Here is a 111,427-nt window from a genome sequence, read left to right on the forward strand (position 1 = left end):
CTGGAAGATCGGTACGAATTGCGGCACCACATAGGCCAGCAGCAGCGCCAACGAGCCGACCACACCGATCACCAGGAAAGCCGGGTAGATCAGCGCGTTGATCACTTCGCCACGCAGTTTGTGGCTTTGTTCCAGGTAGCCGGCAAGCTGGGCCAGGGTCACTTCGAGTACACCGCCGGCCTCGCCGGCCCGCACCAGGCTGGTGTAGAACGGTGAGAAACTGCCGGGGTGTTCTTCGAGCGCCTGGGACAGCGGCAAGCCGGCTTTGACCTGCTCGCGCACCCGCTCCAGCACGGCCTGGGCGGCGGGCCTGCGCACGTTCTTCAGTACGGTGCCCAGCGCCCGGTCCAGCGGTTGCCCGGCGCTGAGCAGGGTAGTGAGCTGCTGGGTGATGGTGATCAGTTCCACCGGCTGGAACACGCTGCGCGCCTTGCCCGAACGCAGCAGGCGGCTGCCCTGCCTGAGCTGCAGGATGAGCAGGCCGCGCCGTTGCAACTGGCGAGCGGCGTGGTCACGGTCACTGGCGTCCAGTTCGCCTTGCTGCTTGCGGCCTTCGCTGTCGAGCGCGGTGTAGGAGAAGGTCGGCACCTCAATCACCACCCGTGACGCGCAGCACTTCTTCAAGCGAGGTGACGCCGGCCAGGGCCTGGCGCAGGCCGTCCTCATAGAGGGTCACCAGCCCGTTGCGACGGGCGTGGGCCTCGAGTGTGGCGGCATCGGTCTGGCGCATGAGCATGCCGCGCAGGTCTTCGTCCATGACCAGCAGTTCGGTGATCGCGCTGCGCCCATGGTAACCGCCGCCTGGCGCCTGCTCGTCTGGGCGGTACAGCATGATCGGCCGCTGTTGCGTATAGCGGGCCAGTTGGTGGCGCTCGACCAGTTCGGCCGGTGCCTGGAAGGCGATACGGGTGGCCGGGTCGAGGCGGCGCACCAGGCGCTGGGCAAGGATGCCCTGCAGGGTGGAGGCGAGCAGGTAACCTTCGACGCCCATGTCCAGCAGGCGGGTGATGCTGGCGGCGGCGCTGTTGGTGTGCAGGGTCGACAGTACCAGGTGCCCGGTCAGCGATGACTGGATGGCGATGCGGCAGGTTTCCAGGTCGCGCATTTCACCGATCATGATCACGTCCGGGTCCTGACGCACGATCGAGCGCAATGCCGTGGCAAACCCCAGGCCGATGACAGGCTTGACCTGGATCTGGTTGATGCCGGTGAGCTGGTATTCGACCGGGTCTTCCACGGTGATGATCTTGCGTTCGGCGGTGTTCAGGCCCGACAACGCGGTGTAAAGGGTGGTGGTCTTGCCCGAACCGGTGGGCCCTGTGACCAGGAAGATGCCATGGGGGCGCGCCAGCAGATGCTCGATGCTGTGCAGGGTGGGGCCACGGATGCCCAGGCTGGCGAAGTCGAAACTCACGGTTTGCCGGTCCAGCAGGCGCATCACCACCGACTCGCCGAAACTGGTCGGCACGGTCGAGACCCGCAAGTCCAGCTCGCGGCCCTGAATGCGCAGCATGATCCGCCCATCCTGCGGCAGGCGGCGCTCGGCGATATCCAGCCGGGCCATGATCTTCAGCCGCGAGATGACCGCCGCGGCGTAGCCGGCCGGTGGTGCTTCGCCTTCGACCAGCACACCGTCGACCCGGTAGCGCACTTTCAGCTGGGTTTCGAAAGGTTCTACGTGGATATCCGAAGCGCGACGGTCGACGGCGTGTTGCAGCATCAGGTTGACCAGGCGGATCACTGGCGCCTCGGAAGCCATGTCCTTGAGCTGTTCGATGTCGCCTTCGTCGATGCTGTCGTCGTCCAGGGTCTGGATCAGCGCGCCCATGGCCGAGCGGCCTTCGCCGTAGGCCTGTTCGATCAGGGCGGTGATCTCGTCGCTGGTCCCTACCACCAGCTCTACCTGTTTTGCCGCCTGGTAACCGAGTGCGTTCAGCGCGTAGGCCGAAAGCGGCACGGCGGCGGCGACCTGCAAGTGGCTGCTGCTTTCACTGAGGGTGACCACGCCGTAGTGGCGGGCAAAGCGTTCGGTGGCCACAGGCGGGGTGTCGACACGCTGCCCGTCAAGCCTGGGCACGCCCAGCAACTCGGTGTAGGCCGCGGCCATTTGCTGCTCTCTTACAGCGCCCAGGCGCAGCAAGGTGCGCAGTTTTTCATGTTCGCCCATTGCCTGCGCCACGCCCAGGCGTGCAGCACGATTCATATCAGCCGGTTGCAATGCGCCAGCATTGAGCAGCCACTCACATATATCGTCAGCAGAGGGGATAGTTGATTTCATCATGATGGCTTAGTGCAAGTGCTGGCTATATAGCGGCACTTCACTACTTGTCAGGCCTGAGGTGGCCCGGAGAATACTTTGGAATTTTAATCGTTGCAACAGCCTATATTTTTGGTTTTTTCAGTGTGAATTAGCTGGCTGTTTTCAGCGGTCTCGAAAGCATATCACCCCGCTAAACCTAATTGCAACTAGGTTTAGCTTGGGGTGAATATTTGCCGTAAATGCTCAAAAAAAGCATGAAAAAACTACGCTTACAATAAATACTGGAATCTACTAATACATTTATGCTCTTAGCATGTGTTTAATGTAACTCTATTCTTTATATTTCGATGTTATTTGGCGTGGTTTTTTTGGTTTTTTGATGCGTTGCCCACTGTGCACTTCATGAGCGCTTGAACTTTTCAGTTAACTGTCCAGACTTACGCGCCGGCCGGGCCCTGTTTGCGGTCCGCTAATTCCTGCATTCTTTTTTCGAGAACTATTCGATGAATAGACTACTGCTGCCGTTCGCCTGTTCGGCACTGCTGGCCACTGTGCCAAGTGCCTTCGCAGATACAAACGGCGCCACTTCGGACTCAACGGCTTATGAAGCCCGTGAACAACTGGACAGCCAGCGTGAACAACTGTCCGGCGTTAGCGATGTTGCAAAGGGCGCCACTGATGCCAATGCCTTTGTCGACGCGCCGGTAGACACCGCCGATGCGCCGGCGCTGGTCAGCCAGCCGTAAGGCCGCAGGTTTGCCTGCTCCCATTCTGTTCTTGAGGATTCAACCCGTGAAACATTTCAAACAGGCCGTGAGCCTGATGGCGCTCGGCGTCATGCAGGCCTCGGGCGCTTTGGCGGCCGGGCCGGCCACCGGCAACGAGGTGGAGGCCCGGGTCAGCTCCATCCTGGACAACATGAACCAGGCCGAGAAGATCAACTTCACCCGGGTCAACGACGGCCACATGATCCCGTCGCTGCTCAAGTGGGGTATCCAGGGCGCGGTGGCGTACGACTCGTCCATGGGCGTGCATGTCAATAACGCCACCTTTGGCGCACAGTACCCTTCGCAGTCGGCCCTGGCCGCCACCTGGAGCATCAACCGGGCCAAAGAGTTCGGCCTGGCCATTGCCTATGAAACGCGTATTTCCGGCGGCCAGCAGATGCTCTCGCCCGGGGTGAACCTGTACCGCACGCCCTACAACGGGCGTTCGGCCGAATACGTCAGTGGCGAGGACCCGTTCCTTGGCGCGGTGCTGGCGCCGGCCATCGTCAACGGCATCCAGGCCCAGGGGATCCAGGCCAGCGGCAAGCACTACCTGGCCAACGAGCAGGAGGCCAATCGCCAGGCGGTCAATGTCGTGGCCGATGAACGCACGCTGCGTGAGCTGTACTTGCCCGGCTTCGAGTCGATGGTCAAGAACGCCAACGTGGCGTCGATCATGTGCGGCTTCAACAAGGTCAACGGCGACTACGCCTGCGAAAACCACCACCTGATCACCGAGGTGCTCAAAGGCGAGTGGGGCTATCAGGGCACCGTGATCAGTGACTTCAATGCCATTCACGACCCGTTCAAGGGGGCATGGGCGGGCACCGACCTGGACATGCCTTCGGGCCTGCAGTTCACCGAGGCCAACCTGCTGCCGTACCTGTGGAGCGGCCAGCTGACCCAGAACGTCATCGACGACAAGGTCAAGCGCAACCTGCGCGCCGTGGTCAGCTACGACTTCCAGGAAAACCTCAACACGGCAAAGACGCTGGAGCACACCGAGTATGGCCAGCGCGCCTCGCTGAACGCTGCACGTGAAGGCATCGTGCTGCTGCGCAACGCCGATACCGCTGCTGGCAAGCCGCTGCTGCCCCTGGCGCGCACCGCCAGAATCGCAGTGATCGGCGACTGGGCCAACCAGGCGCCTGCCTCGCCGTTCGGTACCGCCAACTCGCCACCCAACAGCTACGTGACCGAACTCAGCGGGCTGCAGCAACTGGCGTCGAACAGCGCCAATGTCACTTACCTGTCGGCGTTGAGCCTGAACCCCAAGGCGGCAGTCTGGTACCAGCCGACCTCGTCCGGCAGCGGCGTCAGCAATGCCGGGGTGAAGGCCGAATACTTCAGCAACACCAGCCTCAGCGGCAGCCCGGTACTGACCCGCATCGAGCCGGGCGTGAACCTCAACTGGACCACCAGCACCAATGAAACCAGCACCGGCACCACTGCCGTGTCCGGCTTCAGCCCGACAGCCGGGGCGTTCTCCGCACGCTTCAGTGCGACGATCAAGCCGACCGTCTCGGGTGCGCATGTGTTCAAGGTGCGCGCCGACGGCCCTTACAAGCTTTGGGTCGATGGCAAGCTGGTGGTGCAGAGCGACGGCGTGCCGTACTCCTCTGATGTGGTCAACGCGCTGACCACCTCGGGCAAGAGCGCTGCCCTGGTGGCGGGCAAGTCCTACAACGTCAAGCTTGAGTACCGCCGTGTGCAAGGCAACTTCACGCCGGCACTGGGCGGCCTGGCAGGCGTTCAGATGAGCTGGGCGTCCCTGCGACCGCCGAAGGACATCGCCAGCTACGATGCCGTGGTGATCGCCGCGGGCACCAACTACGAGAACGAGGGTGAAGGCTCCGACCACGGCTACGCGCTGCCGGACCAGCAGGCCGAGTTGATCAAATTCGTCACCAAGGCCAACCCGAACACCATCGTCGTCACCCATGGCGGCGGCGTGGCCGACATGCAGCCGTGGGCCAAGAAGGTTGGCGCAGCGTTGCATGCCTGGTTCCCGGGGCAACAGGGTGGCCAGGCACTGGCTGAAATCCTGTATGGCAAGGTGAACCCGTCGGGCAAGCTGCCGGTGACCATCGACAAGAAGATCGAAGACAACCCAAGTTACGCGTCCTACCCGGACCCGGCCGCCTACCGTGGCGACAACCCGCTGACCGAGATCGACTACAGCGAGGGGCTTTACATGGGGTACCGCGGCTATGACAAGAAGCACGCCAAACCGCTGTACCCGTTCGGCTTCGGCTTGTCGTACACCACGTTCGGCTATTCGGACTTGAAGCTCTCGACCAATGTGATGACCCCGGGCAACACCGTGAACGCCACGTTCACCCTGACCAACACGGGTGACAAGGCGGGCTTTGAGGTCGCGCAGCTGTATATTCAGCCGATCGCCCCGCAAGTCGACCGCCCGAAGAAGGAGCTCAAGGGCTTTACCAAGGTGTACCTGGAGCCGGGCCAGAGCAAGACCGTGAGTTTGCCGATCGACTCGCGCTCGCTGGCGTACTTCGTACAGAACACCGACAGTTGGGACGTCGATGCCGGCAAGTTCAAGGTGTGGGTCGGCCCGGACTCGGAAAACCTCACGCTGCAGCGCACGCTGGTCACGCTCATGCCGCAACACCTGACCACGCGTGACAGCAACCCACTACCGGCGCCGCTGCAAGCGGCGGTGCAGGTCAGCGACAGCCAGGCTTACTGACCGTCGGACTAGGCCTTGATGCAAGAGGCAAGGCGTAGCAGGTAGGCGTCGAAGACCGCTTCGACGTCGACCTGGTCCGGGGCGCGCAGCCACTGGATCTGCAGGCCATCCATCACGGCGAAGATCTCGGTCGCCAACGCCTTCGCATCAATGTCCTTGCGCACCTCGCCATGCTCGACCAGCGCCGCCAGGTGCGCCTGGGCGTGGGCGTGGGTCAGCGCGAATTTCTCTTTGTACCAGGGCCAGGCCGGGTGCTGCTCGGACAGGCTTTCGACGCTGATCATCATCGAAGCCTGGCATTCAAGCAGGTTCTGCACGCTGAAGTTCATGCTCATGCGCACGAACGCCAGGAAATTCGCAAGCGTCGGCGCCATCTCCAGCTCGGCAAACTTCTCCGTCACTCGCCGATCGCGCCGATCGAGCAAGGCCTGCAGCAACGACACCTTGTTGGGGAAGTGGTGCAACAACCCGACCGTAGTGATGCCGGCGATTTCGGCCACATCGCGCATGGAGGCCGCTGCATAACCGTCTTTGGCGAACACGGCGGTGGCCGCATCCAGCAGGGCGGCGCGGCGCATTTCGCCCTTGGGGGCGCGGCGGCGTTTGGTGACCGGTGTGCTGGACGCTTCGGTTTCGTGATCCTGACCTGACATAAACCAACTTCAAGCTGTAGTGGGTGGTGTGCCGGTTCCGCTGAAGCGGCGAGGGCGATTATGGCAAAAGTTCTAGGGTTCGTGCGCCCGGTATGCGCCTGGGCGGTTGATCAGGATGGCCGTGGCGACGCTGGCCAGTGCGACCAGGGCATTGCCGACCCACAGCCCGAGCATGATGCCGTTGGCACCTTGCAGCGCTGCGCCTGCGGTGACGAAGGGCAGGGTACCCAAGGTGGCGCGAAGCCAGGCGTAGAAGGCCACCCACCCTGCCTGGCCACGGCAGATGAACAGCGAAATGGCGATGAAGTCCAGGCCCATGATGACCCACAGCCCCGGCCCGTACCGGCACAGGTCCTCGATCAGCGCCTGCCCCGGGCCTGACAGCGTGAAGGCATGGCCAAGCCACGGCGCGGCGCTTGCCAGCACTGCCCAGGCGACCAGGCCGTACACCACCACCAGCCTGGCGGCGCTGTGCAAGGCTGCCTGTGAACGCGCATGGCGGTGCGCGCCCAGGTTCTGTGCCAGGATCGGCACCAGCGCGCCCGGCAAGGCGAAGTACAGGCAGTAGGTAATCTGCAGCACTCTGTCCATCACCGCCATGCCAGCCATGACCGAGACCCCGAACAGTGCCAGCTGCGCCATGGTGTAGGTCAGGGCGACGGGCATCGCAAGATTAGCGAGGGTGTAAGGCAAGGCAATGCGCATGATGCGTGCGCCATACAGCCGCAGCAGGCGTAGGCGTATGCGCGTGGCAAGGCCGACATGGGCCCTGACCAGGTACAGGCCCGTCAGGCTGCCTGCTGTGGCTGCCACCAGGCAGGAAAGGCCGGCGCCCAACAGTTTCAGGTCCAGACCAAAGATCAGTATCGGGTCGACGATGGCCAGGCAGGCGGCACTGGCCAGCACCACTGCCAGCGCGCGCCCGCTCAAACCTTGCGCCCGGAGCACTTGGGCCGTGGCCTGAGTGAGCGCCATCAGCACCGACGCCACCAGCGTCATGGCAATGAATTGCCGGGCAAGCGGTGAGGCGGGCGCATCGGCCCCCACCAGGCCGGCGAAGAAGTCCAGGTTGTACCACTGCAGTGCAGACACACTGGCCGAGACCAGCGCGGCGAGGATCAGCATGTGGCTGGTCAGCGCAGGCACGGAGGCGCTCGAACCCTGGCCGACCCTGCGGGAGATCATGGTGCCTGCAGCGACGACAATGCCCGCCACCAGGCTTGAATTGAAAAAGGCCAGGGTCTTGGCGATGCCTACCGCAGCAATGAGTACTTCGTCATGCAGCAGGGCGACATACGTGAGCGTGAGAATGTCGGTCAGGAAGATCGCCAGCAGGCTCAGCGCACTGGTAAACGCCATTACCCGGACGTGGTGGGTCAATGAACCTTGGGTGAATGTGGCGGGGTGCTTCATCTTGGGGGTTACCGCTAGGGTGGGTGCAACAGTGCGGTACCAAGACAACGTGGGCTGCGAAGAGTTTAACGGAAAAGCCGCGTGAGTGTTCTTCACCCGACACGCTGCAACTGCCAAGTGGTGGCTGGCCGGCTGGGCTCAATGCAGCCGTAGCAACCGGTCCAGTGACAGAGGCCCGGCACCCCGGGCTATCAGCAACAGCAGCAGGCCAGCCCACGACAGGTGGGTAGGCCAGGCGTCCGGGTAGACGAATATCTGGATGACCGCTGTCATGCCGAGCAGGGCAAGCGCTGAAAGCCGGGTGAACAGGCCCAGCACCAATAGCAGTGGGAACAGGTGCTCGGCGTAGGTTCCCAGGTGGGCTGCGAGCCAGGGCGAAAGCAGCGGCAAGGCATACTCGCTCTGGAACAGCTCGTAGGTACTGGGCGTGATGCTCAGCAGACCCTCGACCTTGGTGCGGCCTGACAGGAAGAATATCGAGGCGATGCCCAACCGCGCGACCAGGCACAACGCACTGTCGTTGAGCAGCCGTTGCAGGCAGTCGGCAAGGCCGTTCCAGCGTTGGCGCAGGCCAATGGGTGGAGCTGGGGGGCGCAGGGTGTCCATGGCCGTTCCTTCAATCGAATGAAAGCGGGAGAAAGACCCGGGCCTGCATCAGGCGACCGAGCAGGCTGGTGAAGTCGAGGCCAGGCTGGCGTTGCAGGGCAAGTTGCGAGGCGCTTTCCAGTGTGTGACCGGCTGCGCAGGCATCCAGGAACGTGCAGCCACCGGCCTCGAGTGGCTGATGGTTCACGCTTTCCTGGTCGGCGCTCAACAGTGCGCCTTCTGCCACCCAGGGTTGCGACTGTGGCCATGCCAGGCCTTCGCGGCTGCAGCGCCACAGGCTAAGTGCCGGGTGAGCGGCGAACCACTGCCAGCGCACGCTCTGGCGCGGCCGCAGGTGGCTGCGACCCAGGTCGCTGGCCGTCATGCCTGCCAGGTCGGCCAGGGCCAGGCAAGGTTGCTCGTCGGCGGCGAACACTTCGCACCAATACCAGTCCAGGCGTGCGACATCGGCCAGGTAGGGCAGGCCGTGGCTGGCCTGGCTGTCTTGCAGAAACGCCGCGAACGTCGCACCGTAGCGGATCAGCCGTGCGTCGTCAGGTGGGGTGTGTTGTGCGTAGGCGGCAGCGGCTTGCTGCATCCAGCCGGCGCCGACCAGAGTTTCGACACTGGGGAAGTTGGCGCGCAGTGCGTCCACGCAGCCGGCCATCACGGTATTGCGGTAGACCGCGAACGCCGGCTGGCGTGTCAGGTTGTGCAGCAGCGGAGCAGGGCGCAGGTAGAGTGCATCGATGAAGGCGTCCTGGAACTGGCCAAGTGGCAGGTTCATGGCAAGGCTCCTGCGTGGTCGAGGGTCGACTGGGCAATCGCCCGTTCGGCAAGCAGTTCATCGAAGGCGGGGAGGTTGCCGTCGCGTTCGATCAGTGTCGGGCGCGCGCCGATGCGCGCGATCAGCCGGCGGTACAACGCCCAGACCGGTTCGGCAATGGCTGCATCGTGTGAGTCGATGAGCAGTGCGCCTTGGTCGTCGTGGCTGTGGCCGGCCAGGTGCACTTCGCTGATGGCATGGGCCGGGAAGCGGTCGAGGTAGCCTTGGGCGTTGAAACCCAGGTTGTGGGCGCTGACATGAACATTGTTGATGTCCAGCAACAGCGTGCAGCCGGTGCGGCGCACCAGCTCGCCGAGGAACTCGATTTCGTCCAGGTCGTGCCCTTGCAGTTGCAGGTAGTGGCTGGGGTTTTCGATGGCGATGCAGCGCCCCAGGGCATCCTGGGTGCGCAGGATATTGTCACTGATGCGTGCCAAGGCTTCGTGGCTGCGGGGGAACGGCAGCAGGTCGGGGTGATACTGGTCACGCCAGGTGGACCAAGCCAGGTGCTCCGACACCAGCACCGGGTTTACCTGGTCGATCAGCACGCGCAACCGGCGCAGGTGGGTGATGTCCGGTTCGGCGTCCGCTGCCAGTGACAGCGCAACGCCGTGCAGCGACAGCGCATGGCGTTCGGCCATGCGCTGCAGCCACGCCAGGCGCGGCCCGCCGACCATGTAGTTCTCTGGATGCACCTCATACCACAGGCCGTCGGCGTTGCAGGCCAAGGCCTGGGCAAAGTGTTCAGCCTTGAGCCCGAGCCCGGCGCCCAGAGGGGCAGTTCGGTTCATGGTCGGCGGCCTCTGCTCAAGACTTGATCGGGGTCAGTGAACCCATGCCATTGGGCGTCTTGATCGAGGTGCAGGTGCCGGCCGGGACGTTTTTCCAGGCCATGCCGTCGTAGTCTTTTTTGGAGCTGCCTGCGCAACTGGTGCCGGCACCGGCTTTGCAGTCGTTCTTGCCGGCCATGGCGACGCCGTAGCATTTTTCCATGGCTGCACCGTTGCTGGTGGTATCTGCGGCGGTGGCGACGCTGGCCATGGAAGCAAGGGCCAGGGCGGCAGTGGTAAGGGCGAGGGTATTCATGGGGGTGTCTCCAGAGAGTGGGGCCGTGGTGATGTACCGAAGGCTCATGGACTAGTTCGCGGTGGCCGCTGCTGCGGTTACAGGCACGCAAAAATATTTTTTGCTTGGTGCATTTGCCCTGACCTATGCGCTGAAAAGCGCAGCAGCGGCTAAGGTTCGATAAAAGAAAAAACTACAGACGGTGTAACCTTGGCCCCCCATGCAACGAACTAACTCTCAGGACCACCTCGGCGCACGCGAGGCGCAGTTGCAGGGCTTGCTGCTGCGCGGGCTGGCGGGCGATGCACGGGCCTACCGCGAATTCCTTGCGGCGCTGGCGCTGCATGTGCGTGGGTTTCTGCGGCGGCGGCTGCAGCAGCGCCCGGCCGAAATCGAAGACTTGCTGCAGGAAGTGTTGCTGGCCGTGCATAACGCACGTCATACCTACCAGCCGCAACAGCCGTTGACGGCGTGGGTACAGGCGATTGCCCGTTACAAGCTGGCAGATTACCTGCGCCGCTATGCGCACCACGACGCGTTGCACGAGGTGCTGGAAGACGACAGTGACCTGTTCGCCACCAGTGATGAAGCGCCTGCCCAGGCCAGCCGCGATCTGGGCAAGCTGTTGGGGCGGTTGCCGGCGCGCCAACGCTTGCCCATTGTCCACGTCAAGCTGGAGGGGCTCTCGGTGGAGGAGACTGCGCGTATCACCGGGCTTTCCTGTTCGGCGGTCAAGGTGGGGATACACCGGGGGCTCAAGGCGCTGGCCAAGCTGATTCGAGGCAGTGAAGAGCATGAAGACTGATGAACTGATTACCCTGCTGGCTGCTGGTGAAGCGCCGGTGGGGCGCCATGCGCTGGCACGGCGCCTGGCGCTGGCGTTGCTAGCAGGCACACTGGCTGCAGTGCTGATGACGGTGGCCGTCTATGGCGTGCGCAGTGACCTTGCCGAAGTGGCGCGTACGCCGCTGTTCTGGGCCAAGCTGGCCTTGCCCGCCAGCCTGGCGCTGCTCGGGCTGTGGTTGACGCAGCGCCTGGCCAGGCCCGGCGTGCGCGGTGGGGTGGTGTGGCAACTGCTCGGGCTACCGTTGCTGCTGGTCTGGCTGGGAGCGGCGATCAGCCTGTTCGGGGCTCCGGTCGAAGCCCGTGCCGATTTGATCTTTGGGCGTACCTGGCGCACCTGTGCGTTGAACATCACGCTGCTGTGCGTGCCGGTGTTCATCACCCTGTTCTGGGCATTGCGTGGCCTGGCACCGACGCGGCTGCGCCAGGCTGGCGCAGCGGCGGGCCTGCTCGCCGGTGCGACCGCAACCTTGGTTTACTGCCTGCACTGCCCGGAAATGCAGGTGCCGTTCTGGGGGATCTGGTACGTGCTGGGGATGTCGGTGCCCACGTTGATGGGAGCAGTGCTTGGCCCGCGTTTGTTGAGGTGGTGAAGATGTAGAGCCTGGCTGATCGAGCGATACGGTGGGCTAGCGCAATGTTCGCTCAATTCCCCCAACCAGCAGGCTTTCCATCAACCCCAACCCTTGTTCCTCAGGCAAAGCCTTCAGCATCCCAGGCAACTGGTTGAGCAACGTCGCCACCACCTGCGCCGTCGCCGCCAATGCTGCGTCGGGCAGTTTCGCCTGCGGTGCGATCAACCGCAGCAACCCTGTCTCGTAACGTTTGCGCAACAACGCCAGGCGCGTTTGCTGCGCTTCGCTCAGGCAGCAGAAGTCCCGTGCGGCCAGGCGAAACTGCAGGGGCCGTTCGGCATGCAGTTGCCAGTGCGCTGCAATCAGGCAAGCCAACGCCGAACCCCCGCGCGCCATAGCGCGGCGGCCAGGCTCCAGGGTCGCCTGCAGCTCCTCGTACAACTCTTCGATCAGGTCGTAAAGCAAGTCCTGCTTGCTCGGGAAGTGGTGATACAGCGAACCTGCGGTCACGCCCAGATGTGCAGCCAGTTCGCGCATGCTCACCTGGCCGAAGCCCTTCTCGGCGAACAGCGCCATGGCCCGGTCACGTCGCTCTTCAAAATTGGCACAGCGCATCGCGGCATTGACCGGGGGCATGCTGTTAGCTCCTCAGTAGGTGAAGAAGCCGCGGCCGCTCTTGCGCCCCAGCCAGCCGGCCGCGACCATTTCCCTTAGCAGTGGGGCAGGGCGGTACTTGCTGTCGTTGAAGCCCTCATGGAAGGCTTCCATGATCGCCAGCAAGGTGTCCAGGCCAATCAGGTCGGCCAGCGCCAGCGGGCCGATCGGCTGGTTGCAACCCAGGCGCATGCCAGTGTCGATGTCCTCGGCACTGGCCAGGCCCTCCTGGCGCACGAAGATCGCTTCGTTGATCATCGGCACCAGGATGCGGTTGACCACGAAGCCCGGGCGGTTACCGGCAGTGATCGGCGTCTTGCCGAGCTTCTCGGTAACCAGCAGGGCCTGGGCATAGGTGCTGTCGCTGGTTTGCAGGCCACGGATGATCTCGACCAGGGCCATCATCGGCACCGGGTTGAAGAAGTGCACGCCGATGAACCGCTCAGGGTGCTCGATACTGGCCGCCAGCTGGGTCACCGACAGTGACGAGGTGTTGGTGGCAATCAGGCAATCGGGCGCCACGTTGGCAGCCACTTGCTGAAGGATGCGTTGCTTGAGCTGCAGGTTTTCGGTCGCCGCCTCGATCACCAGTTGCGCAGTGCTCAAGCGGGCATAATCGGTGCTGGTGCTGATGCGCGCTTTGGCTGCGCTGGCGCGCTCAGCATCGAGGGTACCCTTGTTGACCTGGCGCTCCAGGTTTTTGCTCAGGGTGGCGACGCCGCGCTCTAGTGCGGCCTCGGCGACATCCACCAGCAGCACCTGATAGCCGGCCACCGCGCAGACTTGCGCGATGCCGTTGCCCATGGTGCCGGCGCCGATCACGGCGATCTGTTCAATGCTCATGTTGCAAGTTCCCTCAGACGCGCTCGAAGACGACGGCGATGCCCTGGCCGCCGCCAATGCACATGGTGGCCAACGCGTAGCGGCCCTGAATGCGCTGAAGTTCATGGATGGCCTTGGTGGCAATGATCGCCCCGGTGGCACCCACCGGGTGGCCCAGGGAAATGCCGGACCCGTTCGGGTTGACCTTCTGCGGGTCGAAGTCCAGCGCGCGGGCCACGGCACAGGCTTGGGCGGCGAAGGCTTCATTGGACTCGATCACGTCCAGGTCGCTGATGTTCAGGCCGGCCTTTTCCAGCGCTTTGCGTGTTGCCGGAATCGGCCCCAGGCCCATCAGCTCGGGCTCGACGCCGGCATGGGCGTAGGCCACCAGGCGCGCCAGCGGCTTGAGGCCCAGGCGGCGTACGGCGTCACCGGTCGCCAGCACCAGGCCGGCAGCGCCGTCGTTGATGCCGCTGGCGTTGCCGGCGGTAACGGTGCCGTCTTTCTTGAAGACGGTCTTCATGCCGGCCAGCTGTTCGGCGGTCACATCACCGCGTACGTGTTCGTCAACGGCGAACTCGACGGTGCCTTTGCGGGTTTTCAGTTCCAGCGGCACGATCTGGCTGGCGAAGCGGCCTTCAGCGATGGCACGGGCGGCGCGGCGCTGGCTGGTCAGGGCCAGTTCATCCTGCATCTGGCGGGTGATGCCGTGCTTGGCGGCGACATTTTCCGCCGTGATGCCCATGTGGAAGTGTTCGAACGGGTCCTGCAGAACGCCGACGGTGTAGTCGATGCCTTGCAGGTCGCCCATGCGCGCACCCCAGCGGGCCTGTGGCAGCAAGTAAGGGCCACGGCTCATGGACTCGGCACCGGCGGCCAGGGCCACATCGGCATCACCCAGCAGCAGGCACTGGGTAGCGGAAACGATGGCCTGAAGGCCCGAACCGCACAGGCGGTTGACGTTGAATGCCGGGGTTTCCTTGGGGATGCCAGCGTTCATCGCGGCGACCCGCGACAGGTAGGCATCGCGTGGCTCGGTGGGGATGACATTACCCATGACTACATGGCCGACCTGCTCAGGGGCTACGCCCGAGCGTTCGAGGGCGGCGCGGCTGATGGCAGTGGCGAGGTCTGCCAGCGGCAGGTCCTTGAGCGAGCCACCAAAACCACCGATGGCGGAACGGACGGCACTGACGACGTAGATTTCTGCGCTGCTCATAGAGGCTCCGATTGCGAAGGCATGGCGGAAGCGGGCCAGGCTCTGCGAGAATGGCCGGCGCTCCCTCGTTGAGTCCGAGTCTAGGCAAAGGCCCTGTTCCAGCCTATGCCGGATCTGTTCAGTCAACCTGGCACTTTTTGCCACTCAGCATAGACAGCGAATAACGCCATGCGCGATAGCGATTCGGTCGCCGTGTACTTTCTCAATGCCATGTTTCATGCCCTGCGCGACCAGCCCTTGGCGCGTGACGCCCATCTGCGCGCGGTGGGCATCGACCCGGCGCTGCTCGATCAGCCGCAGGCCCGCGTACCGGCCAAGGCGTTCGCCCAATTGTGGCTGACGCAGATCCAGCAACTGGACGATGAGTTCTTTCGCCTCGACAGCCATGGCATGCCGCTGGGCAGCTTTGCCCTGATCTGTCGCGGCCTTATCCAGGAGCCGAACCTGGACAAGGCACTGCGCCAATGCTTGGGCAATTTCAGCCTGTTCCTGCATGACCTGCGCGGCAACCTGACCGTGCGCGCCGGGCGGGCGGTGATCAGCGTGCACTCGGGCATTGCCGACCCGTTGACCCGGGTTTATGCCGAGGAGACCTATCTGGTGCTGGTGGTTGGCCTGCTGTGCTGGCTGGCCGGGCGCCGTCTGGCCATCGACCGCACCGAACTGGCAGTGGCGCGCCCGGCCCAGGACGACGACCTGCTGCTGTGGGGGCCGGACTTGCGTCTGGGCAGCGGGCGCACCGAGGTTGAGTTCGACAGCGCTTATCTGCGTCTGCCGGTGGTCCAGGACCTGGCTGGTCTGAAAACCTTTCTGCGTAGCGCGCCCCAGGGCCTGGTGATCCGCTTTCGCAACCAGAATGGGTTGGTGGCCCAGGTGTACCGCCACCTGCGCGCCCGGCGCTACGGGCAATGGCCGACCCTGGCGGCCCTGGCTGAGCAGCAGGGGATCAGTGCCAGCACTTTCCGCCGCCAGTTGGAGCGCGAAGGGCGTTCGTATCAGCAGATCAAGGATGAGGTGCGTCGCGCCATGGCGTTCGAGCGTTTGCGTGAGGGGGTGATGAGCATTGCCGAAATCGCCGAGCAGGCGGGGTTTCAGGAGCCCAGTGCGTTTCATCGGGCGTTCAAGAAGTGGACGGGGCAAAGTCCGGGGAGATATCGGGCTAGGTTGGTTGGGCAGTAGCGTTGGCCCAGCCTGGCCGGCCTCAGCGCCTGCACGGCCCAGCCATGGGCCGAAGCGCTTGACGGGCATCCATGCCCGTCACCTCCCTGCGCAAGACCTGCACTCGGCCTCCTGAAGTCGCAATCTGTGGTGGCTGAGCTACCGCGCGCTTAGAAGCAGAAGCAGAGGCAGAGCTTGCAAAAAATGGAGCGGCAACGTTGCGGCGGTGTCGCATTTGCCTCTTGGCTTCAGAAACGTGCGGTACTCACCGTGATATAGCCCTTGCCCAGCAGCGCAATGCGGATCACCGTCTCATCGGCTGGCGCCTTGCGCTTTTGCTTGATGCAAACGCCCTCGACAGCGATGGTACGGATGCGGTGCGCGATGAGGCGGCCACACGCGTCGAAAAACAACTCGCTGGCCAGCAACTCGATGCGTTCGATCAGCCCCCGCGTGCGCTCGTCGGTAGCACAAAAGAACAGTACTCCCGACCAGTGCGGGTCGTCGTCAGGGTTGCTGACATCATGGGCCAGCAGCTCGCGCAGGGCGCTGCGCAACTCGGCAGTGGTGCGGGTGTGTGGATGCATGCGCAGCTTCCTCTGGGACACAAGTGCCGATCATGTTTTCCATGGTGGTGCGCGGCAAGTAGGACGCTTCCGAGAGGATGGGTAGGAATTTTCTGAACGTGTAGAGAGGTGCCGGGTGGCTTGCAAGCGGTCGACCTGCAAAAGCCAACCGCGGCCCGGCTCTTCTGTTGGCGGTGAGCTGTCAAGGCGCGGATTACGTGATGGCCGCCGCCCCGGCCTTGGCCACTTGGGCATCCTGTTCAGGCTTGACCCCGGATACACCGATGGCGCCGACCACCTGGCCATCCACCCGCAACGGCACGCCGCCCTCCAGGCTGGTCAGCAGCGGCGCGGTGACGAACGCGGTGCGCCCGCCGTTGACCATCTGTTCGTAATCGCGCGTTTCCTTGCGCCCCAAGGCCGAGCTACGAGCCTTTTCAACGGCGATGTAGGCGCTGGCTGCCGCGCAGCCGTCCATGCGCTCCAGGCCAAGCGGATGGCCGCCGTCGTCGACCACCGCGATGGTGACCTTCCACTGGTGCGCCAGGGCCTCCTGGCGGGCGGCTGCAAGCAGGCGGGCAACTTCGACCTGGCCGATCACGGACTTGCTATGCATGGCTGTTCTCCTGGTTCAGGGCTGCTTCGACGATTTCGATCCAGTGCCGTACCGGTGTGCGTCCGGCACCGCCGAGGTGGGTCTGGCAACCGATGTTGGCGGTGGCGATGAGTTGCGGCTTGCCGCTTTCCAGCGCGTTGAGTCGGTTGTCGCGCAGTTGCCGCGACAGTTCGGGCTGGGTCAGCGAGTAGGTCCCGGCAGAGCCGCAGCACAAATGGCCGTCGGGCACTGCGGTGAGGGTGAAGCCAAGCCGGGCCAGCAGGCTCTCCACCTGGCCGCCGAGCTTGAGGGCGTGCTGCAGGGTGCACGGGCAATGAAAGGCCAGGCGTTGGTCGGCGCACACGCCCAGTTGCTCGACCGGCTCGTCGCGCAGCACTTCCACCAGGTCGCGCGATAGCGCACTGACCCGCGCTGCCTTGGCCGCGTAAAGCGGATCCTTCTCCAGCAGGTGGCCGTAGTCACGCACGAAGGCGCCGCAGCCGCTGGCGGTCTGCACGATGGCTTCGGCGCCCGCTTCGATGGCGGGCCACCAGGCATCGATGTTGCGCCGGGCACGCTGCAGGCCTTGCTCCTGGGCATTGAGGTGGTAATCCACTGCGCCACAGCAGCCAGCTTGGCGTGCTGGCTCGACGCTGATGCCCAGGCGGTCCAGCAACCGCGCGGTGGCGGCGTTGGTGTTGGGTGACAGGGCCGGCTGTACGCAGCCCTCAAGCAGCAGCACGCGGCGCGCGTGGCGCACCGCCGGGCGCTTGTCAGGGGAGGCCACCTGGGCGGGCAACTTGCTCTTGAGTGCGCCCGGCAGTACTGGGCGCAGGGTTTGGCCTGCGCGGGTCAGCGCCTTGAACAGCGCCGGGCGCGGCACCACTGCGCGCAAACCTTGGCGCAGCAGGCGCTGGCCGAGCGGGCGGGGCACTTGCTGTTCGACCACGGCGCGGCCGATGTCCAGCAGGTCATGGTATTTGACCCCTGATGGGCAGGTGGTCTCACAGTTGCGGCAGGTCAGGCAGCGGTCCAGGTGCAGTTGGGTACTGGCGGTGACCGGCGCACCTTCGAGCACTTGCTTGATCAGGTAGATGCGCCCGCGCGGTCCATCCAGTTCATCGCCGAGCAACTGGTAGGTGGGGCAGGTGGCCGTGCAGAAGCCACAGTGCACGCATGCGCGCAGGATGCTTTCGGCCTCTTCGGCGCGGGCCAGGCGCTTGGCGCTGTCGCTCAGGTTGGTTTGCATGGCGTGGCCTCACAGGTCCGGGTACAGGCGGCCAGGGTTGAACAGGCCCTGGGGGTCGAGTTGTCGCTTGAGGGCGTGGTGATAACGCATCAGCGCGGCGGGCAGCGGTGCGCTGCTGTGCTCGCCCAGGGCATAGCCGGTGGCGTGGCCGCCGGCCTTGGCCACCAGCTCGCGGATCGCCGCTGCGGGGGCGCTCGACTTCAGCCAGCGCTGCGCGCCGCCCCAATCGATCAACTGGCGCCCCGGCAGGTCCAGTTCGGCGGTGGCAATGGGCAACGACAGGCGCCACAGCGGTTCGGCGCCCTCGAAGAAGGCCAGGCGCTGCTCGCGCAGGTCACTCCAGAACGGGCTGTCGAGCACGTCGCCGCCCAGGCGCTGGCGGGCCGATTGCACCGAGCCTTCACCGCCTTCCAGGCGCAGGTACAGTGCTTCGCCGTCGTGGCAGGCTGCGCTGATCGGCAACGGCTGCTGACCCCATTCGGCCAGTTCGGCCAGGGCCTGATGGCGGTCCATCGGCAGGCGCAGGCTCAGGCATTGCCGCGGCCGTGGCAGCACCTTCAGCGACACTTCGGTCAGCAGGCCCAGGCAGCCGAAGCTGCCGGCCATCAGCCGCGAGACGTCGTAACCGGCGACGTTTTTCATCACCTCACCGCCAAAGCGCAGCAGCTTGCCGTGGCCGGTAATGACCCGCGTGCCGAGCACATAGTCGCGTACCGACCCGGCCCAGGGCCGACGGGGCCCGGACAGCCCCGCTGCTACCATGCCGCCCAGGGTCGCCCCGGCGCCGAGGTGGGGCGGTTCGCATGGCAGCATCTGCCCGGCCTCGAACAGCGCCGCCTCGATCTCTTGCAGTGGCGTACCGGCGCGAGCGGTGAGCACCAGCTCGGTCGGGTCGTAACTGACGATGCCGCGGTGGCCGCGGGTATCGACGAGCTCCCCGACCACCGGGCGCCCCAGCATGGCTTTGCTGTTGCTGCCCTGAATGCGCAGCGGGGTGTTCAGGTTCAAGGCCTGGTTGACCTGTTCGAGCAGGTCCTGGCTCATATCGCGGTCCAGGCTCATCAGAAGCGCTCCAGGTCAGGGAAGGGCAGTTGGCCGTGATGCACATGCATGGCACCGAACTCGGCGCAGCGGTGCAGGGTGGGGATGTTCTTGCCCGGGTTGAGCAGCCCTTTGGGATCGAACGCTGCCTTCACGGCATGGAACAGGGTGATTTCGTCGCTGTTGAACTGCGCGCACATCTGGTTGATTTTCTCGCGGCCCACGCCATGCTCGCCGGTGATGCTGCCGCCCACTGCCACGCACAGTTCAAGGATGCGCCCGCCGATGGCTTCGGCGCGTTCCAGTTCGCCGGGCAGGTTGGCATCGAACAGGATCAGTGGGTGCATGTTGCCGTCGCCGGCGTGGAACACGTTGGCAACGCGCAGGCCGTACTGCGCGGACAGTTCGCTGATGCCCTTGAGCACGCGCGGCAGTTCGCGGCGCGGGATGGTCCCGTCCATGCAGTAGTAGTCCGGCGAGATGCGCCCCACCGCAGGGAATGCGTTCTTGCGGCCTGCCCAGAAGCGCACGCGCTCGGCCTCGTCGCAGGCCAGGCGCACCTCGCGGGCGCCGGCCTGCTGCAGTACCGCTGCCACACGCTCGCAGTCGTCCTGCACGTCGGCCTCGACACCATCGAGTTCGCACAAAAGGATCGCCGCAGCCTCTACCGGGTAACCAGCGTGGATGAAGTCTTCGGCGGCGCGGATCGCCAGGTTGTCCATCATTTCCAGGCCACCGGGGATGATCCCGGCAGCAATGATTTCGGCCACGGCCCGGCCGGCGTCTTCCACGCTGTCGAAACTGGCCAGCAGGACCCGGGCGACCTGGGGCTTGGGCAGCAGTTTGACGGTCACTTCGGTGACGATCCCGAGCATGCCTTCGGAACCGGTGAACAGTGCCAGCAAGTCGAAGCCTGGGCTGTCGAGGGCATCGCTGCCCAAGGTCAGGCGTTCGCCTTCGACGGTGAGGATCTCCACCTTGAGCAGGTTGTGTACGGTCAAACCGTACTTCAGGCAGTGCACGCCTCCGGCGTTTTCAGCGACATTGCCGCCGATGGAGCAGGCGATTTGCGAAGAGGGGTCTGGCGCGTAGTAAAGGCCATAGGGCGCCGCTGCCTGGGAAATGGCCAGGTTGCGCACCCCCGGCTGAACCCGGGCGAAACGGCCTTGCGGGTTGACTTCAAGAATGCGGTTGAAGCGTGCCATGACCAGCAGGATGCCCTTGGCCAGTGGCAATGCGCCGCCTGACAAGCCCGTGCCGGCACCACGCGCCACGACGGGCACGCCGCGTAGGTGGCAGAGCCTGAGCAGCGTCTGCACCTGCTCCAGACGCTCGGGCAGCACCACCATCAGGGGCACGGTGCGGTAAGCAGAGAGGCCGTCGCATTCGTAAGGTGTGAGGTCTTCGCCCCGATGCAGGATCTCAAGGTCGGGCAGCGCTTCACGCAAGGCCTGCAGCAGGGCCGGCTGGTCCACGGCAGGCAGCGCGCCATCGACCCGTTCGTCGTAGAGAATGTTCATCAGGCTCACTCAACGGCAGTTTTTGTTGTTGTGGGTAAACCGTTCACCCCCTCAGCCTGCGCGCCCCGTTGCCTCAGGTCGAGCCTGCAGCGCACTGGTCCTACCAGTTTTTTTGGCAGGTGCTGGTTATTTACCGGTTGGGATGCGTAGATTGGCGCAAGCTATGGAAGTGGTCCTACCAGTTGAGGGGGTGCACATGGTTGCTGAAGGCAAGGCCAAGGTCGCCGACCAGGTTGCCGAGCGGGTCGAACGGTTGATCCTCGAGGGTGTGCTCAAGGTGGGGCAGGCCTTGCCTTCGGAGCGACGCCTGGTGGAAAAGCTCGGCTGTTCGCGCTCGGCACTGCGTGAAGGCCTGCGCATCCTGCGCGGGCGCGGCATCATCGACACCGAGCAGGGGCGCGGTTCGTTCGTCGCCGACCTGACCGGGCAGCAGGTGGGCGTCACCCCGCTGATGCACCTGTTCAGCTCGCAACCGCGCACCTTGTTCGACCTGTTGGAAGTGCGCGCGCTGCTCGAGGCCGAGTCCGCACGCCTGGCAGCGTTGCGTGCCACCGATGTTGACCGCCTGCTGATCCGCCGTCGCTACGAAGACATGCTCGCCGCCCACGCAGCGCCCGAAGGGCTGGATGCGCGTGAGCACGCCCACCGCGACCATGCATTCCACCGGGCGATCAGCGAGGCCTCGCACAACCCGGTGCTGGTGCACACCCTGCAGTCGCTCAGCGACCTGACCTTGAACACGGTGTTCGCATCGGTCAACAACCTGTATTGCCGCCCCGCGCAGAAGCGCCAGATCGACCGCCAACATGCGCGGCTGTATCACGCAGTGATGGAGCAATTGCCGGAGCAGGCGCAGCGGGCGGCGCGCGAACACATCAACGGGATTCGCGACAGTTTGCGCGAGATCGAGCAGGAGGAGCAGCGGCTGGTGCGGGCGACGATGCGCATGGACGGGTGGGGGTGAAGGCTAAGGGGAGGGGCGAGATGAGTCGGTGCATGCCTTCAGCGCTTGAGCGCTCAAGGCATGCACTGTGCGATGCACGCACAGCCCCGGATGCTGAACAATAGCAACCGTCAGATACAACTGCAGCGCAACACAGGTCTTAATGATGAGCCATTGGGTCGTCTTGGGACAATATGGCTCGGGCCAGCTCTTCATCGCTGGCCTGCAAGCCAGGATTGTCCTTGCGTGCCTGTTCCAGCGCCGACTCCACATAGGCGCCACGAATCGCACCACCGCTGGCGACGAATGCAGACAGCTCGTCACGGGCGGGGATGATCCGTTTGTCATCCTTGAAAGTCGAATACAGCGAGGCGGATACACCGGCCGAGGTAGCGACGTCGCCCGCATCGACGCGGGCCATGGCAGCACCGGCAGGCAGCAGGAGCAGCAATGCAGGTGCGAGGAATAGGTGGCGCATAGCGTGTTCTCCAATAGCGTGAAGCCCAAGGGAAATACCACTCAGTGAGTAAGATGGCGCAACTGGGGTGGTAGTTCCCTTGGTGGAACATTACCGTCGAGCGCGGATTGACAAAGCTTCCAGCCCTTATGCTGGTGAGCGTCGATACAGCGGGCATGGCGTGCTCGGATCGAGTTCGGTGAGCCTGGAGCCGGCTATGACGAAACCGGCGCGCTCTGCCAGGCGCTGGCTGGCCTGGTTGTCGATATCGGTGGTCAGCCACACCGGCGTTGCGATGGTATCGAGCAGGCCGGTCAATGCTTCGCGCATCAGCCCCTTGCCACTGAACGCCTGGCTGGCCCAGTAACCTACCTCGTACTCAGCGTTGCCCGGGCGCAGGCCGATGCAGCCGATGACTGCGTCACTGTCCGCGTGCAGCACGAAGTACCGCTTTTCGGCTGCGGGGTCGAGAAATTCGCGGGCACTCAGTTGCAGGCTCTCGCGCACTTCCTGCAGCGTCCAGTCAGGTTTGGCCCAGGCCAGGAAGGGTTGGTGCAGGGTGTAGCTTTCGAGCAGGGCCTGGCGCAGTTGCGCTGCAAGGGCCGGGTCGGGGCGCACCAGGCGGGTGCGCGGGGTGGTCAGGGAGCAAGGGAGTGTGGGGTAGGGCATACGGGCCATCCTGGCATGAGGGGGTATCACGCTACTTTGCGCGTATTGCATTGACCGTGTTGAGCGGGCGTGGTCTGCTCAGCTTCACGACCCATTTGCGATCCCCACCAACAGCGCCATCGACCCTGGGAAAATGAAGGACCACCATGCCCGACTACAAACTGCACTGCTTCGCCGAATCCGGTAATGCTTATAAAGCCGCCCTTATGCTCGAACTCACCGGCCAGGCCTGGCAGCCGGTGTTCGTCGATTTCTTCAACGGCCAGACTCGCGAGCAAAGCTGGCGTGATGAGGTCAACGAGCAGGGCGAAGTGCCGGTGCTGGAGCATGCGGGCCAGAAAATCACCCAGTCGGCGCTGATCCTTGAATACCTCGCCGAACGCACCGGCCAGTTCGGCCCGCGCGATGACAACGAAAAGCGCGAAATCTGGCGCTGGATGCTGTTCGACAACCACAAGTTCACTGCCTATTACGCGGCGCTGCGGTTCATTTTCTGCCTGAAGAACGCTGGCGAAACACCGGTAACCCAGTTTCTTCGCGAGCGCGCCACGGCTGCTTACCGGGTGGTCGATGCGCACTTGGCGAAAACGCCCTATATGGTCGGTGGGCGCCTGACCATCGCCGACCTGTCGCTGGCGGGCTATGTGTTCATGCCGGAAGATACCGGCATCCCGTTGGCACAGTTCACCCATATTGAAGCGTGGAAAGCGCGTATCCAGGCGCTGCCGGGCTGGAAGCATCCCTATGAACTGATGCCACGCACAGCGTCGGTCTGACCGGACGCTTCGTACTTGAGGGGCGGCCGGGTGAAAACTACCCAGGCGCGTCCCTCTTTGGTGCGTGGTGGCCTCAAATTGAGTCATCCGGCACATAAAAAACCGTCAATAACGGGCCATTCTGTGCAACCTGCACACTATTTGTCATGCCGTGCGCCTGCTATTTCGCCTTACATCGGCCAGCAAAAAACGGCCCGCATATTGCTCTTGCTGCTCCAACTTCAACCCGGAGCACCTGACAATGAGTTCCCCCTCCGAATTTCCGCTTTGCGAGGCGCCGCAGCACGCCCGCAAGGGCCTTTTGCCAATCGCCATGGTCCTGTTCAGTTTCACCTTCTTCACCGGCACGATGTTCGCCGGGGGCAAGCTGGGCATGGCCTTCGGGTTCATCGACATGCTCTGGATCGCCACCCTCGGCAACACGCTGCTGGCCCTTTACGCCGCCGCGCTGGCGTTCATCGCTTCGCGCAGCGGGCTCAACACTGTACTGATGGGCCGCTTCTGCTTCGGCGAGGCCGGCAGCCGGCTGTCGGACTTCCTGCTCGGTTTCGCCGAACTGGGCTGGTATGCGTGGGGCACGGCCACTGTAGCGATCGTGCTGGTAAAGCTGCTTGGGCTGGCCGAGGGCTTCACCGTGCCGTTGATGGTGCTGTTCGGGTTGGGCTTCAGCATCACGGCATTGGTCGGATTCAAGGGGCTGGACCTGTTGTCGCGGGTATCGGTACCGCTGATGTTCGCCCTGTTGATCGTCTCCATGGTAATCGCCACCCGCGAGGTGGGTGGCCTGCAGCAACTGGCGGCGCTGGTGCCGCATGAGACCATGACCTTCTCGGCAGCGGTGACCATGGTCTTCGGCACCTTTGCCAGCGGCGCCACCCAAGCCACCAACTGGACGCGCCTGTCGCGCAGCGGGCGGGTGGCGGTGACGGCCAGTGTGGTGGCATTTTTGCTCGGCAACGGGCTGATGGTCGTGGCCGGCGCCTGGTGCGCGATGGTTTACCAGCAGGCCGACATCGTCGAAGTGATGATGCTGCAAGGGCTGTCGTTCGCAGCGGTGGTCATGCTCTGCCTCAACCTGTGGACCATCCAGGGGCCAACCATCTACAACGTTGCCGCCGCAGCGTGTCACCTGGTGCGCAGCGAACGCCGGCGCACGGCAACACTGATGGCGGCAGGAGTAGGCATCGTGTTGGCGATCGGTGGCATGTACGAGTTGCTGATTCCCTTCCTGGTATTGCTGGGTTCGATCATCCCACCGGTGGGTGGGGTGATCATGGCCGACTTCTGGTACCGCCACCGTGGCAAGTATCCGGCCCTGGCCACGGTCAGCCTGCCGCGCTACAACCTGCTGGGGCTGTTCGCCTATGGGGTCGGTGCGCTGGCGGCCTATGCCTCGCCCTGGGTGGCGCCACTGGTGGGTATCGGCGCCTCGGCGCTGTGCTATATCGTGCTGCTTGAGCTCGGCGGCCGACGCCGGGCACTGGGCCAGGCGCGGGCCGAGCCGTGAGCCTGGCCCTGGAAGAGATCCTGCACCTGCCCGGCCTGCACGAGATGAGCGTGCGGGCTGGTGCACGCAACCTGCAGCGCCGGGTGCGCTGGCCCTACGTGGCGGAGAACGAGGGCATCGCCGAATGGGTGATGGGCGGTGAGCTGGTGTTCGTCACCGGCATCAACCACCCTCGTGGCGAGGGCAACCTGCTGAGCCTGGTCGAAGACGGCGATGCGGTGGGTATCGCCGGCATGGTGATCCTCACGGGCGGTACCTTCATTCAGTGTATTCCGGCCGCGGTAATCGAGCGCGCCGAGCAGTTGGGGTTGCCACTGATCGAGCAGCCCTATGCCCTGAAGATGGTGGTGGTCACCCACCTGATCGGTACCGCACTGGTACAGATGGCCCAGGTGCGCCGCTCGCGCAACGACATCCTCGGGCAACTGCTGACCGGTGACTATCCGAGCCTGGCCATCGCCCGGCAGCGGGCCGCGCACCTGCAGCTCGATCTGGACGGGCCGCGGCGTTTGGTGGCGTTGCGCTTGTCGGCGGTCGACGGGCTGTTCGAGCGGCATGGCCTGGCCAAAGGCGAACGCCTGTGGCAGGACACCCGCCAAACCCTGGAAGACCGGCTTGAAGCCTGGTGCCGGGCCCGGGCCGGCGCGGTCACCGCGCAACTGGCCGGTGACCTGTTCGTGTTGCTGCTGCCCGATACCCCGGACTTGCGTGCAGCCTTGGCCGGCCTGCACCGGCAGTTGGCCGCGCAGGCAGGTGAGATGGGGCTGTTCATGGGCCTGTCGAGCCTCGCCGAGGACTGTGGCCATTACCGCCAAGCCCTCAACCAGGCGCGTCAGGCCCTGGAGGTGGCGCAAAACCTGCGCCCGGCCACCGGCTTGTGCGACTTCAGCGAGCTCGGTGTATTGCGCCTGCTGCAGGGCATCGTCGACCGTTCGCTGATCGATGACTTCGTCGCCCAGACCCTCGGCCCGCTGCGCACCCCCGGGCGTAAACAGCCCAACGCACTGCTGCACACCCTCGACGCGCTGCTCAAGGAAAACGGCAACGGTCTCAAGGCCGGGCAGCGCCTGGGTTTGCACCGCAACACCATCAACCAACGGATGCAACGCATCGAGCAACTGAGCGGGCAGTCCCTGGACGACCCGCTTTTCCGTATGAACGCTGCGGTCGCTATGCTGATATGGCGCATGACCGAAGCCCAAGGCAAGGAGTAACTCCATGAACATCATCAACGCACGACTGCGCGGTAAGCCCGGCCTGATGCGCATCGAACTGGACGGCGAGCGTATCGCCGCCATTGTGCCCCAGGCCAATGCCGTCATGCCCGCCAGCCCCGACGACCTGGACGCCCAACAGAACCTGGTGGTGCCCCCCTTCGTCGAGCCGCACATTCATCTCGATGCCACTTTGACCGCCGGTGAGCCGAACTGGAACATGAGCGGCACGCTGTTCGAGGGTATCGAGCGCTGGGCCGAGCGCAAGGCAATCACCACCCACGACGACATCAAGACCCGCGCCAAGAAGACCATCGGCATGCTCGTGGACCATGGCATCCAGCATGTGCGTACCCATGTGGATGTGACCGACCCCAAGCTCACGGCGCTCAAGGCGATGGTCGAGGTGCGTGAGGAGGTGCGCGAGCTGATCGACCTGCAGATCGTCGCGTTCCCGCAGGAAGGTATCGAGTCGTACGCCAACGGCCGTGCGTTGATGACCGAGGCGGTGGCGATGGGCGCCGACGTGGTCGGCGGCATTCCCCATTTCGAGAACACCCGCGACCAGGGCGTGTCGTCAGTGAAATTCCTCATGGAGCTGGCCGAGCGTACGGGCTGCCTGGTGGACGTGCATTGCGACGAGACCGACGACCCGCAGTCGCGCTTCCTCGAGGTGCTGGCCGAAGAAGCGCGGGTGCGCGGGATGGGGCCACGGGTGACCGCAAGCCACACCACGGCCATGGGTTCCTATGACAATGCCTACTGCTCCAAACTGTTCCGCCTGTTGAAAATGTCGGGCATCAATTTCGTTTCGTGCCCGACCGAGAGCATCCACTTGCAGGGGCGCTTCGACAGCTACCCCAAACGCCGCGGGCTGACGCGTGTGGCCGAGATCGACCGGGCAGGCATGAACGTGTGCTTCGGCCAGGATTCGATCGTCGACCCCTGGTACCCGCTGGGCAACGGCAACATCCTGCGCATACTCGAGGCAGGGCTGCACATCTGCCACATGCTGGGCTACGAAGACCTGCAACGTTGCCTGGACCTGATCACCGACAACAGTGCGCGCACGCTCAACCTTGGCGAGCGCTACGGCATCGAGGTGGGGCGCCCGGCGAACCTTTTGTTGCTGTCGGCGCCGGACGACTATGAGATGGTGCGCAGCCAGGGCCATGCGCTGGTGTCGGTGCGCCACGGCAAGGTGCTGATGCGCCGTACACAGGCGCAGGTCGAACGGTTCGCCTGAAGCGGGAAGGGGCCACTGAGTGCTTGCCTGGCGACGCTGAACTTGGCACCCTTTGTGGCCGCCGAACCGTCCATGCCGTGACAGAAGGAAACCTACCGTTGAGTTGGGACAAAATCGGGAAACTGCTCGTAGCCCTGTTGCTTGGCCTGATGGTCTGGCTGGTGGCCTACGTGGTGCTCAAGGACAACGCCCGCCTCGAAGCTTCCCTGACCTATTCCTACCTCACCTACCCAAGCCAGTTCAGCGAGCGCATCAGCAAGACCAACGAACAGCTCAAGTACGAGCGGCTGCAGCCTCGCATCGCCGGCATTGGCCAGGGGGCGCTGAGCCAGGATCAGGTCGACAGGCTGATCGACCTGGCCCAGGCACCCTACGCCCAACTGTTCGCCAAACCGTTCGAGGCCGGGTTGGTGGATCACCGTACCGGCTTGCTCATAGAGCTGCGCAACACCGGTCACACCGAGGTGCGCGAGGTCAAGGTGCGCCTGCCGGCCAAGGGTTTGGTGCAAGTGCGCGATGGCTCAGGCAACGACACCCTCTACGAGGCCCCCACGCCCATGGTCGAGATCCCTGTCATCGAGCAAGGCCGGGCGTGCAAGGTGTGGGTGTATTTCGATGCCGACTATTCGCAGATCCGCCAGGGGGGTATCAGCATCAGCCATGCCGACGGTGTGGCGGATGTGCAGGTGTATCGAGAATTCATCGGTTTCCCGGCGTTGGTGGCGCGCTACAGCCGGGAGCTGATGGTGCTGCTTGGTGTGCTGGGGCTCAGTGTGCTGGGCCTGGGCTACGCCTGCCTTGCGCGGCCACGCAAGCCCGCATTGCCCTCCTGATGACTTAGTGGCTGCCGTCGTGCAGGGCCAGGCTTTGGCGCAACTGCTCGATCACGGCTGTGCGCAATGCCTCTGGCGCCTGTACACGTATGGAGCCCGCTTGGGACAGCAGCCAGCCCATCAACGCGCGGCTGTCGTCGACGGTGGCATCCAGGGTCGCCCCGCCGTTGCCGTGCGGGGCCAGGCGCATGTCATCTGACAAGGGCTGGTCTTCCAGGCGCCGTGCGAGGGCGTCATCCACCCAGGCGCGCAATTCGATCTGCCGGGCAGGGCAGAGCGCATCTGGCTGCAGCAGTTGAGCCTCACCCAGGCTGCGGCCTGGCTGCCAGTACCAGCCGTAGGGCATGCCCTTGTTGTTGCAGCGCAAATGGAACAGCGACGCAAGCTCATTGAGGTCACGTTCCACCGTGCGTTTGCTGGTCTTGTAGCCGACCTTGGCCAACGCGGCCTGCAACTGTGTGGAGCTCATGCCCGGATGGCGGTCGGGCAGCAATTTGAGCAGTTGCCACTGGCGGGCGATCGTGTGGCGGGTAGAGTTGCTGGGCAAAGGGCTCGTCCTTGAAGTTCAGGCGTGGTGCATGCCTGAATGATGGCAATTGGCTATTGCCGCGAGCATACCCGTTCAGTGAATAGGATCCAAGTTCAGCAGGATGAGCGGCCTGCGCACTTGTTTCACGATTCGGCGCCACCCCATGCTCAGGCAGGCAGGCAGGCAGGCAGGCAGGCAGGCAGGCAGGCAGGCAGGCAGGCAGGCAGGCAGGCAGCCGCTGCCAAAGCCGGCGATCACCATGCAGCGCACTAGTCAGCTTGAGGTTGTGCTGGATGCGGGGAAGGACTTTGGCGCCAAGGTGCTGGTGTTGTCGCGCTCTAATTTGGCAGCCGGCGCCGTGTTGTGACGTCAAGCTGCCCAGTTCAACTTGTTAGAGTTGCTATTTTTAATTAGAGGGCAGTCGCATTCATCGACCTCGTGCTCAAGGCTGAGTGAATTTGTATTTTTTCTCTAGGAAAAATTGGGGAGGGGTCCATTTGGGGCCTTTCGAGTACCCGCCGCCTTTTTGTACTATTAATCCATCGGAGTGCATCTTTTTTATTAGATCGATCAGGCCGAGGCAGTTGCCAAGAGAAACCCAGTTGTTACGCTCGTATAATCTGTCTATTTGCGGGTGGGAAATGCTGTTTCCTCGAGTGAGGAATAAAATGACGTCCCTAGGTGCTTCGTTTTGTACTATGTCGTCTATGGTGTTCATTAGTAATCTCTTTGAAGTTGTTTTCGGTCTGCTTCCAAAGCCTCTGGTGTATATAGTAGTTCGGCTTCTGAGCTAAGTTGGTAGTCTTCTAGAGTGGCGGCGTGAGTGTTGTTCCACGCCTCTCCATGATCGTTTGGCAGAATTCTATCAGCGATACCGAGGGCGCGGAAGCGCTCAAGCTCCCTCAGTTCATGGGTGACAAATCGCTTGTCTGTGTCAGTAGGTGCTATCTTGCCGTGTAAGATTTTTTCAAGCCTATCTATCATGACGACATTAGCTTCAGATGGATCGAAGCGACTTATGTGTAATTTTACAAGGTCGACTCCCGCTTGGGTGAAGGTGGCTTCTCGCCAATCCAGGCGTTAGATAGGTCCGCCTGCTTTGTCTGGATTGTAGGCCCTGCCGCTGTATGTGCCTATAGTTGTAGCGCCGGGATACGGCGAATTGAATACGATATATAACGGCGGCAGGCCAGACTCTACCGGGAAGCAGTAAATGCAATCCCTGGGATTTTGGGGTTCATTTGGGGGGAAGGGTGTCGCCGCGCTGCTATGAATAATTCGCTTTCTTCATCGATATATGCGTGTGCCATGAACTCGAAAAGCTGGGCCAAAGTCTAGGCGTTTGGGACGTAAACGTGGGTGCCGTTGTAGAGGTCTGTGTGCTGACCTGCCTGACGACGAATTTCGTTGTAAAGAAGCAGGAGCATTGCCTTTTTTGCGAAGAGTTTGCCGGCTGTTTCGTTGTGGTTTTGTCCAATGTCTAGATAGTGTTTTTCAAAATAAGTAACAAGGCCGGGTATTGTGTGAACACACGATGTGCCTGCTCATAGCACCCTGCGGATAGAGCGCCGCGCGCGGCGCTCGATGTCGCAGACGCTGGAAATGCCGCGGCGAGCAGCCCCACAGCACAATCCCTGAGCCCTAAATCCCCGCCCGGCGCACGTGCTTCACCAACACCTTCTCCAACAACTCCCACATCGCAGGGTCGGTACTGAACGCCACGTTGAACCGCATCCACCCGGTCGGCTTGGCATCGACCATGAACAACTGCCCGGGCCCGAGCATGATGCCTTTCTCCAGCGCATCATCCAGTAGCGCTGCGCTGTCCGGGATGGCCGGGTGGCGGGTCCAGATATACATGCCTTCATCCGACTCGATGAACAGCTCGAAACCCAGCCGGTGCAGGTGCCGGCCAACTTCCTGGTGGGCCTCGGCCAGGCGCTGGCGCAGGCGCTTGAGGTGCTTGCGCCAGCGGCCGTCGATGATCGCGGCATACACCACACGCTCCATAACCTGCGAGGTGGTCAGGCCCGAGCGCATCTTCAGGTGCAGCAGCTTCTGCGCCAGTTCCGGGTTGGCCAACAGGTAGCCGACCCGCACGTTGGGCGAAATGCTCTTGGAGTAGCTGCCCACGTACACCACCTGCTGCAGGTGGTCGAGGCTGGCCAGGCACGGCTGCGGCTCGGCGACCATGTCGGCGTACAGGTTGTTTTCCACCAGGCGAAAGCCGTGCTGGCTGGCCAGCTGCAGCAAGCGGTGCAGCTGCGCCAGCGGGGTGCGCGAACAGGTCGGGCTGTGCAGGTGCGGCTGAGTGAAGAAAGCCGTCGGGCGGTGGTGCGCCAACAGCTGTTCGAGGTGGTTGAGGTCGTAGCCGTTGGGGGTGCGCGGCACGCCGATCAAGGTGGCGCCCTGGGTGCGCAGGATGCTCATCAGGTTGGGGTAGCCGGGGTCGTCCACCAGCACCACGTCACCGGGGCGCACAAGCGTGCGCACGGCCAGGTCCAAAGCCTGGCTGGCACCGTGGGTGAGCATCAGCTGGGCGGTGTTGGCGACGATCGACAGTTCCTGCTGCAGGTTCTGCGCGGTCAGCGCGCGCAATTCCGGCAGGCCCATCGGGTCGCCATAGCCGGACAGCTCCAGCGGGCTGCCGGCAACCTGGCGCAGGCCGCGGCGCAGGCCTTCTTCGTACATCCAGTCGTTGGGCAGCCAGCCGCAGCCCGGTTTGAATGGCAACTGACGGGTCTCAAAGATCTGCTGCAGGTACCATTCGGAGTTGAACGATGGTCGACTGGCGTCGGCCTCGGCGCTGTGGTTGTCCAGCAATTCGGCCGCCGCGCGGTTGACGAAGAACCCGGCATTGCCCTTGCTCACCAGCAGCCCCTGGGCGACCAGGCGGTCGTAAGCCTCGACCACGGTGAAGGTGCTCACCGAATAGGTCGCGGCAAACGCGCGGATCGACGGGACCTTGGCACCTGGCTTGAGGGTCTGGTTGTCGATCAGCTCACGCAGCCCGTCGATGATCTGGTTGACCAACGGCGTCGAGGAGTCTGGGTGTAATTCAAGCATTCGGGGGCCTTGAGGGTGCGTAACGGCAGGCGCCTGCAGGGTGTATTGCATCGGCGACCTGTACAGTGCAGTGCGACTTTCATGCCACTGTGCATGGCTCTATGTGTCGGACATTTTTACATTAGGTGTCAGATAGCGCCACATAAAGCATGTTCAGTTCGCTCCAGGGGCAAACCCTGGGGCGCGTCAGCAGGCCGCCATGGAAGGCCTGCGTGTGTAACAGCACACCTCCTGCCCGCATTAGCACTGATGTACAGGTGAGGCCGATGACCATCGCGGTCTTACAGTTTTCCTTGGATAAAAAGAAGCACGGGGTACACAACTGATGGACGCAACATCCACAACCACCACCGCGAACAGCGGGCACGAGAGCAAACTCAGTGCCTCGCTCAAGTCGCGCCACCTGACGATGATGTCGATCGCCGGGGTTATCGGCGGCGCCTTGTTCGTCGGCTCCGGCAGCGTGATCCACAGCGCCGGCCCGGCTGCTGTCCTGGCCTACCTGGCAGGCGGCATCCTGGTGGTACTGATCATGCGCATGCTGGGTGAAATGGCGACTTCGTCGCCCGACACCGGTTCGTTTTCCACCTACGCCGACCGCGCCATTGGCCGTTGGGCCGGTTTCACCATCGGCTGGCTGTACTGGTGGTACTGGGTCATCCTCATGGCCTGGGAAGCTTATGTGGCAGGCAAGATCCTGCATGGTTTCTTCCCTGATGTAAGCGTCAACGTGTTCGTGCTGGCCACGACCCTGGTGCTGATCACCGTCAACTTCTTCAACGTCAAGCACTACGGCGAGTTCGAGTTCTGGTTCGCGTTGATCAAGGTGATCGCGATCGTCTGCTTCCTGATCGTGTGTACTGCAGCGGTGATGAACATCTGGCAGTTCGGTGAAGTGCGCGGCATCACCCACCTGACCGCCGAAGGCTTCATGCCCAATGGCATCACCACGGTGATCGGTGCGTTGCTTGGCGTGATGTTCGCCTTCCTCGGTGCCGAAATCGTCACCATCGCCGCATCCGAAGCCAAGGACCCGGCCACCCAGATCGTCAAGGCCACCAACTCGGTGGTGTGGCGTGTATGCCTGTTCTACGTCGGCTCGATCTTCCTGATCGTCTGCCTGGTGCCGTGGAACGACCCGCACCTGGGCGTTTCCGGTTATGGCGCCTACCGCCGCACCTTGGAACTGCTGGGTGTGCCGTATGCCGAGCTGTTGATGAACTTCGTGGTACTGACGTCGGTGAGCAGCTGCCTGATCTCGGGCCACTACACCGCTTCGCGCATGCTGTTCTCGCTGGCACAGCGTGGTGATGCGCCGTCGTTCTTCAAGACAACCCGCGCCGGTACCGGCGTACCGGTGAACGCGATCATCGGTTCGTGCGCCGTGGCCGTGGTGTGTGCGCTGATCAACTTCAGCGAGACCCTGCGCCCGAAAGACGTGCTCGATACACTGATGAACACCACCGGCATGATCGCTTTGCTGGTGTACCTGGTGATTGCCTTCTCGCAGCTGCGCATGCGCCGCAAGCTGATCGCCGAGGGCAAGGAAGTACGCCTGAAGATGTGGCTGTTCCCGTGGCTGACCTACCTGGTGATCGCCTTCATCGTCGCCGCACTGGTGACCATGGCCTTCATGCCTGACTACCAGATCCTGGTGATCTCCACCGGCATTGCTGCCGCCGTCGTGGTGGCCATGGGTGTGGTGCACCAGATGCGCAGCGCCCGCAAGCACTAAGCGCTAGTGGTTGCCCGAAGCGGCCGGCTCCCTCGAGGACCCGGCCGTTTCGCGTTGATGGGCGGGAGTTTTGTCCGCTGGCATGTGAAAGCGCCCGTTCATCCACGGTGAGCCGAGGAGGGCGGCGGCGCTGATCAGGGCCAGTAGGGCCAGGGCGAGGAATGGTTTCATGGGCATGCGCATAAGGGGCTGACTTCAAGGATGAGCTAACAGTTCCCGCGACAGGGCCCGTACAGGCGACAGATGGCTTATGCTGAGCACATTGCCCGCCAAAAGGAGCCCCTCATGGCCTGGTCCGCCACCCAGTATTCCCTGTTCGAAGACGAACGCACCCGTGCGGTGCGCGACCTGCTTGCCGCGGTGCCTCCCCGCCCGGTGCGCCACGCTACCGACTTAGGTTGCGGCCCTGGTAATTCCACCGAAATACTGCTGCAGCGCCACCCCGATGCCCAGGTGACTGCCCTGGACAGCGACCCGGATATGATCGACAAGGCGCGCGCACGCCAGCGCCTGCGCATCCCCAGGGTGCGTTGCGAAATTGCCGATATCGCCCACTGGACCGCCCCCGAACCGCAGGACCTGATCCTGGCCAACGCTTCGCTGCAATGGGTGCCCGACCACGGTTCGCTCTATCCGCACCTGGTGCGCCAGCTGAGTGAAGGTGCAAGCCTGGCCGTGCAAACCCCGGACAACCTCGACGAGCCGGCCCACCGCCAGTTGCGCGAGATTGCCGGCCGCGGCCCCTGGGCCGAAAAATTCGCCGACCTGAGCTTGCCGCCCCGGCATAGCGCAGCGTTCTACTACGACCTGCTCAGCCCGCTGTGTACGCGGGTGGATGTGTGGCGCACGACCTACCATCACCCGTTGACCGGTGGCGCCGAGGCCGTGGTGGAGTGGTTCAAGGGCTCGGCCCTGCGGCCTTATCTGGCCAGGCTGGACGAGCAGGAGCAGGCGAGCTTCCTGCAGATGTACTTGCAGGCCATGCAGCACGACTACCCGGCGGCCACCGACGGCAAGGTGCTGCTGCCGTTCCCGCGGCTGTTTGTGATTGCTACGCGGTAGGTGAATGGCGCCAGCGCCAGATCACGTAGCTATAGACGCCGAGGTTGACCAGCAGCACGACGCCGCCCAGCAGCCACTGGATCTGCGGCGTCAACCCCGCGGGGTAGATCAGCGGCCAGATGTAGTGCTCGACGAAGCCGCCGTGGTAGCCGGCATCGCCTGCGGCGAAGCGCATGCGATTCTCCCAGCCGGTCAACGGGCACTCCAGGTGCAGGCCCTCAACCGCCAGGCCCCAGGCCAGGGCGGGCAGGTGGATGAACAGGGCGGGGCGCCATCTGAGCGTCAGCAGGCCACCGAACAGCACCAGCAGGATGAAGGCCAGATGGAGCAGCACCAGCGTGTCGGCGGCTAGACGGAAAAACATGGGATGCACATTAGAGAGGAATGTATACCCAGCATAGTTATGAAGGCTCAGCGCAAAACCAGTGGGAGCCGGCATGCCGGCGATAGGGCCCGGATGGCCGCTACAAGCTTTCCTGCACCACCTGCAGGAACGTCGCCACCACCCGCCGCGTACGCTGCTCGCTCAAACACACCAGTGTCTCGGTGAGGTGCCGCTGGCAATCGACAATGGGCAGCGCGCACACCCGCGCATCGGCGCCGAACTCAGCGGCCGACACCACCCCCACGCCAATCCCCACCACCACCGCCTCGCGCGCGGCCTCGCGGCCTTCGACCTGGATTGCCGCGCGTATTCGCAACCCGGCGCGTTGCATTTCTTCCTCCAGTGTCTGCCGGGTCACCGAGCCAGGCTCGCGCAGCACCAGCGGCGTGTCGTCCAGGTCCGCCAGGCTGATCGAGCCACGGCTGGTCCAGGGGTGGTTGTGCGAGACGAACGCCACCATCGGGTCGCGGCGCAGCGGCATGCAGTGCAGTCGCTCATCGTCGACATCGCGCCCTAACAGTGCCAGGTCAGCCTGATAGCTGAACAGCCGGGCCAGGGATTCATCGGTGTTGCCGGTCTCGACCTTGACCTGGATGCCCGGGTAGCGCTGGCAGAAGCGTGCGATCTGCGGCAGCACATGCACCGGCGCATCCACCGCCAGCACCAGGCTGCCGGTGTGCAGGGCGCGGGAGTCCTGCAGCAGTTCGTGGGCTTCGGCCTCACAGGCGAACAGGCGCTTGCTGATGCCCAGCAGGCGTTCGCCCAGGTCAGTCAACTGCACCGAACGCTTGTTGCGGTGGAACAGCAGCACCCCGAAGCGCTCTTCGAGCTTGCGCACCTGGTCGGACACGGCCGGCTGGGTCAAAAACAGCTTTTCTGCCGCCCGGGTGAAGCTGCCGTGCACGGCCACTGCGTGGAAAGCCCTGAGTTGAGCGTGGGACACCGACATGTGGACTCCAGTAACAAGCTGAGCTTATGTGTGAAATACGATAAATCGATTTTATTTATCAGTCACCACCTGTTTCCATACTGACCAACCCAGCGCTGCCACAAGCGGCCGCCGGGCATGGCGCGCACCCCTGCGCCATCTGACCAGATGACGAGCCACGTCATGCAGTGCGCAACACAAAAACAAGACAGGCGTTTATTCACATTCTGCCGGCACACTTGAGCAAGAGGTCAGACGCACATGAATCACTCCCTAGCCGCGTTGAAACGCTGGCGCATCCAGATTTTCGCTATCACCTGGCTGGCCTACGCCGCCTTCTACTTCACCCGCAAGGCCTTCTCGGTGGCCAAGCTCGGCATTGGTGAAGACCCGACTTTCATGCTCGACAAGGCCTCCATGGCCAACCTCGACGCCATCTACCTGGCCGCCTATGCCGTGGGCCAGTTCACCTGGGGCATGCTTGCCGACCGCTTCGGCCCGCGCGTGGTGGTGCTCGGTGGCCTGCTGATCTCGGCGGCGGCAGCAGTGGTGATGGGCAGCTACGCGACCTTCCCGATCTTCGCCACCTGCATGCTGATCCAGGGCCTGGCGCAGTCCACCGGCTGGGCCGGGCTGTGCAAGAACATCGGCAGCTTCTTCCCCGCCGTGCAGCGCGGCCGGGTACTGGGGTTGTGGAGCTCGTGCTATGCATTCGGCGGCCTGGTCGCCTCGCCGTTCGCCGGCTGGTGGGCCTATACCCTGATCGGCACCTGGCAGGCGGCATTCTTCTCCACTGCCGCGGTGGTGGCGGCGGTAGCGGTGCTGTTCTTCTTCCTGCAGCGCAACAAACCCGAGGATGTGGGCTTGCCGGCGGTCGAGCCCGAGCCGCAGAGCATGGCCCCGGCCGGCAGCCTGTGCAGTGTGTGGGCGCCGCTGCGCGAGATCCTGCGCAACCGCACGGTACTGACCCTGGGCCTGGCGTACTTTCTTCTAAAACCGGCGCGCTACGCGATCTTGCTATGGGGGCCGGTGATCGTCTTCGAGCAGATGCCCTCGGTCGGCAAGGTGGGTGCTGCGATCATCCCCACGGCCTTTGAACTGGCCGGGCTGCTGGGCCCGATCATCATCGGCCTGGCCTCGGACAAGCTGTTTGGCGCCCGGCGCATGCCGGCCTGTGTGATCAGCCTGGTGCTGCTGACCGTGGCCCTGGCGGCGTTCATGGCAGCCATGCACAGCGGCAGCATCGCCATGGTGGTTGGCCTGCTGTTCTTCATGGGCCTGACCCTGTACGGGCCAGACTCGATGATCAGCGGCGCGGCGGCCATCGACTTCGGCACCGCCAAGGCCGGTGCCACGGCAGCCGGTTTCGTCAATGGCTGCGGTTCGGTGGGCGCGGTGCTCGGCGGCCTGTTGCCCGGTTACTTCGACAGCGTCACGGTGTTCATCGTGTTCGCTGGCTGCGCACTGTTCTCGGCCCTGGTGCTGCTGCCGCACTGGAACAGCCGCCCGGCCAGCGCAGCCCAGGCCAATGATGTGGCGCCCAACACCAGCATGGCGATCAAGCCACTGCGTACCTAAAGGAAAGCGAGCGAATGAGACCCTTCTGGCTGCAACAGGCCCTGGATTGTGAACAGGACGCGGTATGCCCGCCACTGCAAGGCGATGCCCGCTGCGACGTGTGCATCGTCGGCGGCGGCTACACGGGCCTCTGGACCGCGCTGATGCTCAAGGAGGCGGTGCCGGCGCTGGACGTGCTGCTGATCGAGGCTGACATCTGCGGTGCGGGCGCCAGTGGGCGCAACGGTGGTTGCGCGTTGTCCTGGTCGGCCAAGTACTTCACCCTCGAGCGTCTGTTCGGGGTGGCCGAAGCGGTGCGCCTGGTAAGCGAGTCAGAGCGCAGCATCGGTGCCATTGGCGCGTTTTGCGCGGCCAATGGCATCGAGTGCGACTACCGCCTGGACGGCACACTGTACACCGCCACCAACCAGGCCCAGGTGGGTGCAACCGATGCGGTGATCGCTGCACTGGAGCACAAGGGGATCAATTCATTCGAGCGTTTGCCGCTGGATGAGGTGCAGCGCCTGGCCGGCTCGGCGCGGCACCTGGAGGGCTGGTTTTCGCCGGCCGCCGCCACCGTCCAGCCTGGCCGGTTTGTACGCGGCCTGCGGCGTGTGGCGTTGCAGCGCGGCGTGCGCATTCATGAAGGCACGGCCATGACCGGCCTGGAGCATGGCACCCCGGCGCTGGTGCGCACGGCCCACGGCACGGTGCGTGCCGACCGCGTGGTGCTCGGCCTCAATGCCTGGATGGCGCGTGCCTTCCCGCAGTTCGAGCGCAGCGTGGCGATCGTCTCCAGTGACATGGTGATCACCGAACCGTGCCCCGAGCTGCTGCACGAGATCGGCCTGAACAACGGCATCAGCGTGCTGGACTCACGGATCTTCGTGCATTACTACCACAACACCTCCGATGGTCGCCTGATGCTCGGCAAGGGTGGCAACACCTTCGCCTATGGCGGGCGCATGCTGCCGGTGTTCGATCAACCCTCGCCATACCGGCCGCTGCTGCGTGAGAGCCTGGCCGATTTCTTCCCTGCCTTGGCCCAGGTGCCCCTGGCGGCCAGCTGGAACGGCCCCTCCGACCGCTCGGTGACCGGGCTGCCGTTCTTCGGGCGGTTGGACGGGCAAGGCAACGTGTTCTATGGCTTCGGCTACTCTGGCAGCGGGGTAGGGCCGTGCCACATGGGCGGGCAGATCCTCTCGTCGCTGGCGCTGGGGCTGGACAACCCGTGGACCCGCTCGCCACTGGTCAAGGGCCCGTTGGGGCTGTTCCCGCCGGAGCCGATCCGTTACCTGGGGTCGCTGATGGTGCGCAATGCAATCCGGCGCAAGGAGCGCGCCGAAGACCGGGGGCTGCGGCCACGCCACCTGGACGTGCGGCTGGCCCGGTTCGCAGCGGCGGCGGGCAAGGCCGACAAAGCGTGAGATTTCTTGTCGAACACTGGCCCGAGGGCGTATAAACTGCTCCCACTTTTTGGCCGGTCGCTTCCTGAACCGGCCGCTGAAACAAGAGAGTCGACATGGGCGCACAGTGGAAAGCCAAGCATAGAGAAACAGCTGCCAATGCCAAGGGCAAGATCATGGGCAAGCTGTCCAAGGAAATCCAGATCGCAGCCAGGTCGGGCGCCGACCCCGACATGAACCCACGCCTGCGCCTGGCCATCGTGCAAGCCAAGAAGGCTTCCATGACCCGCGAGACCCTGGACCGGGCAATCCGCAAGGGCGCGGGCCTGGACGGTGATGCCGTGCAGTACCAGGCGGTGACGTACGAAGGTTTCGCGCCGCACCAGGTGCCGCTGATCGTCGAGTGCCTGACCGACAACGTCAACCGCACCGTCGCGCAGATTCGCGTGCTGTTCCGCAAGGGCCAGCTGGGTGCCAGCGGTTCGGTGGCCTGGGACTTCAACCATGTGGGCCTGATCGAAGCCATGCCCGACGGCGATGCCGACCCGGAAATGGCCGCCATCGAAGCCGGTGCCCAGGACTTTGAAGAAGGTGAAGAAGAGGGCTCGACCCTGTTCATCACGGACACCACCGACCTGGATGCAGTGCAGAAAGCCCTGCCCGAGCATGGTTTCACCGTCTCCTCGGCCAAGATCGGCTACACCCCGAAGAACCCGGTGAGCGCTGCCAGCCTCAGTGCCGAGGCACTGGCTGAAGTCGAGGCGTTCCTCGAGGCGATCGACGAGAACGACGACGTACAGAACGTCTACGTTGGCCTGACCGAGTAAAAGCCGGGGCCGCTTTGCGGCCCAATCGCCGGCAAGCCGGCTCCCACAGGTACAGTGCAAAGCTCAGGTTCTGCGCGGTACTTGTGTGGGCCGGCTTGCCGGCGAATGGGCCTGTGTTCAGCCTGGGGAAGCCTGTATGAACCCAACCTTCGCCTCCCTCAGCCTCGCCCACCTGCGTACCCTCGACTGCCTCCTGCAGCTGAAAAACCTCAGCCACGCCGCCGAGCGCCTGGGCGTCAGCCAGTCGGCGTTGAGCCGCCAGCTGGCCCATCTGCGCGAAGCCTTCGACGACCCATTGCTGGTGCGCCAGGGCCGTGGCTACGTGCTCAGCGAGTACGCCCAAGCCCTGGTCGAGCCGCTGCGCCAGGTGCTTGAAGAGCTTCAGGCCCTGCGCCAGCCGGCCGCGTTCGATCCGGCACGTTGCGAGCGGCGCTTCTGCCTGGCCGCTTCCGACTATGTTGCAGAGCACATGCTGCCGCTGCTGGTGGCGGCGCTGGAGCAGGAAGCACCGGGCGTGAGCATCGACTACCGCACCTGGCAGGCCGGGCAATACGCTTTGCTCGCCAGCGGCGAGATCGACCTTGCGACCACGCTGTTCGACGAATCGCCGGCCAACCTGCACGGTCGCCTGCTTGGCGAGGACCGTGCGGTGTGCCTGATGCGCCGGGACCATCCGCTGGCGGCCTGCGAAGTGCTGAGCCAGGACGACTACCTGGCCTTCAAGCACGTGCGCATCTCCGGCGGTGGCGACAAGGACAGCTTCATCGACCGCCACCTGCGCACCCAGGGGCTGCAGCGGCGCATCAGCCTGGAAGTGCCGTTCTTCTCGGCCACCGTGCAGGTCATTGGCAACAGCCAGGCGCTGGCGACGGTGCCCGAGCATATTGCCTGCCAACTGTGCCGGCTGCATGGCCTGGCCTGGCGGCCGCTGGGGTTTGTGGAGCATACCCAGCGCTACTGGGTGGTGTGGCACCAGCGCCTGCAGGCGTCGGCCGAGCACCGCTGGTTGCGCAACCGGGTGTTCGAGCTGTGGCGCCAGTCACAGTTCGGCGTGCAGGGTGGGCATGCGGCTTTGCCATAGCAGGTATGCGCCAAGCGGGGTTATTGGCGTGGCGGCAGGCGCCTAGACTGGGGCCCTTGTGCTGTTGGTGATGCCCCCATCGCCGGCAAGCCGGCTGCCACAGGTGCCCAGAGCCTTCCAGCCCAGTGCAGTACCTGTGGAAGCCGGCTTGCCGGCGATGGGGCCGGGCCTGACAGCGGACAACCCACAGGAGACCGCGCGTGACCCCAGAACAATTCCGCCAGTACGGCCACCAATTGATCGACCTGATCGCCGATTACCGCCAGAGCGTCGGTGACCGCCCGGTGATGGCCCAGGTCGAGCCCGGCTACCTTAAAGCTGCCTTGCCTGCCGGCGCCCCGCAACAGGGCGAGCCGTTCGAGGCGATCCTCGATGACGTCAACACGCTGGTGATGCCAGGCCTGTCGCATTGGCAACACCCCGATTTCTATGGCTACTTCCCGTCCAACGGCACCTTGTCCTCGGTGCTCGGCGATTTTCTCAGCACGGGCCTGGGTGTGCTGGGCCTGTCATGGCAATCGAGCCCTGCGCTGAGCGAGCTGGAGGAGACCACTCTGGACTGGGTACGCCAGTTGCTGGGCCTGTCGGGGCAGTGGAGCGGCGTGATTCAGGACACAGCGTCTACCAGCACCTTGGTCGCGCTGATCTGTGCCCGTGAACGTGCCACCGACTACGCCCTGGTGCGTGGCGGCCTGCAAGCCGAAGCCAAACCGCTGATCGTGTATGTCAGCGCCCACGCCCACAGTTCGGTGGACAAGGCCGCGCTGCTGGCCGGTTTCGGCCGCACCAACATCCGCCTGATCGCCACCGACGAGCAGTTCGCCATGCGCCCCGATGCCTTGTTGGCGGCCATCGAACAGGACCTGGCCGAAGGCAATCAGCCCTGCGCAGTGGTCGCTACCACCGGCACGACCACCACTACGGCGCTGGACCCCTTGCGCCAGATTGGCGAAATCGCCCAGGCCCAGGGGCTGTGGCTGCACGTCGATTCAGCCATGGCCGGCTCAGCGATGATCCTGCCCGAATGCCGCTGGATGTGGGACGGCATCGAGCTGGCCGACTCTGTGGTAGTCAACGCGCACAAATGGTTGGGGGTGGCGTTCGACTGTTCGATCTACTACGTGCGAGACCCGCAGCACCTGATCCGGGTGATGAGCACCAACCCCAGCTACCTACAGTCGGCGGTCGATGGTGAGGTGAAGAACCTGCGTGACTGGGGCATCCCGCTGGGGCGTCGCTTCCGCGCGCTGAAGCTGTGGTTCATGTTGCGCAGCGAGGGGGTCGAGGCGTTGCAGCAGCGCTTGCGGCGCGACCTGGACAATGCCCGTTGGCTGGCCGAACAGGTTGAGGCGGCAGGGGAGTGGGCGTTGTTGGCGCCGGTACAGTTGCAGACCTTGTGCATTGTGCATCGGCCTGGTGGGCTGGAAGGGGAGGCGCTGGATGCGCATACCAAGGCATGGGCTGAGCGGCTCAATGCCTCCGGTGAGGCTTATGTCACGCCGGCGACCTTGAACGGGCGCTGGATGGTGCGGGTTTCGGTGGGGGCGCTGCCCACTGAGCGCGAGCATGTCGAGCGGTTGTGGCAACGCTTGCAGGCAGTGGTCAACGGCTGAATTGCTTGGGGCCGCACTGCGGCCCCTTGCGTCTGTCAGTGGCTCACTGTCTGAAGGCTACCCTTGCGGCTGGCCTCATAGGCTTCCTTGTCCATCGGCTTGGCCTGCGGGTTGCCCAGGTCTTCCATCGCCAGGCGATGGGTTTCCGGCGCGACATACGCTGCCAGGGCACATACGCAGGTGATGAAGAACGCCAGGCCGCCAACCACCAGCGGAATGTTATCCGAGCCTGGTGGCGCTACCAGGGCGAACAACGCCGGCAGCATCGCAGTCAGCATGGTGCCGATGTTCTGGGCAATGGCCATGGCCGACACGCGGTAGCGGGTGTTGAACAGCTCAGGGAAGAAGCTTGGGAACACCGCGTTGTAGCCTTGGTAAACCATGCCCCACATCAGGATCGAGGTAGCGAAGGCCAGCGGCACGTTCTGGATGCTGATTGCATACAGGTAAACGAAGGCCAGCAGGCCCGAGCCCAGGCAACCGGCGATCATGGTCGGGCGACGGCCGATCTTGTCGGAAAGATTGCCCACGAACGGGATAACCAGCACTGCAACGATGTTGCCCACCACTGGGATCCACAGGTACACGCTCTTGTCGAAGCCGATGCCGTAGGCCGGCTGTACCGCGTAGGCCGCGCCGAAGATGGTGGCAACTACCGGGATCACGTTCATCAAGGCCATGAACATCACCAGCACCATGTGCTTCCAGCTGTGGCGGAAGGCCTCGCTGATTGGCGACTTGGCAACCTTGTCCTGCTTCTCTTCCTTCACGAAGGCCGGGGTTTCGTGCACTTCCTTACGGATGATGAAGCCTGCGATCAGCACGATGGCGCTCATCAGGAACGGAATGCGCCAGCCCCAGTCGTTGAACGCCTCGCTGGGCATGAAGTAGGCCAGTGGCAGGAACACCGCCGCCGCCATTACCTGGCCGGCCTGGACGCCCTGCAAGGTAAAGCTGGCGAAGTAGCCGCGCCGCCCGAACGGTGCGTGCTCCATGATCATCGAACTGGCCCCGGAGATTTCACCGGCCACGGCAAAGCCCTGGACCAGGCGCAGCAGCACCAGCAAGGCCGGGGCGAGCATGCCGATATCGTGGTAGGTAGGCAGCAGGCCCACGGCCATGGTCGAAATGCCCATCAGGAACATGCACAGCAGCAGCACGTTCTTGCGCCCGCGGGTATCACCCCAGTGGCCGAGCACGAAGGCGCCGACCGGACGGGCCAGGTAACCCACGCCGTAGGTAGCCAGCGAGGCGATGATCGCCATCTTGGGGTCGGTGTTGGGGAAGAATATCTGCGGGAAGATCAGTGCCGCAGCCTGGGCATAGATGAAAAAGTCGTAGTACTCGAGTGCCGAGCCTATCCATCCGCTGGCGGTCGCTTTCTTGGCTTGAGAGCTGGAGTTAGCCATCGTTGTCTCCGTTGTTTTTGTTGGTCGCCGCACAGCCGGTGCCGTCAGGCGGCAAGCCAGTGGGTGTGCGATCGCTATCGGGAGTATGTGGGTGCTTAAAGGGCCGACGATCGCGAGCCAAGTCTGTTTGGAGACAACGATCGAGCAGGTGCGGGTTGCAAGGCGAGGGATGTTTGCATAGGTCTGTACCCGTTTTATTGAACTTATTATGTCGTGGCGCTGGGCTTGTGAGCGCAGGTTGTGCCGAACGGCCACTGGGCAGAAAGTGGTGGTCGGTGTGCCTGCGTCTGGTCTCATGGTTGCGCAGGGGTGGCAGTGAATCAATTCGCCAAAACGGGTTTTGTGCGGTAATCGAACGCAAAACTAACCGTTCCGTACAAAGTGATTGCTGCCATGACTTTACCTGCGAATAATTCATCATGCCAAGAAGTCTGATGGTGTGTTGCTTAGCCCCAGCTTCCAGCCCAGTAGCCCCATAACAAGGAATTCCACCATGCAGCGTTCGATAGCCACCGTGTCCTTGAGCGGCACACTGCCGGAAAAGCTCGAAGCCATCGCCGCCGCCGGGTTCGACGGCGTCGAGATCTTCGAAAATGATCTTCTCTACTATGCCGGCAGCCCGCGCGAGGTGCGCCAGATGTGCGCCGACCTCGGCATCGCCATCACCCTGTTCCAGCCGTTTCGCGATTTTGAAGGCTGCCGCCGCGACCGCCTGCAGAAGAACATCGACCGCGCCGAGCGCAAGTTCGACCTGATGCAAGAGCTGGGCACCGACCTGGTGCTGGTGTGCAGCAACGTGCAGGCCGACGCCCTGGGCGAAGAACAACTGCTGGTGGACGACCTGCGCCTGCTCGCCGAGCACGCCGGCCAACGCGGCATGCGCATCGGCTACGAAGCCCTGGCTTGGGGCCGTCACGTCAACACCTACCAGCAAGTGTGGAACCTGGTGCGCCAGGCCGACCACCCGGCGCTGGGCGTGATCCTCGACAGCTTCCACACCCTGTCGCTCAAGGGCGACCCTGCCGCGATCCGCGATATCCCCGGCGACAAGATCTTTTTCGTGCAGATGGCCGACGCGCCGATCCTGGCCATGGATGTGCTGGAGTGGAGCCGCCACTTCCGCTGCTTCCCGGGGCAGGGCGAAATGGACCTGGCCGGTTTCCTCGCGCCGATCCTGGCCACCGGTTATCGCGGCCCGCTGTCGCTGGAAATCTTCAACGACGGTTTCCGCGCCGCACCACCGCGCCAGAACGCCGCCGATGGCCTGCGTTCGCTGTTGTACCTGGAGGAACAGACCCGCCTGCGCCTGCAGCAGGAGGGCACCGCGATCGAGCCGGGTGTGCTGTTCGCACCGCCTGCCGCCAGTACCTACGACGGTGTGGAATTCCTCGAATTTGCCGTGGACGAAGCGGTCGGCGCGCGTCTGGGCAGCTGGCTCAAGCGCCTGGGTTTTGCCGACGCCGGCAAGCACCGCAGCAAGGACGTACGCCTGCTGCGCCAGAACGACATCAACATCGTGCTCAATGCCGAGCCCTACTCCTTTGGCCACAACTTCTTCGAGGCCCACGGCCCATCGTTGTGTGCCACCGCGCTGCGGGTCAAGGACGAGCACGCGGCGCTGCAACGCGCCACCGACTTCCGCGGCCAGCCGTTCCGTGGGCTGGTCGGCCCCAACGAATGTGAGGTGCCTGCAGTGCGCGCCCCGGATGGCAGCCTGATCTACCTGGTGGAGCAGGGCAAGGAAGGCCCGTCGCTGTACGACACCGACTTCCGCCTGGACCAGAGCGCCAGCACCACCGGTGGCCTGCAGCGCATCGACCACATGGCCCTGGCCTTGCCGGCCGAGTCGCTGGACAGCTGGGTGCTGTTCTACAAGAGCCTGTTCGACTTTGCCGCAGATGATGAAGTGGTGTTGCCCGACCCGTACGGCCTGGTCAAAAGCCGCGCCCTGCGCAGCCAGTGCGGCAGCCTGCGCCTGCCGCTGAACATCTCGGAAAACCGCAACACCGCCATCGCCCACGCGCTGTCGAGCTATCGCGGGTCGGGCGTTCACCATATCGCCTTCGATTGTGCCGACATCTTCAAGGAAGTGGCGCGGGCGAAGGAAGCCGGTGTGCCGTTGCTGGAAATTCCGCTCAATTACTACGACGATCTGGCGGCGCGTTTCGATTTCGACGACGAGTTTCTCAGCGAGCTGGCGTACTACAACGTGCTGTATGACCGCGATGCCCAGGGCGGCGAGCTGTTCCACGTGTACACCGAGGCGTTCGAGGACCGGTTCTTCTTTGAAATCATCCAGCGCAAGGGGGGGTATGCCGGGTACGGTGCGGCCAACGTTCCTGTGCGTTTGGCGGCGATGGCCAAGCGGCGCAGCGGAGCGGCGCGCAAGCCGGTGCTGTAACGGCCCAAGGGTTCACGGCTTGTGAGATCGGGCGCTGCCTGTGCAGCGCTTGATCAAGGGGCTCAGCCTGGGCCCCCGCCAATCCTGCCCACCCGATCAACAGCGCGCTTCCTTCCAACCCTCCACTCACGGATAATCCCGTCCAAATCCCAATAAATACCCCGTGAGCAGCTATGAGCAATCCCGTTGCCCCCCTCGGCCAGCCCGAGATCGAAGGGACACGCAAGTCGCGCAAGAACAACCCTGAAAAAACCCGCGAGGACATCCTCCAGGCCGCCATCAACGAGTTCGTCCAGCAAGGCCTGGCGGGCGCGCGGGTGGATGCCATCGCCGAGCGCACAGCCACCTCCAAGCGCATGATCTACTACTACTTCGGCAGCAAGGAGCAGCTGTACGTCGAGTGCCTGGTCAAGCTGTACGGCGACATCCGCAAGACTGAGCACCGCCTGGACCTGGAGTCGCTGCCGGCCGAGCAGGCCATCCAGCGCCTGACCGAGTTCACCTTCGACCATCACGACCGCAACGTCGATTTCGTGCGCATGGTCTGCACCGAAAACATCCACTACGGCGAGTACGTGAAGAAAACCCCGGCCATCCGCGAGATGAGCAGCCTGGTGCTGCAGGCGCTGGGCCGCACGCTGGAGCGGGGCGTGCAAGAGGGGGTGTTCCGCCCGGGCATCGAGGTCATCGACCTGCACATGCTGATGAGCGCGTTCTGCTTCTATCGGGTCTCGAACCGCCATACCTTCGGCGACATCTTCCAGATCGACCTGCTGGATGAGCAGGTCAAACTGCGCCACAAGGCCATGATCTGCGAAGCAGTGATGCGTTACATCCAGGCCTGAGTGCCGTTCACTCGCCCAGCCGTTGCTCACGTGACGGCGGGTAGCCGAAGTAGGCCGCGTAGCACTTGCTGAAGTGCGACACCGAAACAAAGCCGCAGGCCACCGCAACCTCCATCACCGACAGGTCGGAGTACTGCAGCAGGCGGCGGCTCTTGGTGATGCGCAGTTCCATGTAGTAGCGCCGCGGCGAGGTGCCCAGCTGGGCCTGGAACAGGCGGTCGATCTGCCGCCGCGAGCGGCCGCTGTAGGCCGCCAACTGGTCGAGGCTGAGGGTTTCCTCGAGGTTGTTCTCCATCAGCTCGACAATGGTGCGCAGGTGCAGGCTCATCGACTTTTTCGCCCCCGGGCCGACCTGCCGGTAGCGGGCGCCGGAGAACGACAGGATTTCTTCGACGCCTTCTGCCAGGCCGTCACCGTAAAGGCGGCGGACCAGGCCGAGCATCAGTTCCATGGCGCCATTGGGGCTGGCGGCGCTGAGCCGGTCACGGTCCAGGGTGAAGCTGGCCGGGGTGATGCGTGTCTGCGGGCTGCGCTCGGACAGGCTGGCGCGCTGCTCGGGGTGGATACTGCAGCCATAGTCATCCAGTACCCCGGCGCGGCCAAGAAACCAGGCGCCGTTCCATAGCCCGCCCAGGGCCTTGCCGTGGGCGGCGCAGTCATCCAGCAGGCGGTCCAGTTCGGGGTACTTCAGCGGTGTGCGCAAGCCTCCGCAGATGATCAGCAGGTCAAGTGCTTTCAGTTCGCTGGCAACAAGGTCAGTGGCCACCAGCTCCAGGCCCAGGTCGCTCAGCACCCGGTCGCCGTCCAGCGACAGTGGGGTGAAGCTGAAGCTGTCGGCGCGCAGCAGGTTGGCGGTGACCAGCACGTCCATGGCCACGGTGAAACTGGCCATGGAGAAGTGTTTGAGCAGGACGAAGTCGACGCGGTAGGGCGCCTGGGGGCTGCCCGCGGTGGCCTTGAGCCGCAGCATGTTGGTGGTGCTGGTCTTCTTGCTGAACTGGCGTGGGGTGGGCACTCTGGACTCCGCTTCCTGGATGGCCTGGCGAGTGTGGCCGGTAGCCAGGGGAAAGACAATCGCCTGGGTGGGCCTGTGGTATTGGAGGTCGTATTGAGGCAACTGGGCTATGCTGGCGCCTCCCACCTGGAGAACCTCGATGAAATACGCCGTCGCCCTGTTGTTCAGCCTGCTGCCACTGGTGGCAAACGCCCTGCAAACCGGGGAAAAGCTCGCACCGTGGACGCTGCTCGACCAGCATGACCAGCCCTATACCCTGGACGCCGGCACGCATGTGCTGCTGGTGGCCCGCGACATGGACGGCGCCAAGCTGGTGAAGGCGGCCCTGGCTGAACAGCCCAAGGGCTACCTGGAGTCGCGCGATGCGGTGTTTGTGGCGGATATCCAGCGCATGCCGGCGCTGATCAGCAAGCTGTTCGCCATCCCGGCCATGCGTGATTACAACTACCGGGTTATGCTTGATCGTGAAGGGCAGGTGGCCAGCCGCTATCCTGGGCAGGAAGGCAAGGTGCTGTGGTTGCAGCTTGAGCAGGGTGCGTTGGTCAGCCAGCAGGAGTTCGCTGATGCGAAGGCTTTGAAGGCTGCACTGGAGAAGGCCCAGGCAAGTAAATCCGAATGAACCCTTGCCGCTGGCAGTAACCCAACCCTTTACATGCCAACGGGAGAGTGCTCATGGAAATCGGAACGATCTGGATCATTGTCGCGGCCTTGGTCATCTTGCTGGAGATCTTCGCCATCTGGCACATCATCGGCAGCGAACGGCGCGCGGAGCGCAAGATGCTATGGATCGTCTTCGTCGTCTACGCCCCGTTCCCCGGGTTGCTGTTCTGGGCCTGGCGCGGGCCGCGGGCAGTGAAGGGCAGGGCGGTACTGCAAGAAAAGTGAGGGGCACGGCATCAGGTGCGGGGCGCCTGATGCCGTTCGTGGCGCTGAGTTGAGCCATAATCTGGGGGCCGGTACTTTCAACATGAAAGCCTTTCAACCACCCCTGTGCCCCGAGCCTCCCATGCTGCCCATCGAATTGCTCACCACTACCCGCGACCAGGCCGACCTGATCCGTAATCTCTATCAGTTCTATGCCTACGAGTCCTCTGACTGGGAGCAGGAAGACGTCGAGGTAGACGGGCGCTTCTACATTCACGAAGAGCACCTGCAGCGCTATTGGCTTGCAGACGGTTGGAGCGCCAACCTGGTACTGGTGGATGGTTTCATTGCCGGTTTCGTGCTGGTCGAGCGCAGCGAGCTGCCTGGCATCAATGCCAGTGAGCTGGCCGACCTGTTCATCCTCAAGCGCTACCGCCGGCAGGGTATTGGCCGTGCGGTCGCGCTGCAGTTGCTCAGAGGTGCCGGAGACTGGCTCCTGCGCTGCTATGCGCCGGACCCCACCGCCGTTGCCTTCTGCAAAGCCGTCGTGGCCGACTTGCCGCGGCCGGTGCAGCAAATCGTGCTGGGTGATGACCCGGACCTGCTCACCTATAAGGTTACGTCCGCTTACCACTGAGCGGCGCTGGCAAAAAACTGTGAGCCACTTCACAAAATCCACTCAAGCGGCATAATGCCATTACCTCGTATTCAAGACCCGGTCGCTCTGGCCTGGGGTTCCTTTTCGTGCGCGTTGCAGGTTCAGGGAAATTTTCATGTCGCTAGTCGCAAGCCCCGACATCATGTATCGGCTGTTGATCCAGAGCGTGGTGGACTATGCCATCTACCTGCTCACCCCCGACGGTATCGTCGCCAACTGGAACCCGGGCGCCCAGCGGGCCAAGGGTTACCTTGCCGACGAAATCGTCGGCAAGCACTACTCGCTGTTCTACAGCGAAGCCGAGCGCGTCGCCGGCCTGCCCGAGCAGAACCTTGCGCAGGCGCGCGACACGGGCCGCTTCGAAGAAACCGGCGCACGCCTGCGCAAGGACGGCTCGACCTTTCATGCCCACGTGGTGATCGAGGCGGTGCGCGATGACAACGGCCATCTGATTGGCTTCGCCAAGGTCACCCGCGACATTTCCGAGCGGCGCCAGCAGGAACTGGAGCTGTTGCAGGCCAAGGAGCTGGCTGAACAGTACAGCCAGGAGATGACCAAGCTCTCGCAGTTCCTTGATTCGGTGATCGCCAACATTCCCGCCAGCGTTATCGTCCAGGACCTGGAAAGCCAGCGCATCCTGCTGGCCAACCAGCAGGCCGAACGCCTGTTCGGTGGTCGCGGCAGCAGCATGATCGGCCAGTTGCCGGGTGAGTGCCTGGCACCGGCTGCGGCTGACTACCTGGAACAGCAGCTCGCCCGTGGCGCGCGCAACCCCAAGGGTTATGCTGCTGAGACCCGGGTCGATACCGCCTGTGGCCCGCGTACCTTGCGCAGCCGCGCACTGCTCAGCCAGAACCGCGAGGGCCAGGCCGACTATGTGTTGTTCGTGGCAGAAGACGCCACCGAGGAACTGGCCGCCCACGCCCAGATCCACCACATGGCGCACCACGACGCGCTGACTGGTTTGCCCAACCGCACACTGTTCAACGAGCGGCTCAAGCAGGCACTGGTGCGCGGCCAGCAGAACGAAAAGCTGACCGCAGCGCTGTGTCTGGACCTGGACAACTTCAAGAACATCAACGATTCCCTCGGCCATGCCTTCGGCGACAAGCTGCTGCGCGCCCTGGGCAAGCGCCTGCGCCGCGAGCTGCGCGAGCAAGACACCCTGGCCCGTTTGGGCGGCGACGAGTTCGCCGTTGTGCTGACTGGCCTGGACGGCCGCGAGGCTGCCTGCAATACGGCGAAGCGTCTGATTGAAGCGATTTGCCCGCCGTTCCAGATCGAAGGCCACCAGTTCACGGTGGGCGTGAGCATCGGCATCGCCATTGCCCCCGATGACAATGAGCAGGCCGAACAGCTGCTCGGTTACGCCGACATGGCCCTCTACGAAGCCAAGCGCAATGGCCGTAACCGCTTTGAGTGCTTCCACGTCGAACTGGATGTCGCCGCCCGCCAGCGCCGCCTGGTCGAGACCGACCTGCGCACTGCGCTGCACCTTGGGCAGTTGCACCTGCATTACCAGCCGATAGTGGATCAGCAGACCAGCAGCGTGACTGGCTACGAGGCGCTGTTGCGCTGGGAGCACCCGACCCGTGGCATGGTCATGCCCATGGACTTCATTCCCATTGCCGAGGAGACCGGGCTGATCCACGAACTCGGCACCCGTGCGCTGAACCTGGCGTGCCAGGAGGCGGCCAGTTGGGACAGTGAGCAGACGGTGTCGGTCAACCTGTCACCGGTGCAGTTCAAGAACGCCAACCTGGTCCATACCGTGGCGCTGGCCCTGGCCGACTCGGGCCTGGCGCCCCAGCGCCTGGAGCTGGAAATCACCGAATCGGTACTGCTGGGCAACAGCGAGGAGAACGTGCGTACCTTGCGCGCGCTGAAAGACCTGGGGGTGTCGATTTCGCTGGATGACTTCGGCACCGGGTATTCGTCGCTCGGTTACCTGCGCTCGTTCCCGTTCGACCGGATCAAGATCGACAAGTCGTTCGTGCATGACATGTGCGACAGCCGCGAGGCGATGTCGATCATCCGGGCGATCACTGAGCTGTCCAACAGCCTGATGATCAAGACCACGGCAGAGGGGGTGGAGTCCGAAGAGCAGATGCAGCGCCTGGCGGCGGAGGGGTGCTCGCACTTTCAGGGTTATCTGTATGGGCGGCCGGTGCCGGCGGGGGAGCGGTTGAAGCAGGTGGCTGTGGCGGTGGGTTGAAGGGGCCGCAAAGCGGCCCCTGGCATTCAGCTGTTCCAGTCCGGCGCAAAGTCTGGGCTCACCACCCGCTGATCCTTTGGCAACCCGGCAATCAGCGCCCGATCCTGATCATCCAGGCGCACATCCAGCGCCGCCAGGTTGCTCAGCTGGTTCTCGCGGCTGCTGGCCTTGGGGATCACCGCCACGCCGTCCTGGTCCAGCAACCACTTGAGCGCCACCTGGCTCGGCAACACACCATGCTTGCGGGCGATGTCCTGGATCACCGGCTGCGCCGCCGCCCGCCCGCGGGCCAGCGGGGTATACGCCGTGAGTAGCAGGTCATGTTGGCGGGCGTAGTCGAGCAGCGGTTGCTGGCTGAGCAGCACGTGGTATTCCACCTGGATCGCCGCCAGCGGCGCGCCCAGCGCTTCGATCACCTGGCGCAGCAGGCCGAGCGGGAAGTTGGCCACGCCGATGCTGCGTACCTTGCCCTCGTCACGCAGGGCCACTAGCGTCTCGATGCTGCGGGCCAAGTCCCAGTCCTTGCCGGGCCAGTGAATATGGAACAGGTCGACCTGCTCGGTGCCCAGGGCGCGCAGGCTGTTCTCCAGTGACTGGCGCATGGCCTCGGGCGCCAGGCGGTCCCACCAGACCTTGGTGGTCAGGTGGATCTGTTCGCGTGGCACGCTGCTGTCGCGCAACGCCTGGCCGACAGCGGCTTCGTTGTCGTATGCGGTGGCGGTATCGATGTGCCGGTAACCCAGCTCCAGTGCCTGGTGAACTGCACGCGTGCACTCGGCGCCGGTCATCGGCCAGGTGCCCAGGCCGATGCTGGGCAGGTCGAGGCCGTTGCGGGTGGTGAGCCTATGCATGAAAACTCCTTGTTCGGGTTCGAGGGCCACGTTCGATGGTGCGGGTTTCGCCTGTCAGGGACCACGAGTAGGGAGCTGAAAGTGGTCGATCAGCGAACGGAAAACACATTGCCTTGAACCGGCGTGTCAATTGACCTTCCTTAAGTCGTCGTATCTCTTCTAGAATCCCTGTTGTCGCACTGCCTTCACCTGGCGCTGCATGCCGCAGCGCCGCCATCGAGAACGCCATGAGTTCCAGCACACCGCTGTCCGGAGTCAACCACCCCCTGCGCGGTATCGCCCTGGTGGTGGTAGCCACGTTCCTGTTCGCCAGCCACGATGCCTTGTCCAAATTCCTCGGTGGGCTCTACCCGATCATCATGGTGGTGTGGGCCCGCTACCTGGTGCACACGCTACTGATGGCCGGCATATTCCTGCCCAAATCCGGCCTGAATGTGCTGCGCACCCGGCGCCCGGTGCTACAGACGTTGCGCGCGTTAAGCTTGCTAAGCACCAGCCTGCTGTTCACCACCGGCTTGCAGTACCTGCCGTTGGCCGAGGCGACCTCGGTCAACTTCCTGGCCCCGGTGCTGGTCACTGCGCTGTCGGCGCCGCTGCTCAAGGAGCGCGTCACGCCAGGGCAATGGGTGGCGGTGGTGCTGGGCTTCATCGGCGTGCTGGTGGTGGTGCACCCCGGTGGCGCGATGTTCACCCCGGCAATCCTGTACCCCTTCGGCTCGGCGCTGGGCTTCTGCTTCTACCAGTTGCTCACGCGCATACTCGCCGCCCATGACAGCCCCACCACCAGCAACTTCTACGCCGGGCTGTGCAACACGCTGGTAATGAGTGCTTTGGTGCCGTTCTTCTGGGAGCTGCCGCGCTGGGACCACGCGCTGCTGATGCTGGCATTGGGCGGTTTCGGCATGAGTGCGCACCTGCTGCTGACCCAGGCCTTCCGCCACGCCGCGCCGGCTCTGCTGGCGCCGTTCAGTTATTGCCAGATCGTGTTTGCCGGCTTGCTGGGGTTGCTGATTTATGGGCAGGTGCCCGATAGCACCACCTTGCTGGGTATCGCCATCATCTGCCTGAGTGGGCTTGGGGCAGCCTGGATGCAACGCCGCAAGTAAAAAGGTGTCATGCCTGCGCTACCTGGCCATGAACTGCAGAATCCGTTCGCGCAACCAGCGTTCGGCCGGGTCATTGTCCTGGGCGCCGCTCCATACCATCGACAGTTCCGCCTCGGTGATGTCGAACGGCGCCGGGTCGGCGCGCAGGCTGCCATCGTCAGCCAGGGCACAGGCGGCGTAGTCCGGCACGGTTGCGATCAGTTCGGTATTGCGCAGCAGCGCGCGCAGGCTGCCGAACTGTGGCACGGCCAGCACTACCTTGCGGCAACGACCGATGCGCGCCAGATCAAGGTCGATGTTGCCACTCATGTCTCCTGAAAACGACACCATCACATGCGGCCTGGTGCAGTATTCGTCCAGGGTCAGCGGGCCTGGGCGACCGTCGGCGCGCAATACGCGCACGCCGATGTCACGCAGCTTGCGGCGCTTGGCCGTGGCCGGCAGGTCGGTGGTATAGCTGACGCCCACCGAGATCTCGCCGCTGGCCAGCAGGCCAGGCATCAGCAGGAAGTTGGTACGGCGCACCACCACGCTGATGTTCGGTGCTTCTTCACGCAGGGCTTGCAGCAGGGCCGGGAACAGGCCGAATTCGGCGTCATCTGAGAGCCCCAGGCGGAATACGTTGCAGCTGTTGGTCGGGTCGAACTCCCGGGCGCGGCTGATCGCTGAAGAGATCACGTCCATGGCCGGCCCCAGCTCGGCGAAGATCTGCATGGCCCGGGGAGTTGGCTCCATGACCCGGCCGCTGCGGATCAGTAGCGGGTCATCGAACAGTTCGCGTAGGCGGGCCAAGGCGGCGCTGACGGTGGACTGGGTGATGAACAGCTTTTCGCCGACGCGGGTCAGGTTACGCTCGATCATCAAGGCTTCGAAAAGCACCAGCAGGTTCATGTCGACGCGGCGCAGGTCGTTGCGGTTCATGGGGCTTGGCTCACGCAGAAAATTGGGTGGTTGGCGGTGTATTGAAGCACGGCACGGGCCCTTGTGCCTTGTAAGGATGTGCCGGCAGGGGAGACAGACTGAAAACCTGACAGAGCCTACCTATCACCCTCCAATAGCCACTCTATTAGAAGTCTGCCCAAGCTCGACTAGTCTTGATCGTGGCCCTGCGAATTCCCCTGCGGGCGGCGTCAGAGCACCTGGGTGCAAGACCCTGCCGCCACGCCGTGACAGCTTCGCAAGCCCCTGTCGGAACGTGACCGACCTGACCTGATGAGGGGTAGGCATGAGCCCATGTGCTCGGCTCAAAGAACACCTGGCATAGACCGGAAATCTGGATAACCGACCCAAAGGTAACAGCAGATGTCGAACGAATCGAAATGCCCGTTCCATCAAACCGCAGGTGGCGGCACCACCAACCGAGACTGGTGGCCTGACCAGCTCAACCTCAGGATTCTCCACCAACATGGCGCCAAGTCCGACCCGATGGACCCGGACTTCGACTACGCCAAGGCGTTCAAGAGCCTCGACTTCCAGGCGCTCAAGCAAGACCTGACCGCCTTGATGACCGACTCCCAGGACTGGTGGCCGGCCGACTTCGGCCACTATGGCCCGTTGTTCATCCGCATGGCCTGGCACAGCGCCGGCACCTACCGCATCGGTGACGGCCGCGGCGGCGCCGGCTCTGGCCAGCAGCGGTTCGCACCGCTCAACAGCTGGCCCGACAACGTCAGCCTGGACAAGGCCCGGCGCCTGCTGTGGCCGATCAAGCAGAAGTACGGCAACAAGATCTCCTGGGCCGACCTGATCGTGCTCACCGGCAACGTCGCCCTGGAATCGATGGGGTTCAAGACCTTCGGTTTCTCCGGCGGCCGGGCGGATGTGTGGGAGCCGGACGAAGACGTGTACTGGGGTTCGGAAAAGGTCTGGCTGGGCGGCGACACCCGCTATGGCAAGGACCAGGTCAAGGCCCAGGCGCCCGGGCAGGGGGACCTGGTGGCCGAACCCGCCAAGCATGGTGAAGAACAGAACCGCGACCTGTCGGCCGAGCGCAACCTGGAAAACCCGCTGGCCGCCGTGCAGATGGGCCTGATCTACGTCAACCCGGAAGGCCCGGAAGGCAACCCCGACCCGGTGGCTTCGGGCAAGGATATCCGCGAAACCTTCGGCCGCATGGCCATGAACGATGAAGAAACCGTGGCCCTGATCGCCGGTGGCCATGCCTTCGGCAAAACCCATGGCGCAGGCCCTGCTGATAACGTCGGCCCCGAACCGGAGGCCGCCGGCCTTGAACTGCAAGGCCTGGGCTGGGCCAACAAATTTGGCACCGGCAAGGGTGGCGACACCATCACCAGCGGCCTGGAAGTGACCTGGACCTCTACGCCAACGCGTTGGAGCAACGAGTACCTGAACAACCTGTTCAACTTCGAGTGGGAACTGACCAAGAGCCCGGCCGGTGCCCACCAGTGGCAGCCCAAGGAGGGCAAAGGCGCTGGCACCGTGCCGGATGCCCATGACCCAGGCAAACGCCACGCACCGTCCATGCTCACCTCTGACTTGGCCCTGCGCTTCGACCCGATCTACGAGCCGATTGCCCGGCGCTTCAAGGACAACCCCGACCAGTTGGCAGACGCTTTCGCCCGTGCCTGGTACAAGCTGATCCACCGCGACATGGGCCCCCTGGCACGTTACCTCGGGCCGGAAATGCCCAACGAGGAACTGCTCTGGCAAGACCCGCTGCCCAAGGCCGATCAAGCGTTACCCAGTGAGCAGGACATTGCCGCGCTCAAGAGCAAGATACTGGCGTCGGGATTGAGCGTCGGTGAGCTGGTATCCACCGCCTGGGCGGCCGCCTCGACGTTCCGTGGTTCCGACAAGCGCGGTGGCGCTAACGGTGCGCGCCTGCGCCTGGCGCCGCAGAAGGACTGGCCAGCCAACCAGGGCACGGGCAAAGTGCTGGCGGCACTGGAGCAGATCCAGGGTGAATTCAACAACGGTGGCAAGCACATCTCTCTGGCCGACGTGATTGTGCTGGCCGGTACCGCCGCGGTGGAAAAGGCCGCCAAGGATGCCGGCTACGCTGGCAACGTGCAATTCCGCCCGGGCCGTGTCGACGCCTCCCAGGAACAGACCGATGTCGAGTCGTTTGCCGTGCTCGAGCCACTGGCTGACGGTTTCCGCAATTTCACCAAGGCGCGTTACAGCGTCAAGGCCGAGAAACTGCTGCTGGATAAAGCCCAGTTGCTGACCCTGACCGCGCCGGAGTTGACCGTGCTGATCGGCGGCCTGCGGGTGCTCGGTGCCAACCATGGCGGCAGCAAGGACGGCGTGTTCACCGACCAGCCTGGCACCCTGAGCAATGACTTCTTCCGCAACCTGCTGGACATGGGTGTGGAGTGGAAGGCCACCTCGGGCGACAACGAAAGCTTCGAAGGCCGCGACCGCAAGACCGGGCAGGTGAAGTGGACAGGCACCCGTGTGGACCTGGTGTTCGGCTCGCACGCGCAGTTGCGGGCGCTGAGCGAGGTGTATGGCAGCAGCGATGGCAAGGACAAGTTCGTCAAGGACTTCGTTGCGGCTTGGGTGAAGGTGATGGAGCTGGATCGTTTTGATTTGAAATAAACGCGATGACTGGGGCTGCTTTGCAGCCCAATCGCCGGCAAGCCGGCCCCCACAGTTACACCACAAAGCCTGAAGGCGGTGGAGTGCTTGTGGGGGCCGGCTTGTTTGCAATGGGGCAGTGGCCATCGCGCCAATTCCAGGTCGGATAGGTACAAAAGCGTCCTCGTTCGTTCTGCTGCAATGCATCTCAGGCGGCCGGCCTGAAACAGCGTGCTCACAACGACAAGGAACACCGACCATGCAAATGCCCCAGACCCTGAAGATCCGCAACGGCAACAAGGCCAAACCGACCTTTTCCGCACAGGAATATGCCGCCCGGCATGCCCGGTTGCGGGCCTACATGGCCGAGCAGGATATCGAGGCGGCGATTTTCACCTCCTACCACAACGTCAACTACTACAGCGACTTCCTCTACTGTTCGTTCGGTCGCCCCTATGCACTGGTGGTGACCCACGACAAGGTGGTGTCGATCAGCGCCAACATCGACGGTGGCCAACCTTGGCGTCGCACGGTCGGCACCGACAACATCGTCTATACCGACTGGCAGCGCGACAACTACTTCGTGGCCATCCAGCAGGCGCTGCCGCTGGCGTCGCGTATCGGCGTGGAGTACGACCACCTCAACCTGCAGAACCATGCCAAGCTCGCTGCCTGCTACCCAAGGGCCGAGCTGCTGGACATCGGTGCGCCCTGCATGCGCATGCGTATGATCAAGTCCGCCGAAGAACAGGCGCTCATTCGCCACGGTGCGCGGGTGGCTGACATTGGCGGTGCGGCGGTGGTCGAGGCGCTGCAGGACCAGGTGCCGGAATATGAAGTGGCACTGCATGCCACCCAGGCGATGGTCCGCGAGATCGCCCGTAGTTTCCCCGACAGCGAGTTGATGGACACCTGGACCTGGTTCCAGTCGGGGCTCAACACTGACGGTGCGCACAACCCGGTGACCAGCCGCAAGGTCAACCCGGGCGACATTCTCAGCCTCAACTGCTTCCCCATGATCGCCGGCTACTACACCGCACTGGAGCGTACGTTGTTTTTGGGCCACTGCCCGGACGAGCACATGCGCCTGTGGCAAGCCAACGTCGAGGTGCACGAAGCAGGGCTAAAGCTGGTGCGACCGGGCATGCGCTGCTGCGATATCGCCCGCGAGCTGAACGAGATCTTCCTGCGCCATGACCTGCTGCAGTACCGCACCTTCGGCTATGGCCACTCGTTCGGCACCCTCAGCCACTACTACGGCCGCGAGGCAGGGCTGGAGCTGCGCGAGGATATCGATACGGTGCTGGAACCGGGCATGGTGGTATCGATCGAGCCGATGATCATGCTGCCCGAAGGGCTGCCGGGGGCAGGGGGCTACCGCGAGCATGACATCCTGATCGTCAATGAAACGGGTGCCGAGAACATCACCAAGTTCCCGTATGGACCGGAGCGCAACATCATTCGCAAATGATGACAGGTGCCGGCCTCTGCGCGAACGAAGAGGCCGGCACAAACAACACAATAACAACTAACTGTATGACCTTCAGACCCTGCCTCCAATTAGAAGAACCAGAGGGTATCCGTCATGTCCAGCACCACCCTGAATGCTCCCACCCTCGCCGGTGCCAACCAAGGCGCCGAACGCCAGGCCCTGCGCAAGGCCGCCCGTGCCAGTTTCATGGGCAACTTCGTCGAATGGTTCGATTACGCGGCCTACGGCTACCTGGCGACCATCATCGCCGCCACCTTCTTTCCGCAAGCCGACAAGACCAGCGGCCTGCTGGCGACGTTCGCGGTATTCGCCCTGTCCTTCCTCGTACGCCCGCTGGGCGGGGTGGTGTGGGGCCATTTTGGCGATCGCCATGGGCGGCGCAATGCGCTGTCACTGTCGATCCTGATCATGTCGATCTCGACCTTCTGCATCGGCCTGCTGCCGGGGTATGCGCAGATCGGCCTGTGGGCACCGTGCCTGCTGTTGCTGATCCGCCTGGTGCAAGGTTTTTCCGCTTCGGGCGAGTATGCCGGCGCTGCGGCGTTTCTCGCCGAATACGCACCGCCTGGCCGACGGGGGCTGTACACCAGCATCGTGCCGGCCAGCACCGCGGCCGGGCTGTTGTTCGGTGCGGCATTCGTCGCGGCCTTGCATGAGCTGCTCAGCACTGAAGACTTGCACAGCTGGGGCTGGCGCCTGCCATTTTTGCTGGCGGCGCCGTTCGGCCTGGTGGGGCGTTATATCCGCATGAGCCTGCAGGACACACCCAAGTTCCTGGAGATGGAACAGCGGCTGGAAAGCAAGACTTGCATGACGCCGGCGCCGATCCGCGAACTGCTCAGCCGGCACCGCCGCAGCCTGGCCATCGGTATCGGGGTTACCTGCCTCAATGCTGTGGCGTTCTACCTGCTGCTCAGCTACATGCCCACTTACCTGTCGAATGAAATGGGCATGAGCGAGCGTGACTCGTTCATCGCCTCTACGGTTTCGCTGGCCACCTACATTGGCCTGATTTTCCTGATGGGACGCCTGTCTGACCACTTTGGCCGCAAGACCATGCTGGTGGTTGCTTCACTGCTGTTCCTGGGGTTGACCGTGCCGCTGTTCAAGCTGCTCGATGGCCAGCCGCTGCTGGTGGTGCTGGCGATCCAGATCTTCTTCGGGGCGATGCTGGCGATGAACGACGGCACCTTGCCGTGCCTGCTCGCGGAAATTTTCCCCACCCGCGTGCGTTTCAGTGGCTTTGCCTTGAGCTTCAACCTGGCCAACGCCTTGTTTGGCGGGACGGCACCGTTCATCGCCACCTGGTTGATTCATGTGACCGGTAGCAAACTGGCGCCGGCCGGGTACCTGCTGGCGGCAGCGTTGGTGGCGCTGGTTGCCATGTTGATGTGCCGGGAAACGGCCCATGATGAACTCAAAGACTGAGGTATCAGTGCAACGATGCCTGCCGCCGTTCCCCCAGCGGTGACAGGCCAAAGAAGCGGCTGTAGCTCTTGGAAAAATGCGCCGGCGAACTGAACCCGCACGCCAGTGCCACCTCCCGCACCTGCACGTCGCTGCGCAACAGCAATTCCCGCGCCCGCGACAGCCGCAACTCCAGGTAATACTGGCTGGGCGTGCGCTGCAAATACTTGTGGAACAGCCGCTCGAGCTGGCGCACGGTCACCTCGTTGAGGCTGGCCAGTTCCTCCAGCGCCAGCGGCTCCTCCAGGTTGGCCTCCATGATCGCCACCACTTGGCTAAGCTTGGGCTGGGCACTGCCCAGCAAGGTGCGCAACGGTACGCGCTGCCGTTCGCGCTCGCCGCGCACACGGTCGCACAGCAGCAACTCGGCCGCCTTGGCGGCGATGTCCTGGCCGCCGGCTTCGCGGGCGACCAGCTGCAGCATCATGTCCATGGCCGCAACGCCACCGGAGCAGGTGTAACGGTCGCGGTCCAGTTCGAACAGCTGGCTGGATATGACGATCCCGGGGAAATGCGCCTGCAGGGCCTCGATGTCCTCCCAGTGGATGGTGCAGCGATAGCCTTTGAGCAGGTCGGCTTTGGCCAGCAGGTAGCTGCCGGTACAGATGCCCCCTAGCGGTACGTGCTGGCGGGCCAGTTGGCGCAACCAGTCGATCAGGGGCCGGTTACCTCGGCTGCGGTCGATCGGGTTGGCCCCGACCACGAACAGGGCATCCAGCGGCGGGGCGTCGGCGATGGCATGGTCAGGCAGGATGCGCATGCCATTGCTGGCCATCACCGGCGCCTCGCTGGCAGCGAGCAATACGGTGCGGTAGAGGGGGCGGCGGGCGGCCAGGTTGGCCATGCGCAGGGTTTCCACCGCCGACGCCAGGCCGATGGTGGTGAAGTTGGGCAGCACCAGAAAACCGAAGGTCTTGGCTGGGCAAGGCGAGACGATTGCAGAAACGGGGTGGACCATTGCGATCTTCCTGTGCAAGCTGAGGCGTGATTCGTCGGGGGCAGTGGAAAACAGGCCTCGCATGTTTCTTGTTGTTATGGGTCGTTGCCCGGTCGATCTTACACCCCGGCGTGATGGCCAGGAATGGACCTGAATGCAGACAGAAGGTGAAGCTATTTGAACCCCGAATCCATGCTGGCGGCGCTGCCAGGTTTCGCCATCGCGCCGCAGGCCATCCAGGTGTTGCCCGATGCTGCGGCCTATCGCGCCTGCTTGCTCGAGCGCATCGGCGCTGCGACCCGGCGCATTGTCATCGTCGCCTTGTACTTGCAGGAGGACGAGGCCGGGCAGGAAGTGCTGGATGCCCTGTACCAGGCCAAGGCGGCGCGGCCGGGCCTGGAGATCGTCATCGTGGTCGACTGGTTCCGCGCCCGCCGTGGCCTGTTGGGCGCCGGGCGCCAGCCGGGCAATGCCGCCTGGTACCAGGCCCAGCGGGAGCTGCGTGGGTTGGACGTGGTGATCCATGGCGTACCGGTGCAAACCCGGGAGTTGTTCGGCGTGCTGCACCTCAAGGGCAGCGTGATCGATGACTGTGTGATCTATACCGGCGCCAGTTTGAACAACGTCTACCTGCACCGTTTCGACCGTTACCGCCTGGACCGTTACCACCTGTTCCAGTCGCCTGCGCTGGCCGATGCCATGGTCGGCCTGGTACGGCGGCTGTTGCACCACACAGCAACGCCGCGCCTGGACCTGCCGGCGCCACCGACCAACCGTAGCCTGCGCGGCGATATTCGCCGCTTGCGTGCACGGCTGCGGCGCATGGCGTATGACGCACCGGCTGCCGTTGCAGGGCAGGGCCTGCGGGTGGTGCCATTGCTCGGCGTTGGCCGTGGCAACCCGCTTAACCGCGCGGTGTGCGCGCTGCTGGCTGCGGCGCGGTCACAGATCATCATCAGCACGCCTTATTTCAACCCGCCCCGGGTGGTGATGCGCGAGATCGACCACGCCCTGGACCGCGGCGTGCGGGTGGAACTGATTGTCGGCCACCGTACCGCCAATGATTTCTATATCGCGCCCGGTGAGCCGTTCAGCGCCAGTGGCGCGTTGCCCTATCTGTATGAAGACAACCTGCGCGCCTTTGCCCGGCGCCGCCATGCCAGCATTGTCAGCGGCCAACTGGTGGTTCGGATCTGGAACGACCCTGGGCATACCTTTCATGCCAAAGGCGTCTGGGTCGACCAGCGTTACTCGTTGCTGACAGGCAACAACCTCAACCCGCGCGGGTTCAACCTGGACTTGGAGAACGGGCTGCTGATCGACGACCCGCAGGGCGAATGGACGGTGCCGCGGGAAGTGGAACTGGAGGGCATTCGCCGGTTTGCACCGAAGATCGGCTCGGCGCATGAATTGGGCGTCAAGGCAGAGCACCCCAAAGAAGTGCGCAGGTTCTTGCGCCGCTTGCGTTTCAGCCGGCTGGAGCCGTTGATCAAGCGGGTGTTGTGAGCCGTTTTTACCTCTCTGAAAAGTCATGGCAAACGAATACAATCAGCCGTTTTCCACGTTAACCAGACAGGCCAACCCTTTCATGGCGCTTGATCCACCCACGATGCTGACCATCACCATCGCCCTGGCTGCCGCCGCAGCCTTGTACCTGGCGATCGAGTGGCGCAGCGTCCGCGAACCCTCGCTGCTGTTCTGGAGCGCGGGTTTCGCTACCATCACCATCGGCTCCACCCTGGCCCTGCTGCGCGGGATCGGCTTGCTGTTGATCGGTATCTGGTTCGCCAACGGTTTGCTGGTGGTGGCGCATGCGTTCTTCCTGCTGGGGGTGCTGCGCTTTACCCAGGCCCGCCTGTCATGGGGCTGGCTGCTGATCGTCGTCGCCTGGTTTGCCTTGCTGCTGCTGCCCGTGGGGCCTCAGTGGTCGAAGGTCATGCTGATGGTCAACTCGCTGCTGGTGGCGCTGCTCACGCTCAAGGCCAGCCTGCTGTTGCGCCCGCACGGCAAGTCGTTGAGCGTGGGGGCGGTGCAGTTGCGTTATGTACTGCTCATCCATGGCCTGTTCTATGTGGTCAAGGCGGTCATCGCGGTGACGCCTGGCACGCTGATCGACCTGGCAACCTTCGGTGGTCTGATCATTCAGGTGTCGCTGGTCGAGGGGGCCATGGCGATCATGCTGATCGCCCTGTCGATGACCGGTACTGTGCGTTATCGGCGTGAAGAGCGGATCGCCCGGCTGGCTGCCCGCGATCCGTTGACGGCGTTGTACAACCGCCGGGCGCTGGAAGTCCGCGCCACGCACCTGTTCAAGGACGTGAGCCCGGCCCGGCCTGGGGCACTGCTGCTGATAGACATCGACAATTTCAAGCTGGTCAATGACCTGCATGGCCACGCGGCGGGCGACCGGCTGCTGGTCACGCTCAGCGAGATGATCCGTGCGGTGTTGCCGGAGCGGTCATTGGCGGCGCGGCTGGGCGGGGATGAGTTCGTCATCCTGCTCAGCGATGCCAGCAGTGAGCGGGTGGTGGAGCTGGGTGGCGTTTTGCGTAGCCAGTTCCAGCAATTTGCCGAGCAGGCAATGCCGACCCCGCAGGCCGTGACCCTGAGTATTGGCGCCAACCTGTTCGACCATCCGCCGGCGAGCCTGGCGGCGTTGATCGAGCAGGGTGATGTGGCGCTGTATCAGTCCAAGCGTGGCGGGCGTAACAGCATTCGCCTGGTTGACCGCAGCGAGATGAACACTGTCAGGTAGCCTTTCAATCGGCCCTCACACGTACCCCTCTGCTCTCAAGCTCAGCGCAAACCCTGTGGGAGCCGGCTTGCCGGCGATGGGCCGCAGTGCGGCCCCGTTGTCCTCAGGTCACAACCTGATAGCAAGGCACATACTCTGCGCCACCGGGCAGCTTCATCCGGTGCTGGTCGACAAACGCCTGCAACAGGCGCCCCAGCGGCTCCAGTACCGCACTTTCCCCGCGGATCTGATAGGGCCCGTGCTCCTCGATCAGGCGGATGCCCTTGTCCTTGACGTTACCGGCAACGATGCCGGAGAACGCCCGGCGCAGGTTGGCGGCCAGTTCATGCGGCGGCAGGTCGCGGCGCAGGGCAAGTTCCGCCATGTTGGCGTGGGTCGGGTCGAACGGGTGCTGGAAGCCACCGTCGATCTTCAGCAGCCAGTTGAAGTGGAACGCGTCGTTGCGCTCACGGCGGAACTGCTTGACCTCCTTGAGCCCTTCGACCATCTGCCGCGCTACCTCGGCCGGGTCATCGATGATGATCTGGTAGTGGCGCTGGGCTGCCTCACCCAGGGTGGCGCCAACGAAGGCATGCAATTGCAGCAGGAACGGCTCGGCACTGCGCGGCCCGGTCAGCACCACCGGGAAGGGCAGGTCCTGGTTGTCCGGGTGCATCAGGATGCCCAGCAGGTAGAGGAACTCCTCGGCAGTACCGGCGCCACCTGGGAAGATGATGATGCCGTGCCCGACACGTACGAAGGCTTCCAGACGTTTCTCGATGTCCGGCAGGATCACCAGTTCGTTGACGATCGGGTTGGGCGCCTCGGCGGCAATGATGCCCGGTTCGGTCAGCCCCAGGTAACGGCTGCCGTGCATGCGTTGCTTGGCATGGGCGATGGTGGCGCCTTTCATCGGCCCCTTCATCACGCCCGGGCCGCACCCGGTACAGATGTCCAGCTTGCGCAGGCCCAGTTCGTGGCCGACCTTCTTGGTGTACTGGTATTCCTCGCTGCTGATCGAATGGCCGCCCCAGCACACCACCATTTTCGGCTCCACGCCCGGGCGCAGGGTGCGTGCGTTGCGCAGCAGGTGGAAGACGTAGTCGGTGATGCCCTGGGAGCTTTCCAGGTCGATGCGCTGGCTGGCCAGTTCGCTTTCGGTGTAGACGATATCGCGCAGGGCGCTGAACAGCATCTCGCGGGTGCTGGCGATCATTTCGCCATCGACGAAGGCATCGGCGGGTGCATTGAGCAGCTCCAGGCGCACGCCGCGGTCTTGCTGGTGGATGCGTACCTCGAAGTCCTTGTAGGCCTCAAGGATGGTCTTGGCATTGTCGACATGGGCGCCGGTGTTGAGGATGGCCAGGGCGCACTGGCGGAATAGGGTGTAGAGGCTACCGGTGCCGGCTTCACTCAGTTGCTGGACTTCACGTTGCGACAGCGTCTCCAGGCTGCCTTTGGGGCTGACGGATGCATTGATGACATGGCGTTGGGGCATCTAAGTCTTTCCTGTGCAGGTAAAACATCCTTCTTTGACAACACCATAAGTCATGCGAAGAGCTTTTGCACACCCAGCGTAAGCGCCAGCCCGCCACCGAGCAGCCACAGGTTGAGAATCGCCCCGGTCACCAGCGCCCGCGGGCCGGCCTGGCGGATCTGTCTCAAGCGTGTCTCCATGCCCAGTGCGGTCATGGCCATGGTCAGGGCGAAGGTGTCCAGGCTGTTGACCGCTTGGGTCACGCTGCCTGGCAATACCTGCAGCGAGTTCACCAATACCAGCGCGAGGAAGCCAAAGGCGAACCAGGGCATGGCGATGCGGCCGTTGCCTTGTGCCTGACCCGGCAGCCGGGTACGGCTGATCCAGACACCCACCACCAGCAGTACCGGCACCAACAGCATCACCCGGGTCATCTTGACGATGGTGGCGATGTGCGTGGCCTCGGGGCTGACATTGCTTGCCGCGCCCACCACCTGGGCAACCTCATGAACGGTGCCGCCCAGGAACAGGCCGGCACCCAGGGTATCGAGGTGCAGCCAGCCGCTGTTGATCAGTAGCGGGTACAGGAACATCGACAGGGTGCCGAACAGCACCACGCTGCCCACTGCCATGGCACTCTTGTGCGGTGCGCTGCGCAGCGCCGATTCGAAGGCCAGCACTGCTGCGGCGCCGCAAATGGCGCTGCCGGCGGCGGTCAACAAGGCGGTGTCGCGGTCCAGTTTGAGCAGCTTCATGCCGCACCACAGGCCGATCAGCAAGGTGCTGACCACCACCAGCAGCGAGACCGCAAGGCCTGACCAGCCGACTTCGGCGATTTCCTGCAGGCTGACACGCAGGCCGAAGAAGGCCACCGCGATGCGCAGTAGCCCGCGGGCAGAGAAATTGATGCCCGCCGCCCAACTGGCCGGTACGCCATCACGCAGGGCGTTGCCGTAAAGGGCACCGGCGACGATGCCGACGATGAGCGGGCTGATGCCCAGGTTGGCGATGACGGGCATGGCCGCCAGTTGGGTGACGGCGAACGCGAACAATGCGACGAACAGGATGCCGTTGAGCCGCCCTCGGGTAGAAAGGGTAGGGGCAAAGGCAGGGTTGGACGGTACCGTGGCCATGTGAGTCCTCCGGACAGTGATTCGACAGGGCCTACTTTAATTTGGTTATAAGCTTATAAAAAATTGTAATTCAGGATGGCAAATATCCGCTTAGCTGATATTTTGCATTTATGACCCCGGAACAACTGATAACGTTTGCCACCGTTGCCGAGCATGGCAACATCAGCCATGCAGCGTTGGCCTTGCATCTGTCGCAGCCGGCTGTCTCCGGCCAGCTCAAGCTGCTGCAGGACGCATTCGGCGAGCCCCTGTACCAGCGCGCCGGCCGCGGCGTGCGGCTTACTGCGGCCGGCGAGCAACTGCTGGCCCATGCCGAACGCCTGCGCGAAACCTTTCGCCAGGCCCAGGCTCTGCGCGACGCCATGCGCGGGCTGGAGCGCGGCACCTTGCGCATCGGTGCCAGCACTACGCCCGCCAGCTACCTGCTGCCTTACCTGATCGCCGACTTCCATGCGCAATACCCCGAGGTGCAGGTGAGCACCTTGCACGGCAATACCGCAGAGATCGTCTCGGCGCTGGGCAGTGTGGACATCGCCCTGATCGAAGGCCCGCCCGGGCAGGAACTGCCGCTGGGCACGGGTGTCACGCCGTGGCGTGAGGACGAAATCGTCGCCATCGTGCCAAGCGCTCACCCGTTGGCCAATCAGGCGGGTCAGACGCTGGAGGCCTTGGGCAGCTACCCCTTGGTGCTGCGTGAAAGCGGCTCTGGGGTTCGGCAGATCGTTGAACGGGCATTTGCGCGCAGTGGCGTGGCCATGCGCGTAGCCTTGGAAATTGCCGGGGTCGAAGGGGTGAAGGAGGCGGTGCGGGCGGGGATGGGCATCGGCTTCGTTTCGGCGATGTCGATCAGGCATGAGGGTGGCGCACTGCAGCGCTTGCATATCGCCCCGCAGCCGTTGGTCAGGCACTTTTCCATCCTGCTGCCGCATGCGGCCACGCCCTCGCGGGCGGCGGCGCGGTTCATGGCGCTGTGTACGTGACACTCATGATATATGACAGTGCTCAAGCCACTTTGAAGACATGTTTAAGGTACGCCACGAAGTTCTCATCGCGGCATTGAGTCTTGCCTGGGCTGTCACTGATCTTGGCTACCGGCGCGCCATTGCAGGCCGTCATCTTGATCACCATGTTCATGGGCTCGACGCCGGGGATATCGCAGGTCAGGTTGGTGCCGATGCCAAAACTCACATTGATGCGCCCGTGCAAGGCGCGGTACAGCCCAAGCGTCTTGGCGAAATCCAGCCCGTCGGAAAAGATCAGCGTCTTGCTTTGCGGGTCGATGCCCAATCTCTGGTAGTGGGCGATGGCCTTTTCGGCCCAGGCCAGCGGGTCGCCCGAGTCGTGGCGCAAGCCATCGAACAGCTTGGCGAAGTACAGGTCGAAATCGCCCATGAACGCGTCCATGGTGATGCAGTCGGTCAGCGCGATGCCCAGCAGCCCACGGTATTCGCGCACCCAGCACTCAAGCGCGGCAGCCTGGCTGTCGACCAGTCGCGGGCCGAGTTGCTGGTGGGCCATGAACCATTCGTGGGCCATGGTGCCGATGGGCTTGAGCTCGTATTCGCGGGCCAGGTGCACGTTGCTGGTGCCGACGAAGCGCCCCGGGAAATCGCGTTTGAGGGTATGTACCACGGTTTCCTGTACACGGTACGAGAAGCGCCGCCGGGTGCCGAAATCGGCTAGCTGCAAGCCCGCCAGCTCATCGGCACTGGCCTGGGCCTTGAGCCAGTCCAGTTTCTGGTACAGCCGCTCGCCCACCTGTTCCATCACCACTTCGCGATAGCGGTAGCGGTTGCGTACCTCGCTGATGATCGCCAGCAGCGGGATCTCGTAGAGAATCACATGCAGCCACGGCCCGCGCACGCGGATCGCCAGTTGCCCGGCGTCATCCAGGCCGACCTGGACATAGCGCAGGTTGAAGCGGAACAGGCTGAGGAAGCGGATGAAGTCCGGCTTGATGAACGGGATTTTCTCCAGATACGCCAGTTGGTCGTGGGTGACTGTGACGTCTGCCAGTTGCTCCACCTGATAGCGAATTTCAGCCAGGTAAGGCGAGAGGTCCTCGCCGTTACGGCAGCGAAACTCCCATTCCACTTCGGCGTTGGGGTAGTTGTGCAGCACCGCCTGCATCATGGTGATCTTGTAGAAGTCGGTGTCCAGCAGGTTCTGGACGATGCGTGGGCCGAAAACGCTTTCGCTCATGGGCGGTCTTCCTTGATCAGAGAGAGCTGGTGGTCGAGCGCGGCCTCGTCGCCGCAGAGGATGACGCCCTCGGCTGCCAGTGCGCCGCACGCGCTGATGGCGCCTTCCTGGGTCAGGGCGCGGCAGGCAGGCAAGTACAGGAGTACCTGGAAGCCCGCCTGGCGCAGCTGCCGGGCGGTGGTCTTGACGCAGTAGTCCAGGGCCAGGCCACCGACGATCACCGCGCCCACCTGCTGCACCTTGAGGTATTCGATCACGCCCGTGGAGCGGCGCTCGGCCAGGTCGTGGTAGCAAGCACCGTAAGGGTGCAGGTCGGGTTCGACGCCTTTCCACACGAAGTAGTCGTAATCGATGGGGGCGGGCAGGCCTGGCAGCAGTTCGAAGCCCGGCGTGCCCGGCACGCAGTGGCTGACCCAGGTCAGGTCGGCATTGGCCAGCGTCAGCGGTTGCAGCATTTGCCCAGGTTCTGTGACCACCCACGCGGCATTGGCCGGGTGCGCGTCCTTGCTGCCCAGGCGCAGGTCGGCGCGCAGGGCCATGGTGTTGAGGTCGGCGGCGATTTCATTGCCTTCGGGCACCGGCAATTCCTGTGGGGCATTGGCGGTGAAGCCGTTTTGCGCGTCGACATCGAAACTGGCGATTTTCATGGGGCTCTCCTCGCTGGTCTGGCTATATAATTCACCTGGTGATATAAGTGTGTCAAGCACATGTCCTGCAGTTATCGATGCTTGCCCAAGTTAAGCGCTCTGGTGGAATATTGCGTCATTGAGCAGTGGAGCCTTTTAGTGAGTACAGCCGAAGTCCTGGCCAGCGTCGATATCGTCGCCCTGCGCCTGGCCCCCGAAGCCCAGCATCTGCAAGTGTTGTTGCATCGCCGCGAGCGCGAGCCCCATGCCGCTCAGTGGGCTTTGCCCGGCGTGCTCGTCAATGGCCGCACCCCGGACACCAGCCTGGAGGCCGCCGCCGAGCGCGCGCTGGGCGAGAAGGCCCGGGTGCTGCCGCGTTACCTGGAGCAGGTAGGCACCGAAGGCAATGCCTTCCGCGACCCGCGCGGCTGGTCGTTGAGCACCTATTACCTGGCCTTGCTTGACCCTCGGCAGCAGGTCGAAGGTGACCAGTTGGCCTTTTTTGACCTGGACAGTGTGTTGGGCCGCAAGGTGCTGCTGCCGTTCGATCACAACCTGCTGGTGGAGCGCGCCCGCGAACGGTTGGCGAGCAAGACGGTGTACAGCAGCCTGCCGCTGAACCTGCTGGCCGAGAAGTTCACGGTGCTCGATGCATTGGGGGCGGTGCAAGCGTGCCTGGGCCAGGCCGTGAACAGCACCTCGCTGCGCAAGCGCCTGGAGCGCCTGCGTGAGCTGGGTTGGGTGCGCGATACGGGGGAGAAGAATCAGCCGCGGCTCGGCAGGCCGCAGCAGTTGTATCAATATACGCCGCAGGGAGATCGGCCGTTCATGTTCGACCGGAGCTTACTGCCGGAAGGTGCTTGATCGCTCAAACTGTTCCGCGATTGTCACCTCCCCTAACCTATGGTGGGTGGGGAGGAGTGACCTGATAAAACTGCCAGTGGGCAGCTTGTTGGACTTTGGAGTAGCTTACAAAATTTGCACAATTTGGTGCCAAAGTGAACGACCTTGATCGAAAACAGACGCCGGCACCGGATGGCGGCGAGACTTGCAAGATAACCTACTCGCCTTATGGCTCTTGCGCTATTGTCCAACGGGCGCCGATGATAGGGTTCGTTGGGCAGAAGCTTGATCCCGCGAGCGGTTTCTATCCGTTGGGGGATGGCCATCGATGGTATGCACCTCCAATCAGAAGATTCACCAGCCCTGACGCCTTGAGCCCATTTGGCGTGGGAGGGCTGAATGCCTATGCCTATTGCGCAGGGGATCCTGTCAACTACATCGATCCGGACGGTCGGAACCGTTACGGCCCCTGGGCAGCGGCACGCCTGGAAAGGCACCAACGAGACGTAGTGACGCTCAAGGCTGCAAAGTTTCCGCAAAGCCTACGGCCTCAGCTTGAGCACCTCAGGCAACAGGTAAAAAAAGGATTTGTCGACAGTAACCCGCACACAGAGGTCCATGTGGCAACGCTGTACAAGCGATCAGACCCGCACAATGCCTACGGCCGATGGAATTTGCACTATAAGGGGAGTAACGACTCGTTTTCGCTCGAATTCATGTTCGGCAATCCCATTGAGTTTTTACCATCGGGCAGGTATCAGCTCACTAAAAATGTATATATGAGCGCGATGAATAATGTCGAGTTAAAAAAAGGACTTCCGAACTATAGGTCCTATCGCGTACGCGCAGAAGATCTGGAAAGTTTTGCACTGCCGGCCAGTCAGCATGTCAGAGCACCCCTCCCTTTCACGCAGTACGTGAAGTACGCCCACAAGCGCAAGCATCCAATTTCAGACTCCCCAGAGGTGCCTGCTCGACGACATTTAACTGCCAGAAGTGGCTTTTAGCTAACTGTTCGCACGAGGGATGATTCGTTACACCTGCTTTATATGGCTTTAGAGCGGTGTTCAAAACCCTGATGCCGGATTTTCTGAGCCAATGCTGTGACATTAGGGGTGGCGCCCTGAGCTGTCACAACCGCCCGTTTCCAGGCGATTGTCATTGCGCCAGGCCCTGGCGCATCTGCCTGATCAGCTTGCGGCCGCGAGCTTGGCGCTGGTCTGGCGACGGCGATAGGCACTGTCGCGGCTCGCCAGCCACCAGTACAGCGGCGAAGTGATCAGCAGGCCCACCAGCCAGGACAGGTCGGCACCGTTGATGTGCTCGGAGATCGGCCCCACGTACAGCGGCGTGTTCATGAACGGAATCTGCACCACGATACCCACTGCATAGGCGGTCAGCGCCTGCGGGTTGTAGCGCCCGTAGATACCGCCATCGACCTTGAAGATCGACTGGATGTCGTAGTCGCCCTTGTGAATCACGTAGAAGTCGATCAGGTTGATCGCGGTCCACGGCACCAGCACCACCAGCAACACCAGCACCATGTCGACGAAGTGGCCGATGAAGTCCGCCGAGGCGAACACCGCCACCACGCAGCAGGCCGCCAGCACGATCAGCGACAGTACCGCACGGCTCTTGGCTGTGGGGATCCAGCGGTAGGCGAAGGTCTGGATCAGGGTGATGATCGACAGCACTGCGCCATAGAGGTTGAGGGCGTTGTGGCTGATCACGCTGAGCAGGAACAGCACCAGCATGATCGGGCCGAGGGTGCCGGTGGCGAGCTTGACCGCGTCCATGGTGTCCATGCCGGCAGGTATCGCCAGCACCGCCACGGCGCCAAAGATGAACGACAGGCTCGAGCCCAGCGCCGACCCCAGGTAGGTGGTCCAGAAGGTGGAAGACACCTTCACGTCAGCCGGCAGGTAACGCGAATAGTCCGACACGTAGGGGGCGAATGCGATCTGCCACAGCGCCGCCAGCGACACGGTGGCCAGCCAGCCGGCCAGGTTGAAGCCGCCGCGGGTGAGGAAATCGTCGCTCTGCACGTGGGTGAAGATGTAGCCGAAACCGACCACGATGCCGATGCCCAGTACCCAGGTGCCGATGCGGTTGAGCACGTGGATGAAGCGATAGCCGATGATGCCGATGATCCCCGAGCCCAGCGCGCCGATGACGATACCCACCGGTACCGGCACGCTGTCTACCACGCCATGCAGCGATTTGCCGGCCAGGACGATGTTGGAGGCGAAAAAGCCGATGTACATCACGCCGGCGATCACCACCACCAGCAGTGCCCCGAGCGAGCCGAACTGGGCGCGGCTCTGGATAATCTGCGGGATGCCCATTTGCGGGCCCTGGGCCGAGTGCAGCGCCATCAGCACCCCGCCGACCAGGTGGCCGACCAGAATGGCGACGATGCCCCACAGCAGGTTCAGGTGAAACAGCTGCACGCCGAGCGCGCCGGTGACGATGGGCAGCGGTGCGATGTTGCCGCCGAACCACAGCGTGAACAGATCCCTTACCTTTCCATGGCGGTCTTGCGGGGGCACGTAGCCGATCGTGTGTTTTTCTATGAGGGGTGCCGAATTGGCTGCACTGGTCATGACTGACTCCAAGGCAAGGTTGGGCATCGGGTGCTGCCCGGGTGCGTGCCGGCGAAGGGCGACGCGTTCTTGTTGGAGCGATGATGCGGGGTGCGGGGGGAAGGAGAAATTAGTAAATATGTGCCCATAAACCTTAAAAAACCTAAGGCTGACAAAAGGTTAAGGGGCCAGTGGTAGCAAAGAGCGCGCCACCGGGCTGGGAGGCGCGGGTTTGGCCGGTTTGAGCAGGTATGCGTTCAAACGGGTGTGCGGTGTTGGTGCGAGCTGCCCGATTGAAGTGCATGCAATTACATCGGCAGCATCCGGTCCTGAATCACCTCTTTCATCACCAAGGTCGAACTCAAGCGCTTCACGTTGGGAATGCTGGTCAGCTGTTCGTCATACAGTTTCTGAAACGCCGGCAGGTCTTTTGCCACGACATGCAGCAGGTAATCCGGGTCGCCGAACAGCCGCTGCGCCTCGACGATCTGCGGAATTTCGCCCAGTGCCGCCTCGAAATCCGCGACCGGCTGACGGGTGACTTCGCGCAACGTGACGAACACCAGCGCGGCGAAGTTCAGCCCCAGGGCGCTTGGTGCCAGGCGTGCGTGGTAACCGAGGATGGCCCCCGATTCCTCCAGCGCCTTTAGCCGCCGATGGCAAGGCGAGAGGCTCAGCCCCACGCGATCGGCCAGCTCGGTAACCGACAAACGACCATCTTTTTGCAGTTCGGCAAGTATCTTGCGGTCTGTCCTGTCCACGGAGAAGAATCTTCCATCAATAAGGCCTGAAAGGGAAATATACGAAAGATAATCCCTTGATGGAATCCGTACGCTTTCCTCACTCCAAATCCCGTGAAGGAAGACTCAAGTGGCAATCAGTGTGCTGACGGCGTTCTGGGCCGTGTCATTGCTGTTCGTGATCACCCCCGGTGCAGACTGGGCTTACGCCATCTCGGCCGGCATGCGCGGGCGCTGGGTGATGCCTGCGGTGGCAGGCATGCTGTCCGGGCATTTTCTGGCAACCCTGATCGTTGCAGCTGGCGTGGGCAGCCTGGTTGCCGGGCACCCGCTGGCCTTATTGTTGCTGACCTTGGCTGGCTGCACCTATCTGCTCTGGCTGGGCGGCAACCTGTTACTGAGCCCGGCGGTGCCGCAAGGAGGGCCGGGTGATGCAGGCGATAGCGGCTCGCGCTGGGCATTCAAGGGGTTTTGCGTGAGCGGGCTCAACCCCAAGGTGTTCCTGCTTTTCCTGGCCTTGCTGCCGCAGTTCACCGACCCACAGTCGAGCTGGCCGGTGCCTGTGCAGATCCTGCTGCTGGGGTTGGTCCACCTGTGCAGTTCGCTGGTGATCTATCTGCTGGTCGGCTATGGCGCCAAAGCCGTCCTGAGTACCCGGCCGGAGGCGGCGAAGTGGGTCGGGCGGTTATCGGGAACGGCGATGATCCTGGTGGCGCTGGGGTTGATGATCGGGCAACTCGGCTGATGGTGCCTGTGCTGCGCATGCTCGGCTGAGCGGGCGAGTAATTAACGGCCAATCCCTGGGAACGAACTGTTTATTGCACATCTCTTATCCTCAGATAGATGGCAATATGCCCGGGACATCCCAGACATGAAACCGCTTCAACGACACGAAACCCCCAATCCGCTACCACACTTCCTGCTCAATGGCGGTGCCATCGGCACCCTGCTGCAGACGATGGACTGGAGCGACTCGCCGCTCGGCCCGCCTCAAGCATGGTCGCCCCACTTGCAGGCGGTGATGGCCACATTACTGCCGGCCCAGGCGCAGTTCGTGCTGTTCTGGGGTGAGGCCTTTGCTGCGCTTTACAATGACGCCTATGCGCCGACCATTGGCAGCAAGCATCCCCACGCATTGGGGCGTCCAGGCAAGGAATACTGGCGCGAACTGTGGCATGACCTCGAGCCGTTGCTACGCGGTGTGCGTGAGACTGGCCAGACCTTCGCGGCCAAGGATCGCCCCTTTTATATAGAACGCCACGGATTGGGCGAGACGGTGTACTTCGATGTGTCTTATTCCGCGGTGCGTGAGGCCGATGGCACTGTCGGCGGCGTGTTGTGCCTGGTCACCGAGACCACCGAGCGGGTGCGCCTCCAGCAGAACCAGGCGTTCTTGCTGGAGTTGGGCCGCACGTTGCCCGGGCTGGGCGAAGCAGACCGCATCGAAGCCTATGTGGTGAGCCGCCTGGCCGAGCACCTGGGGGCGGCGCAAGTCTGTTTTGGCGAAGATCAGGGCGATGGCGCAGGTTTCAAGGTCGCGCACGATTGGGCTGAGGGCGTGCCATCGCTGGTCGGTCAACACCACTATGCGACTTACGGCGCATCGCTGCATGAGCAGTTGGCGGCAGGGCAGGTGGTGCAGCAAGCGCATGACAGCGCAACGTCCCCCCTGAGCGGCCTATGTTCCACGCTGCATGTACCGGTGCTGCGTGGCGGTCGCCTGGAGGCCATGCTTGGCGTGCACTTTCATAGCCCGCGCCAGTGCCTTGAAGAGGAATGCCAGTTGGTGGCGGAAACCGCCAAGCAAGGCTGGGCGGCCATTACCCATGCCCGCGCAGAACGCGCCCTGCACCTGCTCAACGACAGCCTGGAGGAGCGCGTCACGGCGGCACTCGCCCAGCGTGAGGCTGCGATGCTGCAGTTGCACGAAGCGCACAAGCTGGAAATGATCGGGCAGTTGACTGGCGGTATTGCCCATGACTTGAACAACATGCTCACGCCTATCATCGCCTCTTTCGAGCTGCTGCGCCGGCAGCCGCACTCCGAACGTGCCCCGCGCCTGATCGATGGGGGGCTGCAGGCTGCCGAGCGTGCGCGCAATCTGGTCGGGCGGTTGCTCAGCTTTGCCCGCCGACAAACGCTCAAGCCACAGGCCGTGTCGCTGGCCGCTCTGGTGGAGGACATGCACGAGCTGCTGGCCCGATCACTGGGGCCGACAGTTGCCGTGCAGGTACAGATTGACCCAGCCCTGCCTGCGGTCCTCGTAGACCCCCATCAACTGGAACTGGCGCTGCTCAACCTTGCGGTCAACGCCCGCGACGCCATGGGCGACGGTGGCACCTTGAGGATCTGCGCAGGGCTTGAGGCCGACGGGCCCCCAAGGCCTGCGGGCCTTACTGAAGGGACGCTGGTGTGGCTGCAGGTTCGCGACAGTGGCAGTGGCATGGACGAAGATCAGTTGCGCCGCTGCGTCGAACCGTTCTATTCCACCAAAGGCGTGGGCAAGGGCACTGGTCTTGGCCTGCCGATGGTCCAGGGGCTGGCCGTACAGTCCGGTGGCGGCTTCCAGATACGCTCGCAGCAAGGGGAGGGTACCGTTGCCACGTTATGGCTGCCGAGCAGCGATGTGGCTGCGGTGTGTCGTGACAGTGAAATGGCCGAGGTGCCGCTTGCCGACGGTGCACTTCGGGTGCTGCTGGTGGACGACGAGGAGATCGTGCGCCATGCCACAGCGCTGCAGTTGCGTGAACTGGGTTATCAGGTGACCGAAGCCGCCAGTGCCGCTGCAGCGTTGCAGCTGGTGGAGAAGGGCTGGTGGCCGGATGTTCTGGTGACCGATCATGTCATGGCTGATATGACCGGGGTGCGGTTCGCTCAACGGATGCGCGAGCGTCAGGCTGACCTGCCAGTGCTGATCATTACCGGCTACGCCAACCTGACACCGCGCGAACTCAAGGGCTTCGAGGTGTTGCGCAAGCCGTACCGGCGCGCAGAACTGGCGCAGAGTGTGGCGCGCTTGCTTACCGGCAAGCCTTGACAGCCATCAGGGCCCCAGCACCTTCCCAAGCAGCAGGCATACCTGCTCTGCCGAATAGGGCTTTGCCAGGAATGTGAACCCCTCGTGGCCGCCTTCGGCAATCGCGTCGCTGTAGCCGGAGGTGAGGATCACAGGCAATTGCGGGCGCTGGCGGCGTAGCTCGCGGGCCAGGGCCAAGCCGCCCATGCCGGGCATCATCACATCGGAAAATACCGCATCGAAATCTCCCGCCGCGCCGTCCAATTCCCTCAAGGCCTCTTCCGCAGAGTTCACCCAGCTGATCCGGTAGCCGTGGTCTTCGAGGATCTGTGCGGTGAAAGTGCCTAGGTCCGGGTCGTCCTCCACCACCAATATTTTTCGCCGCGCGCCACTCACCAGCGGTTGGCTGGCCTCTGCGGCCGCATTGGCCTGCTCGGCAGGCTGTTCCACTTGTGGCAGGTACAGCGTAAAGGTCGTCCCTTGGCCCTGGATGCTGGCTACCTCTACATCGCCCCCGGATTGCTTGGCGAAGCCGAACACCTGCGACAGGCCAAGCCCTGTGCCTTCGCCGGGCGCCTTAGTGGTGAAGAACGGGTCGAAGATACGGTCGAGCAACTCGGCGGCGATGCCGACACCGCTGTCCACCACCGAGATGGCGGCAAACGGCCCTGGGTGCTCTTGCTGATCGCGCAGGCCAGACATGCTTTGGTTGGGCAGCAGGCGCAGGTGCAAGGTGCCTTCCCCAGCCATGGCATCACGGCCGTTGAGCATCAGGTTGATCACTGCGGTTTCCAGTTGGCTGAGGTCGGCGCGGATGTGGCATGGCGTCGATGGCAACTCCAGTTTTACCTGGACCCGCGCGCCCGTAGCGGCATCAAGCATGTCGGCCATGGCCTGCAGGCGCGATCCGGCTTCGAGTACTTGGGGGCTCAATGCCTGACGGCGGGCGAAGGCCAGCAGCTGGCCGGTCAGCTTGGCGCCGCGGTCGACCGTGTCGGTCATGGTCTTGAGATAGCGTTCGCGACGGCTTTCGTCGAGGTTCGGCCGCTGCAGGAAGTGCAGTGACGAGCGAATGATCGTCAGCAGATTGTTGAAGTCATGGGCCACGCCACCGGTCAGTTGGCCGATGGCTTCGAGCTTCTGTGCCTGGCGCAGTACCGCTTCGGTATGCAACAGCTGAGCGGTGCGTTCTTCGACCCGGTGTTCCAGGCTGGCGTTGAGCGATTCCAGTGCGGCCAGCGCCTCGCGCACTTCGGCATGGGCCTGGACCCGCTGAATATGCGCCCAGCAACGTTCTGTCACTTCTCCGATCAGCGCCTGCTCGTAAGGCGACCACCGCCGTGGCGCGTTGTCGTGGATGGCCATCAGCGCGGTGAGTCGGCCTGCCTTGATCAATGGCATGCAGATGGTTGCGGTAATGCCAATGGCCTGAAAGGTGGCGGCTTCCTCACTGGGCAGCTCGCTCAGGTTGTCGGTTATAACCAGCGGCAGGCCATTGCGCAGCCGGCTGACCGCCAGTCGGCCAAAGTCGCCCAGGCGGTAGTGGCCCACCAACCGTGGCGAGCCGGGTGCTACAGAGTCGCCGCAGATGGTGAAGCCATCTTGGTCTGCATCCATCACGGCGTACGCACAGCTGGACAGCTGCAGGTGCTCGACCAGCATGCCGGTGGTGATGGTCATTACCCGGTCCGAGTCGGTGGCATTGGCCACCGCCCGGCCCAGGTCGTCCAGAAACGCCAGCCGCTGGTTGGTGACCACGCTGGCGGTCGTTTCGGTGACTGTGTCGAGCATGCCCACCACTTCGCCGTTCTGGTCGCGGATAGGGCTGTAGCAAAAGGTGAAGTAAGCGCACTCCGGGCCGCCGTTGCGGTCGATGGTCAGCGGGAAGTCCTCGATATAGACGGCTTCACCGCCCAAGGCGCGTTCGGCCATGGCCTCGATGTCGGCCCAGGCTTCCTGCCATACTTCGCGAAACGGCTTGCCCAACGCTTGCGGTTTTTTGCCAAGAATTGGCAGAAATGCGTCGTTGTGCAGGGTGAGCAGGTCTTGCCCCCAGAGAATTGCCTGAGGAAAGCGCGAGGCCAGGCACAGGGCCACGGTGGTCTTGAGTACGTCAGGCCAGGTCTCGATCGGGCCCAGGGAGGTGGTGCTCCAGTCGTGATTGCGAATGCGTTCGGCCATCAGCCCGCCGCCGTCCAGCCATTTAGCCATGTGTGCTCTGCCCATCCTTCTGCCGGGGATGATAAGGGTGCACCGAGAATAGCGGATTGGCGAGGGCTTTATGCAGCCTGCACCGGTGATGAGGCCGCAGCAGGCTCAACGAATGAAGTGCACCTTGCCGGTGTCGTCATTGCCCATGTAGATCCCGTACACCCCAGCCTGCCGCTCGAGGATGTAACGCTCGAGAATCTGCCGTATCGCCGGGTAGTAGATCTCTTCCCAAGGGATCTGGTCGGGTTCGAAGAACGTGTAGGTCAGCGTCTCGGGCCCGTACTGCCCGGTTTCCTCGGTAGCGATGGCGCGAAAGATGATGTACACCTCGCTGATTTTCGGCACGCTGAAGATCGAGTAGGGCGAGACGATTTCGGCACGCACACCGCTTTCCTCCCACACCTCACGCAGCGCTGCCTGCTCGGTGGTTTCGCCGGCCTCCATGAACCCGGCCGGCAATGTCCAGGTGCCTGGGCGGGGCGGGATCGCCCGCTGGCACAGCAGGTACTTGCCATCGCGCTCGATGATGCAGCCGGCGATGATCTTCGGGTTGATGTAGTGGACATAGCCGCACCCGGTACAGTGCAGGCGCTCGTGGGTGTCGCCGTCGGGAACGCCCCGGGCCAGTTCTGTGGTGCAGTGCGGGCAGTAGCGCGGGGCGTTGGGCATGGTCAGCGGCCTATGCGGGGTTCTATACGGGGTTCCTTGAGGGCCAAAGGCTCGACCATGTCGCGCACCTTGGTGTTGTCGTCCTGCTTCTGGCGCAGGTAGTCCAGCGCCACCTTGGCGGCGGCCCGCACATGATCGACCGAGGCCTGGTGGGCGACCAGCGGGTCGCCACTCTTGATGGCGTCGACGATTTTTTCCATTTCAAGGTTGCTGGCGCCACGGCGGTTTTGCTGCGACACCGAGGTGGCGCGCAGGTAGCTGATGCGGGCCTGCAGCTGGCGCAGCTGTTGCGCTGCGACCTGGTTGCCGGAGCCTTCGAGCAGCACTTCGTAAAAGCCTTGCACAGAGTCCAGCACCTGTTGCAACTCGCCTTCCTCGAGTGCCTCGCGGTTGACCTCCAGCGCCCGCTCCAGGGCCCGGATGTCCTTGGCTTTGGCATTGAGGGTGAACAGCTGCACGATCAGGCCTTCGAGTACACAGCGCAGCTCGTAGATATCGCGGGCGTCTTCCAGGGTGATGATGGCCACGCGTGGGCCCTTGGCATCGGCGAATTCCACCAGGCCTTCGGACTCCAGGTGACGCAGGGCTTCACGCACCGAGGTACGGCTGACCCCGAGGCGGTCGCAGAGGTCGCGCTCGACCAGGCGATCGCCCGGGAGCAGGTGGAAATTCATGATCGCGCCGCGCAGCTTGTCGAGCACGATTTCACGCAGTGTTACGGGGTTGCGGTTGACCTTGAAGCTGTCGTCGAGTGGCTGGCGTTTCATCAGGTGCGCTCTTTATGAGGCTGTTTCGCCAACATCGCGGAACACCCCGAACCGAGGTGCTCCCTGCAGTGGTTCGAACAGCCCGTTGTTAACGGGTTGACTCCGCATCGGCTTCGGCGAACGCCTCGCGGGCCAGGCGGAAACTGTCCACCGCCGCGGGCACGCCGCAATAAATGCCGACCTGGAGCAGGATCTCGCGAATCTGTTCACGGCTCAGGCCATTACGCAAGGCGCCGCGAATATGCAGCTTGAGCTCGTGGGGCCGGTTGAGCGCGGAAATCATGGCCAAGTTTATCATGCTGCGCTCTTTGAGCGACAAGCCATCGCGGCCCCAGACATGGCCCCAGCAGTACTCGGTAACCAGCTCCTGCAAAGGCTTGGTGAAGTCGTCGGCGTTCTGGATCGAGCGGTTGACGTAGTCCTCGCCCAGCACCTGCGTACGGATCTGCAGGCCTTTTTCGTACTTTTCGTTGCTCATTGCCTAGCTCCGAATCAAAAGAGGGGCCGCAACCAAGGGTGAGAGGGTCGCGCGGCCCCTGAAAAAGAAGTATCGGGCTGCGCAGCAGCCCCAAGGGCATCAGCCCAGCGGCGGCAGGGCGCCCAGTTTGCCTCTGTGATAGACCATCGGGGTCACCGGGTCAGCGGGCAGCACCAGGTTTTTCACCGCGCCGACGATGATCGCGTGATCACCGCCGTCGTATTCGCGCCACAACTCGCACTCGATGATCGCCGTGGCCTTGGCCAGCAGCGGGTTGCCCAGCTCGCTCAGGTGCCACTCGATGCCCTTGGCCTTGTCCTTGCCTTTGCCAGCGAAGGCGTAGGCCTCGGCGGTCTGCTCGGCGGACAGCAGGTGGATCGCGAACTGCTTGCTGTCCCGCAGGATCGGGTAAGTATCAGAGGCGTAGTTGGGGCAGAACAACACCAGCGCCGGGTCTATCGACAGGGCACTGAACGCGCTGGCGGTGATGCCGACAATGGCGCCGTCGGCGTCCAGGGTGGTGACCACCGTAACCCCGGACGGGAAGGAGCCCATCACGTCTTTGTAGATGCCTGGTTCGATCATCGTGTATTACCTCTTAGCGCATCACAAACGGGTCGGGCATCGGCGCGGTGGACAGGTTGATCCACACGGTCTTCAGCTCGGTATAGGCCAGCACCGAATCGATGCCGCTTTCACGGCCGTAGCCGCTGTTCTTGAAGCCGCCGATCGGTGCCATGGCCGACACTGCGCGGTATGTGTTGACCCAGATGATCCCCGAACGTACGTCACGGGCCAGGCGGTGGGCACGGCCCAGGTCGCGGGTCCAGATGCCGGCAGCGAGGCCGAACTGCGAGTCGTTGGCAATGGCCAGGGCCTCTTCCTCGGTCTTGAAGCGGATGACCGCAGCGACCGGGCCGAACACTTCTTCCTGCATGATGGTCATCGAGTTGCTGTCGCACTCGAACAGCGTCGGCTCGTAGTACCAGCCTTCGCCCTCGACTTCGGCACGCTTGCCACCCATGTGCAACTTGGCGCCTTCAGCCTTGGCCGCAGCAACCAGGCCTTCGACCACGGCCAACTGCTGGGCGGTGGCCATCGGGCCCATTTCGCTGGCTTCGTCCTGGGGGTTGCCGATGCGGATGCGCTTGGCCCGCTCGATCAGGCGGGCAACGAACGCGTCGAAGATCTCGTCCTGTACCAGCAAACGCGAACCTGCCACGCAGCTTTGCCCGGAGGCGGCATAGATACCGGCCACGGCGCCGTTGATGGCACTGTCCAGGTCGGCGTCGGCGAAAATGATGTTCGGCGACTTGCCGCCCAGCTCCAGCGACAGTTTGGCGAAGTTTTCGGCACTGCTGCGCACCACGTGGCGAGCGGTGGCGGCGCCGCCGGTGAAGGCGATCTTGCGCACCAGCGGGTGGCGGGTCAGCGCAGCGCCGGTGCTGGGGCCGTAGCCGGTGACCACGTTGACCACGCCCGGCGGGAAGCCAGCTTCCAGGGCCAGGCGGGCCAGCTCGAGGATGGTCGCCGAGGCATGCTCGGAAGGCTTGAGCACGATGGTGTTGCCGGCGGCCAGGGCTGGCGCCAGCTTGATCGCGGTGAGGTACAGCGGGCTGTTCCACGGGATGATCCCGGCCACCACGCCGATTGGTTCGTGCACGGTGTAGGCGAACAGGTCCGGCTTGTCCAGCGGCAGGGTGCCGCCTTCGAGTTTGTCTGCCAGGCCCGCGGTGTAATGGAAGAACTCCGGCAGGTAACCGACCTGGCCACGGGTTTCGCGGATCAGCTTGCCGTTGTCACGGCTTTCCAGCTGAGCCAAATGTTCTTTGTTCTCGGCAATCAGGTCACCCAGCTTGCGCAGCAGTTTGCCCCGCGCAGTGGCGGTGATGCTGCGCCAGGCTTTGCTGTCGAACGCACGCTGGGCGGCCTGGACGGCCAGCTCCACATCGGCTTCATCAGCGTCGGGCAGTTGCGCCCAGGCCTGGGCGGTGGCCGGGTTGAGGCTGTCGAAGGTCTTGCCGCTCTGGGCATCGAGCCATTGGCCGTCGATGCACATCTGGAAACGAACGAGGGTCATGCAACAATCCCCTTGGCGGATTCGGTGAGGGTGCGGGCTTGGCTGAGGAAATCCAGAAGCATCTTGTTGACTTCACGGGGTGCCTCCACCGGCATCATATGCCGTTGCTCGGCGAGGACCACACTTTGCGCGCCAGGAATGCTGGCAGCGAGCTGGCGGGTCATGGCCGGGGTGGAGCCCGAGTCGAGTTCGCCGGTGGCGATCAGTGTCGGCACCTGAATGCTGCCCAGGTCACCAGCGCGGTACATGTCCTGGGTGGCGAACAGCGAGTAAGTGGTGTGGTAACCCTGCGGGTCGTTGCTCGCCAGTACCTGGCGAATCGCGGCGACCTGCGCCGGGTTGGCTGCCTTGTATTCCCGGCTGAACCAGCGGTCGAGCGCGGCGTCGACGTTGGCGTCGGGGCCTTGCTGGGCAGCCTGGGCCGCGCGTGCGATGACGCCGGCGCTCTGTTCCGGGCTGCGGTTGAACACGCTGTTGAGTACCACCAGCGCAGACAAACGCTGCGGGTAGTTCAGGGCAAAGGCACGTGCGACCAGGCCACCCATGGAGAAGCCGATCACGGTCGCCTGGGCGATCTGCAGGTGGTCGAGCAGTTCTGCCAGCTGGGCGGCGTAGCCTTCCAGGCCGGTGTCGGCGGCAGGCAGTGCGCTCTGGCCATGGCCGAGCATGTCGTAGGCAATGACGCGGTAGTCGTTGGCCAGGCCCACGAACTGCCCGCCCCACATTTCCTTGTTCAGGCCCACGCCGTGGATCAGCACCACGGGTTGGCCCTGGCCTTGGGCCAGGTAACTGGTCCCGGCCGGTGTACGTTCAGCGACAGGCTGAATCATGGAGGGCGCTCCTTGAAGGTCGGGCGCGGCGGGTAAGCACGCCACGCCCCGGCCCGTCTTGGTTGTTGTTATTGAGCGTTGGCTTTTTCGGCAGCCAGTTCTTCCAGGTCGATGTAACGGTTGCCGATGCGCGGGTGCAGGCGGCCGCCGTCGGCAGCGCCCAGTACCACGACGATTTCGTCGGCACGCGGGGCGTCTTCGATCTGCATTTCCAGGGTGATGTAGTGCGAGCGCAGGCCTTCGTCGTCCTTTTGCATCATCGGGATCTGGATCGAGGTGCCCGGGCCGCCACGCTTGTTGGTGAAGCTCAGGTAGCTCTTGGCTTGTACGGCTTCGCGGTAATGGTTGCCGAAGCGCAGGGTGTGGATCACCGCTGAAGCGTGCTCGATCTCGCCATCAGCGCCGACCACGGCAGCTTTACCGTAGGCTTCGATCTTTTCGGCACCACCGATGGCAGCGGTCAGGCGCTCGACCATCAGCGCACCCAGCTCGGAGCAATTGGCGCGGATTTCCGGCTTGAGGTCTTCAACGAAGCCGCGGCCGGCCCATGGGTTCTTGATCACCACGGCCAGGCCGACCATGGTCACCGGCTTGTCGGTGGCTTTGCCGCCTTCGATACGGGTCTCTTCGGAGTAGGTGACGATCTTGCGGATTTCGAAACTCATGAGGGGCTCCTGGTGAGGGTTATCAGCTCTTGTTGTCTGATGGTATACCATAATATTTGTTGTGCAAGAGGCCGCTGGAAATTTCTCTGATGAGGAGACGAAAGGCGGCGTGAGCAGGCCTCGAGCCACAAGCGGCAAGCTCCAAGCCACAAGCACGCGGACGAGCACGTACGCCCTTGCTTGCAGCTTGCAGCTAAAAAAACGCCCGCTCGCGAGGGCCATGACGGCCCCCGGGAGCGGGCTGATCCCGCAACGCTTTCAGGCAATGGGAATTCAGGCGAACGCCGGCACCACTTCCTTGATGAACAGCTCGAGCGACTTCTTCTTCTCGGCGTGGGGCAGGCTGTTGTCGCACCAGAAGCTGAACTCGTCGACGCCCAGTTCCTGGTAGTACTTGATGCGCGCGATGATTTCTTCCGGGGTGCCGATCATGGTGTTCTTGCGGATGTTCTCCAGCGCGAAAGCCGGCACCTCGGCGAACTTCGATTCGGGGCTTGGCTCCAGGAAGCCGTTGACCGGGACCGTCTTGTTGCCGAACCAGGCATCGAAGGTGCGGTAGAAGCGCGAAATGGCCTGGGCGCCGACTTTCCAGCCATCGGGCTCCGACGGGCTGTGCACGTGGGTGTGGCGCAGCACCATCAGTTGCGGGCGCGGCACCTCGGGGTTGTTGTCCAGCGCAGCCTGGAACTTGTTTTTCAGGTCCAGTACTTCTTCATCACCCTTCATCAACGGGGTGACCATCACGTTGCAACCGTTTTTCACCGCAAAGTTGTGTGAGTCCGGGTCGCGCGCAGCGATCCACATCGGCGGCATGCCCTGCTGCACCGGCTTGGGCACACTGGTAGAGATGGGGAAATTGTAAACTTCGCCTTCATGGGCGTAGTCGCCTTCCCACAGCTTGCGTACCGCCGGGACCATTTCGCGCAGGGCCTTGCCGCCGTCGGTGGCCGGCATGCCATTGGCCATGCGGTCGAACTCGAACTGGTAGGCGCCACGGGCCAGGCCCACTTCCATGCGGCCGTTGCTGATCACGTCGAGCAGGGCGCACTCGCCGGCCACGCGGATCGGGTTCCAGAACGGTGCAATGATGGTGCCGGCGCCCAGGCGGATCTTCTCGGTGCGTGCCGCCAGGTAGGCCAGCAGCGGCATCGGGCTTGGCGAAATGGTGTATTCCATGGCGTGGTGTTCGCCGATCCACACGGTGCTGAAACCGCCGTTTTCGGCCATCAGGGTCAGTTCGGTGAGGTCTTCGAACAGCTGGCGGTGGCTGACCTGTTCATCCCAACGTTCCATGTGTACGAACAACGAAAATTTCATGGGGCATTCCTCGCAGCTTGAAAGTCTCGCCTGGCGTGCCAGGCGTCAGTAATAACGTTACGCGTCTCAGGCGAAGGCGGGCAGGCTGGCCATTTTGCCGCGGCAGTAGACCATCGGCCGTGGGGCCTGCTCGGGAACGATCAGGTTGTGCACCTTGCCGACCATTATCGCGTGGTCGCCACCTTCATATTCACGCCACAACTCGCATTCGATCACCGCAGTGGCCCCCGCCAGCACCGGGTTGCCCAGTTCACTCAGGGTCCACTCGATACCGGCGGCCTTGTCCTTGCCCTTTTTGGCGAAGGCGTAGGCTTCAGCCTGCTGTTCACCGGAGAGCAGGTGAATGGCAAAGCGCTTGTTCTTGATCAGCACAGGGTAGGAATCGGAACTGTAGTTGGGGCAGAACAGCACCAGCGGCGGGTCCATCGACAGGGAAGAAAAGGCGCTGGCGGTAAGGCCGACGATCGAGCCGTCGTCGTCCAGGGTGGTGATGACGGTGACGCCTGAGGGGAAGGAGCCCAAGACGTTCTTGTAAACGGTTGCGTCGATCATGGCGTGTACCTCGAAGGGGGTAGCGGTGGGCCGCTTTTTATCGTTGATGTGTCTGATGGTATACCGTAATACTCGTTTTGCAAGCGGAATTTTTAGTGCTGTAAAAAACATGATGAATGGCTCAAAGCCGCATGAAATGGGGCTTTGCTGAAATAATCAGGGCGTGACCTCGGTTGCTGAACCGGATCAGTAAGGGTTTTTAAAACCGAATCAGTGTTGTCAAAATCTTGGAATACCATAATATGGTCTGCAGCTGAGAGGCCGCCTAGACGCGGTTTCCTTACAAAGATAAAAACGACCTTTCGAGCTGAAAACCATGTCCCAACCGTCATCGCAACACCAGTTTGTCGAGAATCACACGGTCGATTACGTTCCACCTGCCGAGCGCCATGGGAAGGCGCGCGACCTGTTCACCCTCTGGTTCAGTACCAACATCGCGCCACTGCCTATCGTCACCGGCGCCATGGTGGTCCAGGTATTTAACCTGAACCTGTTGTGGGGCCTGATCGCCATCGTGCTGGGCCATCTGATCGGGGGCGTGGTCATCGCCCTGGCCTCTGCACAAGGACCGCAACTGGGCATCCCACAGATGGTGCAGAGCCGCGGCCAGTTCGGCCGGTACGGTGCCCTGCTGATCGTGTTCTTCACGGCGTTGATCTACGTTGGTTTCTTCATTTCCAACATCGTGCTGGCAGGCAAGTCGATCCACGGCATTGCCCCAAGCGTGCCGATGCCCACGGCGATCGTCATCGGCGCCCTGAGCGCGACGGCGATCGGTGTTATCGGCTACCGCTTCATTCATAGCCTGAACCGCATTGGCACCTGGGTGATGGGGGCGGCATTGCTGGCCGGTTTCATCATGATGTTTACCCAGGAACTGCCCGCCGACTTCTTCAGCCGAGGCGCGTTCAACCTGTCGGGCTTCATCGCCACCGTGTCGCTGGGGACCATCTGGCAGATCAGTTTCTCGCCGTACACCTCCGACTACTCGCGTTACCTGCCCAAGGAAGTCGGTATTGCCAAGCCGTTCTGGGCCACGTACTTCGGCGCCACCCTGGGCACCATCCTGTGCTTCAGCTTTGGTGCGGTGGCGGTGCTGTGTGTGCCCCAAGGCACCGACGCGATGGATGCGGTCAAGCAGGCCACCGGCTGGCTGGGCCCGATCCTGATGGTGCTGTTCCTGCTCAACATCATCAGCCACAACGCCCTCAATCTCTACGGTGCGGTGCTGTCGATCGTCACCGCCATCCAGACCTTCTTCGCCCAATGGACGCCCAGCATCAAGGTGCGGGTAATGCTGGCTGCAGTGATTCTGGTGGCGTGCGCAATGGTTGCGCTGAATGCCTCGGCGGACTTCATCGGCCACTTTATCGGGCTGATCCTGGCGCTGTTGCTGGTGCTGGTGCCGTGGGCTTCGATCAACCTGATCGACTTTTACCTGATCAAGAAGGGTGAATACGACATTGCTTCGATCTTCCGCGCTGACGGCGGAATTTACGGGCGCTTCAACCCCCACGCGATCATTGCCTACGCGTGCGGGATTCTGGTGCAGTTGCCGTTTGCCAACACGTCGCTTTATGTAGGGCCCTATTCGAACATTGTCGAGGGCGCGGACTTGTCCTGGCTGTTCGGCTTGATCGTGACGGTGCCGTTGTATTACTGCCTGGCTACGCGGGGCAAGGCCGAGAAGGTTGTGCGGGCTGTCAGCGCCAAGGGGTAGTTGCCCGGGGGCTGCGTTGCAGCCCTTTCGCGACACAAAAGCTCAAACATTTGCGTAGGAGCGGCCTTGTGTCGCGAAAGGGCCGCAAAGCGGCCCCAGCAGTTTCAGATCAGACTTTGAACTGCGCGACCATGCCGTTCAAATCAACCGCCAAACGCGACAAATCCTGCGCCGCCGCACTGGTCTGGTTGGCGCCCGCCGAGGTCTGCATCGCCAGGTCGCGGATGTTGACCAGGTTGCGGTCCACCTCCCGCGCCACTTGTGCCTGTTCTTCCGAAGCACTGGCGATCACCAGGTTGCGCTGGTTGATCGAAGCGATCGCCTCGGCAATCACTTCCAGCGCCTGCCCGGCACCCTGTGCCACTTCCAGCGTACCGGTGGCACGCCCCTGGCTGCTGTGCATGGCCGTCACTGCCCGCTCGGTACCGTTCTGAATCCCGGCAATCATCTGTTCGATCTCTGCCGTGGACTGTTGGGTGCGGTGGGCAAGGGCACGCACTTCATCGGCGACCACGGCAAAACCGCGGCCCGCTTCACCAGCACGTGCGGCTTCGATGGCCGCGTTGAGGGCCAGCAGGTTGGTCTGGCCGGCAATCGCGCCAATCACATCGAGCACGCGGCTGATCTCGTTGGCATTGCTGGCCAACTGCTCGATTTCGGCAGAGGTGCCGGTAACGTCATCGACCAGGTGCTGGATCGAGGCCAGCGCCTGGTTGACCTGCTCGCGGCCATCGCGTGTGGTGCGGTCGGCGCCCTGGGACGCATCGGCAGTGCTCACCGCGTTGTTCGCCACTTCTTCTACGGCGGCGGTCATCTGGTTGACGGCCGTGGCCGCCTGGTCTATTTCCGCGCTCTGCTGGTGCAGGCCACGGCTGGTATCTTCGGTAACCGTGTGCAGCTCTTCCGAAGCGGAGGCCAGCTGGTCGGATGAGGCCGCAATTTTGCGAATGGTATCGCGCAGGCTTGCCTGCATGCGGCTCAGGGCACGCAGCAGCAAGGCTGGTTCATCGCGGCCGGTAACCGTGATGTCGTGGGTCAGGTCGCCGGTGGCGACACGTTCGGCCACGGCCACGGCATCTGCCAATGGCACGACGATGCTGCGGGTAAGCACGGTGGCAATGGCCACCAGGGCGATCATGATCACCAGCAGAGAGCCGATAATGGCTGCGAAGGCTTCGTCGGCCACGTCACTGCTGCGCTGTGAGGCTTGCTCGGCACCGTTGCTGTTGTAAGTGATCAAGGCCGACAGGGCTTTCATCATGGTGTCGGCGTACTGGGTGAGCGGGCCGCTGATCTGCTGCTTGGCCTCGGCCATGCGGCCGGCGGCAATGTCTTTGAGTACCTGTGACTGCAGGCCGAAGTACTGTCGATGGGTGGCGATCAATGTGTTGAACAGGGCACGGTCATCGGCGGCGATGATGGTGGCTTCATAGTCCTTCAGGCCGTTGTTGAGTTGTTCATTGATGCCTTTGAACAACTCGATGTTGCGCATGCGCTCGGTGGGGCTGTCATCCAGCGCGGCGCGCAGGGTGATGGCGCGGGCGCGGCCGAGGTTGGTACTGATGTCACCGAGGGCGACCACGGCGGGCATCCAGGTGACCCGGATTTCGTCCGTGGCCTTGTCCATCTGCCGGGTTTCATAGAGTGCGATAAGGCCCATGACCAGGACCAGGGCGCCCAACAGGGCAAATACGCTGGCAGCGCGAATGCCGATCTTCATATTCCGTAACTGCATGGAATGTTCCTTGACGGTGGTGCGCAATCAAGCGAATGGGCACACACCCGGTTCACCGGGGCGATGCCAAGCGCTCAATGTGCTGCAATATAGTTATGTGCCTCACCTCTGATTATTGTTTTTCAGAATAGTGCCATATTGCCATCATTATTGACCAGACATTCAATGCAGCGTCATCTGCTGACAAATCCGTCATTTATTGACGGATCTGTCAGGAAGTTACGTCAAACGATCGGAATCAATGGGTCGGCGGCCGCCAGGGCCAAGGCACGGTCAGCGGCTGGCGGGTAGATCCATACGCTGTTGATCTGGCGCTTGAGGGCCTTGCCTTCCTGGCCCTGCAATTTAAGTTCGCGCTCCCAGCCTTCACTGAACGCCGCGCCCCAGCCGCCCAAGTCCAGGCAGGTGACGTACTTGGGTTGGCGATACACCACCGGCTGTTCGCCGAGCAGGTCGGCCATGGCATTGTTGCCTGCGTAGCGGCCCATGGGGATGGCGTGCTGGCAGGTCATCAGCGCATGGTTGCCCAGTTCGTCGACGGCTGCCCAGGCGGTGTCACCCGTGGCGTAGATGTGTGCCTGGCCAACCACCTTGAGGTGGTCGTCTACCTTCAGACGGCCGAAGGTGTCGCGCTCGCCCGCTACCTGGGTGGTCAGCGGGCTTGCCTTGACGCCCACGGTCCAGATTATGGTCTTGCTGGCGATATACTCTCCGTTGTCCAAGGTGACGCCACCGGCATCGACGGCAACCACCGAGGTGCCGGCCAACCACTCGACGCCCGCCTGTTCGCAAGCCGCGACAATCGACGGCGTGATGCCCTTACCCAGCGCGGCGCCAACCTGGGCACCTCGATCGACCACCAGCACGCGCACCGCAGCGTCACCGAGCACGGCACGCAGGCGGGCAGGCATTTCAGTAGCGGTCTCGATGCCCGTGAAACCACCGCCGCAAACCACCACGGTGTTGCGTGCCGGTGAGGCGGGCAGGGCGGCCAGGCCCGCCAGGTGCTGCTCGAGACGCACGGCCGACTCCATCTGGTCGACGTCAAAGGTGTGTTCGGCCACGCCTGCTATCGCCGGGCGTGCCACCTGGCTGCCGGCTGCCAGGATCAGGCGGTCATAGGCGATCTGCTGGGGCAGGCCGCTTGCGTCGGTGTAGCTCACGCTGCGCCCTTGGGCGTCGATGGTCTGCACATGGCCTGCGAGGAACTGCACACCCACGGCTTCGAACAGCTCACCCACTGGCGCCTTCATGCCATGCACGTCGGCTTCGTAGAAGCGTGGCCGGATACGCAGTTCAGGCTGGGGCGCCAGCACGCTGATGCTCAGGTCGTCGCGCCGGGCCTGGTCGAGCAGGCGGGCGGCGCTCAAAGCGCTCCATACACCGGCAAAGCCGGCACCGATGATCAAAACGTTAGATTTCATGAGGATGCTCCGTGGGTAAGGGGGGCTTCGACGGGTGTGTGTCTGTGCGAAACAACTACGACTGTATTGATCGTAGTTCTATCGTGCAACTCTTTTTTCCAGCCGAGCCTTGGCCGAGAAGTCGACCTGAGCGCTGAAAGACTTATGATTAAAGGGTTGGATAGGTATTCTCAGGGAGCACGACTAGCGACCAATGGCATTTCATGGCTTTGCCATTGCACGCCGGTAAGCGTAATATTGGCGACAAGTTTGGTCGGAGATTTATATGTCGCTCTACAGTGCTGGCGTTGAATACGGCATCCATTGCCTGCTGTACCTGGTGGACGAGCGCGGTGACACCCGCGAGTCCAGTGTTCGCGACCTGGCGCAGTTGCAGGGGGTGCCGCAGGAATACCTGGCCAAGGTATTCACCAAATTGGCCCGGGCCAAACTGGTGGCAGCGACCGAAGGCGTGCGGGGGGGCTTTCGACTGGCCCGGCCGTCGGACGAGATCACCGTGCTGGACATCGTCAATGCCATTGACGGGCCGAAGAAAATCTTCGACTGCCGCGAGATCCGCGAGCGTTGCACGCTGTTCGAAGGCTCACCGCCGGGTTGGGCCACCGAGGGCACCTGTGCGATCCATGCAGTAATGCTGGAGGCGCAAAAGCGGATGGAAGAGGCCCTGGCGCAGCAGACTATCCTCGACCTGGCACGGCGCTTCGGGCGCAAGGCACCGGCGCAGTTCGGCCAGCAGGTCAGTGACTGGATTGGGGAGCGGCGCGATGGCAAGGGTGGGGGAGATATTCCGGTGAGTCAGGTCTAGCTCAAGTGCTTGTTCAGGCCCGATCGCGGGGGCGCCCGCGATCAGGCCCCGCGGTCAATGCACCGTCTTGCGTTGCCTCACACAGGCGCGGGCCTGCTCCGTCAGCTCATCCAGCCACTCATCGCGCTGCTGCTCGGCTTCGATCATCGCATCTTCACCCTGCTGATTGAGCAGGTAGGTATGAATCTGGTGCACTTCAGTGGCCTGGTAAATCGGCGCGATATCCAGGCGGCCGATCAGCGCGCCGCTGGCTTGGCCGGTGCTGCTCATCAACACTTGCGGCCCACTGGCGGCCACCACCTGCATGCCCCTCGCTTCGAACCATGGCACCTGGTTGGCAAAGGCGTTCAGTTCGACGCTGGCAAAGCGTGCCTGCACATCGGCCAGCAAGGCGCGGCCGATACCTTGACGGCGATGCTCGGGCACCACGGCGAGAAAGGCCAGTGCACAGGCCTGCGCATTGTCCTGGGCCGGTAATGTAAGGGCAAAACCGAGCATCTGGTCCGGCGCTTCGGCGTCCAGTGCCAGGGTCAGCTCCACGGCAAGGCCGCGAGTACCGTCCATGGCCTGCAGGTACTGATGCACCTCCATGCCGACGCCGTACTGGTACAGCGGGTACAACGGGTTGTCGGCACGAATGGCGACGCTGCTCAGTTCGCCGACATGGTGGATCACCAGTTCACGGATCTGGTTCTGGAAGGATTCGGGCGGCACGCTGTCGAGGCGGCTCAGAATGAACATCGGTGGACGGGCTCCGGCGGCTGTTGTATCGCCCCGCACCGGTTGATGCGGGGCGCACAGTCTACCCCTTTTTACCTGTCAGCCGTGTGCCTGCGGTGCTGCGACCATCAGCTCGAGGTTTTGCACCGCCGCACCGGAGGCGCCCTTGCCCAGGTTGTCGAATACTGCCGTGAGCAGTACCTGGCCGTGTTCGGGGTTGGCGTACAGGGCCAGGCGCAGGTCGTTGCTGTCGTTCAATGCCTCAGGATCCAGCGGCGAGGCCGCCCCCTGCTGGTGCAGTGGGGACACCATCACGTGGCGTGCGCCCTGGTAGTGCCGTTCAAGGCATGCCTGCAATTGCTCGGCGCGGATCTGGCCTGGCAGCAGGCGCAATTGCAGCGGGATGCTCAGGACGATGCCCTGACGATAGGCCGCATAACCAGGCAGGAACATCGGCCGGGATGCCAGGCCGGCATGCAGCTGGATTTCCGCTACATGCTTGTGCGCCAGCTCCAGGCCGTACATCTGCAGGGTGGGCGCCCGCTGCGCCCCGGGCTGCTCATGGCGCTCGACCGCCGCACGGCCACCGCCGGAATAGCCGGAGATGGCATGGATGCTCAGCGGGTAGTCGGCGGGCAACAGGCCAGCCTGCACCAGCGGGCGCAGCAGGGCGATGGCGCCAGTGGGGTAGCAGCCGGGGTTGCTGACCCGCTTGGCCAAAGCAATGCGCTCGGCCTGCCGCGGGTCCAGTTCAGGCAGGCCGTAGACCCAGCCGGGGGTGGTGCGATGCGCGGAGCTCGCATCGATCACCCGCACCGCCGGGTTGCGGATGGCCGCCACGGCCTCGCGCGCGGCGGCGTCGGGCAGGCAGAGCAGGGCGATGTCAGCGCTGTTGATAGCGTCGCTGCGCCGTTGCGGGTCCTTGCGTTCGGCCTCGGGCAGGGTCAGCAGTTGCAAATCGGTGCGCCCTTGCAGGCGGGCATGGATCTGCAGGCCGGTGGTGCCTTGGTCGCCGTCGATGAAGACAATAGGGGTGCGCATGGTCGGGTCCGGTCAAAAGGAAGATGGCCTATGCTCGCCTGCCGTCGTGGTAAATAAAATTTGAATATCATGATGCAGAAGTTCATATTTTCTGAACGAAATGTACCCTGAACCGGCCCACCCCCATGCGTGAAATCAGCCTCGATCGCCTCCGCACCCTTGTGGTCATTACCGACCTGGGGTCATTCGCCGAGGCTGCGCGCCAGCTCAACCTGGCGCCGCCTACCATCAGCCTGCACGTGGCCGAGCTCGAGGCGAGGGTTGGTGCGCCGCTGTTGACCCGTAACCGCAACCAGGTGCGCCCCACCGCCATCGGTGAAACCCTGCTGGTACGTGCCCGCCGGCTGTTGGCCGATGCCGATCTTGCCTTGGATGAAGTGCGGCGCCAGGTCGAAGGCCTGACCGGTCGGGTGCGCCTGGGCGCCTCGACCGGCGCCATTGCCCACCTGTTGCCCCAGGCATTGGAGCACTTGCGGGTGGCACATCCAGGCATCGATGTGCAGGTGCAGGTGCTGACCTCCCAGGCTTCCCTGCTGCGGCTGCGCGAAGGCGCCCTGGATATCGGCCTGGTGGCTTTGCCGCAGGTCGCGGGCAAGGGCATCAAGGTCACGGCCTGGCGGCGCGACCCGATCCTGGCCTACGTGCCGGCCGACTGGCAGCCGCCGGCCAGGGTTACACCGGCCTGGCTGGGGCAGCGAGCGCTGATTCTCAATGACAGCAGCACCCAACTGTCGCGGGTGACCGCAGAGTGGTTCGCTGCCGCCGGGTTGTATCCTGAGCCGCGGATCGAGTTGAACTACAACGACGCGATCAAGAGCCTGGTGGGTGCCGGTTATGGCGCTACCTTGCTGCCCCAGGAAGGCGAGATGGCCGAACTGGACCGGCGCATTGCGCGCCGGCCGCTGCGCCCTGGCTTGTGGCGGCAACTGGGGATTGCCTGCCGGGAAGGCGAGACCGAGCGGGCGACGAGGTTCGTACTGCAGGCGCTGGAGCGGTTGCGGCAGTAAATGGCGCGGGCAAGCCCGCCGTTCAGGAACCTCGTTCTGGGGCTTATGGAGCCGGCTCGCCGGCGATCAGGCCGGTACTGGCAACCCGTTGCCTGGCCGGACAAGCCTCAGAACCAGCGGTCGTTCTTCTTGCGACCGCGGGTCAGTGCCGGCAGGATCAGCCCCGCCAACAGGCCCGCGCCGGCAATGCTGCCGCCGTAGACCATGTAACGCATCATTACCTGTTTGTTCTCATCACCCAAGCGTGCCTGAGCGTCGCGCAGGTTCGACTGGGTCTGATCAAGCTGTTCGTTCAATGCCTGGTTGCGTGCTTGCAGTTCGTCGACCAGCTTTTTGCGCGAGTCGAGGGTTTCCTGCATGCCCTGCACGCGGTTCTTCCAGCTGTCGTCGATGGTTTTGAGCTGCCCGGACAACTGCGCTACCTGTGCGTCAAGTTCAGGCAATCGCTCACCCTGGCCCGGGACCGATTGCAGGTCGCTGGAGAGGATCCACACCAGGTCACCGTTCTGCCCGCGCACCTGGCTGTAGTTGCCCTGACTGCCGATGAGGGTCAGCTTCTGTCCGGATTTGAGTGTGCCGACGATGCGGTGGCCGTCGGTAGGGCCGCTGCGTACATAGGTGCTCAGGCTGTCGCTGACCCAGCGCGCATCGCTGGCCGGCTCTTGGGCATGCACGGGGCCGGCGAGAGCCACCAGAGCGGCGATCAGGGTGCCGCGCAGGGCAGGGAGGGCGAGGGAGGCTGGGCGGGATTCAGGCATGTTGGGTCTTCGCTGCATCAGGAAAAATAGGCCCGGTGACGCTGGAACGTTGGCTGGGCCGGCGAACCGGTCGGTGGATTGACCGTCAGCGAAAGACCGCATTTTTGCAAGCAGGTTCACTGCTGGGGGTAGGAATTGTCTGCAGGATGTTGCAAAGGGCGGGCTAGAGCGCCTCGGCGAACAGACTGCTTCGCGTGTCGGAAGCGGCCTGTTCGCGGGATCGTCAAGGGCCTGGAAAAAACGCTGAAGTGACTGCCGTTATGCGCCACGACAGGGAAGCTGCTCGATGTACTCGGCAATCCTGCGCCGCAGGCCGTGATCCGCCTGTCGCAGGAGTACATCGAACAGCACACGGCTGTAGTGGTTGAGCACTGCGTTGCTGGCGTAGCTGCACGGGCTGAACTGCCACTGCTCCCTCACGGCCCGTTCAGCCGCCGCCAGCATGTTGGCGGGAATGGTGCTGCTGGCATGAAGCGGCGTGACATGGCTGCGCGCCCTGTAGGCAAGCGCGCCGTGCACCGCGCCGTCGACAAGCGACCAGGCAGACGCTACTGGCAGCATACCGAGCAGTTGCGCGACAACCCGCTCGGCCTTTGCGCTAGCTTCGAACGGCAGGCCATGCGCAGCGCAGCGTGAAGCAATGCAGGCAAACACCTCTTCAATCGCCAAGGCTGTGATTGCCTCGCTGAGCTCTTCGCGCCACTCGGGCCGGGGGCCTGCGCCCAGCAGCTCAAGCAGCGCGCGATGCAGCGGCGTCAGGCGGGCACGTTGGTGCCCGTGCAGGCTTACATTGACCACCCAGTACACTTTGTCACGCCATGCCTTGGGCGTTGGGTCATTGCTGAAACATACCGGCGGCGAATCAGGGTCGACCAGCAGGATCAGGTCTTCTTGCAAAGCCTGCAGCAGGTTTGCATCCATGGCCTTGGACGGGCTGAGACATTCATCGCCAGTGGGATGCTCTGCCGGGAGCAGGCGGTCAAGCTGTTTGTCCATTCGCACCTCGAGCAGGGCCAACAGTTGCAGCTTGCGGGTTATCGAAAGGCTGCGCAGAGGTATCGGCCGGCGTCTGGCCAGTGACCAGTGCTCCCTTATGCGTTGGCGCTGTTGTGCTTGCAGCTCCAGCCTGGCCTGCTGACGCGCCGCCAGGCACGGTTGGCACGCGCAATCGCGGCGCCACTGGGTACGCCCGGGGAAGTAATGGCGATGCTCGCAGGTTTTGCAGAAGGCCATGTTTTCGTGGCAGCTCGAAGCTGTGCGGCTTTTACGCCGTTCATACAGGCTGGTTTTGCAGTAGGGGCAACGCAGGGCGGCGCAGGGCAGGGGCGGGAACGCCTTGATCAGGCTGCTGGGTGCCACGTCAATGGCGTAGCGCTTGAGCAGGTGTGCAATCTTTTCACCGCTGATGTATTCGCTGTACAGCGCCTCGACCTGTTCAGCGGTAAGGTGCTGCAGCTTTGCTTGGAAGTCCGACAAACCTGAATCTCCCTGAAAAAAGTCGGTTATAGGCCGCTTTGGAGATGATCGTGCTTGCCGGATGGATAAGTGAAGCGTGCAAAGACTCGATAATTCTCCGCTGCGTGTAGGGATTTTCTGATTTGGCCAGACATCGGCAATCACTGCGCTTGACGCACTCCGATCAAGCGTGCGCCCCGCCCATCGCCGTGCCGTGCCCAGGGGCTAGACTGAAAGGTCCCGGCCTATCCCTGGAGCCTTGCCATGACTGCCAAGAACACGATTTGCCTGTGGTTCGATCACGACGCGCAAGACGCTGCGAACTTCTACGCCAGCACTTTCCCCGACAGCAAGGTGATCGCGGTGCATCAGGCACCGAGTGATTACCCCTCAGGCAAGGCGGGTGATGTGATTACGGTCGAATTCACCGTCATGGGCATCCCTTGCGTGGGGCTCAATGGCGGCAAGGCGTTCAGCCACTGCGAGGCATTTTCGTTTCAGGTCAGCACTGAGGACCAGGCCGAGACCGACCGACTGTGGCATGCCATCGTCAGCAATGGTGGACAAGAAAGCGTCTGCGGCTGGTGCAAGGACAAGTGGGGAATATCCTGGCAGATCTGCCCAAGGATCCTGATCGAAGCCATCGGCAACCCGGACCGGGCGGCGGCAAAGCGGGCGTTCGAGGCGATGCTGGACATGGGCAAGATCGATGTGGCCGCAATCGAGGCGGCGTTGCGCGGCTGACCGTCAGCGCAGGGCGCGCTCAGGCAGGTCATGCCTGTGTCATTCGAATGATCTGCCGAGCACAGAAGGCCCCGGTAAGAATCACGCCAAACAAGCGCAAGGTCTGCATCGCCAGCACCAGCCCGACGTCGGCATGCGTCTCGACCGCGATGATCGCCATGGCATCCAGCCCCCCGGGGCTGGTGGCCAGGTACATCGACAGAAAGTCGGTATCCATGGCCATTGCCAGTACCCAGGCACAGGCGGCACACAGGATGATCAAGGCCATGGCGCCTGCAATCATCGTCGGCAAGCGCTTCCACACATAGCGCACGGTCTGCCGGTCAAAGCGCAGGCCTATGTAGCAACCGATGGCGCCATAGGCGAAGGCCAGCAGCGGTGCGGGCAGTGTGATCGTCAGCACGCCGCCCAGTTGCAGCGCACCGCCGAGCAACAGCGGCATCAGCAGGGCGCCGGCCGGCATGCGGCTACCCACCAGCATACCGAACAGCACCACGCCAACGCTGAGTGCCGTGTCGAACAGGTTCGGGCTTTGCATCACCGCCGGTGAACTGGCCACGGCGCCGTTGCCCGGCGTAGCGCCCAGCAGGTGGCTGACCAGTGCACCGATCATCACCACGCACACCACCCGCACATACTGCATGGTCGCCACCACCCGGGCGTCGGCGCCGTTTTCTTCGGCCATCGATACCATGGCCGAGGCCGCACCGGGCGCGGTTCCCCACGCAGCCGTGCTGCCAGGTATGCCACCGAAACGCACGGTACCGAGCCCGACCAGGGCGCTCAGGGCAACGGTGATGAAGGTGGCCACCAGCATCATGTGCCAGGAGTGCGCCATGCAGACCAGCACAGCCCAGGTCACCGAGTGTGCGACCAGCAGGCCAACACAGCCTTGGCCGAAGCGGAACACCTGGCGGTGCATGCTCAAGCGTGCTCCGGATACGCCAAACGCAATGGCTACCAGCATGGGGCCGAGGAACAAGCCGGCCGGTACGGCCATGGCATGCAGCAGCTGGCCGCAGGCACCGGCGCAGGTCAGCAGGGCTAGCCACAGGATGGGGGTTCTGGAAGAGCCTGGGAGGGCAGTCTGCAACGGGGATACTCCTTGCGTAGCGACAACGCGGGCTGGCAACGCCAGCGCAGAAAATTATCGACTGCGTAATCGATCAAGTCTATTTTCTACTTTTGATGAATCCATAACTGAAATTCATGAATCATGGACCTGCGCGATCTCGCCTACTTCGAAACCATCGCCGAACTCGGCCATCTGGGCCGAGCCGCAGAAAAGCTCAACCGCAGCCAGCCGGCACTGACCAAGAGCATTCAACGGCTTGAAGAGTCGCTGGGCACCCGGTTGTTTCAGCGCGACGGCCGCCGCATCAAACTCACCGATGTCGGCAAGCTGTTGCTGGCACGGGGCAGGCAACTGCAACTGAACATCGCCGAAACCGAGCGTGAGGTGCGCGATTTTGCCAATGGGCTGGTGGGTAACATTCGCCTGGGCTGCGCGGCGAGCATGGCCGACCACTTGCTGCCCCACCTGACCGCCGCCTTGCTCGAGCGGGCGCCTGAGGTAACCCTGAAGCTGTCTATCGCGCAGGACGATGTACTCAAGGAGTCGCTGCGGGCGGGGCGCCTGGATGTGATCATTTCGCCGCAGCTTGCCGATGACCCGCAGTTCACCACGCATGCCATCCTTGAAGATGAGGCGATTGTGGTGGCCAGCGCCGAGCATCCGGTGTTCTGCGGGCCCATCGAGCTGAAGGACCTCTGCCAGTACCGCTGGGTGCTGGCAGGGCCGACCGTTACAGCGCGGCGCTGGATCGACAATGTATTCATCAGCCACCAGTTGCCGGCGCCGCAAGTGCAGGTGGAAACCAACGCGATTTCACTGTTGCCACGGCTGATCGCCCGAACGCGACTGCTCAGCTTTGTCGCACGGGAAACGCTGGAACACGGGTTGGGGATGACGTGGTTGCGCGAGGTGCCTCTGCAGCAAACCACCATGCGCCGGACCGTGGCGGTGTCCGTGCGCACCGACGGCTACCTGTCGCCGGCAGCCGGGGCGCTGGTAGCGCTGCTGAAGGAAAAGGGCCCAAGCTTCTTCGAGCGGGATTGAACTGCTTGCGCGGCGCAGGTGTTGCCGCGCTGCCAAGCGTGGGCCATGGATGCTGGGTCAGGCCACTGGTATGGTCGGGTCCGCCGCCGCCAATGCTGCCTGACGGTCCGTGGCCGCTGGCGGATAAATCCAGATCGAGTTGATCTGCGACTTCAGCACCTTCGCTTCGGCCTTGTCCGTGGGCGGCGAGACCGTGCGCTCCCAGCCCTCGGTGTATACCGCGCCCCAGGCACCCAGGTCTAGGCAGGTCACATACTTGGGCTGGCTGTAGGGCATGGGCGCCACGCCAATGAGTTCGGCCACAGCGTTGTTGCCCGCGTAACGCCCGAGCGGGATGGCATGCTGGCAGGACATCACCGCGTAGTTGCCCGCCTCATCGCAGGCCGCGTAGGCCACGTCACCGGCGGCATACACCGCATCATTGCCCTTGACCTTGAGGCTGCCATCCACGTGCAGGCGGCCTTGGCGGTCGCGTTCGCCGCTGATCTGCTCGGTCAACGGGTTGGCCTTGAAGCCCACGGTCCAGATCACTGTACCGGCCTCGATGCGCTGGCCGTTGTCCAGCAGTACGCCTTCGGGGTCGACCGAGGCCACGCTGGCCGCGCAGATCCATTCGATACCCAGTGACTCGCAGGCCTGCTCGATAGAGGGGCGAATGCCGTCGCCCAAAGCTGCACCGATTTTCACGCCGCGGTCGACCACCACCACGCGCAGCCGTGCCTGCTCGCCAAGGATATTGCGCAAGCGCGATGGCAGCTCGGTCGCGGTCTCGATGCCGGTGAAGCCGCCGCCCGCCACTACCACGGTATTGCGTGCAGGGGTGTCGGGCAGGTTGGCCAAGGACTTGAGGTGGGCCTCAAGGCGTGCGGCACTGTCGATCTTGTCGACATCGAAGACATGTTCGATACCGACCATGTCCGGGCGGTTGAGAACGCTGCCGCAGGCCATGATCAGCCGGTCGTAGGGCAGGCTGCATTCGGTGCCGCTCTGGGTGCGGTAGCTCACACGCTTGCCGGCTTCGTCGATGTGGAACGCCGTGCCCTGCACGAAACGCACACTCACCGCCTCGAACAACGCCTGCAACGGCGCAGCCATGGTGTGCACGTCGGGCTCGTAGAACCGTGGGCGCACATGCAATTCGGGCTGAGGCGCGAGCAGCGTCACCTCGATATCCGCACGGCCATGCAGGTCCAGTTGGCGGACAGCGCTCAGGGCGCTCCACAGCCCGGCGAAACCTGCGCCAATGATCAGGATGTTTTTCATCGTTGTGCTCCTGGAAGGTCCGGATAGAACAAGGTAGCCCTTGTTTGCGATCAACGATGCTACGGGCGACGAAGCGCGGGCCCTAGGCCAAAGAACCCTGAATTTCGGCCAGCGGCACGCTGCGGGCGAAGCGCGCACGGTAGTCGCGCGGGGTGACGGCCAGGTGGCGCTGGAAGGCAAGGCGCATGCGTTCTTCGCTACCGAAGCCGCACAGGCGGGCGACCTGCTCGATGTGGCTGTCGGTGTTTTCCAGCTGGCGCCGGGCCGCCTCCAGGCGGAACACCTCGATCGCCTTGGCCGGTGTGCGGCCGGTCTTCAGTTTGTACACCCGGGTGAAATTGCGCAGGCTCATGTGCGCCTGTTCGGCCAGGCGCTCCACGCTCAAGCGTGGGTCGCCCAGGTTCTCATTGAGCCACAGGTGCAGGGCTTCGAACTCCGCGCAGTCCTGGCCTTGCAGCTTGAGCAGTTCGCTGAACTGCGCCTGGCCGCCCGGGCGCTTGAGAAACACCACCAGTTCGCGCGCCACCTGCATCGCGACGTCGCGGCCGCAGTCCAGCTCGACCAGCGCCAGTGCCAGGTCGATCCCTGCACTCACACCCGCCGAGGTCCACACGGTACCTTGCTGAACGAAGATCGATTCGTGGTCGACCTGCACGGCCGGGAAGTCGCGCCGCAACACCTCGCACATGGCCCAGTGGGTGGCAGCACGACGGCCGTCGAGCAGGCCGGCACTGGCCAGCAGGAACGTGCCGCTGCAGACCGATGCGGTGCGCCTGGCGTGCTGGCTGGCGCGGCGCAGCCAGGCCACCAGCGGACCGTGCTCGGGAAGGCTGCGGATGATGTCCGGCGCGCCGGGTACGATCAACGTGTCGACGGCCTGGGCGATGGCATCATCCAGGCGCTCGGTGGCCACCACCAGGCCTTCGGCGGTCGGTTGCAGGCCACCGTCGAGGCTGGCGGTATGCAGGCGGTAGCCGGGCAGGCCGCGCTCGGCCATGGCCTTGGTGGCTGCCCAGAACACGGTCTGCGCGCCGCTGAGGTCGAGCAGGCCCATGGCGGGGTAGGCAACGAAGACCACCACCCGAGGCTGGTCGACGGGTAACAGGGGAGGGTCGAGTTGCCCTGCGATATCGGTCATGGTGTGGCCTGATTGAAACGAAAAGTGGCGCTTGACTATTGGGTCACCGGGCGCCCCAAGGTATGAGTTGGTCGCGCTGTGCAACGTTACAGGGAGGTTGAGTCAGGGTGAACGCCCGAGCCCGTTCCAGAATATCTGTACTGTTGCGCAAGGCCGAAGCCTAACTGTGCCGGTCCAGCATGTGCAAATGGCTTTATGCTGTAACGAAATATGTCTAGAACGCCTGAAGAAGGAAGCTGCAATGCCGCTCAAGGACCTGCTGATTGCCCTGGTGGTGATCGTCGCCTGGGGAGTCAATTTCGTGGTCATCAAGGTGGGCCTCGATGGCCTGCCGCCGATGCTGTTGGGGGCGTTGCGCTTCTTGCTGGTTGCGTTCCCGGCGATCTTGCTGGTCAAGCGGCCGAAACTGCCGTGGCGCTGGCTGATCGCCTATGGCGCCACGATTTCCCTGGGGCAGTTCGCCTTCCTGTTCCAGGCCATGTATAGCGGCATGCCGCCAGGCCTGGCGTCACTGGTGTTGCAATCCCAGGCTTTCTTCACCCTCGGGTTCGCTGCGCTGTTTCTGGGTGAGCGCTTGCGCCTGGCGAGCCTGCTGGGTTTGCTGGTTGCAGCCAGCGGGCTGGCGCTGATCGGCAGCGAGGACAGTGGCCACGTGCCGATGGTGGCGCTACTGCTGACCTTGTGCGCAGGCGCAATGTGGGGCATGGGCAATATCATCACACGGCGGTTTGGCTCGGTCGACCTGGTGGCGCTGGTGATCTGGGGCGGGCTGATCCCGCCGCTGCCGTTTTTGGCCCTGTCGTGGTGGCTGGAAGGGCCCGAGCGTATCGGCCATGCGCTGGCCAATATCAGCTGGAGCTCGGTGCTGGCGCTGATCTACCTGGCGTTCGTAGCCACCATGCTCGGCTACAGCTTGTGGAGCACGCTGCTGTCGCGGCACCCGGCGGGTAAGGTCGCGCCGTTTTCGTTGCTGGTGCCGGTGATTGGCTTGAGCTCTTCCGCCTGGTTGCTGGGTGAGCGGCTGACGGCAGTGCAGGGGTGGGGGGCGCTGTTGGTGATGCTCGGGCTGCTGGTCAATGTGTTCGGACCCAAGCTTGGCCAGCGGTTACGGGCTGCGAGCGCTCAATAATGGTTGTGTAGAGCCGTTCGGCCCTCTCCCGGGTAAACCCGAAGGGCCGATGCTTTGTTAGACTCGGGCTCTTTTGTCACGCCACCGGAGCCTGCGATGATCATATCCACCACCAGCCAGCTCGAAGGCCGGCCGATTGCTGAATACCTTGGCGTAGTCAGCTCCGAATCGGTGCAAGGCATCAACTTCGTGCGCGATTTCTTTGCACGCTTTCGCGACTTCTTCGGCGGCCGCTCACAGACGCTGGAGGGCGCACTACGCCTCGCCCGCGAGCAGGCAACCGAGGAACTGAAAGCACGGGCACGGCAGTTGCAAGCCGATGCAGTGGTGGGTGTGGATTTCGAAATCAGCATGCCCTCAGTGCAAGGCGGCATGGTTGTAGTGTTCGCCACGGGCACCGCTGTGCGCCTGAAATAAAGGCATTGTGCCACTTGTCGGCTCCGGGTGGTTTGCCCGAGCAGTCCGTAAATGACCGGCTAGTCTCACTTTCACAGGCTGCGTTTTTCCAGGCAAAACCCTTCACTTGCCGGCGCGGTCGCCACTGAAATGGAGACAGGGCATGAGTGAGTCCTTTTTCGAAGACATGAATGATGCGTTCCCTATCAACAGCCAGGTGCGCTGCGGTCAGGCAGCGTTTCGCCTGGGCTTTGCCCACATGACGCTGGATGATTCGGAGCAGTTGCAACCGGCACATCTGCAACGCAGCAAAAAGGGCCGCTTCACGCCGAGGGTTGCGCCGAGAAAGTGACCCCGTTCACATAACCCCGCACCCTTCGCGGGTTTTTTTTGTTCCTTGTTTGATCTTGCTCATGGTAACGCTGGGTTGTGCTCGCCGAATCGATGCAGCTGTGGTCTTCTGCCTGGGGATCTCAGGAAAGGAGCACTGTTTGCATGCGGGTCAGGGAAGAGGCTTACTGGCAGTGGGCCGATGCGCAATTGCACTGCCGCAGCCACGATGAAGTACTGAGCGATGGCACCACCATCGATGTACAGGTGCGCCTGTCACGGCTGGGCGCCACGCAACTGTTCCTTGGGCTGTACGGCCAGGACGGCAAAGCGTTGCTGGAAGAGTATTACCCGGCACGCCCGGGTGAGACCATGACACGTGCTTTGGTATGGGGCGTCGAGCGGGCCAGGGCGCTGGCGATTGGCGCATTGGCATTGCCGCAGCGACAGCGTCGCCAGGCATGAAAAAGCCCGGCCTATGCGGGCCGGGCTCAGGAAGTGGTGTGGCAGCTCAATGAAGGGTCAGTTGAGCGGCTCGATCACCTTGACTGCCTGCCGCTCACGGGCGGCGGGCCATTCTTGTTGCAGGGTCTGCAGCACGCGGCCAACGAACTCGGTGTCGGCGGCGGCCTTCTTGCCGACGTAGCCCTGGCCACGGCGGTAGACCTTGAAGCGGGCACGCATGCTGGGCAGGTGCTCTTCGAATTCATCTTCGATGGTGTTCGGCGGCAGGCGGTCGAGGCGCACTTCGCCGGTTTGGCTGACCCACAGCAGGTGGTCGTCGAGGCTGTCCTTGCGCATGGCAAACAGCTGGGCCAGTTGGTCAATTGTGGGATTGTTGTTCAAGTTCATCATAAAGCCCCCATTACCCGTTTTTGTTGGTGATTTTCACAGTTGGCGCTACAGCATGTAGCGCACTACCAAGGCTGCTACAGCAGCATCGCAACAGGGGCTTTCTCACGCTGCCTTTTGGACAGTTCCCTCTCCACGGACGGCCTGCGTTACCGCGCAGGCCATCTGGAACACCCTTGCCACCGCTCCCGATCAGGGAGACGGCTTCATCATGCCCAAGCGCGATGAATGGCGTCAACCGTTTTGTAGTGAATATTTTTTTCCACTACATCTTGTCGGACAATCCTGCTCGGGGTGCCTTTCAGCGGTCAATGCTGGAGAGGATCCGGTAGGCCGCACGCACGCGTTCTTCGTTGGGATAATTGCGGTTTGCCAGAATAACGATGGCCTTGCCTTCGGCCGGAATGAACGCGGCATAGGCGCCAAAGCCGCCCGTGGCGCCGGTCTTGTTGTACCAGGCCTGGGGCAGGGCGGGGCGTGTCGGGTTCAGACGCTGGGTGGCCTGAGGCTCCCGAACCATCCGTGAACCGTTGCCATCGACCAGCGTATCGAGCGCTGCGGGGTAGGGGTAGCGTTCCCATCCCAGGCCTTGGGTCATTGCACCGACCTGGAAATAGCCCGCCTGGGTAATGGCGGCCGCATTTCTCAACGCAGGCGACAGCTCGGCTGGCTGCATGTGCAGGCGCACGTAGCGCAGCAGGTCGCTGGCGCTGGTCTTGATTGCGTAGGCCTCATCGGCATACGGGCCCGGGCTGACGTGCACCGGCCGGTTTTGTGCGTCATACCCTTGGGCATAGAGGCCCTGCGCGCTGGCAGGTACCTGCAGGTAGGTGTGTTTCAGGCCCATTTGTGGCAACAGGCTTTTGGTCATCAGTTCTGCGAATGGCTGCTGCTGCGCGCGTGCTGCCAAGTCGCCGAACAGCCCCAGGCTTGGGTTCGAATAGCAGCGCTGGGTACCATGCTCAGCACGGGGCTTCCAGGTTCGGAAGAAGTCCAGGGCTTGCTCGTCCGTCTGGACAGTGTCAGGGAACTGCAGGGGCAGGCAGTCGGCACTGTACGCCCCCAGTTCGAGCACACTGGCTTTACCCAGCGACGTGCCGGCAAGGGCTGGCTGGTAGCGTTGGGCCGGTGCGTCGAGATCAAGCTTGCCTTCGGCGCTGGCCAGCGCGGCAAGGGTAGCGGTGTAGGTTTTGCTCAATGAACCGATCTCGAACAGCGTATCGGCGGTGACGGGTTTGTTGTCGGCCTTGCTGGCCACGCCGTAGCTGAAGTAGTGCGCCTGGCCGTTTACGTACAGGCCTACGGCCATGCCGGCGATGTCCTGGTCACGCATCAGTGGGCGGATGATCTCGTCGACCTGGGCCTGCAGGGGGGCGGCTGCGTTTGCCGTGGCGGCGATCAACGCCAGCGCGGTAGCTGCAGTGAGGCGAGCGAAGTGCATGCAACGATCCTTTTCAGACTGTGTCCGTTGAGCGACACCGGTGGGGGTTCCAGCGTTAGCGGGAAAAAGCTCAAGACCTTATCGTCTGTCATTGCACAACGACAAGACGGAACTGTTATGAAGTATTTGCGCATGTTGTTCGACAACTTCACCCTGGCCTTGCTCGGGGTAGTGCTGATCGCCACCGTGTTGCCCTGCTCTGGTGATGGCGCGGTGTATTTCGGCTGGTTGACCAACCTGGCCATCGGTCTGCTGTTCTTCCTGCACGGTGCCAAGCTGTCGCGCGAGGCGATTATCGCCGGTGCCGGGCACTGGCGCCTGCACTTGCTGGTGTTCTCCTGCACCTTCGTGCTGTTCCCGTTGCTCGGCCTTGCCTTCAAGCCACTGTTCGTGCCGCTGGTGGGCAACGAGTTGTATCTGGGCGTGCTCTACCTGTGCGCCTTGCCCGCCACTGTGCAGTCGGCCATCGCCTTCACATCGTTGGCCCGCGGCAACGTGCCAGCTGCCATTTGCAGTGCAGCGGCGTCCAGCCTGATCGGGATCTTCCTGACGCCGCTGCTGGTGATGCTGCTGTTGGGGGCTGGGGGCGATACCGGGTCGGGCCTGGATGCAGTGCTGAAAATCACCCTGCAGCTGTTGGTGCCCTTCATCGCCGGGCAGATTGCGCGGCGCTGGATTGGCGCATGGGTCAAACGCAATGCGCGCTGGCTCAAAGTGGTGGATCAGGGCTCGATCCTGCTGGTGGTCTACACCGCGTTCAGCGAGGCGGTAGTGACGGGCTTGTGGCACACGGTATCGCCGCAGCACCTGGCGGGCTTGTTCGCCGTATGCGGGATTCTGCTGGCGGTAGTGCTGTACGGTACGCGCTTACTGGGCAAGGTGTTGGGCTTCAGCCTGGAAGACCGCATCACCATCCTGTTTGCCGGCTCCAAGAAGAGCCTGGCCACGGGTGTGCCAATGGCGCAAGTGTTGTTCGTGGGCAGTGGCATCGGCGCCATGATCTTGCCGCTCATGCTGTTCCATCAAATCCAGTTGATGGTGTGTGCGGTGCTGGCGCAGCGGTATGCCAGCAGGGTGGAAGAGGGTGAGGGGGCTACTGCTTCCTCCTGATGAGGCCGGTGAAGGCTAACGAGCCTGCCCCGAACTGCGCTGGCGCAAGGCCTTGCCGACCTCGGCCTCGATCTTGTAGGCCGGCTCTTCGAGCGCCTCGTAATTGCGCGTATAGCGACGGGCGAATTCCTCTACCCCCAGTTCCTGATACTGCTGCACATGCTTGAGCTCATGCGCCCACAGTGCCACGTTGTCCTCTGCATCACTGGCATGGCGGAAGATGATCGTGTCGATCAGCGTCACCGCATTCACATCCGGGTTCTGCAGCAGGGCATTGGCGGCGCTGATCTGCTGCTCGTCCCCAACCCGATAGCGCGCTGTATCGAGCACGGCAAAGTCATACCAGCCCTCAAGCTGGGCTCGGATGTGCAAGGGGATCGGTTCACTGCCGTTGGCGGTCGCTTCATCGCGGGCCTGGCGCAAGGCGAAGGCCAGGCTGCTGGAGGCCATGACCTCGACGTCCTTGAGCACCTGGCCGGCCTGGCCAAGGTCGATCGGCGCGCAAAAGCAGCCCATCAGGCAGACCTGATACTGCCCTGGTGGGCAGGCCTGCTCGGCCGAGGCCGTAGTGCTCAGCAACATTGCACACAGCAGGCTAGCAGCTCTCATTCAGAGCCCTTTCGACGCAACTTCGATTGGCTTGCAGAAGCTGGGTCTGGACCGACTCGCTGGCCAGCATGCGCCCGACCACCAGCGCCCCGACACACTGGCTGATCAGCACCCAGGCCAGGGCTTCATCCTCCAGCGTCTGGCTCCACGCACTGTGCAGGCTCACCAGCCAGTGCTCGGCTTCTTCACGCACCGGCCGTTCGGCGCGGGCAATCTCCACGCCCAGTGGCGGCAGCGGGCAACCGCCTTCGGGATTGTGCAGGTGCGCCAGGCTCAGGTACTGCTGCAGGCAGCGCACCAGGCGTTCGCGGCTGGCGCCCTGATTGGCCAGGCGTGCCAGCGGGCTGTTGCACAGCTCTTGGCGGACCACTTCGGTAAACAGGTCGTCCTTGGACGGGAAGTGGTTGTAGAAGGCGCCGCCGGTCAGGCCGATGGCTTTCATCAGCCCGGCCACGCCGGTGCTGGCAAAACCGCCGCGCTTGGCCAGCGCACCGCTGCTGGCTAGCAGCTTGTCACGGGTTTGTTGCTTGTGTTCAGTTGAGTAGCGCACCTGAAAAACCTCGCGGGCGGGCTTGACGTTGCCGGTGATCGTAACATAGCGTTCGTTTACTAAACGATCGTTCATCAATTGAGGCGCGTATGACAGAACAACAAAAAGTGGTGCTGGTGATCGGTGCGGGAGATGCCACTGGCGGCGAAATCGCCAAGCGCTTTGCCCGTGAGGGGTACATCGCCTGCGTCACACGGCGTCAGGTCGACAAACTGCAACCCTTGGTGGAAGAGATCCGTGCTGCCGGCGGACAGGCACACGGTTTTGCCTCCGATGCACGCAAGGAAGATGAAGTCGCCGAGCTTGTCGAAACCATCGAGCGGGATATCGGGCCGATCGAAGCCTTCGTTTTCAATATTGGCGCCAATGTCCCCTGTAGCATCCTTGAGGAAACCCCGCGCAAGTACTTCAAGATCTGGGAAATGGCCTGCTTCGCAGGCTTTCTCACCGCCCAGGCGGTGGCACGGCGCATGGTCGTGCGTGAGCGCGGCACAATCCTGTTTACCGGTGCCACCGCGGGCACCCGTGGCGCAGCCGGGTTTGCGGCCTTCGCCGGAGCCAAGCATGGCCTGCGGGCCTTGGCGCAAAGCATGGCGCGTGAGTTGGGGCCGCGCAATATCCACGTTGCCCATGTGGTGGTGGATGGCGCCATCGACACCGCATTCATCCGTGACAGTTTCCCCGAACGCTACGCCCTCAAGGATCAGGACGGCATTCTGGATCCCGCGCACATCGCCGACAGCTACTGGTTCCTGCACGCACAACCACGCGACGCCTGGACCTTCGAACTCGACCTGCGCCCGTGGATGGAGCGCTGGTAAGCCCTACCCTTAAAGGAGTGCGTTGCATGAGCAAGACCGTGGAGTTCTTCTTCGACCTGGGTAGCCCCGCCAGCTATCTGGCCTGGACCCAGCTACCGGCGCTGTGCGCCCGCCATGGCGCAGCGTTGCGTTACCGGCCGATGTTGCTTGGCGGCGTGTTTCAGGCCACAGGCAACGCGTCGCCAGTGATGATCCCCGCCAAGGGGCGCTACATGTTCACCGACCTGGCGCGGTTTGCCGCGCGCTATGGCGTGCCGTTCGGGCTGCCGCCTGGCTTTCCCATCAACACCTTGGCCTTGATGCGTGGCCTGGTGGGCACGCAGTTGCGCGCGCCGGAACGCTTCGACGCTTTGCTCGCGGCGCTGTTCAACGGGTTATGGGTACAACGGCGCAACCTTGGTGATGTCACCGTATTGGAGCAGGTGCTCGCTGAAGCCGGTTTTACCGCCGCTGAATTTCAGGTGCTGACTGGCGACGAAGAGGTGAAGGCGGCATTGAAACAGGCGACAGAAGAGGCTGTGGAGCGCGGGGTGTTTGGTGCGCCGACCTGTTTTGTCGATGGCCAGATGTACTTTGGCCAGGATCGTCTGGACTTCGTGGCCGATGCACTGAAGCTTTGAGCGCTGCGGGCTGTTCGCGGTGCTGGCCGCGATCAGCCCGGCCCATTGGGCCTTGAATCAGAAGTTGGCCGGCGTGTTGGCGCTGATGATCTCCGCCTCGTCCTGACCAATGTTCTTGAAGCTGTGCGGCAGGGTGGTGGGGATGTAGTAACCATCGCCGGAGTTCAGAACGCTGACCTGGCCATCGACCCACAGTTCCACGGTGCCCCGTGTGACCAGTCCGCATTCTTCGCCTTCGGCATGCACGATCGGCTCACCCGAATCGGCACCCGGTGCATACAGTTCACGCAGCATGCGCATCTGCCGTGCCTCGACGCTGGCACCGACCAGCAGCATGCGCAGGCCATTGCGGCCCAGGTCGGGCTGCTCGCTGGCGCGGAACACGAAGCGCTCTTCCCGTACCGGCTCGTCGAAGCTGAAGAACTCTGCCAAGGTCATCGGGATGCCTTCGAGCAGTTTTTTCAGGGAGCTTACCGATGGGCTGACGCGGTTCTGTTCGATTTGCGAAATGGTCGAGTTGGTGAGCCCGCTGCGGCGGGCCAGTTCGCGTTGGGAAAGGTTGTTGCGTTCACGCACCAGTTTGAGTCGTGTCCCCGTGTCCATAGCCGCCTTGTAATCAGAGGTGTTAAAAATAATGGGCGCATTAAAACACACTCTGCACGCTCGCGCGCTGTGCTTGTCAGGCGCGTGAGCGCGGCATAGGCCACAGCCCGACCAGCAGCAACAGCACAGCCACCACCAGGAATGGCAGGCGTGGGTCGAGGGCGTAGACCAGTGTCCCGGCCAGCGGGCCGATCACCGCGCCCATACCTTGAGCTGCGCCGATGGAGCCGGCGGTGGCGCCCTGTTCTGAAGCGTGCATGGCATTGGCGGCGAGTGCCGAGAACGCCGGGAAGACAAAGCCCATGCCGGCGGCAGCGACAAAATAGCACCCCCACAGCCACGGCGCGCTGGTAGCCAGCGAACCGGCGGCAAAGCCCAGTGCCGAAACGCTGGCGCCAACGCGGATCATCTTCAGCGGTGGCCATTCCAGCTGGCGCAGGATGACTTGTGACAGGATCAGTGCCACCCCGACGGTGGTCAGGGCGATGCCGGCAGCCTGGGCGGCCTCTGCCGGCCCCAGCTGCAGGCGGTCAAGGGCGAAGAAGCCGACGATGATCTGCGACACCGTCACGCTGAGCATCGCGCTGAATGCCACCAGCAGCGGCCGGCGCAGGCGCGGGTCGCTCAAGTGCACCGGGCTGGGCGCATGGCGATGGGCCAGGGGTTGTGGCTTGAGTTTGAACAGCAGGACCAGAAACGCGCTGGCAGGCAGCAGCGACATCACATGGAAGGGCAGGCTCAAGCTGTGCCGTGCCAGCAATGCCGCCAGCGCCGGCCCGAGTACCAGGCCCACGGCATTCGCTGCACCCAGCGATGCCATGGCACGGGCGCGCTGTTGTGGCCCGACATGATCGGCGATCAGCGCATTGCAGCCCACCGGGATGGCCGCGTAGAAGGCACCGATGCAGCCGCGCGCGAGCATCAGGCCGACGAACGCCAAGGTAGCCCCGGGCAGCCAGC

Annotated in this window: 107 protein-coding genes (2 of these 107 cut by a window edge); 47 read left to right on the top strand and 60 right to left on the bottom strand. The window is 63.3% G+C overall.

The genetic code is table 11. From position 1 onward, the window contains the following. A protein-coding gene (locus ACEWE8_RS06345; protein WP_046785659.1) for a type II secretion system F family protein crosses the window boundary here: on the bottom strand, positions 1 to 588 show its 5' end (the start). The gene continues 612 nt to the left of window position 1, outside the view; the window shows 588 of its 1,200 coding nt (coding positions 1-588); it begins with the start codon at positions 586 to 588; its stop codon lies off the left edge, out of view. Between the two features lies 1 nt (position 589). Continuing rightward, positions 590 to 2,281 (bottom strand): type II secretion system ATPase GspE, encoded by a 1,692-nt coding sequence (gene gspE / locus ACEWE8_RS06350; protein WP_046785524.1) that lies wholly within the window; start codon positions 2,279 to 2,281, stop codon positions 590 to 592. A gap of 482 nt (positions 2,282 to 2,763) precedes the next feature. Here gspE and ACEWE8_RS06355 point away from each other — a divergent pair, with 482 nt between their 5' ends. Both ACEWE8_RS06355 and ACEWE8_RS06360 read left to right on the top strand, forming a co-directional pair. Further along, the gene (locus tag ACEWE8_RS06355) at positions 2,764 to 3,006 is read left to right on the top strand and encodes a hypothetical protein (protein WP_039604477.1); all 243 of its coding nucleotides are present in this window, start codon (positions 2,764 to 2,766) and stop codon (positions 3,004 to 3,006) included. A gap of 76 nt (positions 3,007 to 3,082) precedes the next feature. Continuing rightward, positions 3,083 to 5,737: a glycoside hydrolase family 3 protein gene (locus ACEWE8_RS06360; RefSeq protein ID WP_046785658.1), complete on the top strand. Its 2,655-nt coding sequence runs from the start codon at positions 3,083 to 3,085 to the stop codon at positions 5,735 to 5,737. 8 nt (positions 5,738 to 5,745) lie between these two features. Here the strand turns inward: ACEWE8_RS06360 and ACEWE8_RS06365 are convergent, their stop codons facing one another. The 6 genes from ACEWE8_RS06365 to ACEWE8_RS06390 all read right to left on the bottom strand — a co-directional run bounded on the left by ACEWE8_RS06365 (position 5,746) and on the right by ACEWE8_RS06390 (position 10,300). Continuing rightward, positions 5,746 to 6,390 (bottom strand): TetR/AcrR family transcriptional regulator, encoded by a 645-nt coding sequence (locus ACEWE8_RS06365; RefSeq protein ID WP_046785523.1) that lies wholly within the window; start codon positions 6,388 to 6,390, stop codon positions 5,746 to 5,748. 72 nt (positions 6,391 to 6,462) lie between these two features. After that, entirely contained in the window at positions 6,463 to 7,803 is a 1,341-nt protein-coding gene (locus tag ACEWE8_RS06370; RefSeq protein WP_395589235.1) for an MATE family efflux transporter, read from the bottom strand. A gap of 138 nt (positions 7,804 to 7,941) precedes the next feature. Continuing rightward, positions 7,942 to 8,409 (bottom strand): DoxX family protein, encoded by a 468-nt coding sequence (locus tag ACEWE8_RS06375; RefSeq protein WP_046785522.1) that lies wholly within the window; start codon positions 8,407 to 8,409, stop codon positions 7,942 to 7,944. Positions 8,410 to 8,419: 10 nt separating this feature from the next. Next, positions 8,420 to 9,175, bottom strand: coding sequence for a DNA-binding domain-containing protein (locus ACEWE8_RS06380; protein WP_046785521.1), 756 nt, complete (start codon positions 9,173 to 9,175; stop codon positions 8,420 to 8,422). Continuing rightward, positions 9,172 to 10,005, bottom strand: a complete 834-nt coding sequence (locus ACEWE8_RS06385; protein WP_046785520.1) for a DUF692 domain-containing protein — start codon at positions 10,003 to 10,005, stop codon at positions 9,172 to 9,174. The genes ACEWE8_RS06380 and ACEWE8_RS06385 overlap by 4 nt, the downstream gene beginning before the upstream one ends. Positions 10,006 to 10,021: 16 nt before the next feature. Continuing rightward, on the bottom strand, positions 10,022 to 10,300 hold the full coding sequence (locus tag ACEWE8_RS06390; protein ID WP_039602319.1) for a DUF2282 domain-containing protein: 279 nt from the start codon (positions 10,298 to 10,300) through the stop codon (positions 10,022 to 10,024). A 199-nt stretch (positions 10,301 to 10,499) separates the two neighbouring features. Between ACEWE8_RS06390 and ACEWE8_RS06395 the strand changes: the two genes are divergently transcribed. Then, positions 10,500 to 11,084, top strand: coding sequence for a sigma-70 family RNA polymerase sigma factor (locus ACEWE8_RS06395; RefSeq protein ID WP_046785519.1), 585 nt, complete (start codon positions 10,500 to 10,502; stop codon positions 11,082 to 11,084). Beyond that, the gene (locus ACEWE8_RS06400; protein WP_046785518.1) at positions 11,074 to 11,715 is read left to right on the top strand and encodes a DUF1109 domain-containing protein; all 642 of its coding nucleotides are present in this window, start codon (positions 11,074 to 11,076) and stop codon (positions 11,713 to 11,715) included. The genes ACEWE8_RS06395 and ACEWE8_RS06400 overlap by 11 nt, the downstream gene beginning before the upstream one ends. A gap of 36 nt (positions 11,716 to 11,751) precedes the next feature. Here ACEWE8_RS06400 and ACEWE8_RS06405 read toward each other — a convergent pair whose 3' ends face one another. Genes ACEWE8_RS06405 through ACEWE8_RS06415 form a run of 3 tightly spaced genes read right to left on the bottom strand, consistent with a single transcriptional unit; the run spans position 11,752 to position 14,392 of the window. Then, positions 11,752 to 12,333: a TetR/AcrR family transcriptional regulator gene (locus tag ACEWE8_RS06405; protein WP_012314083.1), complete on the bottom strand. Its 582-nt coding sequence runs from the start codon at positions 12,331 to 12,333 to the stop codon at positions 11,752 to 11,754. A gap of 12 nt (positions 12,334 to 12,345) precedes the next feature. After that, the gene (locus tag ACEWE8_RS06410) at positions 12,346 to 13,194 is read right to left on the bottom strand and encodes a 3-hydroxybutyryl-CoA dehydrogenase (RefSeq protein ID WP_046785517.1); all 849 of its coding nucleotides are present in this window, start codon (positions 13,192 to 13,194) and stop codon (positions 12,346 to 12,348) included. A 13-nt stretch (positions 13,195 to 13,207) separates the two neighbouring features. Beyond that, positions 13,208 to 14,392 carry an acetyl-CoA C-acyltransferase family protein gene (locus ACEWE8_RS06415; RefSeq protein ID WP_046785516.1) on the bottom strand — a complete coding sequence of 395 codons (1,185 nt, stop codon included), beginning with the start codon at positions 14,390 to 14,392 and terminating at the stop codon, positions 13,208 to 13,210. A gap of 168 nt (positions 14,393 to 14,560) precedes the next feature. Here ACEWE8_RS06415 and ACEWE8_RS06420 point away from each other — a divergent pair, with 168 nt between their 5' ends. Next, positions 14,561 to 15,571: an AraC family transcriptional regulator gene (locus ACEWE8_RS06420; RefSeq protein WP_046785515.1), complete on the top strand. Its 1,011-nt coding sequence runs from the start codon at positions 14,561 to 14,563 to the stop codon at positions 15,569 to 15,571. A gap of 227 nt (positions 15,572 to 15,798) precedes the next feature. On the opposite strand, the gene ACEWE8_RS06425 is transcribed toward ACEWE8_RS06420, so the two are convergent. From ACEWE8_RS06425 to glcD, 5 genes are all read right to left on the bottom strand, one after another. Continuing rightward, positions 15,799 to 16,137, bottom strand: coding sequence for a hypothetical protein (locus ACEWE8_RS06425; RefSeq protein WP_046785514.1), 339 nt, complete (start codon positions 16,135 to 16,137; stop codon positions 15,799 to 15,801). Between the two features lie 193 nt (positions 16,138 to 16,330). Further along, a complete protein-coding gene (locus tag ACEWE8_RS06430) occupies positions 16,331 to 16,732 on the bottom strand; it encodes a heme-binding protein (RefSeq protein ID WP_046785513.1) in 402 nt (133 codons plus the stop codon). After that, on the bottom strand, positions 16,725 to 17,960 hold the full coding sequence (gene glcF, locus ACEWE8_RS06435) for a glycolate oxidase subunit GlcF (RefSeq protein ID WP_046785512.1): 1,236 nt from the start codon (positions 17,958 to 17,960) through the stop codon (positions 16,725 to 16,727). Before glcF ends, ACEWE8_RS06430 begins: the two co-directional genes overlap by 8 nt. A gap of 9 nt (positions 17,961 to 17,969) precedes the next feature. Next, entirely contained in the window at positions 17,970 to 19,022 is a 1,053-nt protein-coding gene (gene glcE, locus ACEWE8_RS06440) for a glycolate oxidase subunit GlcE (RefSeq protein WP_046785511.1), read from the bottom strand. Next, positions 19,022 to 20,521, bottom strand: coding sequence for a glycolate oxidase subunit GlcD (gene glcD, locus ACEWE8_RS06445; RefSeq protein WP_046785510.1), 1,500 nt, complete (start codon positions 20,519 to 20,521; stop codon positions 19,022 to 19,024). The genes glcE and glcD overlap by 1 nt, the downstream gene beginning before the upstream one ends. A 196-nt stretch (positions 20,522 to 20,717) precedes the next feature. Here glcD and glcC point away from each other — a divergent pair, with 196 nt between their 5' ends. Continuing rightward, positions 20,718 to 21,485, top strand: coding sequence for a transcriptional regulator GlcC (glcC, locus tag ACEWE8_RS06450; protein WP_046785509.1), 768 nt, complete (start codon positions 20,718 to 20,720; stop codon positions 21,483 to 21,485). A gap of 139 nt (positions 21,486 to 21,624) precedes the next feature. Here the strand turns inward: glcC and ACEWE8_RS06455 are convergent, their stop codons facing one another. Both ACEWE8_RS06455 and ACEWE8_RS06460 read right to left on the bottom strand, forming a co-directional pair. After that, entirely contained in the window at positions 21,625 to 21,942 is a 318-nt protein-coding gene (locus tag ACEWE8_RS06455) for a DUF2388 domain-containing protein (RefSeq protein ID WP_012314094.1), read from the bottom strand. Positions 21,943 to 22,068: 126 nt separating this feature from the next. Then, positions 22,069 to 22,590, bottom strand: a complete 522-nt coding sequence (locus ACEWE8_RS06460) for a GNAT family N-acetyltransferase (protein WP_046785508.1) — start codon at positions 22,588 to 22,590, stop codon at positions 22,069 to 22,071. Positions 22,591 to 22,736: 146 nt separating this feature from the next. Here ACEWE8_RS06460 and ACEWE8_RS06465 point away from each other — a divergent pair, with 146 nt between their 5' ends. The 5 genes from ACEWE8_RS06465 (at position 22,737) to ACEWE8_RS06485 (ending at position 28,166) form a co-directional block, all read left to right on the top strand. Further along, positions 22,737 to 23,366, top strand: coding sequence for a glutathione S-transferase family protein (locus tag ACEWE8_RS06465; RefSeq protein ID WP_046785507.1), 630 nt, complete (start codon positions 22,737 to 22,739; stop codon positions 23,364 to 23,366). A 241-nt stretch (positions 23,367 to 23,607) separates the two neighbouring features. After that, positions 23,608 to 24,873, top strand: coding sequence for a cytosine permease (gene codB / locus ACEWE8_RS06470; RefSeq protein ID WP_046785506.1), 1,266 nt, complete (start codon positions 23,608 to 23,610; stop codon positions 24,871 to 24,873). Beyond that, positions 24,870 to 26,087, top strand: a complete 1,218-nt coding sequence (locus tag ACEWE8_RS06475) for a PucR family transcriptional regulator (protein ID WP_046785505.1) — start codon at positions 24,870 to 24,872, stop codon at positions 26,085 to 26,087. Before codB ends, ACEWE8_RS06475 begins: the two co-directional genes overlap by 4 nt. 4 nt (positions 26,088 to 26,091) lie before the next feature. Continuing rightward, positions 26,092 to 27,333 (top strand): cytosine deaminase, encoded by a 1,242-nt coding sequence (gene codA, locus ACEWE8_RS06480; RefSeq protein ID WP_046785504.1) that lies wholly within the window; start codon positions 26,092 to 26,094, stop codon positions 27,331 to 27,333. 98 nt (positions 27,334 to 27,431) lie between these two features. Next, on the top strand, positions 27,432 to 28,166 hold the full coding sequence (locus tag ACEWE8_RS06485) for a hypothetical protein (RefSeq protein WP_046785503.1): 735 nt from the start codon (positions 27,432 to 27,434) through the stop codon (positions 28,164 to 28,166). Positions 28,167 to 28,170: 4 nt separating this feature from the next. On the opposite strand, the gene ACEWE8_RS06490 is transcribed toward ACEWE8_RS06485, so the two are convergent. The 3 genes from ACEWE8_RS06490 to ACEWE8_RS06500 form a co-directional block, all read right to left on the bottom strand. Then, complete coding sequence (locus ACEWE8_RS06490; protein WP_046785502.1) at positions 28,171 to 28,713, bottom strand: WYL domain-containing protein; 543 nt, start codon at positions 28,711 to 28,713, stop codon at positions 28,171 to 28,173. A gap of 1,062 nt (positions 28,714 to 29,775) precedes the next feature. Next, on the bottom strand, positions 29,776 to 29,973 hold the full coding sequence (locus tag ACEWE8_RS06495) for an S-type pyocin domain-containing protein (RefSeq protein WP_367903665.1): 198 nt from the start codon (positions 29,971 to 29,973) through the stop codon (positions 29,776 to 29,778). Between the two features lie 363 nt (positions 29,974 to 30,336). After that, positions 30,337 to 31,761 (bottom strand): PLP-dependent aminotransferase family protein, encoded by a 1,425-nt coding sequence (locus ACEWE8_RS06500; protein ID WP_039601970.1) that lies wholly within the window; start codon positions 31,759 to 31,761, stop codon positions 30,337 to 30,339. A 325-nt stretch (positions 31,762 to 32,086) separates the two neighbouring features. Here ACEWE8_RS06500 and ACEWE8_RS06505 point away from each other — a divergent pair, with 325 nt between their 5' ends. Next, the gene (locus ACEWE8_RS06505; RefSeq protein ID WP_046785499.1) at positions 32,087 to 33,496 is read left to right on the top strand and encodes an amino acid permease; all 1,410 of its coding nucleotides are present in this window, start codon (positions 32,087 to 32,089) and stop codon (positions 33,494 to 33,496) included. Positions 33,497 to 33,499: 3 nt separating this feature from the next. On the opposite strand, the gene ACEWE8_RS06510 is transcribed toward ACEWE8_RS06505, so the two are convergent. Continuing rightward, positions 33,500 to 33,679, bottom strand: a complete 180-nt coding sequence (locus ACEWE8_RS06510) for a hypothetical protein (RefSeq protein WP_046785498.1) — start codon at positions 33,677 to 33,679, stop codon at positions 33,500 to 33,502. Positions 33,680 to 33,781: 102 nt separating this feature from the next. Between ACEWE8_RS06510 and tam the strand changes: the two genes are divergently transcribed. Further along, positions 33,782 to 34,558 (top strand): trans-aconitate 2-methyltransferase, encoded by a 777-nt coding sequence (tam, locus tag ACEWE8_RS06515; protein ID WP_046785497.1) that lies wholly within the window; start codon positions 33,782 to 33,784, stop codon positions 34,556 to 34,558. Here the strand turns inward: tam and ACEWE8_RS06520 are convergent. Next, on the bottom strand, positions 34,548 to 34,922 hold the full coding sequence (locus tag ACEWE8_RS06520) for a DUF2784 domain-containing protein (protein ID WP_046785496.1): 375 nt from the start codon (positions 34,920 to 34,922) through the stop codon (positions 34,548 to 34,550). The genes tam and ACEWE8_RS06520 overlap by 11 nt on opposite strands. Before the next feature lie 100 nt (positions 34,923 to 35,022). Beyond that, positions 35,023 to 35,892: a LysR substrate-binding domain-containing protein gene (locus tag ACEWE8_RS06525; protein ID WP_046785495.1), complete on the bottom strand. Its 870-nt coding sequence runs from the start codon at positions 35,890 to 35,892 to the stop codon at positions 35,023 to 35,025. A gap of 240 nt (positions 35,893 to 36,132) precedes the next feature. On the opposite strand from ACEWE8_RS06525, the gene ACEWE8_RS06530 reads away from it, so the two are divergent. The 5 genes from ACEWE8_RS06530 to ACEWE8_RS06550 all read left to right on the top strand — a co-directional run bounded on the left by ACEWE8_RS06530 (position 36,133) and on the right by ACEWE8_RS06550 (position 42,355). Beyond that, on the top strand, positions 36,133 to 37,449 hold the full coding sequence (locus tag ACEWE8_RS06530; protein ID WP_046785494.1) for an MFS transporter: 1,317 nt from the start codon (positions 36,133 to 36,135) through the stop codon (positions 37,447 to 37,449). 14 nt (positions 37,450 to 37,463) lie between these two features. Further along, a complete protein-coding gene (locus tag ACEWE8_RS06535; RefSeq protein WP_046785493.1) occupies positions 37,464 to 38,855 on the top strand; it encodes an FAD-dependent oxidoreductase in 1,392 nt (463 codons plus the stop codon). 95 nt (positions 38,856 to 38,950) lie between these two features. Beyond that, entirely contained in the window at positions 38,951 to 39,661 is a 711-nt protein-coding gene (locus ACEWE8_RS06540) for a YebC/PmpR family DNA-binding transcriptional regulator (protein WP_039603624.1), read from the top strand. Between the two features lie 136 nt (positions 39,662 to 39,797). Continuing rightward, positions 39,798 to 40,742, top strand: coding sequence for a LysR family transcriptional regulator (locus ACEWE8_RS06545; protein ID WP_046785492.1), 945 nt, complete (start codon positions 39,798 to 39,800; stop codon positions 40,740 to 40,742). Between the two features lie 200 nt (positions 40,743 to 40,942). Further along, entirely contained in the window at positions 40,943 to 42,355 is a 1,413-nt protein-coding gene (locus tag ACEWE8_RS06550) for a DOPA decarboxylase (protein WP_046785491.1), read from the top strand. A 35-nt stretch (positions 42,356 to 42,390) separates the two neighbouring features. Here ACEWE8_RS06550 and ACEWE8_RS06555 read toward each other — a convergent pair whose 3' ends face one another. Then, positions 42,391 to 43,764 (bottom strand): MFS transporter, encoded by a 1,374-nt coding sequence (locus tag ACEWE8_RS06555; protein ID WP_046785490.1) that lies wholly within the window; start codon positions 43,762 to 43,764, stop codon positions 42,391 to 42,393. 493 nt (positions 43,765 to 44,257) lie between these two features. Here ACEWE8_RS06555 and quiC point away from each other — a divergent pair, with 493 nt between their 5' ends. Together quiC and ACEWE8_RS06565 are read left to right on the top strand one after the other, a co-directional pair. Next, complete coding sequence (gene quiC, locus ACEWE8_RS06560) at positions 44,258 to 46,165, top strand: 3-dehydroshikimate dehydratase QuiC (RefSeq protein ID WP_046785489.1); 1,908 nt, start codon at positions 44,258 to 44,260, stop codon at positions 46,163 to 46,165. Positions 46,166 to 46,338: 173 nt separating this feature from the next. Further along, positions 46,339 to 47,010, top strand: a complete 672-nt coding sequence (locus ACEWE8_RS06565; protein ID WP_012314115.1) for a TetR/AcrR family transcriptional regulator — start codon at positions 46,339 to 46,341, stop codon at positions 47,008 to 47,010. A gap of 7 nt (positions 47,011 to 47,017) precedes the next feature. Here ACEWE8_RS06565 and ACEWE8_RS06570 read toward each other — a convergent pair whose 3' ends face one another. Beyond that, a complete protein-coding gene (locus tag ACEWE8_RS06570; RefSeq protein WP_046785488.1) occupies positions 47,018 to 48,025 on the bottom strand; it encodes a GlxA family transcriptional regulator in 1,008 nt (335 codons plus the stop codon). A 139-nt stretch (positions 48,026 to 48,164) separates the two neighbouring features. Here ACEWE8_RS06570 and ACEWE8_RS06575 point away from each other — a divergent pair, with 139 nt between their 5' ends. From ACEWE8_RS06575 to ACEWE8_RS06590, 4 genes are all read left to right on the top strand, one after another. Continuing rightward, a complete protein-coding gene (locus ACEWE8_RS06575; protein WP_046785487.1) occupies positions 48,165 to 48,644 on the top strand; it encodes a hypothetical protein in 480 nt (159 codons plus the stop codon). Between the two features lie 53 nt (positions 48,645 to 48,697). Continuing rightward, the gene (locus tag ACEWE8_RS06580; protein WP_012314118.1) at positions 48,698 to 48,910 is read left to right on the top strand and encodes a PLDc N-terminal domain-containing protein; all 213 of its coding nucleotides are present in this window, start codon (positions 48,698 to 48,700) and stop codon (positions 48,908 to 48,910) included. Between the two features lie 121 nt (positions 48,911 to 49,031). Beyond that, on the top strand, positions 49,032 to 49,526 hold the full coding sequence (locus ACEWE8_RS06585) for a GNAT family N-acetyltransferase (protein ID WP_046785486.1): 495 nt from the start codon (positions 49,032 to 49,034) through the stop codon (positions 49,524 to 49,526). A 136-nt stretch (positions 49,527 to 49,662) separates the two neighbouring features. Next, on the top strand, positions 49,663 to 51,762 hold the full coding sequence (locus tag ACEWE8_RS06590) for a bifunctional diguanylate cyclase/phosphodiesterase (RefSeq protein ID WP_046785485.1): 2,100 nt from the start codon (positions 49,663 to 49,665) through the stop codon (positions 51,760 to 51,762). Positions 51,763 to 51,788: 26 nt separating this feature from the next. On the opposite strand, the gene ACEWE8_RS06595 is transcribed toward ACEWE8_RS06590, so the two are convergent. Further along, entirely contained in the window at positions 51,789 to 52,613 is an 825-nt protein-coding gene (locus ACEWE8_RS06595; RefSeq protein ID WP_046785484.1) for an aldo/keto reductase, read from the bottom strand. A 227-nt stretch (positions 52,614 to 52,840) separates the two neighbouring features. Between ACEWE8_RS06595 and ACEWE8_RS06600 the strand changes: the two genes are divergently transcribed. Next, positions 52,841 to 53,719: a DMT family transporter gene (locus tag ACEWE8_RS06600; RefSeq protein WP_012314122.1), complete on the top strand. Its 879-nt coding sequence runs from the start codon at positions 52,841 to 52,843 to the stop codon at positions 53,717 to 53,719. 18 nt (positions 53,720 to 53,737) lie between these two features. Here the strand turns inward: ACEWE8_RS06600 and ACEWE8_RS06605 are convergent, their stop codons facing one another. Continuing rightward, positions 53,738 to 54,640 carry a LysR substrate-binding domain-containing protein gene (locus ACEWE8_RS06605; protein WP_367903616.1) on the bottom strand — a complete coding sequence of 301 codons (903 nt, stop codon included), beginning with the start codon at positions 54,638 to 54,640 and terminating at the stop codon, positions 53,738 to 53,740. A 381-nt stretch (positions 54,641 to 55,021) separates the two neighbouring features. Between ACEWE8_RS06605 and katG the strand changes: the two genes are divergently transcribed. The 3 genes from katG (at position 55,022) to ACEWE8_RS06620 (ending at position 60,179) form a co-directional block, all read left to right on the top strand. Next, on the top strand, positions 55,022 to 57,280 hold the full coding sequence (gene katG, locus ACEWE8_RS06610; RefSeq protein WP_046785483.1) for a catalase/peroxidase HPI: 2,259 nt from the start codon (positions 55,022 to 55,024) through the stop codon (positions 57,278 to 57,280). A 238-nt stretch (positions 57,281 to 57,518) separates the two neighbouring features. Beyond that, positions 57,519 to 58,730 (top strand): M24 family metallopeptidase, encoded by a 1,212-nt coding sequence (locus ACEWE8_RS06615; RefSeq protein ID WP_046785482.1) that lies wholly within the window; start codon positions 57,519 to 57,521, stop codon positions 58,728 to 58,730. Positions 58,731 to 58,844: 114 nt separating this feature from the next. Further along, the gene (locus ACEWE8_RS06620) at positions 58,845 to 60,179 is read left to right on the top strand and encodes an MFS transporter (RefSeq protein WP_046785481.1); all 1,335 of its coding nucleotides are present in this window, start codon (positions 58,845 to 58,847) and stop codon (positions 60,177 to 60,179) included. A gap of 4 nt (positions 60,180 to 60,183) precedes the next feature. Here ACEWE8_RS06620 and ACEWE8_RS06625 read toward each other — a convergent pair whose 3' ends face one another. Then, entirely contained in the window at positions 60,184 to 61,176 is a 993-nt protein-coding gene (locus ACEWE8_RS06625) for a GlxA family transcriptional regulator (protein ID WP_046785480.1), read from the bottom strand. A gap of 156 nt (positions 61,177 to 61,332) precedes the next feature. Between ACEWE8_RS06625 and pssA the strand changes: the two genes are divergently transcribed. Both pssA and ACEWE8_RS06635 read left to right on the top strand, forming a co-directional pair. Continuing rightward, positions 61,333 to 62,661 (top strand): CDP-diacylglycerol--serine O-phosphatidyltransferase, encoded by a 1,329-nt coding sequence (pssA, locus tag ACEWE8_RS06630; protein ID WP_080952088.1) that lies wholly within the window; start codon positions 61,333 to 61,335, stop codon positions 62,659 to 62,661. Between the two features lie 82 nt (positions 62,662 to 62,743). Continuing rightward, positions 62,744 to 63,910 carry a GGDEF domain-containing protein gene (locus ACEWE8_RS06635; protein WP_080952087.1) on the top strand — a complete coding sequence of 389 codons (1,167 nt, stop codon included), beginning with the start codon at positions 62,744 to 62,746 and terminating at the stop codon, positions 63,908 to 63,910. A gap of 103 nt (positions 63,911 to 64,013) precedes the next feature. On the opposite strand, the gene ppnN is transcribed toward ACEWE8_RS06635, so the two are convergent. Further along, complete coding sequence (ppnN, locus tag ACEWE8_RS06640) at positions 64,014 to 65,387, bottom strand: nucleotide 5'-monophosphate nucleosidase PpnN (RefSeq protein WP_046785477.1); 1,374 nt, start codon at positions 65,385 to 65,387, stop codon at positions 64,014 to 64,016. A 50-nt stretch (positions 65,388 to 65,437) separates the two neighbouring features. Continuing rightward, positions 65,438 to 66,499: a YeiH family protein gene (locus ACEWE8_RS06645; protein WP_046785476.1), complete on the bottom strand. Its 1,062-nt coding sequence runs from the start codon at positions 66,497 to 66,499 to the stop codon at positions 65,438 to 65,440. A 110-nt stretch (positions 66,500 to 66,609) separates the two neighbouring features. Here ACEWE8_RS06645 and ACEWE8_RS06650 point away from each other — a divergent pair, with 110 nt between their 5' ends. Next, positions 66,610 to 67,479, top strand: coding sequence for a LysR substrate-binding domain-containing protein (locus tag ACEWE8_RS06650; protein ID WP_012314132.1), 870 nt, complete (start codon positions 66,610 to 66,612; stop codon positions 67,477 to 67,479). Positions 67,480 to 67,501: 22 nt separating this feature from the next. Here ACEWE8_RS06650 and pncB read toward each other — a convergent pair whose 3' ends face one another. Continuing rightward, positions 67,502 to 68,701: a nicotinate phosphoribosyltransferase gene (pncB, locus tag ACEWE8_RS06655; RefSeq protein ID WP_046785475.1), complete on the bottom strand. Its 1,200-nt coding sequence runs from the start codon at positions 68,699 to 68,701 to the stop codon at positions 67,502 to 67,504. Beyond that, positions 68,698 to 69,348 (bottom strand): nicotinamidase, encoded by a 651-nt coding sequence (locus tag ACEWE8_RS06660; RefSeq protein ID WP_039602273.1) that lies wholly within the window; start codon positions 69,346 to 69,348, stop codon positions 68,698 to 68,700. Before ACEWE8_RS06660 ends, pncB begins: the two co-directional genes overlap by 4 nt. A 138-nt stretch (positions 69,349 to 69,486) precedes the next feature. On the opposite strand from ACEWE8_RS06660, the gene ACEWE8_RS06665 reads away from it, so the two are divergent. Both ACEWE8_RS06665 and ACEWE8_RS06670 read left to right on the top strand, forming a co-directional pair. Continuing rightward, the gene (locus tag ACEWE8_RS06665; RefSeq protein WP_046785474.1) at positions 69,487 to 70,191 is read left to right on the top strand and encodes an NUDIX domain-containing protein; all 705 of its coding nucleotides are present in this window, start codon (positions 69,487 to 69,489) and stop codon (positions 70,189 to 70,191) included. A gap of 134 nt (positions 70,192 to 70,325) precedes the next feature. After that, positions 70,326 to 71,177, top strand: coding sequence for an RHS repeat-associated core domain-containing protein (locus tag ACEWE8_RS06670; RefSeq protein ID WP_223255093.1), 852 nt, complete (start codon positions 70,326 to 70,328; stop codon positions 71,175 to 71,177). 183 nt (positions 71,178 to 71,360) lie between these two features. Here ACEWE8_RS06670 and ACEWE8_RS06675 read toward each other — a convergent pair whose 3' ends face one another. Both ACEWE8_RS06675 and ACEWE8_RS06680 read right to left on the bottom strand, forming a co-directional pair. Beyond that, positions 71,361 to 72,773, bottom strand: coding sequence for a cytosine permease (locus ACEWE8_RS06675; protein ID WP_046785473.1), 1,413 nt, complete (start codon positions 72,771 to 72,773; stop codon positions 71,361 to 71,363). Positions 72,774 to 73,060: 287 nt separating this feature from the next. Continuing rightward, positions 73,061 to 73,513 carry an Lrp/AsnC family transcriptional regulator gene (locus tag ACEWE8_RS06680; RefSeq protein ID WP_039604202.1) on the bottom strand — a complete coding sequence of 151 codons (453 nt, stop codon included), beginning with the start codon at positions 73,511 to 73,513 and terminating at the stop codon, positions 73,061 to 73,063. A 109-nt stretch (positions 73,514 to 73,622) separates the two neighbouring features. Here ACEWE8_RS06680 and ACEWE8_RS06685 point away from each other — a divergent pair, with 109 nt between their 5' ends. Together ACEWE8_RS06685 and ACEWE8_RS06690 are read left to right on the top strand one after the other, a co-directional pair. Then, complete coding sequence (locus ACEWE8_RS06685; RefSeq protein ID WP_046785472.1) at positions 73,623 to 74,237, top strand: LysE family translocator; 615 nt, start codon at positions 73,623 to 73,625, stop codon at positions 74,235 to 74,237. A gap of 126 nt (positions 74,238 to 74,363) precedes the next feature. Continuing rightward, positions 74,364 to 76,529: a response regulator gene (locus ACEWE8_RS06690; RefSeq protein WP_046785471.1), complete on the top strand. Its 2,166-nt coding sequence runs from the start codon at positions 74,364 to 74,366 to the stop codon at positions 76,527 to 76,529. 6 nt (positions 76,530 to 76,535) lie between these two features. Here the strand turns inward: ACEWE8_RS06690 and ACEWE8_RS06695 are convergent, their stop codons facing one another. From ACEWE8_RS06695 to ACEWE8_RS06740, 10 genes are all read right to left on the bottom strand, one after another. Then, positions 76,536 to 78,719: a response regulator gene (locus tag ACEWE8_RS06695; RefSeq protein ID WP_046785470.1), complete on the bottom strand. Its 2,184-nt coding sequence runs from the start codon at positions 78,717 to 78,719 to the stop codon at positions 76,536 to 76,538. Between the two features lie 105 nt (positions 78,720 to 78,824). Continuing rightward, positions 78,825 to 79,388: an NUDIX hydrolase gene (locus tag ACEWE8_RS06700; protein WP_046785469.1), complete on the bottom strand. Its 564-nt coding sequence runs from the start codon at positions 79,386 to 79,388 to the stop codon at positions 78,825 to 78,827. Between the two features lie 2 nt (positions 79,389 to 79,390). Further along, positions 79,391 to 80,155, bottom strand: a complete 765-nt coding sequence (locus ACEWE8_RS06705; RefSeq protein ID WP_012314143.1) for a GntR family transcriptional regulator — start codon at positions 80,153 to 80,155, stop codon at positions 79,391 to 79,393. 88 nt (positions 80,156 to 80,243) lie between these two features. Beyond that, on the bottom strand, positions 80,244 to 80,633 hold the full coding sequence (locus ACEWE8_RS06710) for a carboxymuconolactone decarboxylase family protein (RefSeq protein WP_012314144.1): 390 nt from the start codon (positions 80,631 to 80,633) through the stop codon (positions 80,244 to 80,246). A gap of 99 nt (positions 80,634 to 80,732) precedes the next feature. Next, complete coding sequence (locus ACEWE8_RS06715) at positions 80,733 to 81,218, bottom strand: flavin reductase family protein (RefSeq protein WP_039605333.1); 486 nt, start codon at positions 81,216 to 81,218, stop codon at positions 80,733 to 80,735. A gap of 13 nt (positions 81,219 to 81,231) precedes the next feature. After that, a complete protein-coding gene (locus tag ACEWE8_RS06720) occupies positions 81,232 to 82,713 on the bottom strand; it encodes an aldehyde dehydrogenase (RefSeq protein ID WP_046785468.1) in 1,482 nt (493 codons plus the stop codon). After that, positions 82,710 to 83,543 (bottom strand): alpha/beta fold hydrolase, encoded by an 834-nt coding sequence (locus ACEWE8_RS06725; RefSeq protein WP_046785467.1) that lies wholly within the window; start codon positions 83,541 to 83,543, stop codon positions 82,710 to 82,712. Before ACEWE8_RS06725 ends, ACEWE8_RS06720 begins: the two co-directional genes overlap by 4 nt. A gap of 68 nt (positions 83,544 to 83,611) precedes the next feature. Next, positions 83,612 to 84,208 carry an amino acid synthesis family protein gene (locus ACEWE8_RS06730; RefSeq protein ID WP_046785466.1) on the bottom strand — a complete coding sequence of 199 codons (597 nt, stop codon included), beginning with the start codon at positions 84,206 to 84,208 and terminating at the stop codon, positions 83,612 to 83,614. A gap of 273 nt (positions 84,209 to 84,481) precedes the next feature. Further along, on the bottom strand, positions 84,482 to 85,525 hold the full coding sequence (locus tag ACEWE8_RS06735) for an LLM class flavin-dependent oxidoreductase (protein ID WP_046785465.1): 1,044 nt from the start codon (positions 85,523 to 85,525) through the stop codon (positions 84,482 to 84,484). Between the two features lie 66 nt (positions 85,526 to 85,591). Beyond that, a complete protein-coding gene (locus ACEWE8_RS06740) occupies positions 85,592 to 86,077 on the bottom strand; it encodes a flavin reductase family protein (protein WP_012314149.1) in 486 nt (161 codons plus the stop codon). Between the two features lie 316 nt (positions 86,078 to 86,393). Here ACEWE8_RS06740 and ACEWE8_RS06745 point away from each other — a divergent pair, with 316 nt between their 5' ends. Further along, the gene (locus ACEWE8_RS06745; protein WP_046785464.1) at positions 86,394 to 87,797 is read left to right on the top strand and encodes a cytosine permease; all 1,404 of its coding nucleotides are present in this window, start codon (positions 86,394 to 86,396) and stop codon (positions 87,795 to 87,797) included. A 109-nt stretch (positions 87,798 to 87,906) separates the two neighbouring features. Here ACEWE8_RS06745 and ACEWE8_RS06750 read toward each other — a convergent pair whose 3' ends face one another. Then, positions 87,907 to 89,532 carry a methyl-accepting chemotaxis protein gene (locus tag ACEWE8_RS06750; RefSeq protein WP_367903883.1) on the bottom strand — a complete coding sequence of 542 codons (1,626 nt, stop codon included), beginning with the start codon at positions 89,530 to 89,532 and terminating at the stop codon, positions 87,907 to 87,909. A 224-nt stretch (positions 89,533 to 89,756) separates the two neighbouring features. Beyond that, on the bottom strand, positions 89,757 to 90,956 hold the full coding sequence (locus ACEWE8_RS06755; protein ID WP_046785463.1) for an NAD(P)/FAD-dependent oxidoreductase: 1,200 nt from the start codon (positions 90,954 to 90,956) through the stop codon (positions 89,757 to 89,759). A 265-nt stretch (positions 90,957 to 91,221) separates the two neighbouring features. Between ACEWE8_RS06755 and ACEWE8_RS06760 the strand changes: the two genes are divergently transcribed. Next, positions 91,222 to 91,761, top strand: a complete 540-nt coding sequence (locus ACEWE8_RS06760) for an RrF2 family transcriptional regulator (RefSeq protein ID WP_395589236.1) — start codon at positions 91,222 to 91,224, stop codon at positions 91,759 to 91,761. A gap of 54 nt (positions 91,762 to 91,815) precedes the next feature. Here the strand turns inward: ACEWE8_RS06760 and ACEWE8_RS06765 are convergent, their stop codons facing one another. Then, positions 91,816 to 92,502, bottom strand: a complete 687-nt coding sequence (locus ACEWE8_RS06765; protein ID WP_046785461.1) for a GNAT family N-acetyltransferase — start codon at positions 92,500 to 92,502, stop codon at positions 91,816 to 91,818. A gap of 78 nt (positions 92,503 to 92,580) precedes the next feature. After that, positions 92,581 to 93,522 (bottom strand): N-acetyl-gamma-glutamyl-phosphate reductase, encoded by a 942-nt coding sequence (gene argC / locus ACEWE8_RS06770; RefSeq protein WP_046785460.1) that lies wholly within the window; start codon positions 93,520 to 93,522, stop codon positions 92,581 to 92,583. 125 nt (positions 93,523 to 93,647) lie between these two features. Between argC and ACEWE8_RS06775 the strand changes: the two genes are divergently transcribed. Then, positions 93,648 to 94,529, top strand: a complete 882-nt coding sequence (locus ACEWE8_RS06775) for a LysR family transcriptional regulator (protein WP_046785459.1) — start codon at positions 93,648 to 93,650, stop codon at positions 94,527 to 94,529. A 107-nt stretch (positions 94,530 to 94,636) separates the two neighbouring features. Here the strand turns inward: ACEWE8_RS06775 and ACEWE8_RS06780 are convergent, their stop codons facing one another. After that, the gene (locus tag ACEWE8_RS06780; RefSeq protein WP_046785458.1) at positions 94,637 to 95,287 is read right to left on the bottom strand and encodes a TIGR04211 family SH3 domain-containing protein; all 651 of its coding nucleotides are present in this window, start codon (positions 95,285 to 95,287) and stop codon (positions 94,637 to 94,639) included. A 258-nt stretch (positions 95,288 to 95,545) separates the two neighbouring features. Further along, positions 95,546 to 96,763 (bottom strand): hypothetical protein, encoded by a 1,218-nt coding sequence (locus ACEWE8_RS06785; RefSeq protein ID WP_046785457.1) that lies wholly within the window; start codon positions 96,761 to 96,763, stop codon positions 95,546 to 95,548. Positions 96,764 to 97,006: 243 nt separating this feature from the next. Here ACEWE8_RS06785 and ACEWE8_RS06790 point away from each other — a divergent pair, with 243 nt between their 5' ends. Continuing rightward, positions 97,007 to 97,486, top strand: a complete 480-nt coding sequence (locus ACEWE8_RS06790; RefSeq protein WP_046785456.1) for a VOC family protein — start codon at positions 97,007 to 97,009, stop codon at positions 97,484 to 97,486. 28 nt (positions 97,487 to 97,514) lie between these two features. On the opposite strand, the gene ACEWE8_RS06795 is transcribed toward ACEWE8_RS06790, so the two are convergent. Beyond that, positions 97,515 to 98,486 (bottom strand): AbrB family transcriptional regulator, encoded by a 972-nt coding sequence (locus tag ACEWE8_RS06795; RefSeq protein ID WP_237858964.1) that lies wholly within the window; start codon positions 98,484 to 98,486, stop codon positions 97,515 to 97,517. A gap of 216 nt (positions 98,487 to 98,702) precedes the next feature. Between ACEWE8_RS06795 and ACEWE8_RS06800 the strand changes: the two genes are divergently transcribed. Beyond that, positions 98,703 to 99,605: a LysR family transcriptional regulator gene (locus ACEWE8_RS06800; protein ID WP_046785454.1), complete on the top strand. Its 903-nt coding sequence runs from the start codon at positions 98,703 to 98,705 to the stop codon at positions 99,603 to 99,605. Positions 99,606 to 99,662: 57 nt separating this feature from the next. Here the strand turns inward: ACEWE8_RS06800 and ACEWE8_RS06805 are convergent, their stop codons facing one another. Together ACEWE8_RS06805 and ACEWE8_RS06810 are read right to left on the bottom strand one after the other, a co-directional pair. Continuing rightward, the gene (locus tag ACEWE8_RS06805; protein WP_395589237.1) at positions 99,663 to 100,868 is read right to left on the bottom strand and encodes an NAD(P)/FAD-dependent oxidoreductase; all 1,206 of its coding nucleotides are present in this window, start codon (positions 100,866 to 100,868) and stop codon (positions 99,663 to 99,665) included. 82 nt (positions 100,869 to 100,950) lie between these two features. After that, positions 100,951 to 102,006, bottom strand: coding sequence for a GlxA family transcriptional regulator (locus tag ACEWE8_RS06810; protein ID WP_046785452.1), 1,056 nt, complete (start codon positions 102,004 to 102,006; stop codon positions 100,951 to 100,953). Between the two features lie 241 nt (positions 102,007 to 102,247). Between ACEWE8_RS06810 and ACEWE8_RS06815 the strand changes: the two genes are divergently transcribed. The 4 genes from ACEWE8_RS06815 (at position 102,248) to ACEWE8_RS06830 (ending at position 104,326) form a co-directional block, all read left to right on the top strand. Next, complete coding sequence (locus tag ACEWE8_RS06815; protein ID WP_012314236.1) at positions 102,248 to 103,135, top strand: O-acetylserine/cysteine exporter; 888 nt, start codon at positions 102,248 to 102,250, stop codon at positions 103,133 to 103,135. A gap of 96 nt (positions 103,136 to 103,231) precedes the next feature. Then, the gene (locus ACEWE8_RS06820; RefSeq protein WP_012314237.1) at positions 103,232 to 103,552 is read left to right on the top strand and encodes a YbjQ family protein; all 321 of its coding nucleotides are present in this window, start codon (positions 103,232 to 103,234) and stop codon (positions 103,550 to 103,552) included. A 142-nt stretch (positions 103,553 to 103,694) separates the two neighbouring features. Further along, positions 103,695 to 103,883, top strand: a complete 189-nt coding sequence (locus ACEWE8_RS06825; RefSeq protein ID WP_012314238.1) for a hypothetical protein — start codon at positions 103,695 to 103,697, stop codon at positions 103,881 to 103,883. A 143-nt stretch (positions 103,884 to 104,026) separates the two neighbouring features. After that, positions 104,027 to 104,326: a hypothetical protein gene (locus tag ACEWE8_RS06830; RefSeq protein WP_046785451.1), complete on the top strand. Its 300-nt coding sequence runs from the start codon at positions 104,027 to 104,029 to the stop codon at positions 104,324 to 104,326. A gap of 57 nt (positions 104,327 to 104,383) precedes the next feature. On the opposite strand, the gene ACEWE8_RS06835 is transcribed toward ACEWE8_RS06830, so the two are convergent. Together ACEWE8_RS06835 and ampC are read right to left on the bottom strand one after the other, a co-directional pair. Beyond that, a complete protein-coding gene (locus tag ACEWE8_RS06835; RefSeq protein ID WP_012314240.1) occupies positions 104,384 to 104,716 on the bottom strand; it encodes a hypothetical protein in 333 nt (110 codons plus the stop codon). A 298-nt stretch (positions 104,717 to 105,014) separates the two neighbouring features. Beyond that, positions 105,015 to 106,154 (bottom strand): class C beta-lactamase, encoded by a 1,140-nt coding sequence (gene ampC / locus ACEWE8_RS06840; protein ID WP_046785450.1) that lies wholly within the window; start codon positions 106,152 to 106,154, stop codon positions 105,015 to 105,017. A gap of 117 nt (positions 106,155 to 106,271) precedes the next feature. Here ampC and ACEWE8_RS06845 point away from each other — a divergent pair, with 117 nt between their 5' ends. Further along, on the top strand, positions 106,272 to 107,264 hold the full coding sequence (locus ACEWE8_RS06845; protein WP_046785449.1) for a bile acid:sodium symporter family protein: 993 nt from the start codon (positions 106,272 to 106,274) through the stop codon (positions 107,262 to 107,264). A gap of 15 nt (positions 107,265 to 107,279) precedes the next feature. Here ACEWE8_RS06845 and ACEWE8_RS06850 read toward each other — a convergent pair whose 3' ends face one another. Next, positions 107,280 to 107,873, bottom strand: coding sequence for a DUF4157 domain-containing protein (locus ACEWE8_RS06850; protein ID WP_046785448.1), 594 nt, complete (start codon positions 107,871 to 107,873; stop codon positions 107,280 to 107,282). Further along, complete coding sequence (locus tag ACEWE8_RS06855; RefSeq protein WP_046785657.1) at positions 107,860 to 108,423, bottom strand: TetR/AcrR family transcriptional regulator; 564 nt, start codon at positions 108,421 to 108,423, stop codon at positions 107,860 to 107,862. Before ACEWE8_RS06855 ends, ACEWE8_RS06850 begins: the two co-directional genes overlap by 14 nt. Before the next feature lie 89 nt (positions 108,424 to 108,512). Here ACEWE8_RS06855 and ACEWE8_RS06860 point away from each other — a divergent pair, with 89 nt between their 5' ends. Beyond that, positions 108,513 to 109,244: an SDR family oxidoreductase gene (locus tag ACEWE8_RS06860; RefSeq protein WP_046785447.1), complete on the top strand. Its 732-nt coding sequence runs from the start codon at positions 108,513 to 108,515 to the stop codon at positions 109,242 to 109,244. A gap of 26 nt (positions 109,245 to 109,270) precedes the next feature. Further along, positions 109,271 to 109,864, top strand: coding sequence for a 2-hydroxychromene-2-carboxylate isomerase (locus ACEWE8_RS06865; RefSeq protein WP_046785446.1), 594 nt, complete (start codon positions 109,271 to 109,273; stop codon positions 109,862 to 109,864). Between the two features lie 57 nt (positions 109,865 to 109,921). Here the strand turns inward: ACEWE8_RS06865 and ACEWE8_RS06870 are convergent, their stop codons facing one another. Next, positions 109,922 to 110,467 (bottom strand): cupin domain-containing protein, encoded by a 546-nt coding sequence (locus tag ACEWE8_RS06870; RefSeq protein ID WP_012314247.1) that lies wholly within the window; start codon positions 110,465 to 110,467, stop codon positions 109,922 to 109,924. A 76-nt stretch (positions 110,468 to 110,543) separates the two neighbouring features. Further along, a protein-coding gene (locus ACEWE8_RS06875; RefSeq protein WP_046785445.1) for an MFS transporter crosses the window boundary here: on the bottom strand, positions 110,544 to 111,427 show its 3' portion. 319 nt of this gene lie beyond the right edge of the window; 884 of the gene's 1,203 nt are visible here — the last part of the coding sequence; its start codon lies beyond the right edge, outside the window; it ends in the stop codon at positions 110,544 to 110,546.

Source organism: Pseudomonas sp. TR47, assembly GCF_044143025.1.
In the GTDB taxonomy this organism is placed as follows: domain Bacteria; phylum Pseudomonadota; class Gammaproteobacteria; order Pseudomonadales; family Pseudomonadaceae; genus Aquipseudomonas; species Aquipseudomonas putida_E.

Bases quoted from the DNA above. Each gene is read 5' to 3' on its own strand.
- gspE (WP_046785524.1), bottom strand. From the start codon at position 2,281: ATGATGAAATCAACTATCCCCTCTGCTGACGATATATGTGAGTGGCTG.
- ACEWE8_RS06355 (WP_039604477.1), top strand. From the start codon at position 2,764: ATGAATAGACTACTGCTGCCGTTCGCCTGTTCGGCACTGCTGGCCACT.
- ACEWE8_RS06360 (WP_046785658.1), top strand. From the start codon at position 3,083: ATGGCGCTCGGCGTCATGCAGGCCTCGGGCGCTTTGGCGGCCGGGCCG.
- ACEWE8_RS06365 (WP_046785523.1), bottom strand. From the start codon at position 6,390: ATGTCAGGTCAGGATCACGAAACCGAAGCGTCCAGCACACCGGTCACC.
- ACEWE8_RS06370 (WP_395589235.1), bottom strand. From the start codon at position 7,803: ATGAAGCACCCCGCCACATTCACCCAAGGTTCATTGACCCACCACGTC.
- ACEWE8_RS06375 (WP_046785522.1), bottom strand. From the start codon at position 8,409: ATGGACACCCTGCGCCCCCCAGCTCCACCCATTGGCCTGCGCCAACGC.
- ACEWE8_RS06380 (WP_046785521.1), bottom strand. From the start codon at position 9,175: ATGAACCTGCCACTTGGCCAGTTCCAGGACGCCTTCATCGATGCACTC.
- ACEWE8_RS06385 (WP_046785520.1), bottom strand. From the start codon at position 10,005: ATGAACCGAACTGCCCCTCTGGGCGCCGGGCTCGGGCTCAAGGCTGAA.
- ACEWE8_RS06390 (WP_039602319.1), bottom strand. From the start codon at position 10,300: ATGAATACCCTCGCCCTTACCACTGCCGCCCTGGCCCTTGCTTCCATG.
- ACEWE8_RS06395 (WP_046785519.1), top strand. From the start codon at position 10,500: ATGCAACGAACTAACTCTCAGGACCACCTCGGCGCACGCGAGGCGCAG.
- ACEWE8_RS06400 (WP_046785518.1), top strand. From the start codon at position 11,074: ATGAAGACTGATGAACTGATTACCCTGCTGGCTGCTGGTGAAGCGCCG.
- ACEWE8_RS06405 (WP_012314083.1), bottom strand. From the start codon at position 12,333: ATGCCCCCGGTCAATGCCGCGATGCGCTGTGCCAATTTTGAAGAGCGA.
- ACEWE8_RS06410 (WP_046785517.1), bottom strand. From the start codon at position 13,194: ATGAGCATTGAACAGATCGCCGTGATCGGCGCCGGCACCATGGGCAAC.
- ACEWE8_RS06415 (WP_046785516.1), bottom strand. From the start codon at position 14,392: ATGAGCAGCGCAGAAATCTACGTCGTCAGTGCCGTCCGTTCCGCCATC.
- ACEWE8_RS06420 (WP_046785515.1), top strand. From the start codon at position 14,561: ATGCGCGATAGCGATTCGGTCGCCGTGTACTTTCTCAATGCCATGTTT.
- ACEWE8_RS06425 (WP_046785514.1), bottom strand. From the start codon at position 16,137: ATGCATCCACACACCCGCACCACTGCCGAGTTGCGCAGCGCCCTGCGC.
- ACEWE8_RS06430 (WP_046785513.1), bottom strand. From the start codon at position 16,732: ATGCATAGCAAGTCCGTGATCGGCCAGGTCGAAGTTGCCCGCCTGCTT.
- glcF (WP_046785512.1), bottom strand. From the start codon at position 17,960: ATGCAAACCAACCTGAGCGACAGCGCCAAGCGCCTGGCCCGCGCCGAA.
- glcE (WP_046785511.1), bottom strand. From the start codon at position 19,022: ATGAGCCTGGACCGCGATATGAGCCAGGACCTGCTCGAACAGGTCAAC.
- glcD (WP_046785510.1), bottom strand. From the start codon at position 20,521: ATGAACATTCTCTACGACGAACGGGTCGATGGCGCGCTGCCTGCCGTG.
- glcC (WP_046785509.1), top strand. From the start codon at position 20,718: ATGGTTGCTGAAGGCAAGGCCAAGGTCGCCGACCAGGTTGCCGAGCGG.
- ACEWE8_RS06455 (WP_012314094.1), bottom strand. From the start codon at position 21,942: ATGCGCCACCTATTCCTCGCACCTGCATTGCTGCTCCTGCTGCCTGCC.
- ACEWE8_RS06460 (WP_046785508.1), bottom strand. From the start codon at position 22,590: ATGCCCTACCCCACACTCCCTTGCTCCCTGACCACCCCGCGCACCCGC.
- ACEWE8_RS06465 (WP_046785507.1), top strand. From the start codon at position 22,737: ATGCCCGACTACAAACTGCACTGCTTCGCCGAATCCGGTAATGCTTAT.
- codB (WP_046785506.1), top strand. From the start codon at position 23,608: ATGAGTTCCCCCTCCGAATTTCCGCTTTGCGAGGCGCCGCAGCACGCC.
- codA (WP_046785504.1), top strand. From the start codon at position 26,092: ATGAACATCATCAACGCACGACTGCGCGGTAAGCCCGGCCTGATGCGC.
- ACEWE8_RS06500 (WP_039601970.1), bottom strand. From the start codon at position 31,761: ATGCTTGAATTACACCCAGACTCCTCGACGCCGTTGGTCAACCAGATC.
- ACEWE8_RS06505 (WP_046785499.1), top strand. From the start codon at position 32,087: ATGGACGCAACATCCACAACCACCACCGCGAACAGCGGGCACGAGAGC.
- ACEWE8_RS06510 (WP_046785498.1), bottom strand. From the start codon at position 33,679: ATGCGCATGCCCATGAAACCATTCCTCGCCCTGGCCCTACTGGCCCTG.
- tam (WP_046785497.1), top strand. From the start codon at position 33,782: ATGGCCTGGTCCGCCACCCAGTATTCCCTGTTCGAAGACGAACGCACC.
- ACEWE8_RS06520 (WP_046785496.1), bottom strand. From the start codon at position 34,922: ATGTTTTTCCGTCTAGCCGCCGACACGCTGGTGCTGCTCCATCTGGCC.
- ACEWE8_RS06525 (WP_046785495.1), bottom strand. From the start codon at position 35,892: ATGTCGGTGTCCCACGCTCAACTCAGGGCTTTCCACGCAGTGGCCGTG.
- ACEWE8_RS06530 (WP_046785494.1), top strand. From the start codon at position 36,133: ATGAATCACTCCCTAGCCGCGTTGAAACGCTGGCGCATCCAGATTTTC.
- ACEWE8_RS06535 (WP_046785493.1), top strand. From the start codon at position 37,464: ATGAGACCCTTCTGGCTGCAACAGGCCCTGGATTGTGAACAGGACGCG.
- ACEWE8_RS06540 (WP_039603624.1), top strand. From the start codon at position 38,951: ATGGGCGCACAGTGGAAAGCCAAGCATAGAGAAACAGCTGCCAATGCC.
- ACEWE8_RS06545 (WP_046785492.1), top strand. From the start codon at position 39,798: ATGAACCCAACCTTCGCCTCCCTCAGCCTCGCCCACCTGCGTACCCTC.
- ACEWE8_RS06555 (WP_046785490.1), bottom strand. From the start codon at position 43,764: ATGGCTAACTCCAGCTCTCAAGCCAAGAAAGCGACCGCCAGCGGATGG.
- quiC (WP_046785489.1), top strand. From the start codon at position 44,258: ATGCAGCGTTCGATAGCCACCGTGTCCTTGAGCGGCACACTGCCGGAA.
- ACEWE8_RS06565 (WP_012314115.1), top strand. From the start codon at position 46,339: ATGAGCAATCCCGTTGCCCCCCTCGGCCAGCCCGAGATCGAAGGGACA.
- ACEWE8_RS06575 (WP_046785487.1), top strand. From the start codon at position 48,165: ATGAAATACGCCGTCGCCCTGTTGTTCAGCCTGCTGCCACTGGTGGCA.
- ACEWE8_RS06580 (WP_012314118.1), top strand. From the start codon at position 48,698: ATGGAAATCGGAACGATCTGGATCATTGTCGCGGCCTTGGTCATCTTG.
- ACEWE8_RS06585 (WP_046785486.1), top strand. From the start codon at position 49,032: ATGCTGCCCATCGAATTGCTCACCACTACCCGCGACCAGGCCGACCTG.
- ACEWE8_RS06590 (WP_046785485.1), top strand. From the start codon at position 49,663: ATGTCGCTAGTCGCAAGCCCCGACATCATGTATCGGCTGTTGATCCAG.
- ACEWE8_RS06595 (WP_046785484.1), bottom strand. From the start codon at position 52,613: ATGCATAGGCTCACCACCCGCAACGGCCTCGACCTGCCCAGCATCGGC.
- ACEWE8_RS06600 (WP_012314122.1), top strand. From the start codon at position 52,841: ATGAGTTCCAGCACACCGCTGTCCGGAGTCAACCACCCCCTGCGCGGT.
- ACEWE8_RS06605 (WP_367903616.1), bottom strand. From the start codon at position 54,640: ATGAACCGCAACGACCTGCGCCGCGTCGACATGAACCTGCTGGTGCTT.
- katG (WP_046785483.1), top strand. From the start codon at position 55,022: ATGTCGAACGAATCGAAATGCCCGTTCCATCAAACCGCAGGTGGCGGC.
- ACEWE8_RS06615 (WP_046785482.1), top strand. From the start codon at position 57,519: ATGCAAATGCCCCAGACCCTGAAGATCCGCAACGGCAACAAGGCCAAA.
- ACEWE8_RS06620 (WP_046785481.1), top strand. From the start codon at position 58,845: ATGTCCAGCACCACCCTGAATGCTCCCACCCTCGCCGGTGCCAACCAA.
- ACEWE8_RS06625 (WP_046785480.1), bottom strand. From the start codon at position 61,176: ATGGTCCACCCCGTTTCTGCAATCGTCTCGCCTTGCCCAGCCAAGACC.
- ACEWE8_RS06635 (WP_080952087.1), top strand. From the start codon at position 62,744: ATGGCGCTTGATCCACCCACGATGCTGACCATCACCATCGCCCTGGCT.
- ppnN (WP_046785477.1), bottom strand. From the start codon at position 65,387: ATGCCCCAACGCCATGTCATCAATGCATCCGTCAGCCCCAAAGGCAGC.
- ACEWE8_RS06645 (WP_046785476.1), bottom strand. From the start codon at position 66,499: ATGGCCACGGTACCGTCCAACCCTGCCTTTGCCCCTACCCTTTCTACC.
- ACEWE8_RS06650 (WP_012314132.1), top strand. From the start codon at position 66,610: ATGACCCCGGAACAACTGATAACGTTTGCCACCGTTGCCGAGCATGGC.
- pncB (WP_046785475.1), bottom strand. From the start codon at position 68,701: ATGAGCGAAAGCGTTTTCGGCCCACGCATCGTCCAGAACCTGCTGGAC.
- ACEWE8_RS06660 (WP_039602273.1), bottom strand. From the start codon at position 69,348: ATGAAAATCGCCAGTTTCGATGTCGACGCGCAAAACGGCTTCACCGCC.
- ACEWE8_RS06675 (WP_046785473.1), bottom strand. From the start codon at position 72,773: ATGACCAGTGCAGCCAATTCGGCACCCCTCATAGAAAAACACACGATC.
- ACEWE8_RS06690 (WP_046785471.1), top strand. From the start codon at position 74,364: ATGAAACCGCTTCAACGACACGAAACCCCCAATCCGCTACCACACTTC.
- ACEWE8_RS06695 (WP_046785470.1), bottom strand. From the start codon at position 78,719: ATGGCTAAATGGCTGGACGGCGGCGGGCTGATGGCCGAACGCATTCGC.
- ACEWE8_RS06700 (WP_046785469.1), bottom strand. From the start codon at position 79,388: ATGCCCAACGCCCCGCGCTACTGCCCGCACTGCACCACAGAACTGGCC.
- ACEWE8_RS06705 (WP_012314143.1), bottom strand. From the start codon at position 80,155: ATGAAACGCCAGCCACTCGACGACAGCTTCAAGGTCAACCGCAACCCC.
- ACEWE8_RS06710 (WP_012314144.1), bottom strand. From the start codon at position 80,633: ATGAGCAACGAAAAGTACGAAAAAGGCCTGCAGATCCGTACGCAGGTG.
- ACEWE8_RS06715 (WP_039605333.1), bottom strand. From the start codon at position 81,218: ATGATCGAACCAGGCATCTACAAAGACGTGATGGGCTCCTTCCCGTCC.
- ACEWE8_RS06720 (WP_046785468.1), bottom strand. From the start codon at position 82,713: ATGACCCTCGTTCGTTTCCAGATGTGCATCGACGGCCAATGGCTCGAT.
- ACEWE8_RS06725 (WP_046785467.1), bottom strand. From the start codon at position 83,543: ATGATTCAGCCTGTCGCTGAACGTACACCGGCCGGGACCAGTTACCTG.
- ACEWE8_RS06730 (WP_046785466.1), bottom strand. From the start codon at position 84,208: ATGAGTTTCGAAATCCGCAAGATCGTCACCTACTCCGAAGAGACCCGT.
- ACEWE8_RS06735 (WP_046785465.1), bottom strand. From the start codon at position 85,525: ATGAAATTTTCGTTGTTCGTACACATGGAACGTTGGGATGAACAGGTC.
- ACEWE8_RS06740 (WP_012314149.1), bottom strand. From the start codon at position 86,077: ATGATCGACGCAACCGTTTACAAGAACGTCTTGGGCTCCTTCCCCTCA.
- ACEWE8_RS06745 (WP_046785464.1), top strand. From the start codon at position 86,394: ATGTCCCAACCGTCATCGCAACACCAGTTTGTCGAGAATCACACGGTC.
- ACEWE8_RS06750 (WP_367903883.1), bottom strand. From the start codon at position 89,532: ATGCAGTTACGGAATATGAAGATCGGCATTCGCGCTGCCAGCGTATTT.
- ACEWE8_RS06755 (WP_046785463.1), bottom strand. From the start codon at position 90,956: ATGAAATCTAACGTTTTGATCATCGGTGCCGGCTTTGCCGGTGTATGG.
- ACEWE8_RS06760 (WP_395589236.1), top strand. From the start codon at position 91,222: ATGTCGCTCTACAGTGCTGGCGTTGAATACGGCATCCATTGCCTGCTG.
- ACEWE8_RS06765 (WP_046785461.1), bottom strand. From the start codon at position 92,502: ATGTTCATTCTGAGCCGCCTCGACAGCGTGCCGCCCGAATCCTTCCAG.
- argC (WP_046785460.1), bottom strand. From the start codon at position 93,522: ATGCGCACCCCTATTGTCTTCATCGACGGCGACCAAGGCACCACCGGC.
- ACEWE8_RS06775 (WP_046785459.1), top strand. From the start codon at position 93,648: ATGCGTGAAATCAGCCTCGATCGCCTCCGCACCCTTGTGGTCATTACC.
- ACEWE8_RS06780 (WP_046785458.1), bottom strand. From the start codon at position 95,287: ATGCCTGAATCCCGCCCAGCCTCCCTCGCCCTCCCTGCCCTGCGCGGC.
- ACEWE8_RS06790 (WP_046785456.1), top strand. From the start codon at position 97,007: ATGACTGCCAAGAACACGATTTGCCTGTGGTTCGATCACGACGCGCAA.
- ACEWE8_RS06795 (WP_237858964.1), bottom strand. From the start codon at position 98,486: ATGGCCGTACCGGCCGGCTTGTTCCTCGGCCCCATGCTGGTAGCCATT.
- ACEWE8_RS06800 (WP_046785454.1), top strand. From the start codon at position 98,703: ATGGACCTGCGCGATCTCGCCTACTTCGAAACCATCGCCGAACTCGGC.
- ACEWE8_RS06805 (WP_395589237.1), bottom strand. From the start codon at position 100,868: ATGAAAAACATCCTGATCATTGGCGCAGGTTTCGCCGGGCTGTGGAGC.
- ACEWE8_RS06810 (WP_046785452.1), bottom strand. From the start codon at position 102,006: ATGACCGATATCGCAGGGCAACTCGACCCTCCCCTGTTACCCGTCGAC.
- ACEWE8_RS06815 (WP_012314236.1), top strand. From the start codon at position 102,248: ATGCCGCTCAAGGACCTGCTGATTGCCCTGGTGGTGATCGTCGCCTGG.
- ACEWE8_RS06820 (WP_012314237.1), top strand. From the start codon at position 103,232: ATGATCATATCCACCACCAGCCAGCTCGAAGGCCGGCCGATTGCTGAA.
- ACEWE8_RS06825 (WP_012314238.1), top strand. From the start codon at position 103,695: ATGAGTGAGTCCTTTTTCGAAGACATGAATGATGCGTTCCCTATCAAC.
- ACEWE8_RS06830 (WP_046785451.1), top strand. From the start codon at position 104,027: ATGCGGGTCAGGGAAGAGGCTTACTGGCAGTGGGCCGATGCGCAATTG.
- ACEWE8_RS06835 (WP_012314240.1), bottom strand. From the start codon at position 104,716: ATGATGAACTTGAACAACAATCCCACAATTGACCAACTGGCCCAGCTG.
- ampC (WP_046785450.1), bottom strand. From the start codon at position 106,154: ATGCACTTCGCTCGCCTCACTGCAGCTACCGCGCTGGCGTTGATCGCC.
- ACEWE8_RS06845 (WP_046785449.1), top strand. From the start codon at position 106,272: ATGAAGTATTTGCGCATGTTGTTCGACAACTTCACCCTGGCCTTGCTC.
- ACEWE8_RS06850 (WP_046785448.1), bottom strand. From the start codon at position 107,873: ATGAGAGCTGCTAGCCTGCTGTGTGCAATGTTGCTGAGCACTACGGCC.
- ACEWE8_RS06860 (WP_046785447.1), top strand. From the start codon at position 108,513: ATGACAGAACAACAAAAAGTGGTGCTGGTGATCGGTGCGGGAGATGCC.
- ACEWE8_RS06865 (WP_046785446.1), top strand. From the start codon at position 109,271: ATGAGCAAGACCGTGGAGTTCTTCTTCGACCTGGGTAGCCCCGCCAGC.
- ACEWE8_RS06870 (WP_012314247.1), bottom strand. From the start codon at position 110,467: ATGGACACGGGGACACGACTCAAACTGGTGCGTGAACGCAACAACCTT.